The organism is Cohnella rhizosphaerae (assembly GCF_029525575.1).
Classification (GTDB): domain Bacteria; phylum Bacillota; class Bacilli; order Paenibacillales; family Paenibacillaceae; genus Cohnella; species Cohnella rhizosphaerae.
In genome coordinates this window covers 115,343-230,685 of record NZ_JAPDIA010000007.1, presented here as the reverse complement: position 1 = coordinate 230,685, position 115,343 = coordinate 115,343, and the positions used below count along the sequence as shown (strand labels likewise).

The 115,343-nt window shown below is 53.8% G+C and carries 99 protein-coding genes and 14 pseudogenes (1 of these 113 cut by a window edge); 34 read left to right on the top strand and 79 right to left on the bottom strand.

Annotated features, from left to right (window positions below):
• The 7 genes from OMP40_RS18860 to OMP40_RS18830 all read right to left on the bottom strand — a co-directional run.
• Window positions 1-244: the 5' end (the start) of a class I SAM-dependent methyltransferase gene (locus OMP40_RS18860; protein ID WP_277533685.1), read on the bottom strand. It extends 380 nt beyond the left edge of the window; only the first 244 of its 624 coding nucleotides appear in the window; its start codon is at window positions 242-244; the stop codon falls past the left edge of the window.
• 257 nt (window positions 245-501) lie between these two features.
• The gene (locus OMP40_RS18855) at window positions 502-831 is read right to left on the bottom strand and encodes a hypothetical protein (RefSeq protein ID WP_277533684.1); all 330 of its coding nucleotides are present in this window, start codon (window positions 829-831) and stop codon (window positions 502-504) included.
• An 80-nt stretch (window positions 832-911) separates the two neighbouring features.
• A complete protein-coding gene (locus OMP40_RS18850) occupies window positions 912-1,694 on the bottom strand; it encodes a glycosyltransferase family 2 protein (protein WP_277533683.1) in 783 nt (260 codons plus the stop codon).
• Window positions 1,695-1,839: 145 nt separating this feature from the next.
• Window positions 1,840-3,735 carry an S-layer homology domain-containing protein gene (locus tag OMP40_RS18845; protein WP_277533682.1) on the bottom strand — a complete coding sequence of 632 codons (1,896 nt, stop codon included), beginning with the start codon at window positions 3,733-3,735 and terminating at the stop codon, window positions 1,840-1,842.
• The gene (locus tag OMP40_RS18840; RefSeq protein ID WP_277533681.1) at window positions 3,647-4,933 is read right to left on the bottom strand and encodes a phage tail protein; all 1,287 of its coding nucleotides are present in this window, start codon (window positions 4,931-4,933) and stop codon (window positions 3,647-3,649) included. The genes OMP40_RS18845 and OMP40_RS18840 overlap by 89 nt, the downstream gene beginning before the upstream one ends.
• The gene (locus OMP40_RS18835; RefSeq protein WP_277533680.1) at window positions 4,911-5,297 is read right to left on the bottom strand and encodes a hypothetical protein; all 387 of its coding nucleotides are present in this window, start codon (window positions 5,295-5,297) and stop codon (window positions 4,911-4,913) included. The genes OMP40_RS18840 and OMP40_RS18835 overlap by 23 nt, the downstream gene beginning before the upstream one ends.
• Window positions 5,298-5,310: 13 nt before the next feature.
• Window positions 5,311-5,733 carry a hypothetical protein gene (locus OMP40_RS18830; protein WP_277533679.1) on the bottom strand — a complete coding sequence of 141 codons (423 nt, stop codon included), beginning with the start codon at window positions 5,731-5,733 and terminating at the stop codon, window positions 5,311-5,313.
• A gap of 172 nt (window positions 5,734-5,905) precedes the next feature.
• On the opposite strand from OMP40_RS18830, the pseudogene OMP40_RS18825 reads away from it, so the two are divergent.
• The 3 genes and pseudogenes from OMP40_RS18825 to OMP40_RS18815 form a co-directional block, all read left to right on the top strand.
• Window positions 5,906-6,235 (top strand): annotated as a pseudogene (locus tag OMP40_RS18825) (LytR/AlgR family response regulator transcription factor); the annotation flags it as partial.
• A 478-nt stretch (window positions 6,236-6,713) separates the two neighbouring features.
• A complete protein-coding gene (locus OMP40_RS18820) occupies window positions 6,714-7,079 on the top strand; it encodes a bacterial transcriptional activator domain-containing protein (RefSeq protein WP_338131181.1) in 366 nt (121 codons plus the stop codon).
• Window positions 7,080-7,134: 55 nt separating this feature from the next.
• The gene (locus tag OMP40_RS18815; RefSeq protein ID WP_277533677.1) at window positions 7,135-10,158 is read left to right on the top strand and encodes a hybrid sensor histidine kinase/response regulator; all 3,024 of its coding nucleotides are present in this window, start codon (window positions 7,135-7,137) and stop codon (window positions 10,156-10,158) included.
• 7 nt (window positions 10,159-10,165) lie between these two features.
• Here OMP40_RS18815 and OMP40_RS18810 read toward each other — a convergent pair whose 3' ends face one another.
• Complete coding sequence (locus tag OMP40_RS18810; protein WP_277533676.1) at window positions 10,166-10,528, bottom strand: MerR family transcriptional regulator; 363 nt, start codon at window positions 10,526-10,528, stop codon at window positions 10,166-10,168.
• 131 nt (window positions 10,529-10,659) lie between these two features.
• Here OMP40_RS18810 and OMP40_RS18805 point away from each other — a divergent pair.
• Window positions 10,660-11,299: pseudogene (locus OMP40_RS18805) on the top strand (nitroreductase family protein).
• Between the two features lie 164 nt (window positions 11,300-11,463).
• Here OMP40_RS18805 and OMP40_RS18800 read toward each other — a convergent pair.
• Together OMP40_RS18800 and OMP40_RS18795 are read right to left on the bottom strand one after the other, a co-directional pair.
• Window positions 11,464-11,703 (bottom strand): hypothetical protein, encoded by a 240-nt coding sequence (locus tag OMP40_RS18800; RefSeq protein WP_277533675.1) that lies wholly within the window; start codon window positions 11,701-11,703, stop codon window positions 11,464-11,466.
• A 1-nt stretch (window position 11,704) separates the two neighbouring features.
• Complete coding sequence (locus tag OMP40_RS18795) at window positions 11,705-12,130, bottom strand: hypothetical protein (RefSeq protein WP_277533674.1); 426 nt, start codon at window positions 12,128-12,130, stop codon at window positions 11,705-11,707.
• Window positions 12,131-12,230: 100 nt separating this feature from the next.
• Between OMP40_RS18795 and OMP40_RS18790 the strand changes: the two are divergent.
• Together OMP40_RS18790 and OMP40_RS18785 are read left to right on the top strand one after the other, a co-directional pair.
• A pseudogene (locus tag OMP40_RS18790) lies at window positions 12,231-12,554 on the top strand (SDR family NAD(P)-dependent oxidoreductase); the annotation flags it as partial.
• A 97-nt stretch (window positions 12,555-12,651) separates the two neighbouring features.
• The gene (locus tag OMP40_RS18785; protein WP_277533673.1) at window positions 12,652-13,077 is read left to right on the top strand and encodes an SDR family NAD(P)-dependent oxidoreductase; all 426 of its coding nucleotides are present in this window, start codon (window positions 12,652-12,654) and stop codon (window positions 13,075-13,077) included.
• Window positions 13,078-13,176: 99 nt separating this feature from the next.
• On the opposite strand, the gene OMP40_RS18780 is transcribed toward OMP40_RS18785, so the two are convergent.
• The 14 genes and pseudogenes from OMP40_RS18780 to OMP40_RS18715 form a co-directional block, all read right to left on the bottom strand.
• Window positions 13,177-13,773, bottom strand: coding sequence for a DinB family protein (locus OMP40_RS18780; protein ID WP_277533672.1), 597 nt, complete (start codon window positions 13,771-13,773; stop codon window positions 13,177-13,179).
• A 64-nt stretch (window positions 13,774-13,837) separates the two neighbouring features.
• Window positions 13,838-14,789: pseudogene (locus OMP40_RS18775) on the bottom strand (helix-turn-helix transcriptional regulator).
• Window positions 14,790-15,091: 302 nt separating this feature from the next.
• Window positions 15,092-15,988, bottom strand: a complete 897-nt coding sequence (locus OMP40_RS18770; RefSeq protein WP_277533671.1) for a transketolase family protein — start codon at window positions 15,986-15,988, stop codon at window positions 15,092-15,094.
• Window positions 15,985-16,536 carry a thiamine pyrophosphate-dependent enzyme gene (locus OMP40_RS18765; protein WP_277533670.1) on the bottom strand — a complete coding sequence of 184 codons (552 nt, stop codon included), beginning with the start codon at window positions 16,534-16,536 and terminating at the stop codon, window positions 15,985-15,987. Before OMP40_RS18765 ends, OMP40_RS18770 begins: the two co-directional genes overlap by 4 nt.
• Window positions 16,537-16,609: 73 nt before the next feature.
• Window positions 16,610-16,735: pseudogene (locus tag OMP40_RS18760) on the bottom strand (transketolase); the annotation flags it as partial.
• Window positions 16,736-16,773: 38 nt separating this feature from the next.
• A complete protein-coding gene (locus tag OMP40_RS18755; protein WP_277534890.1) occupies window positions 16,774-17,616 on the bottom strand; it encodes a class I SAM-dependent methyltransferase in 843 nt (280 codons plus the stop codon).
• 395 nt (window positions 17,617-18,011) lie between these two features.
• Window positions 18,012-19,091: an NAD-dependent epimerase/dehydratase family protein gene (locus OMP40_RS18750; RefSeq protein WP_277533669.1), complete on the bottom strand. Its 1,080-nt coding sequence runs from the start codon at window positions 19,089-19,091 to the stop codon at window positions 18,012-18,014.
• A pseudogene (gene rfbH / locus OMP40_RS18745) lies at window positions 19,088-20,389 on the bottom strand (lipopolysaccharide biosynthesis protein RfbH); the annotation flags it as partial. The gene OMP40_RS18750 and the pseudogene rfbH, both read right to left, overlap by 4 nt.
• Before the next feature lie 100 nt (window positions 20,390-20,489).
• Window positions 20,490-21,569 (bottom strand): CDP-glucose 4,6-dehydratase, encoded by a 1,080-nt coding sequence (gene rfbG / locus OMP40_RS18740; RefSeq protein ID WP_338131180.1) that lies wholly within the window; start codon window positions 21,567-21,569, stop codon window positions 20,490-20,492.
• Window positions 21,551-22,329: pseudogene (rfbF, locus tag OMP40_RS18735) on the bottom strand (glucose-1-phosphate cytidylyltransferase). The gene rfbG and the pseudogene rfbF overlap by 19 nt, the downstream one beginning before the upstream one ends.
• 37 nt (window positions 22,330-22,366) lie before the next feature.
• On the bottom strand, window positions 22,367-23,875 hold the full coding sequence (locus OMP40_RS18730) for a glycosyltransferase (protein WP_277533668.1): 1,509 nt from the start codon (window positions 23,873-23,875) through the stop codon (window positions 22,367-22,369).
• 428 nt (window positions 23,876-24,303) lie between these two features.
• Window positions 24,304-25,266 carry an NAD(P)H-binding protein gene (locus OMP40_RS18725; protein ID WP_277534889.1) on the bottom strand — a complete coding sequence of 321 codons (963 nt, stop codon included), beginning with the start codon at window positions 25,264-25,266 and terminating at the stop codon, window positions 24,304-24,306.
• 196 nt (window positions 25,267-25,462) lie between these two features.
• Window positions 25,463-25,984: a TetR/AcrR family transcriptional regulator gene (locus OMP40_RS18720; RefSeq protein ID WP_277534887.1), complete on the bottom strand. Its 522-nt coding sequence runs from the start codon at window positions 25,982-25,984 to the stop codon at window positions 25,463-25,465.
• A 312-nt stretch (window positions 25,985-26,296) separates the two neighbouring features.
• Entirely contained in the window at window positions 26,297-26,986 is a 690-nt protein-coding gene (locus tag OMP40_RS18715) for an FMN-dependent NADH-azoreductase (RefSeq protein WP_338131214.1), read from the bottom strand.
• A gap of 80 nt (window positions 26,987-27,066) precedes the next feature.
• Here OMP40_RS18715 and OMP40_RS18710 point away from each other — a divergent pair, with 80 nt between their 5' ends.
• Window positions 27,067-27,447, top strand: a complete 381-nt coding sequence (locus OMP40_RS18710) for a winged helix-turn-helix transcriptional regulator (RefSeq protein ID WP_277533666.1) — start codon at window positions 27,067-27,069, stop codon at window positions 27,445-27,447.
• 185 nt (window positions 27,448-27,632) lie between these two features.
• Here the strand turns inward: OMP40_RS18710 and OMP40_RS18705 are convergent, their stop codons facing one another.
• On the bottom strand, window positions 27,633-28,577 hold the full coding sequence (locus tag OMP40_RS18705; protein WP_420871999.1) for a helix-turn-helix transcriptional regulator: 945 nt from the start codon (window positions 28,575-28,577) through the stop codon (window positions 27,633-27,635).
• A gap of 132 nt (window positions 28,578-28,709) precedes the next feature.
• Between OMP40_RS18705 and OMP40_RS18700 the strand changes: the two genes are divergently transcribed.
• Both OMP40_RS18700 and OMP40_RS18695 read left to right on the top strand, forming a co-directional pair.
• Window positions 28,710-29,189 carry a hypothetical protein gene (locus tag OMP40_RS18700; RefSeq protein WP_277533664.1) on the top strand — a complete coding sequence of 160 codons (480 nt, stop codon included), beginning with the start codon at window positions 28,710-28,712 and terminating at the stop codon, window positions 29,187-29,189.
• A complete protein-coding gene (locus OMP40_RS18695; RefSeq protein WP_277533663.1) occupies window positions 29,159-29,689 on the top strand; it encodes a GyrI-like domain-containing protein in 531 nt (176 codons plus the stop codon). Before OMP40_RS18700 ends, OMP40_RS18695 begins: the two co-directional genes overlap by 31 nt.
• Window positions 29,690-29,763: 74 nt before the next feature.
• Here the strand turns inward: OMP40_RS18695 and OMP40_RS18690 are convergent, their stop codons facing one another.
• The 5 genes from OMP40_RS18690 to OMP40_RS18670 all read right to left on the bottom strand — a co-directional run bounded on the left by OMP40_RS18690 (window position 29,764) and on the right by OMP40_RS18670 (window position 34,884).
• A complete protein-coding gene (locus OMP40_RS18690) occupies window positions 29,764-30,882 on the bottom strand; it encodes an S-layer homology domain-containing protein (protein WP_277533662.1) in 1,119 nt (372 codons plus the stop codon).
• Window positions 30,827-32,887, bottom strand: coding sequence for a family 16 glycoside hydrolase (locus OMP40_RS18685; RefSeq protein ID WP_277533661.1), 2,061 nt, complete (start codon window positions 32,885-32,887; stop codon window positions 30,827-30,829). The genes OMP40_RS18690 and OMP40_RS18685 overlap by 56 nt, the downstream gene beginning before the upstream one ends.
• Window positions 32,888-33,225: 338 nt before the next feature.
• Window positions 33,226-33,951, bottom strand: coding sequence for a glycoside hydrolase family protein (locus OMP40_RS18680; protein ID WP_277533660.1), 726 nt, complete (start codon window positions 33,949-33,951; stop codon window positions 33,226-33,228).
• Complete coding sequence (locus OMP40_RS18675; RefSeq protein WP_277534886.1) at window positions 33,918-34,322, bottom strand: hypothetical protein; 405 nt, start codon at window positions 34,320-34,322, stop codon at window positions 33,918-33,920. The genes OMP40_RS18680 and OMP40_RS18675 overlap by 34 nt, the downstream gene beginning before the upstream one ends.
• A gap of 136 nt (window positions 34,323-34,458) precedes the next feature.
• Window positions 34,459-34,884, bottom strand: a complete 426-nt coding sequence (locus tag OMP40_RS18670; RefSeq protein ID WP_277533659.1) for a hypothetical protein — start codon at window positions 34,882-34,884, stop codon at window positions 34,459-34,461.
• A gap of 241 nt (window positions 34,885-35,125) precedes the next feature.
• Here OMP40_RS18670 and OMP40_RS18665 point away from each other — a divergent pair, with 241 nt between their 5' ends.
• From OMP40_RS18665 to OMP40_RS18655, 3 genes are read left to right on the top strand one after another with little or no spacing between them, the layout of a single operon-like run.
• Entirely contained in the window at window positions 35,126-35,404 is a 279-nt protein-coding gene (locus OMP40_RS18665; RefSeq protein ID WP_277533658.1) for an autorepressor SdpR family transcription factor, read from the top strand.
• Window positions 35,397-36,080, top strand: a complete 684-nt coding sequence (locus OMP40_RS18660; RefSeq protein WP_277533657.1) for an SdpI family protein — start codon at window positions 35,397-35,399, stop codon at window positions 36,078-36,080. Before OMP40_RS18665 ends, OMP40_RS18660 begins: the two co-directional genes overlap by 8 nt.
• A gap of 31 nt (window positions 36,081-36,111) precedes the next feature.
• On the top strand, window positions 36,112-37,503 hold the full coding sequence (locus tag OMP40_RS18655) for an alpha/beta hydrolase family protein (RefSeq protein WP_277533656.1): 1,392 nt from the start codon (window positions 36,112-36,114) through the stop codon (window positions 37,501-37,503).
• Between the two features lie 51 nt (window positions 37,504-37,554).
• Here the strand turns inward: OMP40_RS18655 and OMP40_RS18650 are convergent, their stop codons facing one another.
• The 5 genes from OMP40_RS18650 to OMP40_RS18630 form a co-directional block, all read right to left on the bottom strand.
• On the bottom strand, window positions 37,555-39,258 hold the full coding sequence (locus OMP40_RS18650; protein ID WP_277533655.1) for a MalT transcriptional regulator family protein: 1,704 nt from the start codon (window positions 39,256-39,258) through the stop codon (window positions 37,555-37,557).
• Window positions 39,200-39,814 (bottom strand): hypothetical protein, encoded by a 615-nt coding sequence (locus OMP40_RS18645; protein ID WP_277533654.1) that lies wholly within the window; start codon window positions 39,812-39,814, stop codon window positions 39,200-39,202. The genes OMP40_RS18650 and OMP40_RS18645 overlap by 59 nt, the downstream gene beginning before the upstream one ends.
• Before the next feature lie 716 nt (window positions 39,815-40,530).
• Complete coding sequence (locus OMP40_RS18640) at window positions 40,531-42,270, bottom strand: ABC-F family ATP-binding cassette domain-containing protein (RefSeq protein WP_277533653.1); 1,740 nt, start codon at window positions 42,268-42,270, stop codon at window positions 40,531-40,533.
• Window positions 42,271-42,439: 169 nt separating this feature from the next.
• Window positions 42,440-43,102: an SDR family NAD(P)-dependent oxidoreductase gene (locus OMP40_RS18635; protein WP_277533652.1), complete on the bottom strand. Its 663-nt coding sequence runs from the start codon at window positions 43,100-43,102 to the stop codon at window positions 42,440-42,442.
• A complete protein-coding gene (locus OMP40_RS18630; RefSeq protein WP_277533650.1) occupies window positions 43,020-43,259 on the bottom strand; it encodes an SDR family NAD(P)-dependent oxidoreductase in 240 nt (79 codons plus the stop codon). The genes OMP40_RS18635 and OMP40_RS18630 overlap by 83 nt, the downstream gene beginning before the upstream one ends.
• A 127-nt stretch (window positions 43,260-43,386) precedes the next feature.
• Between OMP40_RS18630 and OMP40_RS18625 the strand changes: the two genes are divergently transcribed.
• A complete protein-coding gene (locus OMP40_RS18625) occupies window positions 43,387-44,220 on the top strand; it encodes a helix-turn-helix transcriptional regulator (protein ID WP_277533649.1) in 834 nt (277 codons plus the stop codon).
• 62 nt (window positions 44,221-44,282) lie between these two features.
• Here OMP40_RS18625 and OMP40_RS18620 read toward each other — a convergent pair whose 3' ends face one another.
• Together OMP40_RS18620 and OMP40_RS18615 are read right to left on the bottom strand one after the other, a co-directional pair.
• Window positions 44,283-44,585, bottom strand: a complete 303-nt coding sequence (locus tag OMP40_RS18620; RefSeq protein WP_277534884.1) for an S-layer homology domain-containing protein — start codon at window positions 44,583-44,585, stop codon at window positions 44,283-44,285.
• Entirely contained in the window at window positions 44,558-47,335 is a 2,778-nt protein-coding gene (locus OMP40_RS18615) for an amidase family protein (protein ID WP_277533648.1), read from the bottom strand. The genes OMP40_RS18620 and OMP40_RS18615 overlap by 28 nt, the downstream gene beginning before the upstream one ends.
• 309 nt (window positions 47,336-47,644) lie before the next feature.
• Between OMP40_RS18615 and OMP40_RS18610 the strand changes: the two genes are divergently transcribed.
• Together OMP40_RS18610 and OMP40_RS18605 are read left to right on the top strand one after the other, a co-directional pair.
• Complete coding sequence (locus OMP40_RS18610; RefSeq protein ID WP_277533646.1) at window positions 47,645-48,487, top strand: sialate O-acetylesterase; 843 nt, start codon at window positions 47,645-47,647, stop codon at window positions 48,485-48,487.
• The gene (locus OMP40_RS18605) at window positions 48,484-49,032 is read left to right on the top strand and encodes a PadR family transcriptional regulator (protein ID WP_277533644.1); all 549 of its coding nucleotides are present in this window, start codon (window positions 48,484-48,486) and stop codon (window positions 49,030-49,032) included. Before OMP40_RS18610 ends, OMP40_RS18605 begins: the two co-directional genes overlap by 4 nt.
• A gap of 78 nt (window positions 49,033-49,110) precedes the next feature.
• Here OMP40_RS18605 and OMP40_RS18600 read toward each other — a convergent pair whose 3' ends face one another.
• From OMP40_RS18600 to OMP40_RS18590, 3 genes are all read right to left on the bottom strand, one after another.
• Window positions 49,111-49,962, bottom strand: a complete 852-nt coding sequence (locus OMP40_RS18600) for an SDR family NAD(P)-dependent oxidoreductase (RefSeq protein WP_277533643.1) — start codon at window positions 49,960-49,962, stop codon at window positions 49,111-49,113.
• A gap of 176 nt (window positions 49,963-50,138) precedes the next feature.
• Complete coding sequence (locus tag OMP40_RS18595; RefSeq protein WP_277533642.1) at window positions 50,139-50,714, bottom strand: TetR/AcrR family transcriptional regulator; 576 nt, start codon at window positions 50,712-50,714, stop codon at window positions 50,139-50,141.
• 63 nt (window positions 50,715-50,777) lie between these two features.
• On the bottom strand, window positions 50,778-51,338 hold the full coding sequence (locus tag OMP40_RS18590) for a TetR/AcrR family transcriptional regulator (RefSeq protein ID WP_277533640.1): 561 nt from the start codon (window positions 51,336-51,338) through the stop codon (window positions 50,778-50,780).
• Between the two features lie 206 nt (window positions 51,339-51,544).
• Between OMP40_RS18590 and OMP40_RS18585 the strand changes: the two genes are divergently transcribed.
• Window positions 51,545-52,594: an NADP-dependent oxidoreductase gene (locus OMP40_RS18585; protein WP_277533638.1), complete on the top strand. Its 1,050-nt coding sequence runs from the start codon at window positions 51,545-51,547 to the stop codon at window positions 52,592-52,594.
• Between the two features lie 87 nt (window positions 52,595-52,681).
• On the opposite strand, the gene OMP40_RS41960 is transcribed toward OMP40_RS18585, so the two are convergent.
• The 14 genes from OMP40_RS41960 to OMP40_RS18515 form a co-directional block, all read right to left on the bottom strand.
• Window positions 52,682-52,948, bottom strand: a complete 267-nt coding sequence (locus OMP40_RS41960) for an AraC family transcriptional regulator N-terminal domain-containing protein (protein ID WP_420872019.1) — start codon at window positions 52,946-52,948, stop codon at window positions 52,682-52,684.
• 423 nt (window positions 52,949-53,371) lie between these two features.
• Entirely contained in the window at window positions 53,372-56,341 is a 2,970-nt protein-coding gene (locus tag OMP40_RS18575; RefSeq protein ID WP_277533634.1) for a cadherin-like beta sandwich domain-containing protein, read from the bottom strand.
• 920 nt (window positions 56,342-57,261) lie between these two features.
• Window positions 57,262-57,912: an MBL fold metallo-hydrolase gene (locus OMP40_RS18570; RefSeq protein WP_277533633.1), complete on the bottom strand. Its 651-nt coding sequence runs from the start codon at window positions 57,910-57,912 to the stop codon at window positions 57,262-57,264.
• Window positions 57,913-58,108: 196 nt separating this feature from the next.
• Entirely contained in the window at window positions 58,109-58,522 is a 414-nt protein-coding gene (locus tag OMP40_RS18565; protein WP_277533632.1) for an MmyB family transcriptional regulator, read from the bottom strand.
• Between the two features lie 23 nt (window positions 58,523-58,545).
• The gene (locus tag OMP40_RS18560; protein WP_277533631.1) at window positions 58,546-59,181 is read right to left on the bottom strand and encodes a response regulator transcription factor; all 636 of its coding nucleotides are present in this window, start codon (window positions 59,179-59,181) and stop codon (window positions 58,546-58,548) included.
• Complete coding sequence (locus OMP40_RS18555) at window positions 59,165-60,724, bottom strand: sensor histidine kinase (protein WP_277533630.1); 1,560 nt, start codon at window positions 60,722-60,724, stop codon at window positions 59,165-59,167. The genes OMP40_RS18560 and OMP40_RS18555 overlap by 17 nt, the downstream gene beginning before the upstream one ends.
• Before the next feature lie 952 nt (window positions 60,725-61,676).
• The gene (locus OMP40_RS18550; protein WP_277533629.1) at window positions 61,677-63,578 is read right to left on the bottom strand and encodes a beta-lactamase family protein; all 1,902 of its coding nucleotides are present in this window, start codon (window positions 63,576-63,578) and stop codon (window positions 61,677-61,679) included.
• A 232-nt stretch (window positions 63,579-63,810) separates the two neighbouring features.
• Window positions 63,811-65,607 carry a cadherin-like beta sandwich domain-containing protein gene (locus OMP40_RS18545; RefSeq protein ID WP_277533628.1) on the bottom strand — a complete coding sequence of 599 codons (1,797 nt, stop codon included), beginning with the start codon at window positions 65,605-65,607 and terminating at the stop codon, window positions 63,811-63,813.
• Entirely contained in the window at window positions 65,555-66,463 is a 909-nt protein-coding gene (locus tag OMP40_RS18540) for a cadherin-like beta sandwich domain-containing protein (protein ID WP_277533626.1), read from the bottom strand. Before OMP40_RS18540 ends, OMP40_RS18545 begins: the two co-directional genes overlap by 53 nt.
• A gap of 194 nt (window positions 66,464-66,657) precedes the next feature.
• Entirely contained in the window at window positions 66,658-66,978 is a 321-nt protein-coding gene (locus OMP40_RS18535; RefSeq protein WP_277533625.1) for an NHL repeat-containing protein, read from the bottom strand.
• A gap of 330 nt (window positions 66,979-67,308) precedes the next feature.
• Complete coding sequence (locus OMP40_RS18530) at window positions 67,309-68,502, bottom strand: LuxR C-terminal-related transcriptional regulator (protein ID WP_277533624.1); 1,194 nt, start codon at window positions 68,500-68,502, stop codon at window positions 67,309-67,311.
• Window positions 68,503-68,786: 284 nt separating this feature from the next.
• Window positions 68,787-69,920 carry a MalT transcriptional regulator family protein gene (locus OMP40_RS18525; protein WP_277533623.1) on the bottom strand — a complete coding sequence of 378 codons (1,134 nt, stop codon included), beginning with the start codon at window positions 69,918-69,920 and terminating at the stop codon, window positions 68,787-68,789.
• Between the two features lie 424 nt (window positions 69,921-70,344).
• Complete coding sequence (locus OMP40_RS18520; protein ID WP_277533621.1) at window positions 70,345-71,169, bottom strand: NAD(P)-dependent oxidoreductase; 825 nt, start codon at window positions 71,167-71,169, stop codon at window positions 70,345-70,347.
• 60 nt (window positions 71,170-71,229) lie between these two features.
• On the bottom strand, window positions 71,230-71,616 hold the full coding sequence (locus tag OMP40_RS18515) for a MerR family transcriptional regulator (RefSeq protein ID WP_277533619.1): 387 nt from the start codon (window positions 71,614-71,616) through the stop codon (window positions 71,230-71,232).
• Between the two features lie 195 nt (window positions 71,617-71,811).
• On the opposite strand from OMP40_RS18515, the gene OMP40_RS18510 reads away from it, so the two are divergent.
• The 3 genes from OMP40_RS18510 (at window position 71,812) to OMP40_RS18500 (ending at window position 73,635) form a co-directional block, all read left to right on the top strand.
• A complete protein-coding gene (locus OMP40_RS18510) occupies window positions 71,812-72,666 on the top strand; it encodes a helix-turn-helix transcriptional regulator (RefSeq protein ID WP_277533617.1) in 855 nt (284 codons plus the stop codon).
• A 95-nt stretch (window positions 72,667-72,761) separates the two neighbouring features.
• Window positions 72,762-73,457, top strand: a complete 696-nt coding sequence (locus OMP40_RS18505) for an SDR family NAD(P)-dependent oxidoreductase (RefSeq protein ID WP_277533615.1) — start codon at window positions 72,762-72,764, stop codon at window positions 73,455-73,457.
• Window positions 73,417-73,635: a Rossmann-fold NAD(P)-binding domain-containing protein gene (locus OMP40_RS18500; RefSeq protein WP_277533613.1), complete on the top strand. Its 219-nt coding sequence runs from the start codon at window positions 73,417-73,419 to the stop codon at window positions 73,633-73,635. Before OMP40_RS18505 ends, OMP40_RS18500 begins: the two co-directional genes overlap by 41 nt.
• 270 nt (window positions 73,636-73,905) lie before the next feature.
• Here OMP40_RS18500 and OMP40_RS18495 read toward each other — a convergent pair whose 3' ends face one another.
• The 6 genes and pseudogenes from OMP40_RS18495 to OMP40_RS18475 form a co-directional block, all read right to left on the bottom strand.
• Window positions 73,906-74,436, bottom strand: a complete 531-nt coding sequence (locus OMP40_RS18495) for an S-layer homology domain-containing protein (RefSeq protein ID WP_338131213.1) — start codon at window positions 74,434-74,436, stop codon at window positions 73,906-73,908.
• 34 nt (window positions 74,437-74,470) lie between these two features.
• Window positions 74,471-75,757 carry a fibronectin type III domain-containing protein gene (locus OMP40_RS18490; protein ID WP_277533610.1) on the bottom strand — a complete coding sequence of 429 codons (1,287 nt, stop codon included), beginning with the start codon at window positions 75,755-75,757 and terminating at the stop codon, window positions 74,471-74,473.
• Window positions 75,741-76,019 carry an RCC1 domain-containing protein gene (locus tag OMP40_RS41955; RefSeq protein ID WP_420872018.1) on the bottom strand — a complete coding sequence of 93 codons (279 nt, stop codon included), beginning with the start codon at window positions 76,017-76,019 and terminating at the stop codon, window positions 75,741-75,743. The genes OMP40_RS18490 and OMP40_RS41955 overlap by 17 nt, the downstream gene beginning before the upstream one ends.
• A 43-nt stretch (window positions 76,020-76,062) precedes the next feature.
• Window positions 76,063-76,512 carry an RCC1 domain-containing protein gene (locus OMP40_RS18485; RefSeq protein ID WP_277533608.1) on the bottom strand — a complete coding sequence of 150 codons (450 nt, stop codon included), beginning with the start codon at window positions 76,510-76,512 and terminating at the stop codon, window positions 76,063-76,065.
• Window positions 76,513-76,639: 127 nt separating this feature from the next.
• Window positions 76,640-77,128, bottom strand: a pseudogene (locus tag OMP40_RS41950) (RCC1 domain-containing protein); the annotation flags it as partial.
• Window positions 77,129-77,138: 10 nt separating this feature from the next.
• Window positions 77,139-77,648 carry an RCC1 domain-containing protein gene (locus OMP40_RS18475; RefSeq protein WP_277533605.1) on the bottom strand — a complete coding sequence of 170 codons (510 nt, stop codon included), beginning with the start codon at window positions 77,646-77,648 and terminating at the stop codon, window positions 77,139-77,141.
• Between the two features lie 205 nt (window positions 77,649-77,853).
• On the opposite strand from OMP40_RS18475, the pseudogene OMP40_RS18470 reads away from it, so the two are divergent.
• Window positions 77,854-78,213: pseudogene (locus OMP40_RS18470) on the top strand (ABC transporter permease); the annotation flags it as partial.
• Window positions 78,214-78,480: 267 nt separating this feature from the next.
• On the opposite strand, the gene OMP40_RS18465 reads toward OMP40_RS18470, so the two are convergent.
• The 5 genes from OMP40_RS18465 to OMP40_RS18445 form a co-directional block, all read right to left on the bottom strand.
• Window positions 78,481-80,085, bottom strand: a complete 1,605-nt coding sequence (locus OMP40_RS18465; protein ID WP_277533603.1) for an S-layer homology domain-containing protein — start codon at window positions 80,083-80,085, stop codon at window positions 78,481-78,483.
• Window positions 80,033-80,653, bottom strand: a complete 621-nt coding sequence (locus OMP40_RS18460; RefSeq protein WP_277533602.1) for a GLUG motif-containing protein — start codon at window positions 80,651-80,653, stop codon at window positions 80,033-80,035. The genes OMP40_RS18465 and OMP40_RS18460 overlap by 53 nt, the downstream gene beginning before the upstream one ends.
• Window positions 80,654-81,627: 974 nt before the next feature.
• Window positions 81,628-82,728 (bottom strand): LuxR C-terminal-related transcriptional regulator, encoded by a 1,101-nt coding sequence (locus tag OMP40_RS18455; RefSeq protein ID WP_277533600.1) that lies wholly within the window; start codon window positions 82,726-82,728, stop codon window positions 81,628-81,630.
• 16 nt (window positions 82,729-82,744) lie between these two features.
• Window positions 82,745-84,130: a MalT transcriptional regulator family protein gene (locus OMP40_RS18450; RefSeq protein WP_277533598.1), complete on the bottom strand. Its 1,386-nt coding sequence runs from the start codon at window positions 84,128-84,130 to the stop codon at window positions 82,745-82,747.
• 65 nt (window positions 84,131-84,195) lie between these two features.
• Window positions 84,196-84,864, bottom strand: a complete 669-nt coding sequence (locus OMP40_RS18445; protein WP_277533596.1) for a TetR/AcrR family transcriptional regulator — start codon at window positions 84,862-84,864, stop codon at window positions 84,196-84,198.
• Between the two features lie 125 nt (window positions 84,865-84,989).
• Here OMP40_RS18445 and OMP40_RS18440 point away from each other — a divergent pair, with 125 nt between their 5' ends.
• On the top strand, window positions 84,990-85,574 hold the full coding sequence (locus OMP40_RS18440) for an SDR family NAD(P)-dependent oxidoreductase (protein ID WP_277533595.1): 585 nt from the start codon (window positions 84,990-84,992) through the stop codon (window positions 85,572-85,574).
• Window positions 85,575-85,646: 72 nt separating this feature from the next.
• Complete coding sequence (locus OMP40_RS18435; protein ID WP_338131179.1) at window positions 85,647-85,871, top strand: NAD(P)H-binding protein; 225 nt, start codon at window positions 85,647-85,649, stop codon at window positions 85,869-85,871.
• A gap of 12 nt (window positions 85,872-85,883) precedes the next feature.
• On the opposite strand, the gene OMP40_RS18430 is transcribed toward OMP40_RS18435, so the two are convergent.
• The 6 genes and pseudogenes from OMP40_RS18430 to OMP40_RS18410 all read right to left on the bottom strand — a co-directional run bounded on the left by OMP40_RS18430 (window position 85,884) and on the right by OMP40_RS18410 (window position 92,408).
• Window positions 85,884-87,443 carry a response regulator transcription factor gene (locus OMP40_RS18430; protein ID WP_277533590.1) on the bottom strand — a complete coding sequence of 520 codons (1,560 nt, stop codon included), beginning with the start codon at window positions 87,441-87,443 and terminating at the stop codon, window positions 85,884-85,886.
• Window positions 87,421-87,948: a sensor histidine kinase gene (locus tag OMP40_RS41945; RefSeq protein ID WP_420872017.1), complete on the bottom strand. Its 528-nt coding sequence runs from the start codon at window positions 87,946-87,948 to the stop codon at window positions 87,421-87,423. Before OMP40_RS41945 ends, OMP40_RS18430 begins: the two co-directional genes overlap by 23 nt.
• Before the next feature lie 64 nt (window positions 87,949-88,012).
• A pseudogene (locus OMP40_RS41940) lies at window positions 88,013-88,309 on the bottom strand (sensor histidine kinase); the annotation flags it as partial.
• Between the two features lie 899 nt (window positions 88,310-89,208).
• Window positions 89,209-90,078, bottom strand: coding sequence for a carbohydrate ABC transporter permease (locus tag OMP40_RS18420; RefSeq protein WP_277533586.1), 870 nt, complete (start codon window positions 90,076-90,078; stop codon window positions 89,209-89,211).
• A complete protein-coding gene (locus OMP40_RS18415) occupies window positions 90,078-90,947 on the bottom strand; it encodes a carbohydrate ABC transporter permease (protein WP_277533584.1) in 870 nt (289 codons plus the stop codon). Before OMP40_RS18415 ends, OMP40_RS18420 begins: the two co-directional genes overlap by 1 nt.
• A gap of 78 nt (window positions 90,948-91,025) precedes the next feature.
• Window positions 91,026-92,408 (bottom strand): ABC transporter substrate-binding protein, encoded by a 1,383-nt coding sequence (locus tag OMP40_RS18410; RefSeq protein WP_277533583.1) that lies wholly within the window; start codon window positions 92,406-92,408, stop codon window positions 91,026-91,028.
• Window positions 92,409-92,675: 267 nt separating this feature from the next.
• On the opposite strand from OMP40_RS18410, the gene OMP40_RS18405 reads away from it, so the two are divergent.
• From OMP40_RS18405 to OMP40_RS41935, 3 genes are all read left to right on the top strand, one after another.
• Entirely contained in the window at window positions 92,676-94,535 is a 1,860-nt protein-coding gene (locus OMP40_RS18405) for a glycoside hydrolase family protein (RefSeq protein WP_277533582.1), read from the top strand.
• Between the two features lie 1,162 nt (window positions 94,536-95,697).
• Window positions 95,698-96,006, top strand: a complete 309-nt coding sequence (locus OMP40_RS18400) for a hypothetical protein (RefSeq protein WP_277533581.1) — start codon at window positions 95,698-95,700, stop codon at window positions 96,004-96,006.
• 13 nt (window positions 96,007-96,019) lie between these two features.
• Entirely contained in the window at window positions 96,020-96,454 is a 435-nt protein-coding gene (locus OMP40_RS41935; protein ID WP_420872016.1) for a barstar family protein, read from the top strand.
• A gap of 136 nt (window positions 96,455-96,590) precedes the next feature.
• On the opposite strand, the pseudogene OMP40_RS18395 reads toward OMP40_RS41935, so the two are convergent.
• Window positions 96,591-96,770, bottom strand: a pseudogene (locus OMP40_RS18395) (transposase); the annotation flags it as partial.
• 79 nt (window positions 96,771-96,849) lie between these two features.
• Here OMP40_RS18395 and OMP40_RS41930 point away from each other — a divergent pair.
• Genes OMP40_RS41930 through OMP40_RS18375 form a run of 5 tightly spaced genes read left to right on the top strand, consistent with a single transcriptional unit; the run spans window position 96,850 to window position 98,770 of the window.
• The gene (locus tag OMP40_RS41930; protein WP_420872015.1) at window positions 96,850-96,936 is read left to right on the top strand and encodes a hypothetical protein; all 87 of its coding nucleotides are present in this window, start codon (window positions 96,850-96,852) and stop codon (window positions 96,934-96,936) included.
• Window positions 96,905-97,435, top strand: coding sequence for an SLATT domain-containing protein (locus OMP40_RS18390; RefSeq protein WP_277533580.1), 531 nt, complete (start codon window positions 96,905-96,907; stop codon window positions 97,433-97,435). The genes OMP40_RS41930 and OMP40_RS18390 overlap by 32 nt, the downstream gene beginning before the upstream one ends.
• Window positions 97,436-97,447: 12 nt before the next feature.
• Window positions 97,448-97,720, top strand: a complete 273-nt coding sequence (locus OMP40_RS18385) for an SMODS domain-containing nucleotidyltransferase (RefSeq protein ID WP_277533577.1) — start codon at window positions 97,448-97,450, stop codon at window positions 97,718-97,720.
• Entirely contained in the window at window positions 97,693-98,535 is an 843-nt protein-coding gene (locus OMP40_RS18380) for an SMODS domain-containing nucleotidyltransferase (protein WP_277533576.1), read from the top strand. The genes OMP40_RS18385 and OMP40_RS18380 overlap by 28 nt, the downstream gene beginning before the upstream one ends.
• Before the next feature lie 28 nt (window positions 98,536-98,563).
• On the top strand, window positions 98,564-98,770 hold the full coding sequence (locus tag OMP40_RS18375; RefSeq protein WP_277533575.1) for a nucleotide-binding domain-containing protein: 207 nt from the start codon (window positions 98,564-98,566) through the stop codon (window positions 98,768-98,770).
• Between the two features lie 35 nt (window positions 98,771-98,805).
• On the opposite strand, the pseudogene OMP40_RS18370 reads toward OMP40_RS18375, so the two are convergent.
• The 4 genes and pseudogenes from OMP40_RS18370 to OMP40_RS18355 all read right to left on the bottom strand — a co-directional run.
• Window positions 98,806-100,513 (bottom strand): annotated as a pseudogene (locus OMP40_RS18370) (IS1182 family transposase).
• Between the two features lie 628 nt (window positions 100,514-101,141).
• Complete coding sequence (locus OMP40_RS18365) at window positions 101,142-102,200, bottom strand: IS4 family transposase (RefSeq protein WP_277534883.1); 1,059 nt, start codon at window positions 102,198-102,200, stop codon at window positions 101,142-101,144.
• Between the two features lie 249 nt (window positions 102,201-102,449).
• Window positions 102,450-103,283 carry a hypothetical protein gene (locus tag OMP40_RS18360; RefSeq protein ID WP_277533573.1) on the bottom strand — a complete coding sequence of 278 codons (834 nt, stop codon included), beginning with the start codon at window positions 103,281-103,283 and terminating at the stop codon, window positions 102,450-102,452.
• 199 nt (window positions 103,284-103,482) lie between these two features.
• Window positions 103,483-103,614: pseudogene (locus OMP40_RS18355) on the bottom strand (23S rRNA (pseudouridine(1915)-N(3))-methyltransferase RlmH); the annotation flags it as partial.
• Window positions 103,615-103,780: 166 nt separating this feature from the next.
• On the opposite strand from OMP40_RS18355, the gene OMP40_RS18350 reads away from it, so the two are divergent.
• Both OMP40_RS18350 and OMP40_RS18345 read left to right on the top strand, forming a co-directional pair.
• Window positions 103,781-105,907: an NACHT domain-containing protein gene (locus OMP40_RS18350; RefSeq protein ID WP_277533572.1), complete on the top strand. Its 2,127-nt coding sequence runs from the start codon at window positions 103,781-103,783 to the stop codon at window positions 105,905-105,907.
• Between the two features lie 173 nt (window positions 105,908-106,080).
• Window positions 106,081-106,809, top strand: a complete 729-nt coding sequence (locus OMP40_RS18345) for a nucleotidyltransferase family protein (RefSeq protein WP_277533570.1) — start codon at window positions 106,081-106,083, stop codon at window positions 106,807-106,809.
• An 819-nt stretch (window positions 106,810-107,628) separates the two neighbouring features.
• Here the strand turns inward: OMP40_RS18345 and OMP40_RS18340 are convergent.
• The 3 genes and pseudogenes from OMP40_RS18340 to rlmH all read right to left on the bottom strand — a co-directional run bounded on the left by OMP40_RS18340 (window position 107,629) and on the right by rlmH (window position 109,993).
• Window positions 107,629-107,958, bottom strand: a complete 330-nt coding sequence (locus tag OMP40_RS18340; protein ID WP_277533569.1) for a DNA adenine methylase — start codon at window positions 107,956-107,958, stop codon at window positions 107,629-107,631.
• 836 nt (window positions 107,959-108,794) lie between these two features.
• Entirely contained in the window at window positions 108,795-109,352 is a 558-nt protein-coding gene (locus OMP40_RS18335; protein ID WP_277533568.1) for a hypothetical protein, read from the bottom strand.
• Between the two features lie 160 nt (window positions 109,353-109,512).
• Window positions 109,513-109,993: pseudogene (gene rlmH, locus OMP40_RS18330) on the bottom strand (23S rRNA (pseudouridine(1915)-N(3))-methyltransferase RlmH).
• A 514-nt stretch (window positions 109,994-110,507) separates the two neighbouring features.
• On the opposite strand from rlmH, the gene OMP40_RS18325 reads away from it, so the two are divergent.
• Window positions 110,508-111,503 carry a polysaccharide lyase gene (locus OMP40_RS18325; RefSeq protein ID WP_277533567.1) on the top strand — a complete coding sequence of 332 codons (996 nt, stop codon included), beginning with the start codon at window positions 110,508-110,510 and terminating at the stop codon, window positions 111,501-111,503.
• Entirely contained in the window at window positions 111,484-115,185 is a 3,702-nt protein-coding gene (locus OMP40_RS18320; RefSeq protein WP_277533566.1) for a polysaccharide lyase, read from the top strand. Before OMP40_RS18325 ends, OMP40_RS18320 begins: the two co-directional genes overlap by 20 nt.
• Window positions 115,186-115,343: the final 158 nt, after the last annotated feature.

Here is a 115,343-nt window from a genome sequence, read left to right as displayed (position 1 = left end):
GACTAACGGATTGCGCGATATCCTCCAGGATTGCGTCCCGGGAGAGAATGCGCGGATCTAGATCGAACGCAAAGGTCGCAGTCGTTCGGGATGCCGCATAAAATTTGAATGGATGGCATATCCCGCAAGCCGCATCAAGGACCGTGTCTCCAGGATCCAAATACTTCGCGGCCCAGGCATATTCATACCCCCCTGCTCCACCATGCTTCAGGCAGATCGTAAGTAAAATGAGCCATGCGCTCATCGTCCACGCGTATAAATCGGGATATGGCGTCCTCGTCCGGCAGAACATCGTACGTCCGGCTCTCTTCTGCCCGTTGCTGTTCCGCAGCATTGGCGCTCATAACCCTTTCGAGAAATTCTTTATTGGACAGCATCCCGGGATGCCGGGGATCAAAACGCAAGCCTTCATTATTATAGTGGTAGGCCAGATTGCGATCTCCGAGATTTTCATAGCACACGCAAAGCTGGATATACGGCTTCCATGTCCATGCTGCCGGATCAGGGGGAGGTCGCTTCGGAGAAAGGCTTGTAAGCTTTCGTCGCCTGTTTGAACCAAATGGCGGCTTCTTTCCAGTCTTTCTGATCCATGCATTTGGCGCCAAGCCTGCAATACAGCTCCGCCCGCTTATGATTCAACAGCTCCTTGAGCAGAATCGCCCTGCCTTCGTCTCCGTTTCCCCTTCGCGAATGAAACTCGTCAAGAAAAAGACAAGCATGCGCCCGGCATACGGGCAGCGAGTCCGCTTCCCCCCAATGCCAGATATTGTTGCATTCGGTATGCCGCCGCAGTCTCATAGCCGAAGCTTGCCAGACGGAGCGCATCTTCATAGGGAGAAGCCGGACTGCCGGCGGCGTCCGGCGCGTCATCCGCAACACAACGCTCAATGAAAGCCGGCAAACCTTCAAGGTCAGTGTCGCGGTATAAATGGTAGGCAGGATACGTCGTCTCGACATACAGCCGCAAGCCAAGCGCGGCGGCACGGACGCAAAAGTGCCGATCCTCTCCCCAATAGCCGAGGTTCGGAATTTCGGCGAACGAGACGCCGGCCTGGATCGCTTTTTTTGGAGATCAGCGTGCAGGCGCCCAAGCCTCCTACCTCATAAAGGCCGGGCACGCGCATCCGTCCGTAAAACAACTCGGTTTCCAGCGTCTTTTGCTCTTCGGTAAGCGCCTGGCGGCGCTCAAGCGGATATTGCTCGTATTCGCCATGAAGCCAAACCTGAGGCATGGGTCGCGTCCCGGGCTGCCAGCTGGTCCAAAAAACATTGGACACGATATCTTTATTCGAGCGGACAAGCCTCTGGAGCGTCTGTGGATGAAGGATCAAATCCGAGTCGATTAAAAATACGCCGTCAAATCCTTCGTTTCCGGCAGCGGATAGAATCGTATCCTTATAGGCCGCCACTTTCCAAACGAGCGCTTCCTTCCAGATGTGCGTATATTCGTTCCGGTAATGATCCGGCGGACTGTCTTCGTCGGCCGCTCTGCCTTTAACAATGCGGGCCGAAGCGTATCGGAGAGCGAAGCGTTCCAGCAGCGCAGAGGAATCCGGTTGTTCGTTATCGTCGATAAAATAATAGCCAAGCTCGATGCCGCTCAGATCCAGCCGCTCGAGCGATTCAAGGAAGGCGGCGAGAACGGGTGCTTGCTGCCTGATCGGACTGCCTAACAATAGTCTGGTGATGGTCATGTTCATGAACTCCTATTCTTCGCTTCAGCCAAAGTTATTTTCAGATTAACATAGAATATCCGACGAAAGAACCGTACGATCCGACGAGCCGGACGAAAAACGGGACGAGACAGGGAATGTCCTGTTCGTCCCGTTTTATCGGTTTTCAGTTTGATTTGCCCCACTGTTCCAGACCCGTCTCGTACAAGACGTAGCTGTGGTTGACGGAAGCCTCCATAATATCCGCGTAAGCCCAGTGCGTGTCGGATACATCGTTCCACACGGCGGGCACGCCGACCGTCTGGCCCGGGCTTCGCTTAAGCAGTTGGTTGAACACCTTCACCGCCTCGGCTCTCGTGACGGCCTGGTCGGGACGGAAGGTGCCGTCCTCGTAGCCTTGCATAATGCCTTGGGCCCGGACGGCCGCGATCGCTTCGCTCGCCCAGTGCGAGGCGGTATCGGCGAACGTCGACGCGCCGTTCCCGGCCTCGTCCCAGCCGTACAGATTGGTCAGCGCCTGCGCAAGCTCGGCTCGCGTGACCTGGCCTTCGGGCTTAAACAAGCCGCCGGCGTAGCCCTTCATCCAGCCCTGCGCGGCAGCGGTTCGGATGCCGGCGGACGCCCAATGCTTGGCGGACACGTCCTTGAAGGCGATCGCCTTTTCGCCCGTCTCCTTCTGCGCCATCGTGCGGGTCAGGACGGCGGCCAACTCGGCCCGGCTCACGCCCTTGGCCGGCTTGAAGCTGCCGTCCGGATAGCCCTTCATATAGGCTGCGTGCGTGCCGGAACCGCTGGCCTTCGGCATGATCTTGAAGCTGTATTCGACGATGGATTGGCCGACGTGGATATTGCCGTCTTTTACGTAGCTGTCCTCGCCATGCTGCTCGGTGCGCGTATCCTGGCGGCTGTCGTATGCGACATAGCCGTCCTTCTCGCCCAGAATGTAATAGTCGCCGTCCGGATAAACCATCCATCCGTACTTGCCGCCGTCCGTGCTCGTCTGCGGATCGCGATTCTGGTTCGGCGCGAAGTCCGGCAGCTCGGGCAGTTCGACCAGCGCGCCCGGGGTACGGCCCTTCGACTTGTTCAGCGCGGTGTCGCTCCAGTGAAGCGTCGTCTTGACGCCATCTACCGTCTTGCCCGTCAGAGCGTCCGTCACGATACCGTACGGATCGATCAGCTCGGACGAGATCGTGGCGTTCCCCGCGGCATCGACGGTCAGCTTCGCGATCTTGCCCGCGAGCTTTTCTCCGTTCGGCGCGACCACGTTCAGCACGAGCTTGTAAGTGCCCGCGGCAAGCGCCGGCAGTTGAATCGGCTGCCCGCTCTTGATCGTCACGGGCGCATAGCCGAGGCTTTTGCCGTCTGCGGACAGCAGCTGTCCTGCGAGCGCGAGCTGCGACCCGACGAGCTTGGTGAGCGGATCGCTCAGTACCGCGCCCTTGTCGTCCACCACGTTAAGCGTCACCGATTGGACGGCAGGCGACACCGTCGCCGGCGCGCCGGCCACCGCGATGGTATAAGCGAAGCTGGCGACTGCGCTTTTGACCATGCCGTCTTTCCAGGCGATCGCCCGGATCGTCTTGGCGGCGTCGATCGCGATCGGCCCCTCGTAGACCGGACTGTCCGCCGTCGGCTCGCTGCCGTCCGTCGTGTAGCGGATCACGGCGCCCTCGGTCGGCGAGAAGAGCGCAACGGTCGTACCCGAGGCGACCGCGCCGGCGGCCGGCGCGGCCGTCACGGCCGCGACTTGCGCCAGGGCCGCCACCGCCGCGGTGTTCGAATCGCCGCCGCGGCTGCCTCCGACGACCGCCAGCTTGAACAGGTAGTCCGTCCCCGCCGACAGCCCCGTCACGGTCGCCGTGCCGGAGGCATAATCGAGCGGCTGCAGCGTGGCCGCCGGCACCCAGCTCGTCCCCCCGTCGGCGGATACTAGCACGGCAACCTGCATGGCGCCGGACGGCTTGTCGAAGCTAAGCAGCACCTGGTCGCCGCTCCGCGCCGCGGACAGATTCGAGATCGGCTTCGGATATACTTTGACCGTCGAATTCTGGCCTTCCAATTGATCCGCGTAGGATACGTAAGGTCTTCCCCCGGCATCGATCGCAAGCGAAATGTCGTAGGCGGCGCCGCCGGAAAAATCGGCGCCCCCCTACATTCTCCCATGCGGTGCCGCTCCAGCGCAGCACGCTGACCGGCCCTCCGCCCTCGTTGCGTTTGGAGTACGCGACATAAGGCACGCCTTGGCTGTCTACCGCAATCCGCAGCGAATCCGCGCGCGGGGCGATGCCCGGAGATCCGATCGCATCCCAGTCGCTGCCGTTCCAACGGATGACGCTCGGCATGCGGCTAACGTTCGTGTCGTCGAAGACGGCGTATATCGCGCCGTCTACCGGGCTTGCGGCCAGCGAGATTCGAACGGACGCCGAATGAGGCGTACCGAAGCCCGAATAGCCGATGTCCGTCCAGGCGCCCCCGGCCAACCGGTACACGAACGGTTTGTAGCTGTTGTACGAGCCGTCCGGGACGGCAAAGTAACCGACGTACGGAACGCCGTCCTTGCCGATGGCGAGCGAAAGGCGCTGCACGCTGGTCTCGGGGGTAAACTGAGCGGCGCCGGCCGGCTGCCAGGAACCGTCGGCGAATGTCGATACGGTGATGGCGCCGCCGAGCGGGCCGGCCAGATCGCGGTAGGCGACATACGGACGGTTCGCGGCATCCAGCTTGAGATCGGGCAGATCGCCCTCTCCGATGCCGGCTTGTCCTACCGTCGTCCATGCCGTTCCGTCGAATTTGCGCACGGTCAGCAAGCTGTCGGCCACTGCCGTATAAGCAATGTACGGTCGGCCTTCGCCGTCGAGCGCCAGCGAGACGCTGGACGCCTGTTCGTCGGTCGCCTCGGCGCCGACGGACGCCCAGGCCGCTCCCGTAAACTTTTTCACGATAATCTTGCCCGTCATCGCTTGATCGACATAAGCGATATAAGGAATGCCCGCGGCGTCCAGAACGAGCTCGGTGTCGCGCACCAGTTGTCCGCTGAAGCCCGCCTCGCCCACCAGCCGCCATCCGCTATCCGGCAGCGTCGTGATCTGCCCCGTATTGGAGATGCCGCCGCTGCTGCCGTCCTTGACGACCAGCCGGAACCAGTAAGCTGTCTCCGGTTTAAGTCCGGTCACGGTGGCGTCGTTCGAATACTGGTCCAGCGGGCCGGCATTCGCGACGGTCCAGGTGGCGCCCTCATCTTCCGACTGCTCCAGCACGACTTCCGTCGCGTCGGCGGACGGACCGAAAAAAGACGCGCGCCATCGTGTCGGTCGCGAATTGCACGCTCAAATTCTCGTGCGGCTCCGACACCCAGCCGTTCAGCACGAACGGCAAGATCTGGCCGTCGGTCCGCTGGGCGCCGCTCCAGTCCGTGCCCGCGATGTCCGAGCCGGCGTCTTGAAGGCTGTAAATGACGCGCGAGCTCTCCTCGACGCGGGCAGGCTGATAGAGATCGGCGACATAGTTATTGGTCCCCTGCTGCTCCGACAGCGGCTGCTCGTTGACGCCGACCAGGCTCGCTCTGGCGGCGTCGGCATCGGTCGTGCCGTAGACGATCCAATATTGCCGGTCGCGGTACAACTTGGCAGGCTCCTCAAGCGAAATGTAAAAAAAGGCTAAAGGGGTTGGACTGGCCGCCCAGATCGACCTGATCCTCCAGCTCGTAGCTGCCGACCGCTCCGGCGAGCATCGCGCCCGGTTTGCCGCCGTCGTCGGCGAAAATCGCGACCGACATCTTGGCCTTCGTGACGGTCGGCCGGCTCGTATTTTCGTATTTGGCGTTCAGCATGACCGCGCTAATCTCGCCGTATGCGTTGTTGATGCGAAACGGCGCAGCCACATAGCTGCCCGACGGCAGCGACCGATACGCGGGCGCCGAAGGCGGATTGTCGTAATTAATCGTGTCGTAAAGCGGCGCGAATGAAGCCGAGGCAGCCGGAAGGCGTACAAACGGCAGCACGAGCGCCAAAATAAGCAACAGCGCCAACGATCGTCTGAGCTTTGCGTAGTTTTTCATTTGAATGGTGGAACCTCCTGTTGAATCTATCGTCGCTTCTCAAATTATACCAACCGATTCTGGACATTCTCTGAACAATATTCGACGAAATTCTTGATTCGATGTCGAAAAGAAAGAACGGATGTGGTAAAAAGGAGGTATTGATTTTCTCGACGAATGGGGCTTTCACCGAATGAGAGCGATAATTATAGACGACGAGCAGCCTGCGATCGACCTGCTCAAAATATTGCTCGCCTCGGACGGGCGAACGGAAGTCGTCGCCGCTTTCCGGCGTCCTTCCGAAGCGCTGGAGCGGCTTGGCGAGCTGGCGCCGGACGCCATATATCTCGATGTCCATATGCCGAGCATGAGCGGCCTGGAGCTGGCCGAGCGGCTGTTCGCGCGTTATCCCGATCTTGAAGCCGACATCGTCTTCGTCACGGGCTACGGACATTATGCCGTCGAGGCGTTTCGCCTGAATGCGATCCATTACTTGCTCAAGCCCGCGGACGAAGAGAGCGTCAGGCAGACGGTAGACCGCGTGCTGCGACGTATATCCCGAGCTCATCCTCGCCTTCATATCAATCCCGTAGGGGAAAAGCCCGGTCCGGCGCCCCAGGACGAATATACCGTCGTTAAAGGGTTCGGCGGCTTCAAGATCGAGTCGCGGGATTCGGCTCCGATCAAGTGGCGAACGGCCAAATGCGAAGAGCTCATCGCCTTTCTGGCGCTTTACGGCGACCAGCCGATGTCCAAATGGGAGATTATCGAGCAGCTCTGGCCCGACCTGGACGTCGACAAGGCGCTGACGATGCTCCATACCACCGTATATCAGTCGCGCAAAGCTTTGAAGGCTTCGGGGCTGCGCGCCGACCTGCTGTTCGCCTCCGGCAAGTATCGTTTGTCGTGGTCGGGAGAGCCTGCGGACTTTAAGCGGTTCGAAGCCTTTTTTTACGACCTGCTTGAAGGTGGACAGGGACAACGCCCAGCCGTTCGAGCGCATGCTCGCTTTGTATGCGGGAGAGCTTTACGGAGATATGGACGCGACCTGGTGCATCGACAAACGCGAGCGTCTGCTCGTGCTGTATCTCGATCGCTCCCGCCAATACTGCCGCTATCTCTTGAAGCAAGGCGACGAGGACGGGGCGGAGCGCAAGCTGGTTGAACTGCTCCGGCGCTATCCGCTCGACGAAGGCTTCCATGAACTGATGCTGGGCTTGCTGGAGAGGCGCGGCGACCGCACCGGGTTCATCCAGCATTATCATCGACTCTCCGATATTCTTGAACAAGAGTTCGGTCTGCAGCCTGGCGATGGCGTCAAGCAATTGTACGAGCGCGTTTTAAATGCCGGGAAAGCCTCCGGCTAAAACTTTTCGCCAGCCGGGAGGGCGCCGATCATTAAACTCAACTTGCGCGCATGGCTTGAAAATAAGCCGCGTCTCGTTTTTATCATTTCCGCGCTCGTCTACGCCGCCACCTTTTTTTGTTCCCATCTATCAGCATCAACACGCCTACAGACCGGTCGCCGCGGCCGGCATCATCGATCTCCGGGAATGGGACTGCGCCTCGGACGTTACCGTTCCGCTTAACGGAGAATGGGCGTTTTATTGGTCCAGGCTCTTAACGCCCTCCGATCTGGAGGCAGGCGCCATACAGCCACAGACCTATATGAACGTGCCGGGGCACTGGAACGGCCAGCGCGTCGGGGACGTCGAGCTGCCGATCAACGGTTATGCCACCTACCGCCTTCAAGCCAAGCTATCCTGCAATCAGGGCACGCTAGCGCTCAAGACGTCCAATATCCGGGCATCCAACCGGATATTCGTCAACGGCGACGAGATCGGGCACAGCGGATCCCCGGCCGCGACAGCTTCGGCGATCATCCATCGCAACACCCCTTACGCAGGGTACTTTCAACTGCGAGGGAGCAGCGAGCTCGATATCGTCGTTCAGGTCGCGAGCTTCAAGAGCTTCAACTCGGGCATGGTGCAGACGATTACGCTTGGCAGGCAGGACGTGATCGCCCATCTAAGCGAGTACAACGTCCTGTTGGACGGTATCGTCTCCTCGGGGTTTCTATTTATCGGACTCTACTTCTTCGTCTTGTACTTCCAGCGCAACAATAGCAAGGAGCTTATCTACTTCGCCTTCGTCAGCTTCTCCGGCGGTATCTATCAGATGACGCATTCGGAGCGCCTTCTCATGAAGCTGCTGCCCTCGCTCGATGTCATGCCGCAACTGTGGATTGAAAACTTGTCCGCGCTCGGCGTATTGTTTTTCTTCTCCAGATTCACCTACTATCTGCTGCCCGGCGTATTCTCCCGCAAGGCGCTGCGGGTGCTGGAAGTCGTACTGGCGGCGTGCGCGGCGCTCGTGATCTTCACCAAAGCCACGTACTACGCGCCTTATATTTATTCGATCCTGCCGATGTCCGCCTTCGTCATGGGACTGAACGGCTATTATATGTACAAGGCTTCGCTCAAGCGCAGGCCCGGCGCCGTCTATCTGACGCTCTCCGCCATGAGCTGCTTTATCATGATGTTCACTTCCGCGCTCAACACGCTCTGGCAGCTCGACGGCCACTTTTTCCTGCCCATCGCCCAGCCGATTCTGGTCATCTCCCAGGCGCTGTACATGTCGCTGCAATTTACGAACGACTACAACCAAGTCAGGCGCTTAACGGACAAGCTGTCGGCGGCGGACAAGCTGAAGGACGAATTTTTGGCCAACACTTCGCATGAATTCAAATCGCCGCTCAACGGCATCATCAATATCTCGCAATCCCTGATCGAAGGCGCGCGGGGGCCGCTCGGCCGCGAGCAGTCCGAAGATCTGCAGCTGGTCAGGGACATCGGCCGGCGGCTTACGATATTGGTCAACGACATTCTGGACTACTCGCGCATGAAGCATCGCGATCTCGTCCTTCATATCGCCCCGGTAGATCTGTCCGCGGTCGTCGGGGCGGTCATCGGCCTATACGGTTATGCCATCAAAAGCAAGCCGCTGCTGCTCGACAATCGGATTGCGCCCGCCGAATTTTTCGTGCTGGCGGATGAAAACAGGCTGTATCAGATCATCCGCAATCTGATCGACAATGCCGTCAAGTATACGGAACGGGGCAGCGTCACCGTCACTGCGAGCGCCGCGGCCGGCAGCGTCAAGATTACGGTATCCGATACCGGCAGAGGCATTCCGCCGGATCGGCTGGAATCCGTTTTTATGTCCTACGAACAGGCGGCCGGCACGAACACCCAGCTCTCCGGCGGCGTCGGTCTCGGCTTGTTTATCGCGCGGCAGCTGGCCGAGCTGCAGGGCGGTACGATCGCTGCGGCTTCTTCGACCGGCGGCACGCAAATGGTGCTCACGCTGCCGGCGGCCCCGATGGGGGCCGAAGCGGCGCCGGCCGTGCAGGCCGAACCATCGATGGCGTCGGATGAATTCTCCGCTACGGAAGGCCACGGCCCGACGAACGTGCTGATCGTGGACGACGACTACAGCAACCTGCGCACGCTGCTGAACGTCCTTGCGCTGGACGGTTACACGGTGACGGCAGTGGGAAGCGGAGAAGAGGCGCTGCGCCGAATCGACGAGCAGCCTTACGATTTGTGCATTTTGGACATCATGATGCCGGGAATGACCGGTTACGAGCTGTGCAAACGGATCAGAGAACGCTACGCCTTGCCCGAATTGCCCGTGCTGCTCGTTACCGCGGGTTCAAGCCGGGAAGGCATGGCATACGGCTTTGAAGCCGGAGCCAATGATTTTCTGCTGAAGCCCTACGATATGTCGGAGCTGCGTACCCGCGTCAGGACGCTCATCGCGCTTAAGCAAGCCATGGGACAGGTCGTGCAGAAGGAACTGGCTTTCCTGCAAGCGCAGATCAAGCCGCACTTTTTGTTTAATACGCTCAATACCATTCTGTCGTTAAGTCATACGGATCACGCCAAATCTCGTACGGTGCTCCAGAACTTCAGCGCTTACCTGCGCTACAGCTTCGACTTCAGAGGCGAAACGGAGCTGTCCGAGGTCCGTCAGGAGCTGACTTTGATCAGGGCTTACGTGGATATCGAACTCGCGCGATTCGGCAGCGAGCTTAAGGTGGCGTACGATATCGATCCGGAAGCCGGCGCCTGCAGGATGCCTTCCCTTATGCTTCAGCCGATCGTCGAGAACGCCATCCATCACGGCGTCATGCGCAGAGAGGAAGGCGGGACCGTCCGGATCTCCGTCCACCTTCGCGACGGCCGGCTGCACGTGAACGTACGGGACGACGGCGTAGGTTTTGCTGCCAAAAGCACGTCCGGCGTTGACGGCCGAGGGGCGAATGTCGGTCTGGAAAATATCCGAAAGCGCCTCATGCATCTGTACAACGAGACGCTATGGATCGAGAGCAGCCTGTCCGAAGGCACCTCCGTCACGTTTTCCATTCCCCAGCAGCATCGATGATACGCGTTTAATGCGCGGCGCGGCATCGCGTCTGAAAATTCGCCTTGCCCGCCAATACATCGTTCAAGAAGTTTTTGGATGCTTCCAATTTTGCCTCCAGCTCTTGGATATACGTGATTTTGTCCCTAACCAGGGCTGTTTTCGCTGCAGGGGAACTTTCGCTTACAAGCACGAGTAGTTCCTCAATCGTAAAACCTAACGTAAGCAGCATCCTCACGTCCTGCAAATACTGAACCACTTCTTCATCGTAAACGCGATAGTTATTTTCATCTCTTGAAATAAACGTCTCCGGGATCAACTGCTTGCGTTCGTAAAATCGCAGCGTGGAAACGGGCAGCGCCGTCCGTCTGGAAACCTCGTTCGCTCTCATATCCAATCCCTTCCCGGCTTATCGAAATTGGCTCTTGCTATAAACCAAGGTTCATAGTTCATACTCACGTACAGGATAACCAGAGACATCGCCATTGTCAAAATAACTGGTTGTATCGAAGGAGAGACGACATGCCGGAGCCAATCAAGAATAACGATTTTACCGACATCGTGACCGGGCGGCGGTCCGTGAAGCTTTACGATGAGAACGTCAAAATTGCGAAGGAAGCGTTGCAAGCGATCATCGAGGAAGCAAGCTTGGCGCCTTCCTCCGCGAACATGCAGCCGTGGCGGGTGATCGTCGTTCATTCCGCTGAAGGGAAGCGCACGCTTCGGCCTCTCGTACAGTTTAATACGCGACAAAACGATACTTCTGCGGCGATGCTCATTATATTGGGGGATACGCAGAGTGAATTGTACGTAGAAAAAATTTATAATGCTGCTGTGGAAGCAGGGAAAATGCCCGGCGACGTACGTGACAAGCAGGTCGGACAAATCATGACCATGTTCCCCCCAATTGCCGCGAGAATTAAAGATCGAGATCGCCAAAGTCGATGCCAGCTTGTTTGCCATGCAGCTTATGCTGGTCGCCCGCGCGCATGGATACGATACGAACCCGATAGGCGGCTTTGAACGCGATCAGGTCGTTCGCGCATTCGGTCTGGACGACGAACGGTACGTGCCGGTCATGATTCTGTCGATCGGAAAAGCAAAAGAACCGGGGCACGAATCCGTGCGCTTGCCCGGCGAGGACATTACCTTTTGGCGCTGATGCGAATCGGCGTCTCCAGATACGGCAGCAGTCGGGCCGGTAACCCGGTCCGACTGTTTTTCCATAGGATCCGCTTTGCAGGCATTGTATTGTCTAGCGCGCAGGGAGACGTTGATACCTTTTCCGCTACCATGCGGCGGTTCTGCGTGCGATACCCTCTGTTTTTAGTCGTTTACGTCATCGTTCAGCCTCGTATTCAAATATTCGGCCGTATAGGCCACGAATTCGGAGACATCGTCAACAAAGTCAAACGACTCATAAGGGATGCCGGCTTGCGCCATCGCTTGTTTTTGGATCGGTGCCGGAGATGTATAGGGGAACAGCCCGATCACATAATAGGATTGCAGCTGGAAAAATTTTTCGATCGTTCGATCGTCCCAAGCGGGAAAAACGATTTGAAGCACGTCATTGGCCCCGGACATGATATGAAGGTATTTCTTTTTTGAAATCTACCAGCTTTTCGAGCGATACGTTCCGCTCAATCATCGTAAAAAGCATCGAAATAAGCTTTAAAAACCTTGGATGTCGATCCAAAACTTGTGCCCACTGACGCGAAAAATTTTGAATATCTCGCGTTCTCTCCGTGTCAAAGGTCTGGCGGATATCATGAAGCCAATCCGCGAATTCATCGAGCGCGACCCAAAGATAAATTTCTTCTTTCGAAGCGATATATTTATATAAATTCCCGCGCGTAAAGGTCGTTTCGTTCGCGATTTTGGCCAGGTCGATTTTATGGAATTCCTCTGTATCCAGCAGCTTGATCGCCGCATTTTTAATCTGCTCTATTCTGATTTTTCGTTGCTCGTCATTTCTAACGCGATCAAACTCCATCGATAGTGCCCCCCTTCGCCAAAAGTATAGCATACAACGCTTGCGCAACCTTAACCGGCGACTTATAATATCATTAAATAACGTGACGTCACGTTACTTAATGAGGGGGCTTACATTTGCTGCGTCCAGTCGGATGATTCATAAAGGGAGGAGCACGCACATGAAAAACCAGCAGGTCGTATTGGTCACAGGGGCATCGGCAGGCATCGGCAAAGCCACCGTGGAACTGCTTTTACGGGAAGGGTTCATCGTATACGGCGCTGCCAGACGCGTCGAGCAGATGAAGGACATCGAATCCCAAGGCGCGCGGATCATCGCGATGGATGTCACCGACGACATGTCCATGGTTCAAGGGGTCGACCGAATTATGCAGGAGCAAGGCCGCATCGACGTCCTGTTCAACAATGCCGGCTATGGCGCCTACGGATCGGTCGAAGACGTGCCGCTGGAGGAAGCAAGGCGCCAATTCGAAGTAAACCTTTTTTGGATTGAGCCGTCTGACGCAATTGGTTCTGCCCGTGATGAGACGGCAGGGATCGGGGAAGATCATCAATACTTCGTCCGCCGGCGGCAAGGTTTATACGCTGCTCGGCGCCTGGTACCATGCCGCCAAGCATGCGCTGGAGGGATTCTCCGATTGTCTGCGTCTGGAAGTCAAGCCGTTCGGCATAGACGTCGTTATTATTGAGCCGGGCGCTACGGCAAGCGAATGGTCCGAGGTTGTCCTGCAGCATGTACAAAAAACGTCGGGAAACACCGCATACCGCAAGATCGCCGATGCTTTTGTACGCACCTTCGAAAAGCTTGAAAAATCGAGCGGGGTGTATCCTCCCGATCGGATCGCGCGATTGGTAGCCGAAGCGATCCGCGCAAAAAAAGCCAAAAACACGATATGTGGCAGGCAACGCGCGACCCGTATTATTCATGCGGAAGGTCTTGTCCGATAAAATGTTCGATCGTATTCTCAATCGGACGTTCGGGATCTGACCGCTGGCGCGCTGCACCCACTCGAAGCCCGCTTCGAGGCGTCGGCGGCCTGCACAACCTCATGCCCTCGCTTGCCTCCAGGCGTTGACCAGCCGCTTTTTCTGCAGCAGATGGTGGCGGTAGTGCATCTCGACCAGCCGGAACCACTCGAGCGCATTCAAGCCGCCGAGCCGCGGGTGAGCGACCGTATTTTGCGCCAGCTCGAATGCCGCGTCCTTGCCCGGCTCCGAGTCGTCGCGGGCAACCGGTTCAAAAACGGCCGCCACCATCGGCTCGATCCCGGTCATCCGGCTCACCGTCTCGCGCAGCCCGTCTACGATCTGTTCCTTGCTCTCCGGCTGCGGCGGCGTGTACTGCGGCGATGGCGGAACCTGAATGCGCTCCGGCGGGAAGCTGCCCGTCCTGAACATCGCCTCCCCCTGCTCGGTCTTCCCCGTTGGCGACCCTGCCGGGGCGCCATTCGGCGTCAGGCACAGCCCGACATTCCGCAGATGCATGAATTGTGCCGAGCGGATCAGATGCATATGCATCTGGCCAAGCGACCATTCATCCTCCGCCGGCTTCCATAGCAGCTGCTCGAGGCTGAAGCCCTCCAATTCCCGCAAATAGCCGTTCACCGTCTCTTCGAATTGGCGCAGCGTTTCCTTCGTATTCATGGCCGGAACCACTCCTTTGTCTGAGTTGGCTCCAGCATACGACATCGCTCCTGACACAAGCGTGTCAGTACCTTTTTCGCATGCTCTCGATTTCCGCGCGCATGCGGTCCCGCAGCGACGCAGGCTCCAGCACGCGCACCGCCGCGCCCCAGCCGAGCGTCCACTGAAGCAGCTCCTCGATCCGCCGGACGCGGAACGTCGCCAGCCAACCTTCCTCCCCCCGGCTCGAACGATTCCATATAGAAGTTGTCCGCGCCCTGCACGAGGTCCGCGACGGCCGGATCGACCAGCATCCGCACGATGACGTTGCGGTCGTCCGCGGGCCGCCGGTCCTGAAGGTTAAAGCCGGGCAGGACTTCGAACGGCGCGTCTAGGACGACAAGCTCATTCATGCGGGACAGCCGAAAGTGGCGAACGTCGCCCCTCAACTCGCAGAACGCGACAAGCACCCACGCCCCTTGGGAAAAAACGAGCCCGTAAGGGTCGGCGGTCCGCTCGCTGTGACGATGGCCGTCCGGTCCCGGCAGGTGCTTGGAATAGCGGAAACGAATCTTGCGCTTCTGCACGATCGCCCGGCGCAGCCGCTCGAACGTTTCCTTTTCCTCTCCGCGCGCACCCCCCCCGTTCGATCGTTCATCAGCCGGATCGCCGATCGCAGCCGGGCGGTGTCCTCGCGTACGCGCTCCGGTAAAATAGCCTCGATCTTCTCTTGCGCGCTGCGGGCGTTCGCGCCGTACGCCGCGTCCAGCCTCATCTCGACGAAGTCCGCCCCGACGAGCAGCGCCGTCGCTTCCTCCGCCGTGAAGCTGACCGGGGGGAAGGAAGTAGCCCGCCATCAGGGAGTAGCCTATGCCCGGCGCGCCGGTTACCGGAACGCCCATCTCGCTGATCGCTTGCATGTCGCGATAAATCGTGCGGACGCTCGTCTCGAACCGGCCGGCCAGATCCTCGGCCCGGAGCACCCCTTTGCGCTGCAGCTCGATGACGATGGCCAGCATGCGCTCGGTCTTGTTCATGGCCTTCCACTTCCTTGTCATGCTTATTTACGCTAGATCATAGCTCGCTCTTTCCCCGTCGTAGTTAATCGTTATCCGTCCTGTCGGTACCGTAAACTGAATCCGGAAGGGCTTCATCCCTTGTGGAAGCTGTGCCGCAAAATTCACATCGCCCCAACCGGCCTGCTTGGGGGTGAGCCCCGCCAGATGCTCGATAAGGACGGGAATGGGCGCGCCGGCCCAGGCGTGGCACCGACGCCTCCGGCGCCATATCAAAATACAACGGCAGTACGTTCCCACGCAAGGAAAAGTACGGCGAGCGCTCAGGCGCTCACTCGGGCCTCACCACGCCCATCCGGGTCCGGAGAAAATCCTGGCTGCCCACGACATGCGAATACCGGTCGGGAATCCCGACGCGTCTGAAGGAGACCGCCTTCCCGTATTCCGCGACGACCTCGGCCACGGCGCTGCCGAGTCCCCCCGATGACGCTGTGCTCTTCGACGGTCAGGATCGGCATGCCGCTGTCGATCACGCGTTGAATGTACGGGACATCGAGCGGCTTGACCGTCGGGAAGCTGGCCAGCAGCACCGACTTCCCCGCCCGCTGCCACTCCCGGACCCATCGGCAGGCCGGCTCGAGCATCGTGCTGGTGACGAAGCAGGCCATGTCCGTGCCCTCCGCCACCGTGACGGCCTCTCCGATCGGGATCGTGCGTTCATCCGCATGAATACGGGGCTCGCCGTTCTTGCCCAGCCGGAAGTACATCGGCCCGTCGTGCGCGAAGCTGCGCCTGATCAGCTCCCTCGTCTCGACGGGATCTCCCGGACAGCATACGGTCATGTTGGGCAGGGCCCTCATGACGGCGATATCCTCGATCGCATGATGCGTCGCTCCCGCGGGACCGTAGCTTAGGCCGGCTCCGACGCCGATCAGCCTGACGTTCGTGTTCATATAGGCGATATCGACTCTGACCTGCTCGAAGCACCGCATCGTGATAAAGGGAATGATGCTGTACACATAGACGATTTTCCCCGACAGTGCCAGCCCGGCCGCGATGCCGGCGGCATTCTGCTCGGCGATGCCGGCATTCAGGAAGCGGTCCGGGTACCGGGCGGCGAACGGCTCCAGCACCGAGAAGCCCATATCCGGCGTAATGAGGAAAACGCGATCGTCGACGGCCGCCTGCGAAAGAAGCTCCCGGATAAACGTGCTCCTCATACGCGTCCCTCGAGCTCCGAGATCGCAAGCGACTTCTGCGCGTCGTCCGGCGATCGGTAATGCCACTCCAGCCGATCCTCCATGAACGATACGCCCTTGCCCTTGACCGTGTGGGCGATAATCGCCTTGGGGCCTGTCTGAGGCAGTCGGAGGACCCGCTCCAGTTCATCGGCGTCATGACCGTCGACCTCGTGCGCTTCCCAGCCGAATACCCGCCACCGGTCCGACAGGTTCGACTGGTCGATCACCTCGTTCGTTCTGCCGAAGCCTTGAAGCTTGTTGAAGTCGACGATGACGGTCAGCCCGCCGAGCCGCAGATGAGCAGCCAGCATCGCGGCCTCCCAGATGCTCCCCTCGTTGCACTCCCCGTCTCCGACGAGCACGTAGACGCGCCCCGGGTTCCCCGTCTGGCGGTTGGCGAGCGCCATCCCGAGCCCGATCGACAGCCCGTGCCCGAGAGAGCCTGCCGATGCTTCGATGCCGGGGACCGCATCCTTGTCGAGATGGCCGGGGAGCGATCCGCCGTCCACGTAATATCCGTCCAGCACGTCCGCCGCAAAAAAAGCCCCGCTCCGCAAGCGTGGCGTACAAGGCCGCGCTGCCATGTCCCTTGCTTAATATGAATTTGTCCCGGTCGGGCTTCTTCGGCTCCCCGGGTTCGATCCGCAGGATGCGGAAGTAAAGCACGTATAAGATGTCCACCATCGACAGGCATGTGCCGATATGCGAAGAACCGGAGCTGTGCATCATGCGCACAAGCGCCTTCCGGATGTTAACCGCCTGGCTCATGGAAGGTTCACCTCCGCGCCGAGCGTCACGATGTCGCCCGCATAGCCGTACTGATCCCTTAAAAGACGAACGAGCTCCGCCTGATAGGAGAGGGCGAGAATGACGATGGCGTCCGGATGATCCGAAGCCTGCTGCAGCCCGTCGGCGGACAGCACCAGAGACCCGATTCCGTTCAGCCTCTTGCGGCGCAAAAACGGATTGACGTCGTAGATGACCGGCACCTGGCGTTCGTCCAGCCCCGCGCCGCCCAGCAGGGCAAAGGTCCGGTGCGAGGCTCCGTACCCGTGCACGACCTTCCCGCCGGACGCCAGCGATGCGATTCGCTCGCGCACGCGCGCGAAATAACGCGGTGCATCGGCCGCAAACGCGCGGACCGGCTCCGGATCGGCAGCCGCAGCCGCCGCGACCGGTCCGCCGGTCGTGGCGATCGGCTCGGCCGATGCATGCCCAAGCCTGAACAGCATGAGAATGGAGCCCCCGTGGATATCGACGAACCGACCGCGATCCACGGTAAACCCGTATCGCCCGAAAAGCCGGCTTAATACCGGAACGGAGAAATAATTCAGATGCTCGTGAAACAGATTGGAGTAGCTGCGGTTCTCCACCGTCTTCTCCAAGCTCGGCACCTCGACGAGCAGTACGCCGTCTTCCTTGAGAATGAACCGCAGGGACGTTATCATATCGTGGAGGTCGTCGATGTGCTCGAGGACATGCCGGACGACGACGCAGTCGTACGGCTCCGGCCGGGCATCCGCGACAGACGCCGCGTTGAAGTAGCCCTGCCGTACCTGAACGCCTTTTTCCGCCGCGGCAGCGCACAGTTTCTGCGAAGGCTCGATGCCGGCGGCTTCGTTGTCCCCGTGCTCCGCCAGGCATTTTAGGAAGGTACCGTCCCCCCGCGCCTACCTCGTACACTCTTTTTTCGCGCAGCTCGTACTCGACGACGATTTGCTTGGCCAGCCGGTCCAGATAGGCTTGGTAGGACGCCGACGTGCCGCCGGCAAAGCTGTAGTGACGGTATATTTCCGGACCGATCGTCTCTCTCAGCTGAACCAGTCCGCACGAGGAACAATGCGCGAGCGTCAGCGGCAGTCTGATATCGAGCCTCTCGTTCTCTTCGGCGTAGATCCCCCGCTGCGGGAACATCGCGCAGGCGGAGCAACTCCGTCAACCGCTCGCTGCGGCAGGCGCGGCAGCGCTTGATCGCCGCATAGACCTGATCCGTCATCGTGATTCACCCTCGCTTTCCTGACCGCGGGAGACATACTGCGCCCGGTACCAGTCCATCGTTTTGCGGATGCCTACGGCAAGCGGCGTCTTCAGCGGGGGAGACAACGCCGATACCTTCGCTATGGCCGGGCACGAGATGCGCGGGCTGCCGATCATATAATCCGGCAGACGGTTGCGAATATGCACCTGCACGGGCTGCTCCGCGCAAGCCGCGACCATGCCGGCGAAGTCCTTGATCGATACGGACTCGTCGCTGCCGATGTTGTACGCCTCCCCCGGCGCCCCCCTTCTGCACGACGGCGAACAGCTGCGACAGGGCATCGGCCAAATAGCAAAAGCCGCGGCGCGCCGTGCCGTCGCTCCAAATGTCGATATCCCGGCCGTCGGCCGCTTTCCCGATAAAGTCCGCCCAAGCCCGGCCGTCGCGCGGCCTGAACCCCGGTCCGAAAATGTGAACCGGCCTTACGACGGTGATCGGGATCCGATGGACTCGCGCGTAAGCCGCGCAGAGCGTCTCCCCGAACCGCTTGGACTCGACGTAACAAGACCGCGGGCTCAAGTGATCGGTAGCGCCGATATACGATTCGCCGGTCGGCACATGGCCGGCATCCGGGTCGCCGTATATTTCCCCGGAGCTTACGAATACGAATTTCTGTAACCGCGCCTTGCCCTTGCAGCCCTCCAGCATCGCCTGCAGCGCCGCCGCATTGCTGTTGATCGTCCCGATCGGATCGTCCATATAAGAGGCAGGCGCCGCGTTGGAGGCGGCGTGGATCACGTAGTCGTACCCGTCCAGGTCGAGATGACGCGTCTCCCGGAGATCCATCCGCACGAACCGAATGCAGGGGCGATCCCACAGGCACCCGATGTTCGGATGGTCCGGCCCGAGCTCGCCTCGATGCACCGCCGTGACGCTCATGGTCCGGTCGAGCCGCGTCTCGTTGAGCCAGCCGAGGAACCGGAGCACATACGAGCCCAGCATGCCGGTGCCGCCGGTGATGAACCACGCGGTCCCCCGCCATGCCTCCGGCTCCGGAATATAAGGAAGCAGCGACGCAAAGTCGTCCTCGGGCAGCCGATTCATAGCGGATCACGCTGCCGGCGATCCGCGCAGAACTGCCGGATGCACTGGACCGTATGCGCGATCATCGTCTCCGTCAGTCCCGGATACACGCCTAACCAGAAGGTGCGCTCCATGATCCGGTTCGAACGGGGCAGGTCGCCGATCGTCCGGAATCCGCCGCCGCCGGCCCTCAGCTCGTCGAAGCAGGGATGCTTGATCAGATTCCCGGCGAACAGCATCCGGGTCTGGATGCCTTTCGATTCCAGATGCGCGACGAGCTCCGCGCGGCTGAACGGCGCGGCATCGGACAGCGTCAGGACAAATCCGAACCAGCTGGGCTCGGCATGGTCCGCGGCCTCGGGCAGGACGAATACGTCCGACAGCGGGGCGAGGCCCGCGCGCAGCAGCTCCCAGTTGCGTCTTCTGGCGGCGATGAATCCGGGCAGCTTCTCCAGCTGGGCGCAGCCTACGGCGGCCTGCATATCGGTGATTTTCAGGTTATAGCCCAAGTGGGCGTATACGTACTTGTGATCGTATCCGAACGGCAGCTCGCCGAACTGCTGGCCGAACCGCCGCCTGCAGGTGTTGTCGCAGCCGGAGGCGCACCAGCAATCGCGCCCCCAATCGCGGAACGACTCCAGCAGCCGCTTGAGCAGCGGATCGTTCGTATAGACGGCGCCGCCCTCGCCCATCGTCATATGATGGGGCGGATAGAAGCTGGACGTGCCGATATGGCCGACCGTGCCCGTATACCGCCAGACCGAATCGTACAGGTACCGGGAGCCGAGCGCGTCGCAATTGTCCTCGATCAGCCATAGGCCGTGCGCGTCGCAGAATCGCTTGACCTGCCGCAGATCGAACGGATTGCCGAGCGCATGGGCGATGATCACCGCCTTGGTCCGGTCGGACACGGCCCGTTCCAGCATCGAGCAATCTACATTGTAAGAAGGGATCTCGACGTCGACGAATACCGGGACGGCTCCGAACTGAATCGCGGGCGCGATCGTCGTCGGGAACCCTGCGGCCACGGTGATGACCTCGTCTCCCCGGCGGATTCTCCGTTCGCCTAGCTTGGGCGAGGTGAGGGCCATAAAAGCCAGCAAATTGGCGGAGGAGCCCGAATTCGTCGTCAGGCAATACTTCACGCCTAAAAAACGGGCGAACCGCTTCTCGAATTCGGCCGTATATTTGCCGGACGTGAGCCAGAAATCCAGCGCGGAATCGACCAGGTTGAGGACATCCTTCTCGTCGAACACGCGGCCCCCGTAGGAGATGGCGTCGCCGGGCTTATACGGCTTCCTCCGGTGCTTGACCGCATAATGCTTTTTTGACGGCTTCGAACACTTGCTGCCTCAGAGCGGCCTCTTCGTTATCCATGTCCTTCCCCCTCGCCTCGTCGTCCCGTGTCGGCCGTATTGTTCAATCTGCGCCAGGCATAGCTTCGCCGCGTCCTCGCCGTCCCTGTACGCGCGCGCCCACTCCACGACTTTGCCGAGGGCCGTATCGAGGTCCCACTTCGGCCGCCAGCCCAGCCTTGCCGTCGCTTTCGTGCAGATGAGCTTCAGCACATGCGCTTCGTGCGGACGGTTCCCGTCTCCGTCGTCCGGCGCATAGCCGGCCGCGCCGTCCCACATCCCGCACAGTGTCTCGACCAGCTCGGATACCGGCTTCATATCCCGCTCCGCCGGACCGAAGTTCCAGGCTTCCGCAAATGCGGATCCCTCCCCGGAAAAGGCGCTGCGCAAGCAGCAAATAGCCGCCGAGCGGCTCGAGCACATGCTGCCAGGGGCGTATGGCGCCCGGACTGCGGAGGCGGATCCGCTCGCCGTTCAGCAGGGCATCCAGGCAGTCCGGCACGAGCCGGTCCTGCGCCCAGTCCCCGCCTCCGATGACGTTGCCGGACCTGGCGGTGGCCACGGCCGCGCCATGGCTCGTATCGTGCGCCGGATGAAAATAGGAGCTTCGGTACGCGGCCGCCACCAGCTCCGCGCAGGCCTTGCTGCTCGAATACGGGTCGCGCCCGCCCAGCCGGTCGTGCTCCGCATATCCGGTATCCCGCTCGTCGTTCTCGTAGCATTTATCCGTCGTGACGATCACGACCGCCCTGACGGAGCCGCACGCGCGCACGGCCTCGAGCAGGTGGACCGTGCCCATGACGTTGGTGGCATACGTCTCGACGGGCTGCCTGTAGGAAGTCCGGACGAGCGGCTGGGCCGCCAGATGAAGGACGACCTCTGGCGCCGCGCGCCGCATGGCGCCGGCGAGACCCTCCGGATCTCTGACGTCTCCGATGACCGAGGTCATCGTACGGCCGATCCGCGCCAGCTCGAACAGCGACGGCCCGGCCGGCGGCATCCGGCCGTAGCCCGTGACCTCCGCCCCGAGGGCGCGCAGCCAGAGGCACAGCCAGGAGCCCTTGAATCCGGTATGGCCGGTCACGAACACCTTCCGCCCGCTCCAAAACGCCGCGTCGATGTCGATCATGCCCAGCGCCTCCATGGGGCCGCGCCCGATTTCCACAATTGCTCCAGATGATTCTTGTCCCTCAGCGTATCCATCGGCTGCCAGAAGCCGGAGTGCCGGTAGGCCATCAGCTGCCGGCTCGCGGCTAACGTCTCGAGCGGTCCGGTCTCGAACGCCGTATCGTCGCCGCCCAGGAGATCGAAAACCCCCCGGCTCCAAAACAAAAAATCCGCCGTTCACCCAGGCATGATCGCCTCTGGGCTTCTCGATGAACCCTTGCACGACGCGGTCCTCCCCCAGCCGGAGCGAGCCGAATCGGCCGCCGGGCTGCACCGCCGTTACCGTCGCCAGCCGCCCATGGCTCTTGTGGAACCGCGCCAGCTCCCCGATGTCGACGTCGCCGACGCCGTCGCCGTACGTCAGCATGAACGTCTCGTCGCCGATATAGGGCCGGATGCGCCTCACTCTCCCCCCCGGTCATCGTATCCAGCCCCGTATTGACCAGCGTGACGCGCCACGGCTCGGCGTCATGGTGATGGATGACTTGATGATTGGCGTTCGTGAAGTCAAAGGTGACGTCCGATTCATGCAAAAAATAGTGGGCGAAATATTCCTTGATGCAATATCCCTTGTAGCCCAGGCAAATAATAAAGTCCTGATAGCCGTAGTGGGAGTAGATCTTCATGATATGCCATAGCAGCGGCCTGCCCCCGATCTCGACCATGGGCTTCGGCCGCAGATGGGATTCCTCGCTGATTCTCGTGCCGAGCCCGCCCGCCAGTATCACAACCTTCATGGACCCTCATCCTTTTGCGTATAAAATACAGTCCCCGTCAGTCCTGCTTCATTAAGTCAAGCAAAACGCGGTAAGCCTCCTCGAAGTACGGCTCGCCGGCATATTGTTCAATAAAAACGTCCACGAACTTCTCCGGCTCGAACTGCGTCAGGCCGCTCCGGCGAATATATTGGAACTGCGGGAATAGATGACGGCCCAAAATGTTGAACTTGTCGGCGGACACCGCCTCGCTCGTCAATCCCCTGCCGATGAAGTCGGATATAATACGCAGGTAGTTTTTGATGAAGACCTCTGCGTAGCTGTATTCGCTGATGCTGGCGGAAGGGTAGAAGACAGGCCCGTAACGAACGCAGAATTCGGGGTTCTGCTCCAATACGCTGTACTGGAGATGAAGCTGGTTCAACAAGCTTCCCGCGAACCGCAGCGGATCGGGGATTCCGGCAAGCTGCTTCCTGTTGAAGACCAGGGAAGAGATGAACGTGGCATGGATCGACGCTTCCCTCAAGTAGCTGTCCATGCCCGTAAAGCGCCGGGGCGCCTGCGGCTCGGCCAGCACGTTCAAGAACAGCATGCCGCAGCTCCTGTGCCGGTCGGCCACATGGAGAATGTCGTACAGCGTGCCCGCGATAAAGTAATCGTCGTCGCCGTGCAGCAGGACGAATCGGCCCGACGCCTCCTGCAGGACGCGGACGACATTCCGGTCGGCGCCGATATTCTCGCCGGTCCTGCTGTACCTCATCGTCGGGTATCGGCTTGCGAACGCCAATGCGACCCGCTCCGTATGATCCGTCGAAGCGTTGTTCGACACGACGACTTCGAAATTCGCGTCGTCGCCGATCTGCGAATAAATAGACGCCAGGCACTGCTCCAAAATATCCGCGCGGTTATACGTGGGAATGGCGATCGACAGCAGCGGGGAATTCGGCTCGACACGCGATGAATCCGTATGCATGCCGCCCTCCCGTACGCACCAAGGGTACGCCTGCGACGGCACCCCGGCCTCGTACCCCGCCTTCATGAACGCCAACGCCTGCGACGGGCCGCAGGACTGCCGTCCCCCGCAAGGCTCCGCCTGCCACGGCACATCGTACTGCGTAGCCATGAGCAGGCCATCCACGGCGGCGACCCGGCGATAATCGGCGTCCACCTCTCCGTAAACGACCGGCGCCATGGTGCCGTCCCGGTTTTCGTACATTTTGCCGTATTTGTGCGCGGCATCCTGCCAGCTGCCGCTCGCCGGCAGTTGATCTGCGCCGGCCATACCGATCAGACCGAGCCGGGCATGGGACCGAAAGAGCGCCACCGCGTCGACAATAAAGTTTGGGTTCACGATCCGGGCATTCCGCTGCACATATACTTTGTATTTGGCGTCGGAGGCCTTCATGGCCTCGTTGTATACCGGCGCGGCGCCAGCGCCGACGTCGACAAGGATGATGTCCAGCTCCATGTCCTCGGGCATGGCGAGCGCTTGAATGGCGGACAAGGACTTCCGTTTCTGCTCTTCGTTATCCACGTCGACGATAAAACAGATTCTCTTGGGATCCATCGCGGCAGCCCCCGTCTGAATGAAAATTCGGGGCCGTGAAGCCCAACTGCGAGCCGTGCATGAGAAAACGGAACATGTACACGTACATGAGATACCTTATTCCGGCCCGCGGTTAGACGTACGCGCGCGGCGGCAAATTGGTCGCCTGTCTCTAACAAAGCGGACTAATTGTTGCGGCTATTGCAAAAAAAGATGTTGGCCTTTCCTCAAGCTTTCTGCTTTTTCCTCCAAACTTAAAAAAGGCACCCCCCACAGGTGCCAATCGCTCATTTCATTATCTGTCGGCTAGCTTGTATGCGTTGGAGGAATTGACCGGCGCCACATTAACCCCAACGATCTTAACCACACTGGGGATCGGGATGTGCAAGGCCACCGGCTTATTCATTATATTGATATTCGAATACAGAACATTTCCGTCAACCCGTTAGTTATTTCCTCTTCTGCAGCGCTCTTATCGTTGAAGTGATCCCTTCCTGGAACGGCGTTGCTTTGACCGGGCCGATCGACTGCTCGTACTTGTCTCGGCTAAGCGTCAGAGGCTCTTCGGTTAAGTAAAGCATCTCCACCACTTCCCTCATCACAGGCAAGCCGATTCCGAGCAGGGACAAGCCCAGTTTCTTTAACGGAATAACCGATTTGGCGCTGCCGCTTGCCGATTGCGCGATCTTCACGATGTCTCGCCCAGCGATTAATCCGGCACCCGGGATATGCCAATTTTGGCCGTAGGCTAAGTCTCTACCGGCCAACTCGACGATCATGGGGGCCGCGTCCGGCAGGTAGACGAATTCACGGGGAATATGCATATTCCCGATATAAAAAGCCATCTTGCCCGCCGCGATCGCTTCGAGCGTCGAGCCCAAATAAGAAGCTTCGTTAGCGGTAGGTCCGTAATAATCCGGCAAGCGTGCGATCGCAACCTTGGCCTTTTTCCACCGCTTGCTGAACAACATCCGCTCGAAGTCCAACCGAACTTTGCCTTTTCGCGTATGCGGCGCTTTCGGATGCTCCTCGGTTACGGGGTTCGATTGTCTCCTTCCGTAAGGATAGATTCCGTCAATCGCAACGACTCGGGCAGCCAGGCGGTCCGCCGCCTCCATCACCGACTCGCCCAGCGGAATCAGCTTGCTCGACATCTCGTGGTACGGAACATTCGCGCAATGGAACCACACGTCCGCTCCGCCTGCTTGAGAAGCGATATCGTCCGGTCGCATAGCGTCCCCAACGGCAACAGACAGATGTACCGGGTTGCCTAGCCGACTCGCGAATTGCTCTAATTTGTGACGTGAACGCCCGAACGCAATCGTGTCGATCCCGCGTCTAACCAGCTCTTCCGTGATCGCGGCACCCGTTCCGCCGGTTGCTCCAATGACCATTGCCTTCGTTATCATCATCATCCCACTCGACCTCTTTCGCATTGTGATTGATTAGTCACTCATTTTGCGCGCCAGATGACGAGCACCTTTGCCCAATGGAATCTATTCAGATTTCTTTCCATTAGTGATTGATCAATCACTAATCTGCAATTTGACTATAACGATTTGTGAGTGATTGGTCAATAACCAATTTTGAAATAAAAACCGCCTCTCCTCATCTCTTCATTAATTCGGGCATACTTAGCGCCACAGCGACGTTGCACAGCAAGCCTCGCGCGAGAAACAGCATCGTTCGCTCCTCGGCTTTGTCGACACCGGCCTCCTGGAATGCGGCGAGCACCATTTCGCGAACTTCCTTAAAGCCGTTCCTCATCGACTGCCGGATCGCTTCCTCCTGAATTGTCTGCGCCTGCATCTGCAATAAAATCTCGTTATGGTGCATCGCCTGAATGTTCTCGTATTCCTGGATCAGCGTAGCCTCCAACAAATCCGGCGACGTTTGCTCTATCACCTGACGGAACGATTGAATTACTCTGGACCAAGAGGCTTCCAACGCGCCGAGCAGCAAAAGCTCCTTTGTCGAGAAAAACTTGAAAACGTAAGGTTGTGAAATGTTCGCCCGCTGTGCCACCTGTGCCGTCGTAGCACGGTAATAGCCGACTTCGGCGAATACCTCGATCGCCGCGGAAACAATCTCCGCCTTGCGATTAACGGAAGTAAAATTGGATTTAGCCAACGCATGATCCTCCAAAAGATAGTGATTGATCAATAACAAAGCCAGTATACCGCTGCCGTCAGCTAAACGCAAATGCGGTTGAGATTTTGTTTATATTCTTGCCGCCGCACGGGAATAATCGGAAAGGAGAGGACTTTGCCTGGCGAAGTCAAAGCTGATGCAGGGCCTGGTCTTTGACCAGAAGCTGAAGGCGTTAATGCAGAAAGACGTGCTACAATCCATGCAAACTCCCCCGGGAGCGGGCGTATGCGCCCCCCCGGGGAGTCGATGAATTCCTTTGCGTCCGTCCGTCTCGAATCGAAAAGCCTTCCTTTAGAACGCAGCCGCTTTTGTGGCTGCTTCTTTGATACCGGCTGCGACGATGTCGGCGGCGCGGTCCTGGAACTGGTTGTGGCCTTCTACGATCACGGACTCGGGCTGCGTAATGCCCCAGAAGCCGAGAATGACTTTGACATAATTAACGGCCATCTCGAACGGAGCCATCACTTCGTTGGAGTAGTCGCCGCCCCGCGCCGCGAGCAGCATGACCTTCTTGTCGCCGGCCAAGCCGACGGGACCCTCGGCCGTGTATTTGAACGTCTTCCCCGTCTGCGACAAATAGGAGGCATACGTAATCAGAGGCGCCGGCACGGTGAAGTTCCAGAGCGGGAACGCCAGCACGACTTTGTCGGCGGCCAGGAACTGCTCCAGATAACGGCTCGAGATCTCTGCCGCCTGCCGTTCTTCAGCCGTCGGCTCGAAGCCTTGGCTCAGCTTGTACAAACCGGTGATCGTCGTGTTGCCGTAATACGGAAGATTTTCCGCGAACAGATCCAACTCGGTAATCGTGTCGGACGGATGCGTCTCCTTATAGGCGGTCAGGAATGCGTCGTATAATTTTACGCTTGCGGCTTGATCCGCCGGGCGGTCGTTTGCTTTAACAAACAGTACATTTGCCATCTTATTTTCCTCCCCATTCGTTGTAAGAAATTTATACTGTGATTTTACAAGCACAGTTGTTATTATGGAACAAGATCGTGTCGCTGGGAAGAACGCACTTTAAGGTGGCTTAGTATGCTTTTGGAAACTGAGGAGGTGGCGGCATGGCATCGACTGAGCAGTGCCACGCGGCTGAAGCCGTCGACATTTTTGCCGGCAAATGGAATGGCGACATCTTGTTCCATCTGTTCACCGGCGGGACGAAACGATTCAACGAGCTGCGGGCGCTCGTCCCCGGCATTACGCAGAAAATCCTGACGGGCCTGCTGAGGGAGCTTGAAGAACAGGATATCGTAAAGCGCGTCGTCTACCCGCAGGTTCCGCCGAAGGTCGAGTACTCGGTGACGGACTACGGCAGAACGCTGGAGCCGGTTATCGTCGCCATGCACCTGTGGGGCGAGCGCCATAAGGAGCATATGCGGCAAAAAAAGGTAGAAGAGGCGAGCTCGGTGCACGGCGCGCATGAGGCCGGAGGCCGCTCGTAAGCTCGGTAGGCGCATTCACTGTAGGCTTGGTCGGGGCGGGAGATTCGAATCGCCCGCCCGCCGGGCAGCCGGTGTAATAGAGGTATGGTTATCGTCCCCGGCGATCGGGACTCGAGGGGGTTAGCGGCATGCCGTGCCGTTATCGTCTCTCCTTAGTTATTTAGGCTTAACGTCCTGGCGTGTATTTAGTTAAAATGTCCGCACTTCCCCCTTAACCGCTCTTCCAGAATCGAACGCAGCTCATCGGGAATCCGTTCAAACGCGACTCCTTTCCCCAAGAACAAAAGCCAATCCGCGTAGTACGTCAGCGTCTCTTCATCGGTCACATCCAGTTGGACGTTAAAAATCCCGCTCGACTGGAACATTCCGGTAAAGGACAAAATAATCCCCGGCGGATGCAATCGCTTAAAGCGCTGAATCCCGGTCGCATCAAGCTTGACTACCAGATTGGATTCACGGGCGCCAAGCCGTTTTTGGCTTAAAATCTCTTGCTCGGACCGCATGAGCTTCTGTTCGGAAATGGCAGAGTCCCGCAGCATCTCGACGGGCAAATAACGAAACGCGTCCGTATCGAGATCATAAACCTCGACCAGCCAATGCGCGTTCGCGTTCAAAATATGAAGCACATACACGTCCATCAACTGCGGCCAGCCGGGACTCGGCTCATACGTCAAGCGCAAGTGCTTATCCCGCGCAGCAAGCGAAATCAACTGGTTCAACTCCGCAGGCGCCGCATCGTCGAGCTCCAGAAGATTCGGATTCGCCGGATTCGTATTTTCAAAAAGCAAGAGCTGATTAAGCTCGATCAGCTCGTCGTGCTGGGTTTGCGACGCGATGCCGATGAGCTTTTCAGTAATGGAGCGGCGATTTTGCAAATAAGGCAGCTGCGAATTTTTCGAGGCGATAAAGCTGATAAAAATGGCCTTCAGCTCTTCCGGCGTAAATCGGACAGTGGGCAGGTACTGATTTTGCAGGACATTGTAGCCGCCTCCGCGCCCCAGCTCGGTCGTCAGCGGAAAGCCCATCGCCTGAATCTCGTTCATGTCGCGGATCGCCGTCGCACGGGAAATCTTGAACTCCCGCTGAATCTCGGCAATCGTAAAACGCGCGCGGTTGTTGATGAAGCGCATGATCAGGTTCACTCGTTCTGTTTTTTTTCATGGTTTTATTGTATCAGAAACGCCGTAAAAGGTATCTCTTTTTGATACATATAGCCAATAGGATCGATCTTGTAAGAAATAAACCGCCAAGGAGCGATTAAAATGTCTCACTACACCATCCAATCCATCCCGGAAAACTACAAAATGACTGGCTTCGGCGTTATACTGGAAGACTACAACGACTGGGCAGGCAATGCGGCTAAAACGGCAGCGAAAAAAGCCGAAATTACCGAAAACGGCAAGCTTGCCGAGCTTCTCGCGCTCGCCGACGGGCAAGCGTATCAAATCAATTACGTCCTCGACGGCAAGGCTTGGCGCGGCTTCGGCGCGATGGGCGAATACGACGTGGAAGACGCGGTCGTCCTCGACTTCCTCGCCGGCGACTACCTCGTGGTGCCTGGCACAGGCGCCGACCAAGACGCGCTCGCCGACGAGATAACAGGGAAAGTTTTCGGCGGCCTGCTGCAAGAAATCACGGACTACAAATACGTCGGCCCCGGCAACGCCACTTTCGTCAAAGCGGCTGAAGACGGTAACTTTTACGGCGAAATGTGGCTTCGTGCAAAAAAATCGGCAGGCTGACCTCAGTCAAAGGAGCACGCGCATGGCGAATTACACCATTGAATATAAAAAAGTCATTCACATTAACCGCGTACGGCTTTTCCATTCGGTCCAATTTCCAAGACGCGCCGGCTTTGCAAAAGGAAAAAGCGGCGTTTTGGGGAGGGCTCAAGGCTGACGGGCGTTTTAGCAAGCTCAAAGCGGCGGCGAAAGACGATCGGGAATGGTCGGTCAACGAGGTTTATCAAGGCAAACCGTGGAATTATTTCGCGGTGGAAGCCGGCAAAGCGGTGGCTGACGCCACGCGCATCATCGAGTTTCCGGAGAGCGAGTACATCGTGGTCGCAGGAACCGGCGACAAGGAAGCTTTGTTCGATCAGTTGACTTACCGTGCATTTGGCGAAGTTTTGCCGCAAGTCACCGACTATGCTTACATCGGCGGTCCGAATGCGACTTATCGCCAAGCAAGCGGCGACGGTACTTTCTACGGCGAATTTTGGGTTCCGGTCGTTAAAAAGTAGGCGGGTAAGACGGGGCTAAAAACAGAGCAGCGTCCCTCCCGATAAAGAGAGGAACGCTGCTTTGCGAGTCCTTCCTAGATCAATCCGGATTGCTTCAAAAGCCGCTGAACGATGACGGCAACCTCCGCGCGGGTGATCGGATCCTTCGGCGCCAGCGTCGTTCCGTTCCGTCCGGAGATGATACCGGCCTTCAGAGAAGATGCGATGCTGCCTCTGGCATAATCGGAAGCATCGCCGGCATCTTCGAACCCGGCCAGCAGAAGCTCCGCTTCATCCTTCGTCAGCTCATCCTTCAGTCCGGTGATTTGCATCGCCTTTGCCGTCATGGTCATGGCCTGCTCGCGGGTAATCGTGTCCGACGGTCCGAATGATCCGTCTCCATACCCGTCGATGATTCCGTACGCATGCGCGAGCGCGACGGCATCGTAATACCAGCTGTCGCCGGTCACATCCTCAAAGACATCCGTTCCGGCACCCGGCCGCGCGATCCCGAGTCCCTTGACGAGAATGGCCGCGAATTCCGCGCGGGTCATCTCCCTGTCGGGTTCGAACCGCCCGTCGCCGCTGCCGTCGACGACAAGCCTCGCGCCCAGGTCGCCGATCGCATCCTTGGCCCAATGCGAAGCGATATCCGTAAAGGTCTTGGAGCTGTATACGGCCGCATAGATGCTATTGGTCAAACTGTTGATCTTGGCGTACGCTTTTCCGTCGACGACCGCCGTCCGGGTAGGGACCGGAGAGAAGGACCCGTCCTCGTGGAAAACGACGCCCGTCGCCAGCCGGCCCGGATCGGCTCCCTCTTCAAGAAGAAGGGACCTTTCTACATAGCCGTTAAAGCTCGAGATCTCTACCGCGCCGCTGCCGCTGCTTGCCGTAATCTTGAACGCAACCGGCTGCGCGACGATCCGGTACCCTTTCTGCCCGGCAATGTCCTGCATTTGCTTGACGACTTCATCCGCGGGCTTTGCGATCGTGATGCCGACTTTAATATCCTGCAAGGCAGCCTGCGCCCCCAACTGCCGCGACACGGCATCCAGGTCGATTTGCGACGCGGTCAGCGTATAGGCGGCCTTCTCCGTCCGAATCTGCAGCACGGCCTCCTTGGCTTCCATCGCCTTCACCGACGGTCCGGTCAATTCAACCACAACCTTGTCGGATGGGGAGTCCGCCGGGATGACGATGGTGGCGCCCATGCCGCCCTGCGCCAGCTTTTGCTCCCATTTGACCGGGTCGATCGAGACGGTCGTGACGGTCTTCCCGTTTTCTTGCGCGGTCGTTGCCTTGCCGATATCGAGCAGCGTTTCCGCAGGCGTAGTTGTTCCCCCGGTGCCCGGTGCAGGCGAAGGAGGCGTTCCCCCCATCGCCGCTACCATCGCCGCCGTCCCCGTTACCGTCGCCATCGCCCCCGTCTGTCGGTGGGGCAACGACCGTCAGATCCACGGTTTTAGTGTCGGTTGCGCCGTCGTTCCATGCCGCCCCGTCCCATACTTGATTCCGATACGTCGCCGTGATCGTAAAAATGCCTGTCCCGGCGGGCGTGTAATCGGCTTGATAAACTTGTCCGACGACGCTAAACTTCCCCGACTTGCCCGCTTCCGTGGAGCTCCACGCGATCGGATAATACCGCTCCTCGCCGACGATCGAAGGCTCGGCGTTCTGATGATAGCCCTCCGCCGTCACGACGGCGGTCTGCCCCAGCACCAGTTGGCTTGGACTGACGCCGAGGAGGTTCTCTTTGACGTCCGTCGGCGCATAGACGGATAGGGTCACCGATCTAGTAGCCGTCGTTTCGTTAACCCAAGCGGAATCTGTCCAGCTTTGCTTCTGAAAAGTAGCCGTTACGGTATGAGAGCCGACCTCGGAGACGGTATAGCTGGCGGTGTACGCGCCCGCCGCCTCATCCCAGGCAAAGCTGCCGTTTTTGCCGGCCTCCGTGGAGGTCCAGGTCGCGGGAACGAATTTCTCGTCTCCCTCAACGGCGCCGTCAGCGGACTGTCTGTCCCCCTCGGCCGTCAGGACGACCGTTTGCCCTGCCGCCGCGCTGCTGCGGTCGAGGGTGACGGCGTTTTTGGATTCATCGGCCTTGTGCGGCTCGGACTGCGCCTGCGCGATGCCCGTCACGAGAACTTGATCGAACATGGCATCCGCCGAGGTCGTTCGGAAGCCGATATGGCCTTCGGTCAATTCGTTTACGGGATTGGTCCATTCGATCTTCCGTTCCCCGTCCGCATAACCCTTTACCGTATTCCCCTGCACGATCGCTTTTAACGTATACCATTGCTTCGCCTCAGCCGTGAAGGACGTGCTGGATACGAGGGTCATGGTGCCGTCCACGCATTTGTACAGCTCCAGCTTTTGGTTGGAGGCGTTGAGCCGGTACATATAAAAGTTCTTGTTATCCGTCGCTCTGAAAACAATGCCTGCATTCGCATTCTTAATCGAGACCTTGACCTGAGCTTCAAATACGTAATCCGTCCAAGCGTCGCCGGCCGCAATGAAAGCCGTCGTGCTCGACTTCTGGACGAGCGCCTTCGTGACGTCCGTCGCGACATTCCAGGTGCCGCCGGAGGACATCCAGCCGGTCGTATCCCCGTCTTCAAAATCGTCGCTGTACAGAACGGCGTTCGGATCCGAATCTACGGGAGTCTCATCCCTGTCGAGGATATGAATCGTAAAGCGCTTCTCGTAATAGAGGCCGCCCGAATCCGTCGTTCTCACCCGGATGCTGTAGCTGTCCTTCGTCTCGTAATCCGGTTCGGAACGGACGATCAGCGTATTCCCCAACACGGCGATCGAGAAGCTGCCGTTGTCCGTATCGCCGTCCCCCTCCACCAGCGCATAAGCGGACGTATCCTGCTCGTCGGGATCGACGGTGGAGAACGTTCCGACAACGCCTCCTACAGTCGTATTTTCGGCGATGCTGTCTTGGGAAAGGATAATATCCGTCGGCGCTTCATTGATCGCGGACACGCGCGCGTCGTCGAACAAAACCTTGGCCGAGGTGGTGCGGAAGCCGATTCCGCCCGCGGTCAATTCCGCTGCCGGATTCGTCCATTCTGTCTTTAACTCGCCGTCGACATAGCCTTTGACCGTATTCCCGTGGACGACCGCTTTGACCGTATACCACTGCTTCGCGGGCGTGAAGGGCGTATCGGCTACGAGGGTCATGGTTCCGGCTACGGATTTGTACAGCTCCATCTTTTTTGGACTTGGCGTTCATCCGGTACATATAGAAGTTATTTTCATCCTGTACCCTGAAGAGAAGACCTGCGTTCTCCTCGCCGTTGATAAAAGGCAGTCTCACTTTGGCTTCATAGGCGTAATCCGACCAGGAAGCGCCGGCGTTGGCGGTAAGGAGAGAGGTCTTGGTCTGATTCCAGCTGGACAACGCTTTATTCGGAGCGTCGACGTTCGAAGCGTCGTCCGCCACCGTCCAGCCGCCTGCAACGCTTGTCCATCCCTCGGTATCGCCGTCCTCGAAGTTGTCGCTGAACATGGCCGGCGTCGAGTTGGCAATGACCAAGCCGCTCACATTTTCATTTTTCACGGCTACCTTCATGTCGCTCAAGCTTTTCGCAAGCGCGCCCCGCACATAAATATCCGTAAACGTGACCCCGTTCACCATGCCGCCTCTGACCGGGTTTCCCTGAATCGGGGATTCTCCCCCCCGTTTGGCGGACATTGATATTTTTGAGCAGGACGTTGCTGACGTCGCCTGCCGTGCTGGTAGAGACCCGAAGCCAATAATTCCCGAACTGGTTAATGCCGACCCGCTCGATATCGATGTTCTCAAACGTAATATCCTTGGCCCAGCCTTCTACCGGAAGCGGATTTTCCGTATAAGCATGATCGACGAGCAGCGCTCTGGCGCTTTGATATACGTATGAATTGCGAATGACGACGCCGATCTGCGGCACGCAGATGCCCATGCCCAACTTGAAGGCCCCCGCGCGGGTCCAGGCCAGGCAATCGTCGAACACGACATTCACCAAATTTTCGATCGCGCCGGGCCAATCTTTGGACATGCCTTTCTGCGGCCATGTCTTGGTGGAGAAGGTGTCGTCGTCCGAGATGGCGATGGCATGCTTTACCAGCACGTTCTGGCTCTCGTTGATATCGATCGCGTCATCCTCAAGCACGCGCAGGTTCTGGAAGCCTTTATAATTCGTAATCGTCACGTTGTCGGAACGTACGACCAGGAATGCCCAGAAGCCGCCATCCCGCAGGATCAACCCGTCGAACGTAAAGTGGCTGGTCGCCATCGGCACCACCAGGTTGTTGATGAACCCTTCCCCCCGCTTTGTGCGTGGACGGCGGATTCGTCATCTTGCGCTTGCGCATCTCGATTCCTTTGCCGTCGATGGTGCCGCGGCCGCGCATGGTGATATTCTCGGAGTCGACTTCCGTGCGGATAAAATAAGTGCCGTCCGAGATGGAATCTTTGCGGAAGTCGTTGCGGTAGTCCTCGCCTCTGCCCGTGCCGACAATGACGGCGCCGCCGGCCAGATAGAAGGTGACGTTGCTTTTTTAAGGTCAGATTGCCGGAGAGATAGACGCCGGCCGGAATATACACCGTGCCTCCCCCGGCTTGATTGGCATCGTCGATGGCTTGCTGAATCGCATCCGATGCCATCGTGGCCCCTGTGTTGTCCGCATTGTAGGGCGCGGCCGTCACGTTGTAAACGCCGGGGCCCGAAGCGTCGGGGATATCCGTCTCAAGCGGGTCGGCCGCAATGACGAGTCTCTTCCGGATCTTCGCCGGGTCGCTTTCATCCGCCTTTTCCCCCCGGAACTTCATTGATATCCACGATGACATAGGTAGAGGAAGAGAGCGTAAACGTCAGCTTGTTCCCGTCGACCGTCCCCTGGATGTTCTTGGCCAGCGGGCTGATCGAATAAGAGGTGATCGGTTCGTCCGCCGTCACCTCGATGCTGACCGTTCCGGAGAAAGAAAACTCCGCGTAGTCGTATTCCGGCAAATATTCGATGACGGGAACCGCCTCGCTGCCCGCCTTTAAGGAATAGACTTGAGAGGCCGTATAAATGGAAGGCATCGGGTAGCTCTGAACGATCGCCGATCCCTGGACGGCCTGCGGCGCAGAGGCGGAATCGGACGCGCCGACCGACTGGGGAATCCAACTTGTAAAGATGATGGCAAGCACCAGTAAAAGACTCCATACTTTTCTCGTAAGCATATGTACCTCCTAAAATAAAATTCTTGTAACCGCCTTCATATTCTTTCGCAAGCAGTTACCATTACCATTTACAATAGTCCTCCTCTTAACGGAAAGGAGTGGGGCAAGCCCACTCTTTAGGGATAAAATTTTACTGTACCTTGCATTAAATTAATATTTAGCTTATCATCTAAATATAAGTTGATTAGAAGTTTATCTAAATATCGAATTTTTAATCGACGAAAGGATGTTATGCCATTTCATGAACGACACCTTCAAAGCGTTGTCCGATCCGACTCGAAGGAAAATCCTCCAATTGCTTAAAGACAAGGATCTTAGCGCGGGGGAAATTGCAAGTCATTTCGACATATCCAAGCCCAGCATCTCCCATCACCTCGGCATCTTGAAGCAGGCCCGTCTCGTTCAGGATGAGCGGCAAGGCCAGAGTATGATCTATTCCATTAATTTGTCCGTCATGCAGGAAGCCATGGGCTGGTTTCTCGGCTTGATCGGAGCCAAAGGAGGGCCTCCCGATGAATGAGCGTCAGCACACCAAGGAGAAGCATGTATGGTCCGGCAGGGATTGGCTGTTGCTGGGCATCAATGCCCTGATCTTCGTCGTTATGTTTGTCGTCTTTAACGATGATCTTCCCGCAGAGGTAGGCACTCACTTCAATGGTCAAGGGGAGCAGGACGGCGCCATGTCGAAGTCGTTCTTCTGGCTGTTCAACGGCATCGTCACGGTAGCTCTTCCTGCCGTACTGTCTTTCCTGAGAGCCATCGATCCGCGCCGTCAAAATTATAAATTTTTCAATGATTATTATTACTTGACGCGTTGGGCCGTCAGCCTGTTCCTCCAAGTCATCCTGCTTGTCGTCATTTTTGTGAACTTAGATTACAACGTACCCACGCTTCACTTGGTGTTGGGCGGCCTGGGACTGCTGTGGATCGTGATCGGAAATCGGATGGGACAGCTCCGCAGCAACTTCTTTTTTGGCATAAAAACACCCTGGGCGCTGACGGATGAGCATAACTGGAAGCTGACTCATCGTTTATCGGCAAGATTGTGGTTTATCGCGGGGATCGTCATGTTTGCAAGTGCGTGGATCATCCCTTCCGATTGGATTCTGCCCGTCCTGATTATCTGCGTCCTCATAAGCGCCTTGGTTCCCTTCGTTTATTCGTACATGCTCTACACGCGCCGAGGCAAAGCATAAATACAACCACTCAGTGAAAGGCGGTTCATTCATGAAAAAAACATTTTTACTGTTCATTGCGCTTATCGTCCCTTTAACGACATTCTCGGTCGAGGCGTCCGCGAACGCCATCAAGGTGCTTCTCGAAGGTAAAACCATCCCTTTTGCAGATGCGCAGCCCTACCTGAATAACCATGAAGTCATGATTCCCGTGCGCGCCGCGGCTGACGCTTTAGGGATGAAAACCGTATACCGGGCAGCCGAAAAGGAAATTCTGCTTCTCGTACCCGCAGCCTCCATCACGTTTAAAATCGGTGGCAACAGCGCCTTCGTCAACGGAGAAGGTCCCGTCTCGTTCGGAGAAGATGCGCTGTTGAAACAAGACCGCGTCTATGTGCCGCTTGCCTTCTTCCAGAAGGTGCTCGGTCTGTACACGTCATACAACGCCGACCTTAACGAAGCTGTCATCGCAAGCGCCGCCCCTCCTGTCAAAAAAGAGCTGCCGTCGCAACTGGTAGAAGAAGAGGTCGTAATCGGCGAGGGAACGGCCTACCCGCTGAAGGGGACTTTAACGATGCCCAGAGAGGCCGACGGTCCTCTGCCGGCAGCCGTACTTGTCCATGGCTCCGGTCCAAACGATCGGGATGAAACCATAGGCGCCAACAAGCCATTCCGCGATATCGCGTGGGGACTGGCGGAGCAGGGCATCGCCGTTCTTCGCTACGAGAAAAGAACGTTGGCGTACGCGAGCAGCTTCACCCCCGAGATGCTGGCAAAGTTCACAGTCAAGGAAGAAACGATTGACGATGCGATCGCAGCCTCTCGGCTGCTTGAAAAAGACAAGCGCATAAACGCCTCCCAAGTCTATGTGATCGGGCACAGTCTTGGCGGCATGATGGCGCCCAGAATCGATGCGGAAGGCGGCGATTTTGCCGGCTTGGTCATTATGGCAGGCACGACCCGCTCTCTCTGGGAGCTCGTCTACGATCAAAATAAAGCCTATATCGAGACGATGGATGACAAAGATCCGGCCAAGGCTGCGAACGCCGATTTGATAGCCGCCGAGCTGCGCAAAGCAGCGAGCATCAAAACGATGCCGGAACAGGAAGCGCTCGGCCAATCCGTCTTCGGCATGCCCGCTTATTATCTCCGCGATATGGATCTTCACGATACCGGAGAGCTGGTAGCCGCATCGCATAAGCCGATCATGGTTCTGCAGGGCGGCGACGACTTCCAGGTATTTGCCGACAAAGATTATGTTCTCTGGCAGGAAGCCTTGAAGGTCAAGCCGAACGCAGCTTTGAAGCTGTACCCCGGATTGAACCACATCTTCATGGACTATACCGGCAGCGGGGAAGGCACCGCGGCGGAATACAAGATGCCGGGCAGCGTGGATCCGCATGTTATCGCGGATATCGCCAGCTGGATCGGGAACAACAATTAACGGCAAAACATTCAAGGGCCATCCCTTGGGATGGCCCTTGTCCGGCAATTCCTATTCCGAGATTCGAAGCAATCGATGGACATAATCCAATGGAACGTCATGTGCATTCCCTATGGATGGGCCTTGATGCGCGCTCGCATAAGCGGTCAGCAGCTCCGCCATCCCCCGGCCTTCGTCCACGAAGCTGCGAACGAACCCCTGCGGTTCCGCCAAACGCAAAGCGGTCGTCAGCAGATCGAACGCCTCCTTCGTTCGGCCGGCGCGATGCATGATCGCGCTTTGCAGGATGAGGATTCGAATCCGATCCCGGAGACGGTCCTCTTGCCGGAACAACTGCTGCAAACGTTCCGCCAAGGACCACGCCTCCTCCGTACGGCCGCATGCGGCGAGCACTCTCCCCAAAGCGATGTATTCCGCGACGCCATTCAACGACACCTCATCCGTCGAGGCCATCCCGCACCGCTCCAGCCATTCCGCAGCCGCATCCAGGGCGCCTTGGCGCACGGCCAGACAAGCCTTCTCCGCTTCTATTTTTCGCCGGAAAAGCGCATAGTCGGGAGATTCGATCCGGCCTTCCAACCGCTTCAGCAGCTCTGCAGCCGCCGCCGGGTTGCCCAGCGTCTGCTGAATTCGCGAGCCGGCGATGTAAATCTGCATCAAGGTCCGCGTATTGAGCTCCGTATCGTGAGGGAGAAGGACCTGAAGAATGCAGCGCTCGGCCTCCTCTATCCGGTTCCATTCGTACAACAGCATGCTGTAAGAAGCGTAAAGCCGCCCGGCAAAGGGATGTCCCTTCTGATGCGCCCATCTGGTCGTCCATTTCAACAGAAACGCAGCCGCTGCCCGATAATCGTTAATGAACGACATATGATCCTCGAACTCTTCGTAACCGCTATAGCGATTGTCCCCGATCGCTTGAAGGAAGCCGCCTTCCGGGGTATACCGGTCCGCGAGCTCGAAGTATGCCGATACCCGGTCCAGGTCTTTCTGAAAATAGCTGGCGGAGGCGCAAACGAAGTAGAGATTGCCCATGATTCGGTTCCATTCGGCTTCGTCCATTTGCCCCTTCAGGTTCTCGTAGCGGCGCTTGGCCTGCTCTGCTCGCGCATGGGCCTTATCCCATTGCCGGATGCCGATGAGCAACAGCAGATAGAACATCTCGACCATCGGCCGCTTCGAGAGGAAGGGCTCAGGCAGCTGCAAGATCCATCTGCTCAGCGTAGCGAACTTCTTCTGCAAGAACGCTTGCAGATGGTTCTCGATCACGCGAACGGCGCCGTCATACTGCCGGCCCTCCAAATAGTGCCTGGCCGCATCCTCCTCGAAGCCATGGCGCTCCAGCCATTCGGCCGCGCGGGCATGCGCCAGCATCCAGTCCTCGGGCGCGCTTTGGGCGAACAGCCGCTGCAGAAAATCGGACAGCAGCTGATGATACCGATACCAGTTCCGCCGGTCGTCCAGCGGGGCGATGAACAAATTCCATTGTTCCAACTGCTGCAAGTATGCCTGGCTGTTCGCGTGTCCCGTTACGGCTTCGCACAAGTCCTGATTCATGCGGCTCAAGATAGACGTTCGGAGCAAAAAAGCGCGCAGCTCGTCCGATAGATGACGGAACACTTCCTCGAGCAAATAATTGGAGATTTGGTGCTGATGGCCGTCGAATTGCCGGATGAATCTCGCGACGTCGCCGCTGCTCTTAAGCGCGAGCGCCGCGAGCTGCAGGCCGCTGATCCAGCCTTCGGTCCGATCGCACAATTCGGCCGCCTGCTGTTCGGACAACGGCAAACCGTTCGTAGCCCGGAAAAAAGGTCAAACCCTCGTCCGGACGAAACCGCAAATCCTGGACCGTGATGCGCCGCACTTCCCCCTGGTCCAGCAGTCCGGCGTCGGAAACGGACGAGTCGGTACGGCTCGCGATATACAGATGAACGTGGGGAGGCAGGTACGCCAACAAATAACGCAATGACTTCAGAATGGCGGGCAGCTCGATCAGATGAAAATCGTCGAGAACGACCGCAAGCTCGGCGGACAGTCGACGAAGCTCGTTCAGCAATGCGGAGATCGCGGGCTCCTGCGATTCGGACGATGCGGATGGCCCCTTCTCCAGCAGCGGCCAGACCGTGCGCGCAAAGCCGGGGACCCGCTTCTGGATCGAAGCGGCGACGTAGCTCCAGAACTGCACCCATTCGTCATCCTGCTTATCCAGCGATACCCACGCCACAAGGACGCCGCTTTGTCTGGCCCATTCGCCGAGCGTCGTCGTCTTCCCGTAGCCGGCCGAAGCGGAGATTAGCGTCAACTTGGCTGCCATCCCCTCGTCAAGCTTGCGCATCAACTGCGGCCGCGGCACTAAAGCGTTACGCAAACGGGGAATGTATAGCTTGGTCTGGACAATCAATTGGCAACCCTCCGGAGGACAACGAAAATAATCTCTTGTCCGAGCAACGTTTCGTCAGGATTCTTTCATGATGAATTCCAATGCGCCGCTAGGACATTTACCGATTTGAGCCGCAATGTATTGTGAGTGTCAACGCTGAACGCACAACCAACCGCGCCAACGCCTCCACAGTTAACCTTGAACAACGCCAGGCCTGCGGGCTTGGCGGGCCTGGCGCGCCTGGCGGGCTCGGCGGGCTTGGCGGGCCTGGCGGGCTCGGCGGGCTCGGCGGGCTTGGCGGGCCTGGCGGGCTCGGCGGGCTCGGCGGGCTTGGCGTCCTCGCGCTCACGGCAATTAGCTGTTGAAACGCATTTATTTCCTTTAATCACGACGTTATTGGGCCAAATAAGTGTTGAAGCGCAATTAAATTCCCACTTTCAGGCGTTTTGACTCGGTCATGAACAAATTAAATGCGGTTGAACACTTATTTCCTCCCCAGCCCCGATCAGCGCGCCGATTAACTGCTTTTCAACACTTATCGCCACCGGCTCCCGGCTCGCGGCTCCCAGTTCCCGGGTTATCCGTGTCTAGATGGAGCACGATTGCGCATGCTACTGAAGCAAACTGAAATCGGGCAGCATCCAACACCGTTAAAGGAGCTTAATCAGCCCTTCAAGCTCGTCGACCCATCCTTTTGCAAGCTCGAAATCCGTATCTTTTAATGCCGATTCTATTTTCATTTCAACCGATTTTTTCTTTTCTTCCTTTTCCAGGTAATCCCGGTCAAAATGACTGGCATAAATCATCTGCCTGAATTTTCGCATGCTCATTTTTCGGATCGTCTTGTCTTCGATGATTAAAACGTAATCCATCCCGTTAACAACCGAATAGAAATCGTGGGAAATCATGAGAATCGCGCCTTTATAGCCTTCAATCGCTTTTTCCAAAGCGATTTGCGTATAGGTATCTAAATGGCTTGTCGGTTCGTCCAGCAGCAGGATGTCGGCTTTACTGGCGGCCACTTTGGCGATTTGAAGCAAATTTTTCTCTCCGCCGGATAAAGAGGCGATCTTCTGATTCACGATCTCTCCTTCGAAGCCATAGCTTGAAAGATACGATCTAACCTCATCATAAGTTTTAAACCCGGCATCGATGAATTCTTCTAATATCGTATTCGAATCCTTTAGCACTTCGCCTTGCATCTGAGAGAGATAAGCGGCTTTAACGTCAGTATGGATTTCAATTGCATCATGATTGTTTTTAAAGATATCTCGGAGTAACGTCGTTTTCCCGGTACCGTTCGCGCCAATAATGGCGACTTTATCCGTCGATTTGATCTCAAAGCTAACATGGTCCAAAAGCAATTCATCGAAGGCAGCCCTGTAATTACTCACCCGGATCACGGTGCGGTCTTCCACTTCACGATCCATATCGAAACGAATCGCCGGCTGCTTCATCGCGACGAACGGCGCTTTAATTCTGCGCGCTTCCAATCTCTCTTGGAACCTGACTCTAGCTTTTAGCGCTCTGCCTCTGGAGGCTTCTGAATTATAAGTTGCAATCGCTCTTAGATTCTGGATGACTTTCTCGTTTCTTTCGCTTTCTTCGGCCTCGGCGACCGCAAGCTCCTGCAGCTCGATTTTAGACTGAAGCAGGGAGAAGTTATAATCCATATACCGCCCGTCAAACTCCTGGATCTCCGTGTTTTCGAGGTGCAGGATCTTGTTGAAGCAGTGATTCAACAGATATCGGTTGTGCGTAACGACGAGCAATGTTCCTTTGTGGGAATTAATCAGATTTTTGAGCGCGTTCAGGTTCTCGAAGTCTAAAAATACATCCGGCTCGTCCATAATCAGTACGTCGGGACGACGAAGCATTTCCTTCATCACTTGAATAAGCTTAAATTCCCCGCCGCTGAGGTCGGATACCCTGTGATCTTTTAGCTTCGTGAGGCTCGCCAGATGGAGTTTCTTATGAATGTTGCTTTCGAAGTCGTCCCCGCCGATTGCTTCTAATGCATCCAAAGCGTGTTGATACTTTTCCAACAACGATTCCAGATCCGAGGACGATTCCATTTCAGCGCAAATCGATGCAATTTCATTTTGAATCTTGATCAATTCTTCGCCTATATATTCAAAAACGGTCGTGTCGTTCGTTTGATCGAGTGGAGAGAATTGACTGACATGCCCGATTTTGCAAGCCGGGTCTATTTCCAAGATGCCCTCGAACATGTATTTCTCCGGATCCATCAGCATGTCGATCAACGTACTTTTCCCATTGCCGCTAGTTCCTATGAAAGCGCAATGTTGTCCTTCTTCAAGCGTAAATGAAATATGATGATATAGTTCCTTTTGCGGAAACGAGAAGGATAGTTTATCGACTTTTATCATCGTATGACCTTTCTTTGTAACGATATTGGTGAATCGCAGTAGATGTTAGCGTAACACTGTTTATATCCAACTTCAATCGGATTTGCAGCCCATCCAACCTGTGATGACGGTTAGTTGTCTGAAGCGGCAAGTTTAAGGCCATCCTTTGCGGATGGCCTTTGCTCGCTTATTATCTCGTTCTTGGCAGTCTGCGATTCAATTTCAATGACTTGGCTATGCACGCAGTCCGCCGTCTACAGGCAGAACGACCCCCCGTAACGAAAGAGGAATAGTCACTAAGCAACCAGGCAGCCGCATTCGCGATCTCAACAGGTTCGGCCGGACGCCGAAGAGGGGTCTTGGCGCTAATTTGTTCAATGATGTCAGGGTTAATGGAAACCCACTGCTGAATCATATCCGTCAGCGTGGTTCCCGGAGCGATGGCATTGACGCGGATACCCGCCGGCCCATATTCGACCGCAGCCGTTTGCGTCATGCTGTTTACCGCGCGTTTAGATGCCCCGTACGCCCCCAATCCCGGATTGCCCTTCAGACTGCCTACGCTGCTGACGTTAACGATCGAGCCCGATCCCGAAGTCGCCATTATGGCTTTAATTTGGGCTTTCATACACAGCCAGACGCCTTTATAGTTGACCGACTGAATCAGGTCGAAATCCTCTTCTTTTTCGTCTACCAGCGAGGATACAGTAACTCCAAGGCCTGCGTTATTAAAAGCGGCATCAAGACGACCATAGCGTTCCACTGTAGCTCTAACTGCTCCTTCGACGCTGCTGCCATCCGTCACATCCGCTGTAAAAAAAAGCCGCCTCTCCGCCCGACGCCGTAATTTCATTCCTGACTTTGACAAGCTCGGACTCTGTTCTTGCGACAAGCATCACCGAGGCTCCTTGTTGAGCGAACAGCCTTGCTGCGGCGGCTCCGATGCCTCGTCCCGCACCTGTAATCATCACGATCTTGCTGTCCAATAATTTCCCCGCCATGGTTGTCATATTCATTCTCCTTGACCCGGATTTGTTGAACTCGTCAACTGCGCCAAGTATACTTTAACTATATAGCGGTAACGATAGCCTGCCTGATGGTGGGATTGCCGGTGATAGGATAAGGAGGAGGATTTAATTGAACGACAGGGAGCGCCGGTTAGCGCTGGGTCATTTCTTGCGAGATCTGCGGTCCTCTCTTTCTCCCCTTGAGGTGGGCATTTCGCCCGGCAATCGCCGCCGCACGCAAGGCCTGAGGCGAGAGGAAGTCGCCGGGATCGCCAACATTGGACTCTCATGGTATACCCGTCTTGAGCAAGGCCGCGATATCCGTCCGTCGGTAGGCGTACTGGAGAGCTTGGCTTCGGCGCTCCGGCTGACACCCAACAAACGAAGACATCTCTTTTTGCTTGCCGGAGAATCGCCGCCTCCTCAATCGACGATCACGGAAGAGAAGATCAGCCCCACGACGCAGGACATGCTGAATGCGCTAGATCCGAATCCAGCCTATGTAATCGGGAAAAAGTGGGATTTTCTAGCCTGGAATCATGCGGCGGCCGCCGTATTCACAACCCAGAGCTTGACGCCTCCTCATCATGATAATTTAATATGGCGCCAGTTTACCGACCCCGTATGGAGAGAAGGCTCGGAGGATTGGGAGCTTGTCACACGCAAAATCATTGCCGAATTTCGAACGTCAAGAGCGCGCTATCCGAACGACGTTTCATTTGACTTATTAATCAACGATCTGAAGAGAACGAGTGCCGATTTTACAAGGATGTGGCAGTATCATGATGCGCCAAGCTCCCTTGACGGCTACAAGAAGCTTATCCACCCCGCTCTGGGAGCCATTGAATTCGAGCATATCACCCTTCAATTCCCGAATGAACCCGATCAACGGATCATGATTTATATCCCTCATCCAGCGACAAAGTCCCGTTTAGCGCACTATCTGACGACTACACATCCTTAAAAACCAAGGCAAAATACCGAAAAAAAATGGCGGCCCTGCGGCCGCCGGATTTCGTTACGCTTTTATTTTTTTGTTTCTATCAATCTGGCCATGATGGTTGCAAACTCTGCCCTGGTAATGCCTTGTTCAGGCTTGAACGAATTGTCTGTGTAGCCTGTAATAATCTGATTGGATGCGAGCGCATCGATGTATTCGAACGACCATGCATTTCCTTTAACGTCTTTGAATGACGTTTGTCCGGTGCCCGTCAGCTTAAAGGCTCTGGCAATGAGCGCCGCCAACTCGCTGCGGCTCATCTTCTCGTCCGGACGGAAGGTTCCATCTCCGTAGCCTGTCATCAAGCCCGCTTCGGCCGTTGCGCCGATGAACTTATTCGCCCAGTGCGTGGAGGATACGTCCGCAAAGCTCTTTCTTTTCCTTCAAGTCCCAGGTAAGTGGCAATGACCTTAATCGCTTCGGCACGCGTCAATCCCGCGTTCGGACGGAATGTGCCATCTCCGTAGCCCGTCAGCAATCCTTTACCAATAAGAACGTCAATGCTTGCTTTGGCCCAATGATACGTTGTGTCCGTGAAATTAACGGCTTCCGGCTCTTCCGGTGGCGTCGTTGTTTCCGGAGGCGTCTCGGGCTCTTCTTTAACGGGCGGCGTTGGTCCATTATCGATGATGGGACCCGGATTGTTTGAGACATATGGAAGAGCCGGAACAAATGAAGAGAGCAATCGAGCTTGCGTCTGCTGCTCAAGCGCATAGGCCATACCTAGAACCTTGGCATCGTCCCACGCTCTGCCTACAAGCTGCATCGAGATCGAATATCCGCTGTCGTTCGTCCCTACGGGAACGACGACCGTAGGCAGACCGACATTGGACGTTAATACGCCCGTGCCGCGGTCGGAGCTTAACTGAGCGGCTGCTGCGTCGTTGTTGTATACGTCGCTGATAAAGCCTGCGTACACGACAGCATCGACGCCGTTCTCGTCCATCCAGCCTTTAATGACTTCCTTATAGTCCGTTCGATACTTAATGTAATCTTGTATCGCCTGTTCCGTCATGCGCGTAGGTGCCGTATATCCTCTCTTATTATAGATAAGCACCTTATCCGAAGCCAACACGCTTGCGCCATCGATGTAAGGGAAGTCCTTATGAAGCTCAATATAGCGGGCCCAGCCTTCCGTAGATCCATTGATACCCGAAGGACGCGTCGGCGCCGCCGGCAATGCCGTCATCTCAACCATGGTCGCGCCGGCTGCTTGGAGCTGCGAGAATTTGTCCATGACGGCTTGTCCGGTATCGTCGTCCGCATAGGTAGATACGAAGGATGAAGGAATATATCCGATTTTCTTTCCTTGCAAGGCATTAACGTCCAGAGATTCCTTCCAGTCGACCGGACGTTTGTGATCGGCATCGGCAGTCACCGTGAAAATATCCTGTGGATCCGTACCCGTCGTCGCATTCAGCATAATCGCCAGATCCGTTACCGTCTTAGCGATCGGACCTGCATAATCTTGGCCCCATGTGAGCGGAATCACGCCCGTCGTACTCGCCATCCCATCCGTACCGCGGAAGCTCTTCAGGCTGGCGCCCGTCGTCGGCGCATAGAGAGAAACGCCTGTTTGCGATCCCATGGCCGCCGCCGCAAAATCGGCCGCAACCGATACCGCGGACCCGCCGCTCGAGCCGAACGATGTTTTGGATGGATAAAGGGCGTTCCACGTCTGCTGCCAGCCGCTCTCGCTAAAGCTGCCGCTGTTCGCAAACTCGGAGGTGTTAACCTTACCGATAATGACGGCTCCGGCTTCTCGCAGCTTATTGACCTGGAAGGCATCGGATTCTGGCTGCCAGCCCTCGAGCGCTTTGCTGCCGCCCGTCGTCGGCATATCCTTCGTATCGTAGATATCTTTGATCGCGATCGGAATCCCTAGCAAATCGCCTTTCGCGCCTTGTGCGCGAGCGACATCAGCCGCTTGTGCCTGGCTAAGCGCGGTCTCCGATACATGCAGAAAAGCATGAAATCCTAGTTGACCCATATCGTAGACCTTGATTCGATCCAGATAGGCTTGCGTAATTTGTACGGAAGTGGTTCTGCCGCTCATCATGTCCTGCTGCATGTCCGCAATCGATTTATTGGTTACATCGTAGGGGGATGAAGTGACGAATGAATTGGCTGCAGGCGCGTTTGGAATAACCAGCGCGTCTCCCGTATCAAGCCCCTCTATGCCGGATATATCCCAGTTGCTGATGGAACGGATTTGCGCGTTGCTTAGTCCAGTTACATCCAGCTGACCGTTAAGTCCATCCAGCGTAGCAACCAGATTGTTTAATCCTTCTTCGCCGGCTTCTCCGACTTGTACATAATTGACGAGAGACTTCGACTGGCCCGGCTCAATATTTAAGGTATGAATGAATCCATAGAAATTCGCTTCGTTTCCGGACTCGGCCATCGGCGTCGTGAAGGGATCCTTTTGCTGGTCGCCTAATCCGGTTAATCCATTGTCGAATGGATCCGGGGATCCGACTGCAACGCCTAGCGGCTTATTGTTTCTGGCGCTGCTGTCTACAACAACCCATGAATCATCCGTCGTGACCTGGAGATCGTGCGAGGAGGTTGCCTTTACGACTGCGGCATTTGTTGTCGTACCGTAGCCTAATGAGCCACCGAAAGAGACATCGACCTTCACGGCCACGTTATTCACGTTCGTGAACGTATCAAAAAATCTCGTTCTGTTATTTTTGGTATCGACGTAAACCTCGCGCGTGATCAATATATTTCCCAGATTGACGGATTGCGTGGAAACAAATTTATTGACGCCGTCATAGGACAGGTTAAACCCGCGCATCATCTGACCATTCATCAGCGAAGCAGAGGGCGACGACACTTTAACAAAGATATTGCCGAAGCCTTGTACTTGCGTAGAACCGACCGTACGTAAACTTCCCGTGTCCAGGCTGGGGGCAAAAGCATCGTGAATCTCCCATACCGTGCCGCTCTCCGAGGTAACGCGCGTTAAGGCATCCGCAGATTGAAACGGAAATACGCCCGTTGCGATCACGGATAACGCAATTGAAGCAGCAATCACTTGCTTTTTACCTTGACGCAGACGTTTTGATTTATTCATTATGTAGGATTCCCCTCCTTTGTATGTAAGGAAATATAACCTCATAATGATTGATAGTCAATATAACCTAAGCTTATTTATTATTTTTATTGATGCTACACGAAAAATAGGAGTTTTATTGTGATATTTTATAACACAGATATTTAATATATTCCATTAATATTACATAACATACAATGAAAACGTTGCGCAGGCACCGGCAGAGTGCACAGAATAAGCTAGCCTTCTTCATGGACAATAGTCTAATTAGACTATATAATATTTTTAGTCTAATTAGACTATAACTACTATGACAGGAGCGCAGGTTAAATGATAAAATCATTTCTAATGTTAGGTCAGTCGAATATGGCAGGCCGTGGATTTTTGCATGAAGTCGATCCGATCTATCGTGAGAATATAAAAATGCTGCGCAATGGACAGTGGCAGATGATGACAGAGCCGATTAATTATGACCGTCCGGTTTCCGGTGTCAGCCTTGCGGCATCTTTCGCCGATGCCTGGTCGAGGGCCAATCCCGAGGAGGAAGTTGGGTTGATTCCTTGTGCGGAAGGCGGCAGTTCCTTGAACGACTGGCACCCGGAAGGCATCCTGTTTCAGCATGCTTTGTCCGAGGCCCGCTTCGCCTTGCGGTCCAGTCAAATCTGCGGAATCCTTTGGCACCAGGGCGAGAGCGACAGTTACCGTTCGCTGCATGAAACGTATTACGGGAAATTGACCTTGATCATGGAGACGCTAAGAAACGAATTGCGTCTTGATGAGGTGCCGTTGATCATTGGCGGACTTGGCGATTTCCTTGGGAAGACCGGTTTTGGACAGCATGCGACAGAATATCGGCAGGTCAATGAACAATTGCAGCGCTTCGCTAACGAGCAGCCTAATTGTTATTTTGTAACAGCGGCGGAGTTGACCGCGAATCCTGACGGCATTCATTTAGACGCGGTCTCGCAGCGCAAGTTCGGCTACCGCTATTTTGAAGCTTTTTCGAACAAGTGTCATGTCCTGGAGCCCATCCCGGGTGAGGAGCAGTCGCTGAAAGTGGCGCGCGATTATTCGAAAATAGAGCAGATTTACCTTCATAGCATGGATTTGGCTTCGGGTCGAATCACGTACGCGGAATACGAGGCGAAGATCGGGAGGGTTATGCAGCCTTGATCCCCTTACTCATCCTTGGCTTGCTTATCCAAAACCCCGGCGCTCACGGCTATGAACTACTGGCCCTCATGGAAAAACGCCATTACCAATATATCGTAAGCTTCACGAAAGGCTCGTTTTATTACAATCTGCAGCAGCTTGAGGAAAAAGGCTGGATTGAACAGGTTCAGCAGAATCCTTCAACCAGTGGCCGCGAAATTCGGAGCTATAAAGTCACCGGCTCGGGAATGGCTGAATTCGAAAAATTAATGGTCGAATACGGCACCAAGTCGGAATATGTGAACCTACAATTTTATGGGGCGCTCCTCTTTGCCGATGAATACGACAAAAACAAACTGCTGGCGCTGATCCAATCGCAAATCGACCAGACGAGAGCCCGAATCGCCCTTCTTGATGCGTACCTGTCCAACTCACAAGAACTCCCTGGCACAATCGATTATTACCGCCGCATGAACGAAAATTCCCGTTCTCATCACTTGGTTAACTTGGCGTGGTTTGAGCAATTGAAGACAGCTATAGAGGCTATAGAGGGACATGTGGAATAAAGCCCCCTGTTGCGAGTGCGAGGGGGCTTTTCCTTATTTTCACGCGATAGCGTACCGTTAGGCACTTCGGTTCTTCCGTTACTGCAGATTCATCAGGCTGCGGAGCATCCGGTCGAGGAGTTTGTCCGGGAGAATACGGACCAGTCGGGTCAGCAGCGCCGAATCGCGACCGGCCGTATAGCGGGTGCGCGGCTTGCTTGCGTGGATGGCTCGTGACACCACCGCTGCCACTTTCTCGGGGCGGATGCCGTCCGTTGCCCACGTCTCGGCCTGAGCCTTCACGGCAGCGAAAAGACGATCATGGCGCCTATGCTGGTCCGGCGTCATCAACTTGGCTAGCCGCTCCGCCGTCTTAATCCCTTGCTCCGACAGTCCCGTGCTGACACCGCCAGGCGTGATCATGATGACCTTCAATCCGAACGAGGACATCTCCCGGCGAAGACTGTCATTGACCGCCTCCATCGCATACTTGGCAGCCGAATAAATGCCGAAGCCGGGCATGGAGATCTTGCCGCCAAGCGAACCGATATTGACCACGCGCCCGCCGCTGTTCAGCAAGGCGGGGGTCAGCGCTTGAATCACCGCGACCTGTCCGATTACGCTGACCTCGATCTGACGGCGAAATTCATCGAGCGGAACCATCTCAAGCGGCGCATTAACGGCGATACCGGCATTGTTGACCACGGCCCGCAAAGAGCGGCCAAGCGGATCTTGCTTCACCCGTTCGGCCAGCGCCTTCAGGGTGTCGAGATTGGTAATGTCGACGATCACCGGCTCGATATTATGGCGTCTAATCTTGTCGGCGTCTTCCTGGCGGCGAACCCCGGCTAAAACGTGAAATCCGTCAGCGGCGAGCCGTTCCGCGGTAGCCCTGCCGATACCGCTGGACGTACCCGTTACGACAACCAGCTCTTGATTTTTGGATGACATCGTAACCCTCCTGAGTTGGATAACATATGGATCGCTGTATAGCACTGTTATACGGGTATTATAGCACCGCTATACAGGACTGTCTATAGCAGTGCTATAGCTCCTGCGAAAATGAAAAAGATCGCCATCCCGGTTTGGATAGGCGATCTCTCTTAAGTGCCGTGATTTGTGGAGTTTCATTTTGAATCGGCGTCCGTCCCTTGGATCAAAATGATCTGCATGACGCTTTCCCGAATGCGATCAATGACGTCGCGCTCGGGTGGGGGCGCCTTACGACTCTGAGCCGTCACATACAGCCAAGCGGCCGTATTGGCGGAAGCCCAGACCAGATCTGCCGCAGCCTGGGCCGGCACGGCCAGCTTGCCTTCGGCAGCGACCCTCTGAACATTATGCACCAGCGCTTGGTGCGATTGATCTGCTGCCTCGATATGAGCGCCCTCGAGCAACCGTCCCATCATCGCCGCATAAATCCGTGGACGGGCCGCCGCGAAGCGGACATAGTCATCCCATCCTTGACGAAGCGCCATCTCTGGATTGGTGGTCTCGGCAGCGGCAATCTTGCTTGCAAGCAACTGTTTGAACGCTTCCACGATAGCCGCGCTCAGAAGTCCATCGGCATTGCCGAAATGGTGGTAGAGCGTAGGAGCCGTAACCTGCGCGATCGCCGTGACGGCACGCGTCGAAAATTGGGCGCCGCCCTCCTCTTCGAGTACCTTAAGGGCAGCCGCCAAAATCTTGTCGTATGTGTTCATACACCCATTATAGCAGTGCTATAGGCGCAAGTCCATGATGAACAACTTCTTCAAATTTCACAGCTACAATAAATGAGGCATAACTTGAATACGCTCCAGCAGTGACCACAATTGTTCTGCTATATCCATGGCCGGAATAGGCGTTGCGTGGATAATCCACCATTCGAGTACGCCAACAATAGCCGAAGCCACAAACTGTATCGCTACTTCCTTGTTCATGTCCGGTTTTACGCCGCTCACATCGACCAATTCACCAAGATTACTCAGAATCTCATCCATCATGTAGCTTCTGAAAGCAGGGATGCCTTTGTTAACGAGCAAAGTCTTATATATGGATTCATGTTGTTCCAAATACTCAAATGTGCGGACCAACAGAGGTTTCGAAAGTAAAAGAGAAGTGCCGTCGAGACGCATGCAGCTTTCAAATAATTTTTTAAAATAATAATCGATACATTTATCCAACAAATCGAACTTGTCCATGTAATGCAAATAAATAGTACCGCGGCTAACATCAGCCCGATCTGCTACTTCATTGATTGTAATATCTTTAAAATCTTTCTCTGCGAGCAGTTCGACAAAAGCCCCGATAATCGCTTTTTGTGTCTTTCGTATTCTTCTATCCATAAGCCCCTCCTTTTGTACATGCCATTTTATTCGTTAATGAACGATCAATCGAATCTTGTTCATAAATGACCAAATGCCGTTACTTTAACTATTGAAGCGGACTTATAACCTTGTTACGATCACGATAACAGACAATCGTTAATAAATAAACGATTGTTCATAAATTATCAAGGCTTAGAAATAACGAAAAATAGGAGGCGTTCATTTTGAAAGCTATCGCTCTGAAGGAATTCGGAATTCCAGCAATTTTACAAGAACAGGAGATAGATGTGCCAGTAATCACAGAAACACAGGTTTTAGTAGAAATGTATGCTGCTTCGATCAATCCGGCAGATTATATATTACGTTCCGGGGCGGTTAGGGACATTTTGCCGGTTCAGTTGCCATATGTTCTGGGTGCAGATCTTGCCGGTGTGGTCACTGAGGTTGGAAATAAGGTGACGCATGTGAAACCGGGGGACCGAGTTATGGGAATTCCTATTAACAACGGTGGTGCTTATGCGGATTATGTGGTGATGGAAGAAAACGCGCTTGCCATCGTCCCACAAGAGATGTCTTTTCATGAAGCTGCTGCATGGCCAACGGTTGGGTTGACTGCCTGGCAGTCTTTGTTTAAGTATGGAAAACTACAGTCGGGGCAGCGCATTCTCATTCATGCAGGTGCAGGCGGCGTGGGACATATTGCCGTTCAACTCGCCAAACAAGCAGGTGCCTATGTGATTGCAACGGCGCTTGAAATGAACCATGAATTTGTGCGACAGTTAGGTGCCGACGAGGTCATTGATTATACGACAACCGATTTTACAAAGGCTATACGTAGTCCTGTAGATATTGTACTGGATATGGTTATGGATCGATCCTCTACCGTTCTAGATCCGAAGATAGGTGAAACCGGGCGAAAAAGCTACGCTGTGTTGAAGGATGGCGGCAAGCTCATCTCGCTAGTCGCCATGGCGATTCATGAGCATCCGAAAATTCGCGGAATTGAGGCTCAATTTGTTCATGCGGAGCCAAACCACGATGATTTAGTGTCCATCCTTCAAAACGTCCATGAGCAAAAATTGAAGGTTCATTTGAGTGGGATTTTCCCATTCACATCTCAGGGATTATCCGAAGCGTACCGCAAGTGCGAAACAAATCCGAAGAGGGGGGAAGGTAGTCATTCAAAGAAAGCAGGGATGATCCTCGAAACTATGCGTACAATTGCACGAACAAGCAGCGGTTGCCGCTGCTTGTTCGTGTTTTCTATCGTCTAAATTACTTAGAAGCAATCGGAACCGCAATGCTTTTTCCAACGGTTGCTGCCATTTTGACGATCGCTTCCGGATCGGAGTTTTTAACGTTCACGTCCATACGAGGGGTGTAAGCCTCCTCCAGCCTTTCAACTGCCAGGTCCTCATGTCGGGCGTAAACGCAATCCGGCAAAATAAATTGGGAGCTTCGGGAGATGCATCGGGCGATTCCATGACAATGGGCCAATCCATGGAGGCAACAACGTATTTGGATGGGCCATACGTGAAGCGCTCATTGCCCAAAAAAATGTTTTTTTTGTGCCTTGAACGACGATGCCGATGGAAGGGTTGTAGCGTCCGTAAGGCGACCCAGACCATGTGGAGTAATGAGAAGCGGAATAACGAGAAAATCCCAGCTGCGGAATGATCGTCGGCCAATATCCGTCTTTGTCTGTATGTCGACTAACCAGCTCGGCAAGTTCTTTTTGCAATCGAGAGAATTGATCCGACATATGGTCCTCCCCAACAACGATTTGTAACTTTAAACTTAATCGATATTGATCCGCCTGGGAAGGCGACTTGAGAGGATTAGGCACAACTTTGATGGGATTCGGCAAACGTCACGCGCAATAACTTTCGACTTCACTTGCGGTATGGTTGATTAAGTCAATCGAACATGACGAAACCAAAAAAGAGACTTCTCTCGAGTTCAAAATCTTGAACTTGAGAAGAAGTCTCTTTTTCACGTTAGGCCCCTGGCACAGCTCTCGGATGCGAGAATCTGTGCCTTTCGATAACGAGCTATTTGGAAAGGTCTATCAACTGCAGATCAACATTGCGGCATACGGTCAGCATTCGAATAATCATCGCTACCGCCTGTTCGCGAGTCGTATAAGCGTTCGGATAAAACTTGCCGTCGCCCGCGCCTCTCACAATATCCGCATCAGCCATTTGTGCGATATAGGGACGCGCCCAGCTGTCGCTTGTGTCCGAGAAATAGGCGTTGCCAGTCGTCTGGTCGAAAACCATCATCCGTGCCAGGATCGCTGAAATCTCGGCGCGGGTTATCGGCTGATCAGGCTTGAACGAACCCGCGCCTACGCCTTCGATCACGCCGGCGGCTTTCAAAGTCTCGATGGCCGGCGCAGCCCAGTGACCTTGCGTATCGGAGAACGTAACGTCCCGCTCGCTTGTCGTGTCGAGATACAAAGCCTTCGCCACCATCGCGACAAACTCTGCGCGGGTAATCGATTCGCCTCCGTGGAAGCTGCCGTCCGGTCTTCCTTGCACGATGCCCAGCTGCAGGGCGACTTCAATCGCTCGGGAGCTCCAGCTGTTCGTCGGCACATCAGGGAACGGCTCAGGAGCTGTCCGGTCAAGCGCAGCCAGAGCAGCTTCCTTCACTTTCTTAACGTTCGTGATGGCATCGTTGAGAAGAGGGCCCGGCGAGGCTGGCGGCGAGGCGCTATCGCCTGCTCGCTTCACCGTCACGATGTACGTCCTCGTCGTCGTGCCGTCCTGTGCCGTCACCGCGACCGTAATCAGGTTGTCCCCCACGCTCAGGCCGATGGCGCCGGATGCCGAGCCGCTCGTCACCGTCGCACCGTTCACCTTCACCGTCGCGGTACGGTCGCTTAAGGTTGGCGTAACCGTGATGCTGCTCACGCCGTTCGCCACGCTTGCCGCGTAGCCCGTCGTGCCCGCTGCAAACGCCGGACTCAAGCTCCCGCTCGACAGCGTCAAGCCGCTCAGGCTTGCATTCGCACTCCTGCTGACGCTGTCTCCGCCGGCAATCGTCGCAGCTCTAGTCACCGTCACGGCGTACGTGCTCGTCGTCGTGCCGTCCTCCGCCGTCACGACGACCGATATCGGGTTGTCCCCGACGCTTAGGTTGATCGCTCCCGAGGCCGCACCGCTCGTCACGGTCGTACCGTTGACCTTCACCGTCGCGTTACTGTCGCTTACCGTCGGCGTAACCGTGATGCCGCTCACGCCGTTCGCCACGCTCGCCGCGTAGCTCGTCGTGCCCGGCGCGAACGTCGGGCTTAGGACGCCGCTCGACAACGTCAAGCTGCTCAGGCTCGCGTTGCCGCTTGGCGCTCTAGTCACTGTCGCGGCGTACGTCTTCGTCGTCGTGCCGTCCTGCGCCGTCACGACGACCGATATCGGGTTGTCCCCGACGCTCAGGGTAATGGCACCCGAGGCCGCACCGCTTGTCACGGTCGTACCGTTCACCTTCACCGTCGCGTTACTGTCGCTCACCGTCGGCGTAACTGTGATGCTGCTCACGCCGTTCCCCACGCTCGCCGCGTAGCTCGTCGTGCCCGCTGCAAATGCCGGACTCAAGCTGCCGCTCGACAACGTCAAGCTGCTCAGGTTCGCATTGCCGCTTGGCGCTCTAGTCACCATCACGGCGTACGTGCTCGTCGTCGTGCCGTCCTGTGCCGTCACGACGACCGATATCGGGTTGTCCCCCACGCTCAGGGTAATGGCACCCGAAGCCGCACCGCTCGTCACCGTCGTTCCGTTCACCTTCACCGTCGCGTTACTGTCGCTCACCGTCGGCGTAACCGTGATGCTGCTCACGCCGTTCGCCACGCTCGCCGTGTAGCCCGTCGTGCCCGCTGCAAACGCCGGACTCAAGCTGCCGCTCGACAACGTCAGGCTGCTCAGGTTCGCATTGCCGCTTGGCGCTCTAGTCACCATCACGGCGTACGTGCTCGTCGTCGTGCCGTCCTGTGCCGTCACGACGACCGATATCGGGTTGTCCCCCACGCTCAGGGTAATGGCACCCGAAGCCGCACCGCTCGTCACCGTCGTTCCGTTCACCTTCACCGTCGCGTTACTGTCGCTCACCGTCGGCGTAACCGCGATGCTGCTCACGCCGTTCGCCACGCTCGCCGCGTAGCCCGTCGTGCCCGGCGCGAACGTTGGGCTTAGGACGCCGCTCGACAACGTCAGGCTGCTCAGGTTCGCATTGCTGAGCGACGTCCGTGTCACTTTGTACGTCTTCTTCGTGCCATCCTCTGCCGTCACGACGATCGCCACAGTGTCTCCCACGCTCAAGTCGATAGCGCCAGATTCCATGCCGCTCGTTACCGCCGTACCGTTGACCTCCACCGTTGCGTAGCTGTCCCTGACGGTCGGCGTGACCGTAATGCTGCTCTCGCTGCTTGGTATGACGGCCGTGTAGTCCGTGGTTCCCGAAGAGAACCCCGGACTCAGGCTGCCGCTGGACAAGGTCAGGCTGCTCAAGCCGGCATCATTGGACTCGCCGATTCTCCGGACCACATGGTTCTCTGTATCCGCAATATGCAGATAACCATCGCCGTCAAAGGCGACGCCGTTAGGTGAAAATAAATTGGCAGCGGAGGCGGGACCGCCGTCGCCCGAATAGCCGGTATTCCCTGATCCCGCAACTTTGCTGATCGTGCCTGCAGCTAGGTCTAATTTGAGTATCGTCGTGTAAGTTGAGATAAAGAGCTCGCCGTTGTGGAAGGTCAGGCCGATCGGACCGTTTAAATTAACGGAAGTAGCCGGACCCGTCTCCAGGTTGCCTCCTCCGGCCACAATGCTGATGTTGCCTGACGGATCTACTTTGCGAATAAATCCGTTCGTGCTTGAGGAGTATTCCTCGACAATATACAGATTGTCCTCGTCGTCCACGGCCAATCCGGCCACCGCGGTTAAGGGCGACAACGCCGCGGACGTCTCGACCGCTGAATAACCTTGCTCTCCCGTACCTGCCACCGTGCTGATGATTCCTGTCAACGCATTGACCTTCCGAACGCGGGCATCGTTCGTGCTCGAGATATACATATTGCCATGGCTGTCAAACGCAAGGCCCCGGATCCAGCATAGGTTGGCCGATATGGCCGGCCCCCCATCTCCAATGTCGGCACCGTCATTGCAACTTCCGTTGCCCGCCACCGTGCTGATCGTTCCAGAGGGGGAGATCGACCTTTCTGACCGTTCCGAATCCCCCCGATGTACAACTCGCCGTCGTGGAACGCAAGGGCGTAAGGCGAAGACAATTGCGCCGATGCCGCCTGACCTCCGTCGCCTGAATCGCCGCTGGTTCCCGTACCCGCCAACGTGCTGATCTCTCCGGTCAGCGCATCGACCTTGCGAACCCGGTTCTCGTTCTGATCGGAGATGTACATGTTCCCGGCGCTGTCGAAAACGACGTTCTGAGGAGAATTCAACTGGGCCGACGTCGCCGGTCCTCCATCTCCCGAGGCCCCCCCTCGCTCCTGTGCCTACCACCGTGACAATAACCTTCCGGCTATCGGCATAGGCCTTGCCCCCGAAACCATCGATCAATGGGAACGCCGTCAACAGGAGAACCATAACAAACGCTATAATCGGTTTTACTTTGTAAGGGTTACGCATGCTTGTTCCTCCTTAAGAAACGGTGCCAAATTCAAAGTTATAAGAAAACCGACAAGGACGCATCTAGAGAAAGTTATAGACACCATGAAAAGACTCTCTATTTGTCAAAAGAAGTCGAGCGCTTGCGCGCGCGACAACAAAAACAGACCATAGCCGATGTCCCGAATGGGATCGTCTATGGTCCGCTAGCCTCGGCTTCCTCCACTTGGTTCCATTCATACAGCACCATGCTGTATGAAGCATCGTCCAGCGGGAACGCAAACAAATTCGACTGCTCTAACCTCAGGACGAAACCGTTTCTATTCATACTGCATAGTAACGACGCCAGCATATTGGGCAAGGCTTTCCTTGGACACGTTCAACGACTTTACGTCTGTCGTCCGTGTCCCGGCAGCCTCGAGGAATTTTTCCACCTTAGCGAAGAAGAACCTTCCGAGAATTCCCAAAGCCTTCGTGCTATAATGCATCGGAATCGCTACGGTCGCATGCAATTGACGCATCACTTGAGCGGCTTCCGCCCCGGCGAGCGTCGCCCTTCCCCCAACGGGCACGATAAGAACGTCCACTTTGCCGATTTCTTTGACTTGTTCTTCTGTAAGCAGATGCCCCAGATCCCCGCAATGGCAGATCGTCAGTCCATCCATCCGGAAGCGGAAAATAATATTGGGCCCTCTTTTCTTGCCGTTCACCTTATCGTGGAAAGTCTTGAAACCACTAATGCTCACATCGCCGCAATTGTATTCTTTCGGCTCGTTCACCAGCAAGTAATCACCCGATGCGGCGTTAACTTTATTGTGATCGCCATGATTATGCGTAACCACGACAATATCCGATTCAACCGGAACCGGCATGCGATAGCCAAGAAACTTAAAGTAGGGATCGATGAGGACCCTCGTTCCGGCATCCGAAGTCAGCAGATAAGAAGAATGGCCATACCATTTAATCTGCATATGCAACGTACTCCTTCAGTTATAAGAATGACAGCCGTTTGCCCTATGATAACAATAAGCGGAGACCTCTCCATTTGATAATAAACGGAGATGTCTCCGCTTGTCAAGGCGATGGGACCATGACAGGAGATCTACGCCGGAAAGCACTGATCGACGGTTGATCTTGCATTAAATAGTAAACAGAAAAAAAAGCCAATCAGAATTCTGACTGGCCAGACAATAAAAACTGGATGATCTTTTCTTTGGTTCCCGTTCCCGCCTGCGGTGTAAAAACACTCATTCTTAAACTCGTATGATCTGCAACCATAAAACTGGTTTCCTCAAAATTCAAATAGCCCAAACTGGGATGAATGATCGTCTTCAATCGACTCTCCTCTGCCTTGACGTTATGCTGGGCCCACCATAATCGAAATTCGTCGCTTTCGTCTTTAAGGTCATTCACAAGCTGCTCGATCCAAGGATCGTCAACGAGTTTACTGTAGACAGCTCGGAAGCCGGCAACCATTCCTTGGGCGGTAGCGGCCCAGTCTGTAAATGTCTTTTTCATTTCCTCGTTTGTAAACATAATTCGCAGCATATTTCGCTTTCGCCTCGGCAGCAATCGCTTCATTTTCCTATAGCCTGAAAACGCCTCTAACGATCGTCCGTCCCCTCCCAAAACGAGCCAAGCAGACCTTTTTCGTAGCCTTTGGCGACGGCGCCGATTCGCGTCTTTACACCTAGCTTCTGGTTGATGGACGTGATGTGATACTCAACCGTTCGCTGGCTGATGGACAGCTCGGCTGCGATTTCCTTGTTCGTCTTTTCCTCCGCGACTCTTCGCAGCACGTCTCGCTCCATCCGCGTAAGCTTCTCCAGATCGGCACGCCATATGTTCTCCGCGACAAGCGCATGGCCCAGCATGCTCTGCTTGATCGCGTTAATGATTTGCGGATAGGGGCTTTGCTTGGACAGGTAAGCATGGACGCCGATTTCGTACGCTTTCTTATAGAATTCCTCGTACATGTAACCGGACAGCACAATAATTTTAAGCGTATGGCCGTACTTCTCCTTCAACCTCTGACCGAGCTCGAATCCGTTCATCCGCGGCATCGCGATGTCCATGACAAGCACATCCGGTTGGCAAAGCTCGATTCCCTCTAGCAGTTCTACCGGATCGCTGAACGTACGAGGCACCTCGATATCCGACTCCTGCTCCAGCCGTCTCTTCAGCCCTTCGAGCACGAGGGGATGATCATCGAGCAGGACGACTCTAATTTTGGACTGCATCGGTTAGCTCCTCCCTATCGAGCGGCAGCATCAGATGAACGGATGTGCCCTTCCCTGGTATCGAATGAATGTCCGTCTCCCCGCCAAGCTGCCGAATTTGATTGTAAAAGGAATGGATACCAAAGCGCCTCTCCCCTGCTGCAGACGAGGCCATCACGGTCGCAACGTCGAAGCCGCGCCCATTATCCCGAACGCCGCAATACAAATAGCGTCCGTCTCGCCACAGATGAATCGTTAATCGAGTGGCTCCGGCATGCTTGAAGACGTTGTTCACCAGTTCGCGAATCGCCCGGAACAAGTTCGATTTAATAAGCTCATTCAGGGGCTCGTGCGGCTCCAACTCGTAGACCAGCTCGGCTTCGACCCCGTCCTGCGATCTTTGCTTCATGCTGCGGATCAGCCACTCGATGGCCGATCGCAAGTCCCCGTGATCGATAATCGGCGGATGCAGATCGTCGCAGAGGGCGCGAATGTCGCTCTGGGATTCGTAGATGCATTTCAGCCACAGCGCGACTCGCTCCTTGTCCGGCTTTCCGGTATCATAAAGCTCTTCCAGATCGCGCGATACAAAGATCAGGTTCTGAAGCAGCCGGTCATGCAGGAAATGCGAAGTGCGGATCCGCTCCGCCTCCTGGGCTTCGAGCAGCGAGCTGTCTGCCGGAACGACACGCTGCCCGGAATCGGCTTGGTACATGAGTCTCACAACCCACTCGGCAGCCTCACGCAGCGGCTCATCGACCTCCTTTTCCGAGAATGCCGAAGCGTCCTTCCCTATCCCAATATAGCCAAGCGTTGCGCCGCTGCCTGAAGGACTTCTCAGCTCGATCAACCGGCTCAATCCAATAGAAGCGAGCCAGTTCATCGCTTCCTCCGGCCTCCGATAATCTGGTTCAAGCAGCTCACTCCCGATCCCCTTGTAGGATCCCGTGCCTTGAACGATGGGAACCGCACGATCCTGCCAGAGCAGGCAGACATCCTGAGTGCCCAGCCGCTTGCCGACAGTCTCGGTCAGGAGCGCCAAAAGCTCGCGGGTCGCCTGCCTGGATTCCAAATCTGCGGATAGCGCACGCTTTTGGCGATCCAACTTTTCTCCCTGTACGACAGTCTTCCTCCGATAACGCAGCAGCCCTCTTTGATAGAGGAGCGTGAGCGCAATAAATACGACAAACAGGACATAAAGCCGTGGCTGCACGCCCTCGGCTGATCGCACAAGAAGCATAAATGCAGCCGTAAAGTACAGCACATGCACGACGAGCCGAGGGAAATGAAGGCGCATATCGAGCATGCTCCGCTTTACGAGAAGAAAAGTAAAGATGAGAGAGAACGGGACAAAACCAATGAGCGCATACTTCAACGGCAAAATAAAGGGCTCCTGGAACAGGACGGGTATCGCGTAGAGAAAGGTGTATGGCAGCAGGCTGAGAAGCAGTCCGGCGAAGAGCATGAGCAGTTGATTGCGCTCGACCCGGTCGAACAGCCTCCAGCTTCGGAAGGTGACGCCCGCCAGCAGTAGCGTCGTTCCGAGCAGCGCCCAATTGAGCACGTCCGTGATCCACTTGAAGATCTCGATCTCCGCGACAACAAAGTAAGTCATCACAAACGTAAACGCGAGGGTACCGAGCAAAAAGACGCCCTTCAGCTTCTGAAGACGGAAGACGGAGGCGCGATAAATAAACTGCAAATAGAAGGATAACAGTAAATAGGGAAGCCAAATGGAGCAATAGGTCAGCAGAAGCTGTGACAGACTGCCCTCCGGCGAGTAAATGCTGAGAATAACAAGCGCAAGCAAGTAGTTTAAGTTGAAAAAAGGAACGAATGACCGCCGACTCCGGCTGTCTCCTAAGCGCGTAGACAGCAAGTCCGAGCAGCAGCGCCTCCATCGCTATCGATAGAATGAAAGCTGAAAAGGGTCGGTTCGCCGGATGATAATTGGTAAGCCCCTCCGCATGTCGCGCTACCGATAAATAGGCGGCTTGGCGTAGTCGGTAGAACTCCCCTTCTCGGGTCAGCTTCGCATCCGGATCCAGCATGACGACGCGATCCCCGGGCTGAAGACGCCAATCCGTGGCCAGGCCGCCCTCGTCCACGGCTTCAATCCGCCAACCGCTCCCCGGTAACGGCTTTAGGACAAGGCCGATATACGGGGATTTGAGGGCTTGAATATGAATATACGCGGCTAGCAGGATGAAGAACACGAGAGACATATAGAGACGCCGCCCATATTTATGCCGGGTAGCCAGATGGGACGCTGTAGTCATCGCGATCGATCCTCCTGTCCAAGTATAGCATTATTCTACCAAATAAGGATAACGGCCATGCCGGAGCGGCATGGCCGAGCATTATGCGATTGCGGGGCTCCTTACGGGTAACGATGTATCATCGCGGCCGCTTCTTGTCGCAGCATCGGCTGCCTTGAACGATAATCGAACGCCCCGTCCGCATCGGGGGCGACCTCCGGGCCATAGTAGCCGCTCGCCACAATATGTTGAACGCCGTCAAGCGCCCAAGCGTCGGTTTTCCCTTTTAATTGAACTTCGGCAGACGGCATAATGCCGAGTCCAAGCTGTAGCAGCCGGGAAAGAATAACGGCTTGCCTCCTGCCGAGTAAGGGAGCGATTCGGCTCGAAGGTTCCCTTTGGCATGCCGGTAATGACGCCGCCCTCGAGCGCGGTTTGAATCTCCGCCGCATACGGGCTGTTCCTGGTATCCTTGAACATAATCGGCTCCTCGGACAACTTGATGCCGAAGGTCGGAATGAGCCACCCAATGAACTGGGCTCTCGTAATCGGCTGCTCCGGATTGAAGTTCAGCGGATCTTCCCGCTCCAGCAATCCCTGCTGCCGCAAATATCGGATATCCTTTGCATAAGGCGAATCTGGCGGCACATCCGCATACAGCTTCACGTCCGGCAGCCGCTCCGACCAACTGTCGGCTTTGTTGTACTCGAAATAGGCAATGCGACCCTTATCGTCTTTCTTGAATGCGGCTAGCCGGCCTGTATCGTCTATGAATAATAAATCCTTGAGCTGCTTCAGTTCATGCACGCCGTACGCGTCGGTCACGAGCAATCCGCCATGGGTCGCTTCAACCTCGTAATGCCATGCCGGCAGGCGCAGATCGCTGTAGGTACCCTCCAGGTATTGGAGCTCGCTCTTCAGCGTGTTCATATAAGAAGGTGGAGACGTAACCGGTTTGGGGAAGTAATGATCCATGAAGCTTTGAAACAGCAAGCTTCTCATCTTGCGGGCGTCCTTGGCGCTGTTGAGCGCGATAAACAATCCCGTCTTCTGCTCCGGAAGCAGCCACTGCTGAGACTGGAAGCCGGATCCCGCTCCGCTCTTGTCGATAACGAATTGTCCGTTATTGAAGTTGGGGAAGCTCGACTCGAAGCCGTAGCCGACGCCCGGGATATCCGGATGAATCGACACACTGTACTGCTCCATCGCCTGCATGGTCTTCTCTTGCAGAACCGCCTGGTTATCCAGCTTGCCCCCGTTTAACTCAGCGAGCATAAACCGCGCCATATCCCCGCCGGTCGACATCAAGCCCCCGTCCGGGGAGTTGTACGGATACGTCGTATACTGCGCGATCGGCTCGCCGGAAGCGTCATACGGCGTAGCCAGCTTGGCGGCCAAATCCGGCGTATACACGAACCGGCTATTGTCCATACCGAGCGGTTTAAAAATATGCTTCTCGATATAATCCTCGAATTTCTGTCCGGAGACGCATTCAACGAGATACCCGAGCAAATTGTAGCCGTAATTGTCATAACGGAACGCCTCTCCCGGCTTGCGGATGACGGTCGGCATGTGGTCCGCCACGAAGGCATCCAGCCTGTAGACCGGACCGTCCGGGTCGCCCTCATCCTCCGGTATGTCGGTAAAATCAAAGCCGCTCGTGTGCGTCATCAGATCTCTGGCGGTCAGCGGCGAGCCGGTTCGATTGGCGATCTTCATGCCCTTTAGGTAGCCGTTCACATCGAGATCCAGATCCAGCTTCCCCTGCTCGGCCAACTGCATGACCGCCATCGCAGTGAACGTCTTGGAGATCGATGCCAGTCGGAATAACGTATGGCGCTCGTCTACCGGTTTCTGGGTCTCCACGTTCGCATAGCCGTAGCCTTTGTTCAGCAGCACCTTGCCGTCCTTCACGATGACAACCGATGCGCCCGCCAGCGCAGCCTTCACTTCCGGACGCGCGAAGAAGCTATCCATAAAAGCGGCGACCTCTTGCGGGTCGGACGGCCTGAGCGCGGCTGTGGATGCGGAAGCACCACCCGATTGGGCTGAAGCGACGTTTGTTTTTACGACATACAGGACTGGGTTGAACAGGCCTAGCGAAAAAATCAATGCGGACGCAAGCAGCGCTCTTGGGACGTTCATGATCTTGAAGTTCATTTGCGGTCTCCTTTGTAATCGGCTTGATCTAACCTCCTGGTTATGAATCAAGCCTACCAAATGACCGTAATCCGCGAATCCGTATAGAAGGGCCAAATTGCGACGCATCCCCGCCATCTTTTTTGCGGGATCGCGCAATATGCCGATGGTGACAGAAAAAAGTCACTTGAATCCCTTGTTCAAAAAAAAGCACAGCTCTCAAAGCCGAGAGTCTGTGCCTTTCGATAACCAGCTATAGGGAAAGGTCTATCAACTGCAGATCGACATTGCGGCATACGGTCAGCATTCGAACAATCATCGCTACCGCCTGCTCGCGAGTCGTATAGGCGTTCGGATAAAACTTGCCGTCGCCCGCGCCTCTCACAATATCCGCATCAGCCATTTGTGCGATATAGGGACGCGCCCAACTGTCGCTTGTGTCCGAGAAATAGGCGTTGCCAGTCGTCTGGTCGAAAACCATCATCCGTGCCAGGATCGCTGAAATCTCGGCGCGGGTTATCGGCTGATCAGGCTTGAACGAACCCGCGCCTACGCCTTCGATCACGCCGGCGGCTTTCAAAGTCTCAATGGCCGGCGCAGCCCAGTGACCTTGCGTATCGGAGAACGTAACGCCCCGCTCGCTTGTCGTGTCGAGATACAAAGCCTTCGCCACCATCGCGACAAACTCTGCGCGGGTAATCGATTCGCCTCCGTGGAAGCTGCCGTCCGGTCTTCCTTGCACGATGCCCAGCTGCAGGGCGACTTCAATCGCTCGGGAGCTCCAGCTGTTCGTCGGCACATCAGGGAACGGCTCAGGAGCTGTCCGGTCAAGCGCAGCCAGAGCGGCTTCCTTCACTTTCTTAACGTTCGTGATGGCATCGTTGAGAAGAGGGCCCGGCGATGCTGGCGGCGAGGCGCTATCGCCTGCTCGCTTCACCGTCACGATGTACGTCCTCGTCGTCGTGCCGTCCTGTGCCGTCACCGCGACCGTAATCAGGTTGTCCCCCACGCTCAGGCCGATGGCGCCGGATGCCGAGCCGCTCGTCACCGTCGCACCGTTCACCTTCACCGTCGCGGTACGGTCGCTTAAGGTTGGCGTAACCGTGATGCTGCTCACGCTGTTCGCCACGCTTGCCGCGTAGCCCGTCGTGCCCGCCGCAAACGCCGGACTCAAGCTCCCGCTCGACAGCGTCAAGCCGCTCAGGCTTGCATTCGCACTCCTGCTGACGCTGTCTCCGCCGGCAATCGTCGCAGCTCTAGTCACCGTCACGGCGTACGTGCTCGTCGTCGTTCCGTCCTGCGCCGTCACGACGACCGATATCGGGTTGTCCCCCACGCTCAGGGTAATGGCACCCGAGGCCGCACCGCTCGTCACCGTCGTTCCGTTCACCTTCACCGTCGCGTTACTGTCGCTTACCGTCGGCGTAACCGCGATGCTGCTCACGCCGTTCGCCACGCTCGCCGCGTAGCTCGTCGTGCCCGGCGCGAACGTCGGGCTTAGGACGCCGCTCGACAACGTCAAACTGCTCAGGCTCGCGTTGCCGCTTGGCGCTCTAGTCACCGTCACGGCGTACGTGCTCGTCGTCGTGCCGTCCTCCGCCGTCACGACGACCGATATCGGGTTGTCCCCGACGCTCAGGGTAATGGCACCCGAGGCCGCACCGCTCGTCACCGTCGTTCCGTTCACCTTCACCGTCGCCGTGCTGTCGCTCACCGTCGGCGTAACCGCGATGCTGCTCACGCCGTTCGCCACGCTCGCCGCGTAGCCCGTCGTGCCCGCTGCAAACGCCGGACTCAAGCTGCCGCTCGACAACGTCAGGCTGCTCAGGTTCGCATTGCCGCTTGGCGCTCTAGTCACCGTCACGGCGTACGTGCTCGTCGTCGTGCCGTCCTGTGCCGTCACGACGACCGATATCGGGTTGTCCCCCACGCTCAGGGTAATGGCACCCGAAGCCGCACCGCTCGTCACCGTCGTTCCGTTCACCTTCACCGTCGCGTTACTGTCGCTCACCGTCGGCGTAACCGTAATGCTGCTCACGCCGTTCGCCACGCTCGCCGTGTAGCTCGTCGTGCCCGGCGCGAACGTCGGGCTTCAGGACGCCGCTCGACAACGTCAGGCTGCTCAGGTTCGCATTGCTGAGCGACGTCCGTGTCACTTTGTACGTCTTCTTCGTGCCATCCTCTGCCGTCACGACGATCGCCACAGTGTCTCCCACGCTCAAGTCGATAGCGCCAGATTCCATGCCGCTCGTTACCGCCGTACCGTTGACCTCCACCGTTGCGTAGCTGTCCCTGACGGTCGGCGTGACCGTAATGCTGCTCTCGCTGCTTGGTATGGCGGCCGTGTAGTCCGTGGTTCCCGAAGAGAACCCCGGACTCAGGCTGCCGCTGGACAAGGTCAGGCTGCTCAGGCCGGCGTCATTGGACTCACCGATTCTCCGGACCACATGGTTCTCTGTATCCGCAATATGCAGATCATGATTGCCGTCAAAGGCAACGCCGCTGGGTGAAAATAAATTGGCAGCGGAGGCGGGCCCCCCGTCTCCCGAATAGCCGGTAAGCCCGGATCCCGCAACTTTGCTGATCGTGCCTGCAGTCAGGTCTAATTTAAGTATCGTCGTGTAAGTTGAGATAAAGAGCTCGCCGTTGTCGAAGGCAAGGCCGGTCGGATCGTGTAAATCAACGGAAGTAGCCGGTCCCGTCTCCAGGTTGCCTCCTCCAGCCACAATGCTGATGTTGCCTGACGGATCTACTTTGCGAATAAATCCGCCCGTGCTTGCGTAGAGTTCCTCGGCAATATACAGATTGTCCTCGTCGTCCACGGCCAATCCGGCCAGCCAGCTTAAGGGCGCCAACGCCGCGGACGTCTCGACCGCTGAGTGCCCTTGGGTTCCCGTACCTGCCACCGTGCTGATGATTCCTGTCGACGCATCAACCTTCCGAACGCGGGCATCGTTCAAGCTCGAGATATACATATTGCCATGACTGTCAAACGCAAGACCTCGGATAAAGCACATATCGGCCGATGTGGCCGGCCCCCCCGTCTCCGATGTCGGCATCCGCATTGCATTCTCCGTTGCCTGCAACCGTGCTGATCGTTTCAGAGGGGAATTCGACCTTTCTGACCGTTCCGCTTCCCCCCGATGTACAAATCGCCGTCGTGGAACGCAAGGGCGTAAGGCGAAGACAATTGCGCCGATGCTGCCTGCCCGCCGTCGCCTGAATCGCCGCTGGCTCCCGTACCCGCCAACGTGCTGATCTCTCCGGTCAGCGCATCGACCTTGCGAACCCGGTTCTCGTTCTGATCGGAGATGTACATGTTCCCGGCGCTGTCGAAAACGACGTTCTGAGGAGAATTCAACTGGGCCGACGTCGCCGGTCCTCCGTCTCCCGAAGCCCCCCTCGCTCCTGTGCCTACCACCGTGACAATAACCTTCCGGCTATCGGCATAGGCCTTGCCCCCGAAACCATCGATCAATGGGAACGCCGTCAACAGGAGAACCATAACAAACGCTATAATCGGTTTTACTTTGTAAGGGTTATGCATGCTTGTTCCTCCTTAAGAAACGGTGCCAAATTCAAAGTTATAAGAAAACCGACAAGGACGCATCTAGAGAAAGTTATAGACACCATGAAAAGACTCTCTATTTGTCAAAAGAAGTCGAGCGCTTGCGCGCGCGCCAACAAAAACAGACCATAGCCGATGTCCCGAATGGGATCGTCTATGGTCCGCTAGCGTGAAATGGATCGTCTAGCCTAACAGCAGAAGCTCTCTTGCCTTTTTGATCGCCTGCACCCTCGTACGAACCTCCAACTTGCCATAAATATTGTTTGTGTGACTCTTGACCGTTCCTTCCGTAATCCCCAAATGCAACGCAATCTGCTTGTTGGACATCCCTTCGGCCATCAGACCGACAATCTCCCTCTCGCGATTCGTCAACCATTCAACCGGGAATGCCTTCAAGCCGCGTGCCCTTGCGCCTGCCTTAATCGGCGCTTCCGATTCATCTGGCAAGCTATTCAACACCCGAAGCAATCTATTGGCATAATCCACTAGAACGGAAGGCGTCTCCCTTGAACGGCGGTCTTGATGCGCTCTCCAATAAGCGTTCAGCAGTTCCGCCATCGCTTGGCCCTCGTCCACGAAGCTGCGAATGAACCCTTGCGGCTCCGCCAGGCGCAAAGCGGTCTCCAGAAGACCGATCGCCTCCCGCATTTGACCGGTGCGATGCAGCGTCACGCTTTGCAAGATAACCATTTTGATTCGATCCCGGAGACGATCCTCTCTCCAGAACAACTGCTGCAATCGTTCGGATAGCGACATTGCTTCCTCTGTACGCCCGCATGCGGCGAGCACTCTGGCGAGAGCCATCCGCTCCGCCGCGCCGTTCAGCGACACCTCGTCCGTCGAAGCCATCCCGCACCGATCCAGCCATTCTACAGCATAATGCATATTCCCTTGCCGTAAGGCCAAACAAGCTTGCTCTGCTTCGATCTTCCGCACAAAACGCTCATAATCCGGAGATTCGATCCGTAATTTTAGCTGCTCCAGCAGTTCTGCGGCTCGGGTCGGATTGCCCAGCGATTGCAGAATACGCGAAGCGTTCACGTAAATTTGGAGCAAGCTCCTCGGATTGGGTTGCCTGGCACTGGGTGTCAGCACCCGTTCAATGCAGACCTCCGCTTCCTCCACTCGGTTCCATTCATACAGTACCATGCTGTATGAAGCATGAAATATGGCGGCAGACGGATGAACTTGTTGGTCTCCCCAATGTTCAATCCACTTGAACATAAATGCGGCAGCGGCATGGTACTCGTTAATGTAGGACATATGATCGTCGAATTCGTCGTAGCCGTAATATTTGTTGTCCCCCAGAGATTCGAAGAAGCTGCCTTCCGGCGCGACGCGCTCCGAGAGCTCGAAGTATTCCGAGATACGATTCAAATCTTTTTTGAAAATAACAGGCGCTCGCGCACAAAAAGTACATATTGCCCATCAACTGCTTCCATTCCGCCTCGTCCATGCTCCCCTGCATAGCTTCATAGCGGATTTTTGCTTGCTCTATTTTTTTGAATCGCAGTCTCCCATTGCCTGATGCCGATTAAGAGGGATAAATAAAACATTTCGACCAAGGGCCTCTTCGAAAGGAAGCTTTCCGGCAATTGCAAAACCCACCTGCTTAGCTTTTCAACCTTTTTATGCAAAAAAAGCATGCAGATTTTTTTCGATCACCCGAACGACATCATCGTATTGCTTCGCTTCCAAATAATGCTCGGCGGCCTCCTCCTCAAAGCCATGAGACTCCAGCCACTGCGCCGCACGAACATGTGCTTGCTCCCATAATTCGGGAGCCGTTCGGGCAAACAGCTTGCCGCAAAAAATCGGACAGCAAGTGGTGATAACGATACCACTTTCTTTGATCGTCCAGCGGGAACGCAAACAAATTCAACTGCTCTAACCTTTCCAGGTACTCCTGGCTGTTCGATTGTCCCGTAACGGCTTGACATAGGGAGCGATCCATACGGCTTAGAATGGACGTCCGGAGCAAAAAAGGCGCGCATCTCCTCCGATAGACGCGAAAATACTTCTTCGAGTAAATAATCCGAGATATGATGCTGATGGCCGCTAAATTGCCTGATGGATTCCGCGATGTTATCGCTGCTCTTCAGTGTAAGCGCCGCGAGCTGCAGTCCGCTGACCCATCCTTCCGTCTGATCGTACAGCTCCGATACTTGCTCCCTGGACAACGACAAACCCGCCGTATTCCGGAAGAAGACCAAACCCTCCTCAGGGCGAAACCGCATATCCCGTACCGAGATTCTCTGCATTTCTCCTTTGGTCATCAGCCTGGCGGTAGGAAAAGTTAGATCGGTACGACTCGCTATATAAAGATGAATGTGCGGGGGCAGGTGCTCCAACATATAGCCAAGAGACTTCTGAATCGCGGGATGTTCGATCGCATGATAATCGTCGAGCACGATGGCGAGCGCTTCGGGTAATAAATTCAGCTCGTTCAACATGGCGGAGATCGCAGGCTCCGAGGACACGGATGACGCCGACGGCCCCATCTCCAGCAGCGGCCAGATCTTCCGGGCGTAGCCGGGGACCCTCTCCTGGATCGAAGCGGTTATGCTGCTCCAGAACGAAAACCACTCGTCATCCTGTATATCCAGCGACAGCCAAGCCACCAGGATGCCGCATTGCCTCGCCCATTCGCTTAACGCCGTCGTCTTCCCATAGCCGGCCGGAGCGGAGATCAGCGTCAGCTTGGCTCGAAGTCCCTCATCGAGCTTGTGCATCACCCTTGGCCGAGGGACTAAAGCGTTACGTACATGGGGGGATGTATAATTTCGTTTGAACAATCAACTGGACCCCTCCACGATAAATTCTATATCCCATCGACCGACTCGAAGGCCATTGATTCGAATGATTACTATTTCGACAATAACAACCAGAGTCCTACATACCTGGCAGTAGTGCTGCTGTGGCGGCTGACAAAATATTCGCCGTCACTTATGGAAAGGTTCACCATATCATCAATAGAGCGAAATCGAAGGGCACCCGCCCGGGTGCCCTCCTCTCTTACACTTCTATTCATACTGCATAGTAACGACGCCAGCATATTGGGCAAGGCTTTCCTTGGACACGTTCAACGTTTTTACGTCTGTCGTCCGTGTCCCGGCAGCCTCGAACGAAAAAGTCCAAGACTGCCGTTTTTTTATAGTCCCGCTAAATCTCTTCGCACCAAGAAAAGGTCTAACGGCAAAATGCGGTCCTGGGGCCGCCTTATGCTCTGCTCCGATCTCCGTTCTCCAGCATATCAAGCAGCAGGCTGGAAAGCGGAGCCGGAACTTGTGTTTTTTGCGCCGCCGACAGCAAGAGGCCGACATCTTTCTGCGGAATTTTGCTTTGGGATATGGATGCCGACTTTTCGGCAATCATTTTGCCGTAGCTTTGATAGATGGGGGCGGTAAACAGTGTGCTGGTAAGCATATTGACCGCTGCTTTGGGATCAACCCCGCCGCGCTCGGCTATTCCTAGCGCTTCTTCCAGCGAGCGTGCGGCTGAGACGATCAGGAAGTTACCGATCAGTTTGACGAGTACAGCCGAACCGGCTTCCTCGCCAAAGTCAAAGATCCCTTTAGCTCCCATCGCTTCCAGCAGCGGCCGCACCCGCTCCTTTGCTTCCTGCGGACCTGCTATTGGAATCCACAATTGCCTGGCAGCGGCTGCCTCCGGCCGTCCAAAGATAGGCGCCTCAACATAGACGGAACCGTGCCGCGCGTGCAGATCCGACAGCTTCCTGCCCGTATCCGGCGATACCGTACTCATTGATACATGAATACCGCCTATGCCCAGGCGTTCTAAGAAATCTTCGCTTTTGACGACTTCTTCCAATGCTTCATCGTCCCATACCAAAGTGACGACGATGCCACCGGTTGTCACGGCGTCAGCCGGACGGACCGCCTGCAGCGCACCTTCGGCCACGAGCGGCTCCGCTTTTTCTGGAGTGCGGTTGTATACGGTCAGCGCATATCCTGCTTGGAGCAGATTGGCGGCGACTGGCCTACCAAGCAGTCCGAGTCCGATAAATCCAATGTTTTCTCTCATGAATTCAACCTCCTTAGGATGCTAAACATGACGTTAACGTCATGTTTAGGGCAAAAAAAATTAATCGCCGTCATTGGCCTCGAGCCACCGCTCGAAACGTTCTATATTCGACTGCAAATCGCTGCGGAACTGTCCGAGCGCCTCAAGCTTCTGGTCCGTGTCGGCCAGATGCTGGCGCAGTATGCCGAGGACTTTCCGTTTCGGCAGCACCCCGCTCGTATCCGTAAAGTAAAGCTCGATTACGTCCCGAATGTCCTCCAAACTTAGGCCAACCTTCTTCAACTGATCGATCTTTTGCAGACGCGCAACCGTTTCTTCCGTGTAGTAATGATGACCATTGCCTTCGCGTTCGCCAGATGGAAGCAATCCAATGCTCTCGTAATAGCGAACCGTGCGCTGGGTCACCCCGGCTCGTTCTGTCAGATCGCCAATGCGCATGCGGTTCATGATGTATCCTCTTTCCAAGATATAATATGACGTTAACGTCATGTTTGCATAGTAGCATTGGGATTGGAAAATGTAAAGAAGGGGTTAGCGACGACACCTTAACAGAGATTATAATGATCGTGTACGAAGTGCTTGGGGTCCATTTGTTTAATTACGATACGTATTGTTCCATATAAGTAATTAGAGGTGAGCTGCTTGAAAACAAATCGTTCCTCGTCCGCATTGGGCGAGTTCATAAAATCTCGCAGAGAACGCTTGCAGCCTTCAGAGGCGGGGATCCAGCCGCTGCCCGGACGAAGACGCACGCCGGGACTTCGAAGAGAAGAAGTCTCTTATCTTGCCCATATCAGCGTGACTTACTATTCCTGGCTGGAGCAAGGCAAGGAGGTGAATCCTTCGCCGGAGGTACTGCTAAGTATCGGCAAAGCGCTTCAGCTTGACGAAGATGAGCAGAAACATCTGTTCGATCTGGCCAATGTAGACGCGGCGAGTGTCGTGACAGTGCCGGATAACGGAGGGCCGGATGCGGGAGTTTTGCAGAAAATCGTAGATCAACTTTATTATCCTTCTTTTATCACGGACGAAGGTACGGATGTGATCGTCTGGAATCGGGCAGCAGAACTGATCATAGCCGATTTCGGCAGTCTGCCGGACAATGAACGGAATATGATCGAGATTATGTTTTTAAAGCCGGATTACCGTACAAGACTGCTGAATTGGGAAGGTGCTGCCCGTTACGCCGTAGCGGTTATGCGGGCAAGCTTCGACCATTACAAGGACAACCCGTTATATATGGAACGGTTCGAACGCTTGAGACGGGAAAGCGAGGAGTTCGTGCATTTCTGGGAGCTATATGAAGTCAAGCAAAAGCGCGTAGCCACCGCATTATTTCGTCTTCCTGACGCACAGGAGATGGAGTTCGCGCTCCATTCCGCAGCTGTCATTGATAACGACCCTGGACTGCACTGGTGTTTCTTTGTTCCGGTGCCCGGTTCTGGCACGGAGGAGCGATTATTGCGTGTACTGGAGCAGGACAGGCAGCTTCAGTAGACTGTTACTCCCGTTAATAGAATAGACGTGCTGTGGCTAGCTCCCTCCAGTTGCTTGTATGATTCAGTGCAAGACAACGATTGGAGGGTTCTAGCATGCAAACATGGTTCATCACAGGAGCATCAGGAGGCTTGGCTTCACTTATAACTCGCCGGTTGCTGGATAGAGGGGACCGTGTAGCCGCAACGGTACGCAAACCGGGTGTGCTGGATGATCTGCAGGCACAGTATGGCTCCCAACTATGGCAGGCTCATTTAGATCTGACCAACCCTCAGCAAATTGCCGAAGTCGTGGAACGCGCATTTTCAGAACTGGGCACGATCGATGTGCTTGTCAATAATGCAGCCTATGGATTGTATGGCGCAGTGGAAGAAGCAAGCGACAGGCAAATTGAGCATCAATTCATGACCAATGTGCTTGGCTCCCTGCGTGCAGCGCGTGCAGTCCTGCCTTATTTCCGCATGCAGGGCGGCGGCCACATTGTACAAATTTCGAGTATGGCGGGTCATTATTCGATTCCGGGCATGGGACTGTATTGTTCTTCGAAATGGGCGGTCGAAGGGGCCTTTGAAGCGCTGGCTAAGGAAGTGGCCCCGTTCAATATTAAGACCACGATGGTGGAGCCCGGCGGAATCCGAACGAATTTCATTTTAGGCAACGCCGTATTCGGCGAGCGGATGGACGAATACCGGAATACGGAGGCGGGCCAATTCGTTAGCCTGATGAAGGGGGGAACTGCCAGGTATAGATATGAGCATGTTCAACAAAATGGTTGTCGGCGATCCGGATAAGATGGCGCAGCAGATTATCCACCGTGTCGATCAGGGAGAGGGTGCGATGCGTATGGCGTTGGGCAGTGACGCCTATGAGCAAATCCGGACAGCCCTGCTGGACAGACTGGCCGCTCTGGAAGCACAGAAAGAGCTGGCTTACTCCACTGATGCAGATGATGTAGCAAAACCAGTTTAAAGGACACAAAAGGACTTCGATATCCACGGTAACTGATATGCGCCTCTGTAAGTAGCAGGTTTATTTATTAAACCTGTCTGCTTAAAGGGGAGCATATTTAAAACTTACCCTTATTTATGATACGGTTCTCCTTAACGGGTCTAACGGCGAAAACAAAGGCGGCCCTGGGGCCGCCCTTAAGGATTCAAAGGTATTATGACTTTTTTAACTAAGTTTGATTTTTCGCAAGCCGCATGAGTTTTGAAAATTCGCTAAATCAGCCTATAACATTTAGATGAACACTAAAATTTCAAGCAGACGGTGCAACAGATACGCGCTTTCTTGTCGGGTTGCCGTTTGAGCCGGATGGAATGTAAAGGGATCCCCGCCCGAAAGAAGGATACCTTCCTGAATGGCTTTCTGATAGGCCGGGATAAACCACTCCGGCAGTTTTAAGGCTGCAGGAGTTGCGATACCTGTTGCATTTACAGAGTCGGCATGCACATACTCATAAGCCCTTACAAGCATCACGATCATCTCTTGATGTGTTATCGTCTGATCGGGCTTAAAGGAAGTAGGGGAGTATCCCGTAATTAATCCCGCAAATACGGCCGAATCGATATCTTTCTCATACCAAGCGCCCTTCTTGACGTCCTCAAATTGACTTGTTGATTGATCGCTGCCCGGCAAAATACCCAGCGATCTGTTTAATATGGCGGCAAATTCCGCACGAGTAATTGATTTTTCCGGTTTGAACGTTCCATCGCCAAACCCTTTAAGAACCAAACGATTGGATAAGGCCTCGATGCTTGCCTTATACATGCTGTTCACCGCAACATCCTGATATGACGCCTTTTCAGTCATTACCACTGTATAAACCGAGTTCCCTTTTTTTATACAAAGAAACGTGGAGAACTCCGTCATTCCATTCAGTCTTAATTGGCACGGGAACGAATCTTTCTGCTACGGGGTCATATGTCAATCCCGCCAGTTGATTTAGTGGAATCTGCTTGGTCTCAACGACTAGTCCATGTTCTGCGTACTCCGAGAACTGGTTAACGGGCTGGTTGCTAACCGTTACCGAGAAATCCAACAACTTGCCCAGCGGCCGCACTCCGCTACCCGCCAATTGTTGCTGCAAGGTCTCTTCATATTCCGTGCCTGCATGCTCAATGGAAATAACGACAGGTTCAGATGCCGTTACGTTCAGCCCCTTCAATAAAGTCGATACTGGGAGCTGCCACCATCCATCTGGCGTCGAGATCCGAAGCAATGAAGAGGCTTCAAGAGACGACATGCCGGAAAGAAACTTAATCGGCAAGGTGACTTTATACCGGTCCGCCCGATCGCTCGATGTGATCTGAAAGATTTTCGAGCTCTTGAATTCGTCGTTCCTCATGAGCTCCTCAAGACCATTATCTTTGAGTTGAATTTGGATGGATTGTTTTCCATTCGGCATGACTGAGGTGCTCATGTCCCATGGCAGATCGGATGACTCCTCGGGCATATCAACACTAGGAGTGCCGCTTCCTGGAGTGCCGCCTCCCGGAGTGCCGCTTCCTGGAGTGCCGCTCCCTGGATCTTCGCCTCTCGGGCTTGTCCGGAAGTTTATTTCCGGGCTGTAATCGCTCCAGTTTGAAGTGCCATCTTTTGCTTTAAGCATGAATGTATACTGCGTATCAGGGGTAAGATTCGTTAATTTATATTTTGTAATCCCGTGATCTACAACTGCAACTTCAGACAACGTGATCCCGACGATAGAAAATAACGCGTAGCCGCTCACTTCTTTGTTATCCACTGCCGGAGTCCAAGCAAGAGTCGCCTCCGTACTCCCAACCTCGCTAACCTGAAGAGTACTGTTGCCGGGCCAATACGGCGGTTCGTTATCCGGTAAAGCCAAGATACTGTTTTTAATTTTGCTTGAGAGGTTTGTCGGAACCTTTGAATATCTTGTGCCGTCCCCTATTTCGCCATAATCGTTGGTGCCCCACACATAAAGGTTTCCGCTTGTTGACAAAGCAATCGTATGAGAAAATTTAGAGGAGATACTTGATATCTTCTCATTAAAAGGAAGCTTGCGGATCGATATCGGATCGCTGTTGCTGTCGCTTCCCCATTCGTATACCTCACCGAATTGGGTCATGGCATGGACATGCCCCCCCTCTTCCCGCGGACACGGAGATGATCCCCGATAACCCTTGAATAAGGGTGGGTGTAGACTTTGATTCATATGTACCGTCCCCAAGCTGTCCCCGGTCGTTTGAACCCCAAGCATAGACTTCACCGCTAACTGAAACAGCATATGTAGCATTTGCTCCCACTGCTGCATTTTTAATGGACGCTAGTCCATCTACTTTTATTGGAACAGATTTAAATCCCCCCAGGGCAGATATCCACCCCCACATAAAAACTTCTCCATCCTCAGACACGGCCATAACAGTGCCATCATCACCCGCCGTAATATTCGAAATAGGCGGAAGACCATTTAGAATTTCTGGCGATTGCTGATATCCTAGCCCCCCAAGTGTAAACTTCACCGTTTTCCGTCAAGGCTGCCGATGTAAAATAAGCAGTGGCAACATCTTTGACGTTGCTAAGGCCTTTAACCCAGGTGGGCGTAGTTTTATTTATCGTCGTTCCATCCCCGATTGTTCCATAGTAATTGCTCCCCCATCCGTAAACGATTCCATCCACCGAGACTGCTAAAGTATAATCGGAGCCTTTTTCAACTTTTTTTAAAGGCGGAAGATTAGAAATTAATACTGGCTTACCCCGATCCTCCGTCGTTCCATCTCCTAGCTGGCCATAATTGTTCATACCCCAGGCGAATAGCTCGCCCGAACTTGAAACAACTCCCGTATTATGATAGCCGGCAGAAATTTGGCTGATATGATTCATCTCCGATAACTTTACTGGCATTGATTTGTTGGACGGCCCTAGCAAGAGCTGTCCATACTCGTTGCTGCCCCATCCGTATACTTCCCCCGGAATTCAAAACACATAATGTATAGTCGCTCCCGCTGGCAATTGTCTCTGCACCGGACACTGCTTCCATCTTCCGTGGCACATTACTTGAAGGCGAATTTTCATTTTGAACGGTTCCTAATACATAAACTTCACCTGTAGTCGTAATTACAGAAGAGTCGCTTGCACTGGCAGCTATTGCTCGCGATTTGGGAAATGTATCGATTAAGTTAGGAGTCATTACGTTGTCTGTGCTAACTTGGCCTAGTTGTCCATATTCATTCGAACCCCAACCATAAACATCGCCATTATCGGCTAGCGCGAGCGTGTGATAGACCCCTGCAGACAGAGCCTTTATCTTGGGTAAGCCTGTTATTCGAACAGGAGATGTTCTGTTTATTGTTGTCTCGTCTCCAAGCTGTCCGGAATTATTACTACCCCAGGCATAGACTTCTCCCGATTCGGATAACGCCAATGTATGATGCATTCCGACGGATATCTCCTTGATGAAAGGAAGCCCTGGCACTTTTGCGGGATTGCTGCGTTCAACGGTTGTTCCATCACCTAGCTGCCCTACAGAATTGACACCGAAGGTGTATACTTCCCCCTGAGGCTGCTAGCGCTACAGCAAACTCGTTTCCACCCTCTATTTGAACTAATTTAGGAAGCCCTTCAATCTTTCTGGGAAGCGTAATTCCCCAGCTCGCCCCCCCCCCGCCTAGCTGACCATAATAATTGCGCCCCCAAGCATACAACTCGCCTTCGTTGGTCAAAGCATATGACGAAAGATACCCGGTACTAACCGCTTTAATTGCAGGTAACCCTTGGGCCTTCGTCAAATCTTCCGTTCTTGCTTCATCAGTGCCGTCTCCAAGGGCCCCATTTGCATTCGAGCCCCAACCGTACACTTCGCCGCTCTCCGTCAAGACTAAGGCATGCAGTGGAGACGCGGCAATCTGGGCAATCACAACAGAAGAAGACGCTTCTGCCCCCACCGTGGAAGGAATTGGAATTAAACCAGACAAGATAAGAAAAATAACAAAGTGGTACAATCGTTTGGATTGAAACATCTCGAACCTCCCCAATTCCTCTTTATACACGCTATTGAATATTCTCTTGACAGGTATTCTTCCACCTATGATACCATAGCAGCGGAAATATATAGGATAATTTGTCGATTATACGAATAATGTTGGGAAAAACAAAAAAATGAAAAGATCGGCAAAAACCCGGTCTCCCAAGTTGAGAGGCCGGGTTTTAACAACCGGGGTTTAGCTGCTGTCGCTGGAGGAGGACAAGGTCCGCTCCGCCAGCAGCATGGGCGCTTCGGAATGGCAAATTCTGCTGCACGTCGCCATTCCGGCCACGACGCCTTACATGTTCACCGGCATCCGCCTCGCGATGGGCACCTCCTACATGGCTATCATCGGCGCGGAGATGATGGCGGCGAGCGAAGGCGTCGGCTTCCTGATCTGGAACTCGCGGCTGTTCTTCCGGACGGACTGGATCTTCGTCGGCCTGATCAGCCTCGGCCTGATGGGCTTCATAACCGACCGCATCGTCGGCTGGATCGGCCGCAAGGTGCTATACCGCTACGGCGTAGTCGGCTCGACTCCCGCACCGAACCGCCGATAAAGCGGGTAATAAATAACTTTAACAACTCTTCCATCATCAATAATTTACTTTTTATATAATAATGCATTGGTATTTTCGCCGTTGTGATACGGTTCACCGTATCATCTATAAAGCGAAAATGAAAGGCACCCGAGTGGATGCCTTGATATGTCTTACCACTATCGCCGGATCATCTTGACGTTCCTGATCCAGAGTTCTTCATTAGTCAAGGATATGGGCTCCGCAGACATCACCGGCGTCAAAACCAGCTTATCGTCAGCTTTTCTTTCACCCGTTCGCTTGCGCCAGCATGTTCAGCAGCACCGTCACGGCCTCTGCTCTCGTCGCAGGGTTCCCCGGCGCATACCGGTTCGCGCCGCTGCCTTCGACGATGCCCAGCTGGCTCAGGGCCGCGACCGCTCCTTTGGCCCATGCCGGAATATCCTGGTCATCGGCGAAGCCGGTTGCCGTCGCTTGGACGGACTGTCCCAGCGCGCTCGAGATCATGACCGCCATCTCGGCACGCGTAATCTTCGCATTCGGACGGAAGGTGCCGTCCTCGTATCCATGAATGATGCTGGCCTGCACGGCTTGCGCGACGGCTCGCTGCGCCCAGGCGCCGATCTGCTCCTTATCGGCGAATGCAAGCGCCGCTCCCTCTTGCTGCGGCTTCAACGCATTCATCAGCATGACCGCGAATTCCGCGCGCGTCACCGCGGCATTCGGCTTGAACGACCCGTCCGGATAGCCGCCGACGATTTGCATGCCGACCGCTTGCTTGATTTTCGTCTCCGCCCAGTGTCCCGAGATGTCGCCGAGGCTGATCGACGGCGTCGCGCCGTCCGTCGGGTCTGCCCCTTCGCCTACGCCGAAGACCGCGAATTTGGTTAAGTGATTCACCTTGACGGTAATCGTATTCCCGTTCACCGTGCCTCCGACCTTGACCCAGGTCTTCTTTGCTTCGTCATAGAAGAATACGGCAGGGATTTGATTGCCTTTTAACACTTGCGGATCGAACGTGAAGATCAGCGTGATATCCTTCTCGAAGTTTTCCGCGAAGCTTTTCAGAATTTCATAGACCGGGGTGGCCGGCACGTCATGGCTTGTAAGCAGATTTTGCGTGTCCGTCACTTGTTGGATCGTGATTCTCAGCGCTTTGCCGGAGGCATCGGCGGGAATCACGACCTTGACCCGGTTCCCCAGGCTAACCTCGCCTGACTTGCCGACGGGAAGCGTGAGCGTACCGTCCGACGAGACGACGTTATTGCCGGCAGCCGCCGATCCCGTCGGTCCCGTCGATCCACTTCCGCTGTCATTGGATGTACTCGCCGGCAGCCACTTCGCGTACAGCGTCACGTCCGCCGTCCCCATCGTGAACGAAGCGCCTGCGGCATAGTCCGTGCCGCTGCCGTCCGCTTGCGTGTTCCAGCCCGCGAACGTGTAGCCTGTCTTGGCCAAGCCGCTGACGTTGCCGGACAACGACACCGCAGCGTTCTGCTCGTACAAACCGCTGTCCGCCGGCGCGCTTCCGGACGTAGCTCCGTTGGCATTATAGCTCACAGTGTACGTAGGATTCTTCGTCCACTTGGCGTACAGCGTCACATCCGCCGTCCCCATCGTGAACGAAGCGCCCGCGGCGTAATCCGTACCGCTGCCGTCCGCTTGCGTATTCCAGCCCGCGAACGTGTAGCCCGTCTTGGCCAAGCTGCCTGTGTTGCCATACACCGATGCCGTGACACCCTGCTCATACGAGCTGCTATCTGCCGGTGTGATCCCGCTATCGCTGCCGTTACCATCGTAAGTCACAAATTTTTGTATCGCACGCAGATAAGGATATCCGTCATTGCCTGACGCGTTTATCCCCCCATATGCTTGTAAAATCCCAGCCCGCATAGGTACTTTGCTTCCCCATATCTAAAGTCGATAAGCCAATGCCCTTGCCTGTATCCGATTGGTTGGTTGTTTCCGAGTCATAGAAGCTATCGCTAACCGTAGCATAATTATTACCGACCAAACCGCCTGCTGCACTGCTTCCTGTTACGCTTCCCGCGGCATAGCTCTTGTCAATCGGAGCATAATTATCACCGATCAAGCCGCCGACATTATGGGTCCCTGTTATACTTCCCGTATGATAGCTGTTGCTGATTGGAGCGTTATTTTCGCCGACCAAGCCGCCGACACTTTCGGTCCCTGTTATACTTCCCGTATGATAGCTTTGGTCAATCGGACCATAATTTTCGCCTACGAAGCCGCCGGCAGTATAGCTTCCTGTTATACTTCCTGCAACAAAACTGTTGGCAATTGCTCCTCCATTTCCACCTGCCAAACCGCCTGTTTTCGTAACGCCTGTTATACTTCCCGTAACATAGATGTTGCTCATCGTTCCGCTATTCCAACCTGCCAAACCACCAACGTAGTTAGATCCTTTAATATTCACATCCACTAGTTTCAGATTGGTCACGCTGGCATTTTCGTTGTTAATAAAACCAAATAGCCCTGTAAAACCGGCTGACCGATCAATAAAGAGGTTCGTGATCTTGTGTCCATTGCCATCCAGATTCCCCCCTAAATGGCGTATTTTCTCCCCCGATGGGCTCCCAGCCTGCTCCTGACCGATAATCGCTCAGGTCCAGATCGGCCGTGAGCTTGAAATACAAGCCACTCTCCAAGAAGTAGTTTCTGAGCTTATCTAATTGCAGGGGAGTTGCAATCTGAAACGGATCATTCGCTGTTCCCGTGCCACTATACACGGACGCTGCAGGCTCTCCCCCACTTCCACCAGTCATACAACCTTAAGTTGGCATTCCCCATCGTGAAGGTAGTGCCTGCAGGATAGAGAGTCCCCGTTCCATCCCACATCGTATTCCAGCCCGCGAAGATAAAACCCGGTCTCTCCAGCCCCCCCTTGGTCCGGAACCGTAACAGTTGCCCCCACTTCATATGAATTACTATCGGTTGGCGCACTCCCGGTTGCAGCGCCAGTGCTGTAATACTCCACACTCCCTTTGGAGACGTAACACGCTTTCTTTACACCATTGATGGGATCGCTGACATGGAGATGATCGATCATACATGTCACACCTGAGGTAAACGTAGCAGAATTATAGGCTCCGTTCGCGCCAAAATAGACAACCTGCGTTCCCGGAAACTTGCAATAGTCAAGCTCATCTGCACACTTAAACATCTTGCTCGTGTCAATGGAACCCGTATCGGCCGAAGCCGGCGACGCAAACGAAAATGAGGACCATACCATCAACGCCAGCAATAAAAGAATAGCGCCCTTCTTCAGCAACTTGTCATTCACTCCACTTCTTTATTCTGGTGACTGCTTATTCAGGTGACTTCTTGTCGATTCTTGAAACTTCAACCTACTATAAAACGATAGGGGATAAAAAAAAAATCCCCCCGTCCGGGGGGATGCGCGGGAGAAGGATGTCAGCCCAATATGCTTAATTCTCTAGCACGCTGAAGTGCTCGTACGCGGTTGTTTACCTCAAGCTTTCTGTACACGCTTTTAATGTGCGTCTTGACGGTCTCCCCCGTAATGTTCAGGCGAAGGGCGATTTCCTTATTCGGCAGGCCGTCCGCGATCAGCTGCAGGATCTTCGTTTCCTGTTCGGTCAGCACGCTTCTCATCGGTTCCGGCGCGGACTGCATCGCTTGAAGCAGCCGCTTGGCATAAGCCCAAGCATCACCTGGCGCAACGCGAACGGGAGCCTTCGGCCTTGTCTTCACATACGCGGACAGCAGCAGCTCCATCTCCGCGCCTTCGTCGACGAAGCTCCGGATATAGCCTTCGGGCCCGGCCAGCTGCAGCGCGGTCTCCAGCTTGGCCAGCGCCTCCGCCGCCCGGCTCATGCGCTGCAAGATCACGCCCTGCAGGATAAGCACCTTGATGCGGTCCCGGAGATGATCCTCCCTGCGCAGCAGCGCATTCAGCCGGTCCAATAATCCCAGCGCTTCTTCCGGCCGTCCGCCTGCCGCGAGCACCCTGGCATACGCCATATGCGCTTGCACCTGATCGAGCGCGACTTCGTCCGTATGGGACAAGCCGCAGTCCTGCAGCCACGCGAGCGCCTCTTCGACGGCGCCCTGGCGCAGCGCCAGACAAGCCTGCTCGGCTTCGATCTTCAGCATGAACAATCGATATACGGGCGTGTCGAGCTGCGACTTCAAGTCCGCGAGCAGCTCCGAAGCGCGGTCCGGTCGGCCTAAGGCCTGTTGAATCCATGAAGCGCCGATGGCGACCTGCGTGAAGATCCGTACATAAGGCCGGACATCCCTTCGTCCAAGCGCCAGATTCGCATACCGTTCCGCCTCCTCCAGCCGATCCCACTCGTACAGCAATTTGCTGTAAGCGGCGAGGAAGGTGCCCGCAAGCGGATACTCGGTCTTGTTTCCCAACACATCGGTCCAGCGGGATAGGAACACATCGAGTGCATGAAGATCATTGATATGCGCCAAATAATCCGTAAAGGGGTTATAGCCGACATACTGGTAGCGCCACATCGTTTGAAAGACGCTGCCCTCCGGCATATAGCGTTCACATCGCTCATAGTATTCGGAGGTTTTGACCAAGTCCTTTTTTCAGAAAAGCGTCGACCGCGCTGAAAAAGTAAATATTGCCCATTGCTTGCTTCCATTCCGGCTCACTCAGCTTATCCTTCAGCGCTTGGAACCGAGCCCGGGCCTGTCCGATTCGAAGAGAAGCCGCTTCATGATCCCCTGTCCCCGATAGCACCGTGATATAGAACAATTCGACCAAGGGCTTCTCGGCAAAATAGGACTCCGGGATCGCCTTCATCCATCTGATAAACGCAATACTCTCGGACTGCACAAGCGCATCCAGATTTTTCTCGATTAATCGAACGGCATCCGCATAGTGATGTCCTGCCAGGTAATGCTCCATCGCATCCTCGTCCAGCCCGTTGCGCTCCAACCAGCAAGCGGCATTCCCATGCGCTTGCGCCCAGTCGTTCGTATCCGTCCTCGCCCCCATGCGCTGCAGAAAGTCCGAGAACAAATGATGATACCGGTACCAGCTCCGCTGATCGTCGAGAGGGATGATGAACAAGTTCAACTGCGCTAATCTCTCCAGATAGCGCTCGCTATCCTGCCGCCCGGTTACAGCCTGACATAGGGAAGCATTCATTCGACTTAGAATAGACGTCGCTATGAGAAAGGATCGCATATCTTCCGTTAGATGACGGAAGACTTCTTCCAGCAAATAATCCGATATATGATGCTGTCGCCCGTTGAATTGACGGATGGATTCAGCGATATTATCGCTGTTCCTCAGAGAGATCGCCGCCAGCTCCAGCCCGCTGATCCAGCCCTCGGTCTGGTGAAGCAGCTCCGCCACTTGCGCTGCAGTTAACCCTAATTCCGTCATGTTCCGGAAGAAGACATGCCCTTCGTCCAGCAGGAAGCGCATGTCCTGCATCGTGATGAGATTGCATTCGCCCTTGGCCATAAGTCTGGCGGTCGGGATCGCCAACTCGTTGCGGCTCGCGATATAGAGATGAATGTGGGCGGGCAGATGTTCAAGCAGATAAGCCAAAGACTCATGAATCATAGCGCTCTCGATGAAGTGATAGTCATCAAGAACGATCGCAAGCTCGTTCGTTAACCGATCCAGATCGTTCAGCAGCGAAGGCACCGCATATGCCCGCGACGCCCCAAGCCCCTTTTCAAGGAAAGCGCAGATCTCCTCTCCAAAGCCTGGGACTAACTCCTGAATAGAGGCCGTAACGCCGTTCCAAAATTGAATATAATCGTTATCCCTCGCATCCAGCGACATCCAGGCGACAAGCGCGTCGCCTTGTTTCGCCCATTGGCTTAACGCGGTTGTTTTGCCATAGCCGGCTTGCGCGGAGATATGCGTCAGTTTGACTTGCATTCCCTCGTTGAGCCTATGAGTCAGCCTCGGTCTAGCCACCACCTCGTGACGCACATGGGGGGATATAGAGCTTCGTACGTACGATCATGGGGAGCCCTCCACATTCATTCATCGATGATGATACCCGCAGCTTTGAAATGACCTTGGGTTAAAATTTTACCGAATTGAGATGCAATTTCCTCCGGCGCATAAGAATTAATATTTTGTACCCACCAGACCACAACTCCCATAAAAGTCGACGCAACATATTGAAGCAGTAATTCCTTGGAGATCGCTAATGGAACGTTATCCAAGCCATCATTTACTGTGCTTTTTATAAGATTTTCCATCTTAGATTGAAAACCATGAATGCCATTCTCATCAACTAGCATTGCTTTATAAAAAGGAATGTTATCGTTAATTTTTTCGAGTATGGTCTGCATGAGACTTTCCAGCTTGGAAACACGAAGCGGACTGTTCCTGCTGGAACAAAGTGTGAGCGTATTGTTTACTTCATCCAATTGTTCTTTCATATAGGAATGCAATAGATCGGGCTTGTTCTGATAATGGAGATAAAACGTATTTCGGTTGATCATCGCCTTATCGGCAATATCTTGGATCGTGATCGCTTCATATCCCTTCTCATGAAGAAGTTTTGCAAATGCTTTTTTTAATAGAGCTCTTAGAGCGGATGATTCGCAAATCGGTTTTTTTTGTTCATACCCAATCGTTCCCTTATATTTTTTTTGATAGTTATGCGACAGAAGCTTAATCTTTTGTATTTTAAAGTTCAAAAACAAAAATATTAAATATTGAAGCTTGAATTGTATCTAATCATAATGGACTTAAGATAAATATACAACAAAACGTTCAATATTTATCTGAATGCAAATTAAATACATGGAAGGGAAGATGTTATATGAAAACAATAGCGATTGTCGGAGCTGGCCAGGGATTAGGAATGTCTATTGCAAAGAAGTTCGGACAAAATGGATTTCGAGTCGCGCTTATTGCCCGCAATGAGGAAAAGTTGAACCAACTGGTTGTTGAACTGGAACAATTAGGTGTTGAAGCAGCAGCGTTTCAAGCGAACATTTTAGATAATGCCCAACTTGGTTTAGCTTTTGCAGCCGTCAAAGAAAAATACGGATTTATCGATGTACTCGAATACAGCCCAACGCCAAGTATCGATACAGTGGCAGGTCCATTAGAGGTGACGGAAGAAAATGCGCTTTACCAGTTTCAATTCAACGTTTTAGGTGCGATATCCAGTGTTCGAAAAGTGCTTCCGGATATGTTGGAAAAACAAAGCGGAGCTTTATTATTTACGACAGGAGCCTCTGCCATCCATCCAACTCCGATGATGGGGAATGTCGGAATTGCAAGCGCCGGTCTTCGTAATTATATTTTTAACTTGAATACCGAACTAAAGGACAAAGGAATTTACGCAGGGCACCTTTCGATCGGAATCTGGATGCAGCCGAATTCGGGGGGTTCAAGATAAAATCGCCGATATTTGGTATGACATGTACACCAAACGAGATCGAGTCGAAGAATTAATTACACAAGATCAAATATGAATCGGAAGGAGCCGGAGCAGAGGACCATGAACATCACCATTTTTGGGGCAAGCGGTGCCATCGGTCAGCTTCTAATGCGATTAGCGTTAGATAACGGCGATTCCGTTACGGCATACGTTAGAAGCCCTGAGAAAATCAAGCTAAATCATCCGAATCTGCGGCTTGCAAAAGGGGAACTCTCGAACGCTTCGAGTCCAAGTAAGAGGCTTCATTGGCCGTAGGTCCGTTGCTTCTTAAACGGAGGTTCTATTCTGCCCAGCCTCATACTCCGAAGGCCAGATGCCGGTCTCCTTCTTGAACAGCTTGCTGAAGTAAAGCGGGTCCTGATAGCCTATCAAGGCGGCGATATCCTTCATTAGCAGCCGCGGCCGGGCTTCCAGCAGCTCCTTCGCGCGCTTCATGCGCAGCGACAGCAAATACTTGGCGGGCGACATTCCTTTGTAACTCGTGAACAGCTTGCTAAGATACGAGGGAACGAGCCCGAATTTCTCGGAGAGCGTCTGATGATTGATCGGTTCCGTCAAATTCGCGCGCAGGTATTCGTCCAACCGCTCCATCAATTGCTTGGATCGATCGTTGTCGTCGTCTTGCGGCCCTTTCATCGCGAAGGCCATTTTATAGACGAGGCTTAGATTGACCAGCAGCTCGTCATAATTTTTTGCCTGCAGCACCGCTTGATTCAGATCGGCTTCAAAATAAGCGGTGTAGTAGCGGGAACGCGCATCCAGTACCCCGAGGCACAAGGCGGCGATCCGATGGACGAGCTTCTCCACTTCGTATTGGCGCGGCTTGAGGCGCCTCCACTCGTCGACGAGTTCGCGCAATATGTCGAGGAACTGCTCGTAAGATCGTTGATTAAGGGCAAACAGCAGCTTCTTCTCCACGAATGAATTTAACTTCGGGACTTCGAAGACCAGGTCGGTCGATTGGGACAGCGAAAAGATCCGCGATTCCCCGATCGAGACCGTCCGGTTAAGCCTTGCTCGCATCATCTGCGCAGTGGTGCGGATATCGTCCAGCGCCAGCGGCCCGGACATCCCGATGGTGATCGGCGTGCCGATGACCTGCCGCCACCGGTCGAGCAGCGCTTCGGCGAATGCGCGCGTCGTCTCGTCGTATCGGGCTTCCGTGCCGAGAGAGACGATGAGCTTTTCGGAATCGGTCTTGCCGTCCAGCACCCAGAATGGCCCTTCTCCGGCGATTACTCTGCATGTCTCAGTCAAGTCGAACCGCGCCCAGCTCTCCGCGGCGGGACTGCTGTCCTCCATCGCGAAGCTCGGGAAGGCACAGGCGCAGAGGTGCAGGAGGCCGTATACGCCGCGTTCGGGGAGCGCGGCCGGACGCGCGCCCTTCGGATGCCCGTCGCTGCCCAGAAGCTCCTCCATATACTTGTCGACGGACGCTTGCCGCTGCCCTTCCACTTGCGCGGCGATTCGAAGCAGCAAGCTCCTCAGCTCCGCCAAGGAGAGCGGCTTCAACAAATAATCGAAGACGTTCATGCTCAGCGCCTGCTTCGCGTATTCGAATTCCTGATAACCGCTAATAATAACGGGGACGATAGCCGAAGCCGAATAAGTCTCTCTGAGGCGAGTAATCAGGCCGATGCCGTCCAGCACGGGCATCCGAATGTCCGTGAAGACGACGTCCACCTCGACGGTCTGCAGCGCGGACAACGCCTCTTCCCCGTTGTAAGCCGTCGCCACGACCACGAAGCGCGGGTCCGTCATCTCGATCGCCAGCTTGATGCTGTTCAGAATCGGCTTCTCGTCTTCAACCACCAGCACTCGGATCATGCCTTGGCCCTCCTATCGTGATGATCGAACCGCGCGGTTCGCCGGACGCGACCGTGAAGCGCATGGCGCCGCCGTGCAAGAGCTTAAGCCGCACGATCGTGTGATGCAGCCCGAGCCCTCCGGGCTTCGACTCCGACAAGCCGGCAGAGACGTCTCCAGAGAACCGCTCGGTTTTGCGCAGCAAGTGGACAAGCGTCTCTCGGTCGAAGCCGCTTCCGTTGTCCTTGACCTGCATATGCCAATGCGACTCGTCCAGCCACGCTTTCACCTCGATCCGCCAAGGCGGCGCGATCGTCGCGAACGCATGCTGAAAGCAATTTTCCACGAGCGGCTGAAGCATCAGCTTGGGTATCGGAATCGCCAGCGCCTCGGGCTTTACATCCAAGCTGTACGTCAGATGATCCGGATACCGTTCCTTCATAAGCTCCAAATAATGCTCCGCGCACGCGACCTCGTCTTGGATCGTGACGCCTTGCTCCTGGTAGGTCGTAATGTAGCGCAGCATCGCGGACAGCTTGTAGCAGATGTCCATGATCTTCGGCACCCCCCGCTTCCAACCCTGCTGCTCCGATCACCGACAGCACGTTATAGAGAAAATGGGGATTGAGCTGGGACTGCAGCGCCCGGAACTGCGCGTTCAACTCCTGCGAACGGGATTCGACGACCTGGTTCATCGAGTGCTTCAACCGGTCGAACATCTTGTCGAACGCCCGGTTAAGCTGAACGATCTCGTTGCTCTTGCGATCATTGGCCAGGTCGATCGACAAGTTATGCAAGCCCACCTTCTTGACCGATGACGTCAATTGCTTGAGCGGTCTCGTGAGCTGCCGGGTGATTAAATAGATGATCAGCAGCGTGATGGCCATCAACCCGATGCCGATCACGACAAGCGTTTTTCGTAAAATCAGAATGCCCGGCAGCAAGGAGCCCGACGTGTCGAGCAGCATGACGGTCCAGCCGGAATAGGCCGATTCGGCAGCCGCCGCGATCTCGTCGTTCACCTTTCGATGCCCCACAGCCATGCTGTCGATCATGGAATCGATCTGCTCCGGTTCGCCCTTGCCGTATACGATATGGCGCTTGTCGTCGTAGACGAACACCCTGACCTCGGGAAGCGTCGACAGCTGGACGATACGCTCGAGCTTCCCATAGGGCTGTTGAATCTCGAGCATGCCGTACGATTCATAGACGTCCCGAATCTCGCGATAAATCGAGACGATCTCCGTGCCCTGGTCCGACCAATAATCCGGGTGCGGAGGCGCGATCATCCGGTTGCCGTCGTAGTGCAGAAGCGCCGCATAATCTTCGGCGAATTGAGGGGAAGCCATACGCGCGGCGACGACGGACTCGTCGACCGGCGAAGTCCCGTAATTGATATAATCGCCCTTCGCGTTGTACAGACTGAATCGCATCGCCGTCAAGTTCGGTCCGTTGATCGAGGCGAGCATGTCCATGACCTGGTGGCGGTCTTCGAGATGACGATCGAAATAATTGCCCGAGTCGGAAGCGTCCGCCTGGTCCGCATGGATGAACGCGTTCTGAACGACCTTGTTTGTAACCGTTTGCAATGCCAGGTGATCGAGCTCGCTCAAGAACCCGTCCAGCTGCTCGGACGTCTTGAGCGCGATCTGTTGGAGATTGTCTATCGCATTTTGCTCCAGGCTTCGCGCCATATAAGAATAAAAGAAGCCGAAGGCGGCGACGATCACCGCCAGCACCACGATCGAATAGTTAAAAAACAGCTTCGTCTGCATGCGCAAAGAGCTCAATCGCGGCGCTCCCCTTCGCTTCGTCTGCTGCGTGTTCGGCCGATCAGCCTTTTACGGCTCCCGACGTCATACCGGCGACGATATACTTCTGCCCGATCAAAAAAAACGATCACGATCGGCGTTGCCGTAATGACCAAGTCTGCGAATACGAGGTTCCACTTGCCTGCGTACTGACCGAAGAAGTTGTAGACTGTCAGCGGCAGCGTCCATTTTTCCGACGTATTGAAGAAATACAACGGAATCATGAACTCGTTCCAGATCGACATCGTCAGAATGATGACGTTCGTCGCGACCACCGGCTTGAGAAGCGGCAGGACGATCGAGAAGAACATGCGGTATGGCCCGCACCCGTCCACGATGGCCGCCTCGTCGAGCTCCCGCGGCACCGACCGGATGAATCCGGTGAAAATGAATACACTGTAGGACACGTTAATGCCGATATAGATAAAAATAACACTTGCGTAAGTTCCCGACAATTGCAAGATTTGCATCAAGCTGATCGTAGGAACGACCGAGAACGGTGCGATCATGCCGAGCAATATCCAGACGAACAGGATGCTTGTGTATCGACTGCTCCTCCTGGCAATCGTAAACGAGCACATCGCGGAGAACAATACCGTCAGACAGACGCCGAAGAATGCGATAATGACGCTATTCTTGAACGCCCGGCCCATGCCGCCGCTTTGGAATACGGTGGCATAGTTGTCCCAATGCCATTCGCTTGGCAGCCTCAAGGTGTACGCTTGCGCTTCCAGCGGGCTTTTCAACGACCCCAGGACCATCAGGGCGATCGGAACGAGAATCGCCAGGCTCGCGACGAGCAGCGCCAATTCCAACGCATAGCGTGTCAGACGTCCCGTTGCCATCAGTAATCGACCTCTTTGCGTTTAAGATAAGACGTCACGACCAACGTGACGATGGCGATTATGCCGAACAAGATCAACCCCATGGCGCTCGACCGGCCGTACAGCCCGTTGGAGAACGCGCGGTACACTTGCGTGTTCAGTACTTCAGTGCCCGATCTTCCGTTCGTCAGCACGTAGACTTGATCGAATACTTTAAATCCGCCGATCAGGTTCAGCGTCATGTTAATCGTGATCGCAGGCATCAAGAGCGGGAACGTGATCCGCCTGAACTGCTGGAGGCGCGACGCTCCATCGATACTGGAAGCCTCGTAGTAGTCTCTGGAAATCGTCTGCAGCCCCGCGAGGAAGATCATCATGCAGAACCCGCTCCACTTCCACACCTCCAGGCTCATCACGATCGACATCGCCGTCCGATTGTCCCCGAGCCAGTTCAGAGCGTAGCGTCCCATTCCTAAATCTTGAAGCAGTCGGTTGAAGATGCCGTCCATGCTGAAGATGGCCGAGAACAGCAATCCGACGACCGTCACGCTGAGGACGGCCGGTATATAATAGACGGCTCTCAGAAACTGACGCGTGATCAGCTTCCGATTCAAGCCGAGCGCGAGCAGCAGTCCCAAGAACACCTTCAAGAACGTCGTGACGGCCGCGAATGCGAACGTGTTCGTGAGCGCCTGGTTGAAGTCGGAATCACTGAACAAATACCGGAAGTGATCCAGACCGACGAACTTGACCGCCGCCCAGTCGGTCAAGTTTTCGGATCCCCAGTTGGTGAATGCGAAGCTGAGACCGACGACGCTAGGGACGATGAAGAACAACCCGTAGAACAGCACCGTGAAGTAGGTAAACGAGTAGGGGTAATACCGTTTCAAGCCCATAAGTCCACTCCTAGCGTGAGGTGTAGGAAAGGTCTTGCCGCTTGCGCAAGACCTTTCCGGAGATCGATGAGATTAGAAGCCGGGCTGTTCCTTCTGCTTCATGTAATCCGCGTACTTCTTGTCCCAGGCGCTGATCACCTGGTCCGGCGTTTTGGTCCCGTCGACCGTCATATCCACGTACAGCTGCCACAGATCCGGGAAAATCGGGCTCGCGAACGCCATCGGATCGTTCAACTGCGCGATGTATTGATTCGTGGAGATGTAATGATCGACGAGCGCTTTGACTGCCGGATGGACGGAGCCGCCATCGACGTCCTTGAAGCCCGGCGAGCCCGGATTTTCGGCGAAATACAGGTTCATATACGACGGCTGCGAGATCAGGTTCAGCACCCGCTTCGCCGCGTCCACGTTTTTGGCGTTTTTCGGAATGAAGAAGCCTTGCACGAAGGCGCCCGTCCCCATGATCTGTTTGTCGCCGAACGGCAGCACGAACGCGCCGATTTGGTCCGGATTCATGTGGTTTTTCGTCAGCAAGTCGCCGACCGTCCACTCCCCGTTGTAGAGCATGGCGGCTTTGCCGGTCGCGAGCGCTTCCTTGGCGTTGTCGAACGTCGCGGTCATGTGATCCTTGTTCACGTAACCGCGCTTGTACAGGTCCGCGTAATCTTCCAGAACCGTCTTGAACTCGGGGATATCCGCCCATTTGATCTTGTTCGTCAGCAGTTGATCCCACGTCGCCTGGGCTTTGTCGCCCAACAACACCGGCAGGCCGATCGTCATGAAGATTTGCGTCGTCCAGGAGTCTTTATTGGACATGAAAATCGGCGTGATGCCGTTCCCCTTCGTTTTGATCGTCTCCAGCACGTTCAAGAAATCGGCATAGGTCTTCGGCTCGGACAAGCCCAGATCCTTGAATACCGCCTTGTTATAGTATGCCGCGGCGTAGAAGCTCGAGGATTCCACGGGCATGGCGTATACTTTACCGTCGGTCCCCTTCAGCAGGTTCGGATTGGCCAGGCGTGCGATCCACGGCTCGTTGCTCAGATCGACCATGTTCTTCGGAGCGTCGATCGTGATGTATTCCGACGGCGCGTTGTTCATGAGTATGTCCGGCACTTCTTTCGTGGCGATCTTGGTCTTGACCAGATTGTAGTACTGGTCGTCCGGAACGACTTGAATGTCCAGCGTGATATTTTCATCGGTCTTGAGCTTTTGCGCGATCTTCTGGTAGGCTTCCTTGTATTTGGCTTGCGAGGTGAGCAAGGATACGGTGACCGCTTCCTTCTTCCCTTCTTCTTCGGGTTTCGCGCCGGCAGTCGCAGCGCTCGGGCTCGCCCCCGCGCTTGCGTTCGCGTTCGAATCGTCTGTTGTGTTCGAACCGCAGGCCGCCGCGATCATCATCGCGAGCAGCATCATCGGCATAAGCGCGATTCGTTTGTTCCAAGGCTTCGTCATCTGTGTGTTGCCTCCCTATTCGCATCCGGTTATCGTTGCAAGGTTAGTGTAAGCGTCCGGCGACAAGACATAAATAGATAGAATGGAACAGTTGATATGGAAAAAATGAAAAAAATGCGTCTTGCTGCTGCATGGGACACTACATTTCTACAATTTCCATGTGAGCTTTTTCATTATTTGCATTGATCGGCAGTAAAGCCGCCCTTACGATTGTGAAAGGGCTTACATCACGGTTCAGACTTCATTATATAAAATCGAGGTGTGTTTATGGAAAAGAAGAGTACACGATTGCGCTTCTCGCTGCTCGCGCTATGCGCAAGCATCCTGCTGGCGATCGGATGGGCGCTGCTTCCTGCCAAGGTCGCGTATGCCGCGACGACGGTCACCGTCATGCCGGATATGCCGGGGCTCGGCATCAGCTCGGAATTCGCGGTCCAAGTCAGGCCGGCGGGAACTGGCGCATGGACGACGGTCAAAGCGTTCTCCTTTACGGGCAGCTATGCAAACCACATGGCGAGGGTGACGGCCGACGGCCCGATCGACGTTCAGATCACGCGTCTGGCGGGCAATATCGGGACGTATTCGTTCGAGCCGAAGCGCTATAGCATCACCCCGGCCGTGAGCGCCAATACGTTGACGTTCACCGCGAGTCCGCTTCAGAAATTCGCGATCTCCTGGGGCTCGAACGCGGATAGCTGGCTCACTTTTGTCGTGGAGCCCGTGGAGACGAACGCGCCCGGTCCAAGCGATGCCAATGTCGTCAACATCGCGAACTTCGTCTCCGATAATACGGGCGCGACGGACGTATATGCCGGCATCGACAAGGCGATCAATTATTTGCTCGAAACGCCGGGCAAGTCGATCCTCTATTTTCCCGACGGCATCTACCGCACCCACTCCGTCGAGTTGAATCTCGTCGACAACGTCTCCTTTTACTTCAGCGCCGGCGCGAGAATCGTGTGGGACGAGAACAGCTGGGGCTCCAACATCTTCCGGGTGAGCGGCAGCAACAACGTCAAGTTCTACGGAAGAGGCATACTCGACGGCACGTTCCGGGTCCATGGCGGCAGAGGCGCGTCGGGCATCGGCTGGTGGGACGGCATCAATATGACCCATCTCTCGGGCAGAATATCGAACGGCTTGACCGTCGACGGCATCTGGTTCCTGGATACGCCGAATTCTCCCATGCGCACGGAGGGCGGCAATAACGCGACTTTTTACAACACGAAGTACATCAACTACGGCGGCATCATGAACGACAATATCGTCGTCTACGGCGGCAGCAACATAACCTTCGACGAGAGCATCGGTCTGGCATCGGACGATTCCTGGTCGGCGCATACGGGGGCATGGGGCGGCTTCACGAGTACCTACAATGTCACCTTTTCGAACAGCACTTACATCTCCAAAGGCGACGGCAACCACGGGGGCATCGCTTACGGCTGCAACGAGGCGAACTACGAAGGCGGTGATGTCTGGGGGATTACGTACCGGAACCTGTCCATTCCCCAATTCGGACAGACGCTCGACGCGTTCAACAGCCCCGTGAACGGGAAGTACGGGAATTTCCTGTTCGACAACGTCCAATTCACCGGTTCGTCGACGATGACCCATACGGCGTTCGACCACTTCGTGAACTTGAGCGGCACGGTCATTCTGAATAACATGGCCTTCAAGGATACGGGCGGGCAGATCGCCGGCAATCCGTCGAACAAGATCACGGACCTGTACATCAACAATCTGAAAATGAACGGCACTGCGATCAACTCCGCCGCGCAGGGCGGGTTCACGATTACGGATGCCAACAACGTCCATTGGAACACCGGCAGCTACCCGACGTTCACGCAAGCCGGCGCCGATCCCGGCGCCTCCGACGATTCCGGTGTACAGCCTGCCGATCTCCGACAACTTCAACGACGGCACGCTGATGAACTGGTGGAACCTGTCCGGCTCGCACTTCGGCACGGTCGCCGTCGCCAACGCCAACGAGAGCGGCCCCGACAAGAGCGTCAGTCTGAACGATACGGAATGGAGCGGCGTCGCCGGCATGATCAAACGCTTCACCCCGCAAGGTCAGGACAAAGTCGTCACCGTCGAAATGGATGTAAAGCCTACGGCTGCGAATAAAATTTCCAACCTGTACATCAACGACCGGGTAGGCGCCATCGTCGCCGGCGTTCGCTTCTACAACAACGGAAAAATCCGCTATTTCGGCACGAAGGGCTCCAACTTCGATCCGGGCATCGATATCACGACGTACAGCGCGAACACGTGGTATCACCTCAAATGGGTCTTGAACGTCGGGCAGCGGAAGTACGACTTGTACATCGGAACGGGCAAAGGCGTCGTGCCGGGCACGCCGACCTTGAGCGGAATCGCGTTCAAAAACGAAGTTCCGAATATCGCCAGCGTTCGGATGGACACGGAGAGCACCTGGCTGGTGTACGATCAGCAGCTCACCTCGTTTAACGTGGACAACGTCGCGATCAGCTCCGCGGCCGGCGGCAACACTGTCGTCAACGACGACGACAGCGGGATCGTCTACGGCGGCGCATGGGGATACGCGGCCAACCGGATATTCGGCGATCATATGAACGACGTCCATTACGCGAGCGCCAACAACGACTTCGTGCAGTACGCGTTCAACGGTACCGGAATCAGCTACGTCACCGAGAAAAACGCCGATGAAGGCAACGTGGACGTCTACATCGACGGCGTGTTCCAAACGACGTTGAACTTGAGCTCGCCGTATAGACAGGTTCAGCAAAACGTCTACACGAAAACGGGCTTGTCCAACGGCCCGCATACGATCAAGCTCGTGAAAACCTCCGGCACGTATATGCTGCTCGATGCTTTCTACGTAACGACCGCCTCGACTCCGGCGACGGTTAACGACAACGCGAGCGGCATCTCCTACACCGGCACGTGGGCCGTATCGAGCGCGAGGGGCTTCGGCGATTATTACGACGATCTCCACTATACGACCGTGGACAACGATTTCGTTCAATACGCGTTCAACGGCACGGGCATCAGCTACATCGCGGAGAAGAACAGCGACCAGGGCAACGTGGACGTCTATATCGACGGCGTCTTTCAGACGACCGTGAACTGCAATGCCCCCGGCCGGCTCGTCCAACAGACGATCTACAGCAAGACCGGGCTATCCGGCGGCGCCCATACGATCAAGCTCGTCAAAAAAATCGGGAACGTACATGGTGGTCGACGCTTTTAATGTGATACCTTAAACGTCATCCGTTCGTTAGCGCCTTGCGAATCGATGGGAGGTGCGATGGTGAATTACTCAATATTAGATGATGAAAGTAACCTAACTGTAGGATTATGTGAAACCATCATAGGACTTTCAGGAGAATATCCTCTAATTGAAGAAGACGGGCTTTATCACAAACTCATCCTTGATGGATTTCAAATAACGCAATCATTTAAAGAATATAGTGTGAAAACAAAATCTAGTGTCGCAAATATTCGACTGAGCATTATGGATGTGCACGGAAATGATATAGGCTCCTATTACTTTTTGTTAAACACTCCAATCTTCGTGCACAAAGAAGGGTCTGAAAATATAAAAAAGTCATACTGAACTAACTGGAACACTGCTAACCAAGGCGTCAAAAGAAGCCTTAGAGATTTGGAGTAAATGGCGAGTATCGCCTCCTACTTCTATTAATTCATGGTCTAGTTTCACAAACCAACAAAGAAAGGGTTGGCTAGAAGTCGTAAGATTATATTTCAAGAGAATTGATAATCAGCTGGATAAACAAAATGGAATCTATACTCTTGATGCGACATTCATTAAAGATTCGAGTTCATTCTTTTGTGCACTTGGAGAAGCGATTAATGGTCCCGGTGGCTACTTTGGATTTGATTTATTAAGCTTGGAAGATTGTCTTTGCGGTGGCTTTGGTGTAATGCCTCCCTTTACCCTGAACATTTTAAATGCAGAGCATTTTTTAGAAGCAGATGATGTTTTTATAACAAAACTACATGAAGTATTAAGTAAACATCAAGTAAAACTGATTAGACTATAGTTTTGTGAGGTTGTCCCAAAGCCTTCTCAAGTTGAAGCACAAAGCTGAAACGAAGCCGAAATCGTCAAACGGGACGAAGCGGAGAAATTTCCAAAATTTCCTGCTTCGTCCCGTTTGCGTTTTTGGTCTATCGTTACTTTTTGAGCAGATGATGCGCAAGGCAAAGCCATCCGACCTCAAAGCTCACCTTGTCCAAGCCTCGAAGCAGAAAGCGCCGGAATCCACGGTTGTTTTTTGCTTGAGCAAATACGCTTTTCGGCTCAATTATGCGACGGACGGACAACTCATAACCTTCTTCACTTCGCAGCCGTTCCCGCATTAGGCCAGCAAGGATTCAGTTAAATGGTACAATTATACTAAAGGTGAATTATCGACATTTTGGGGGTAGATGATCAATGCATAAAACAGCTCTTCTCAAAGAGTTGGCGGAAAACGGTTATAATATAGGATTTGGAGCTAAAAAAAAATTTTGCTACCTATGATATTATTTCTAAATTACCTGGGATTATTTCATTAGTAGGTTTGCTTATAGGCGTAGGTCAATTAGCCTATCCTGCTTATAAATATAGTACAGGCATATCAACGTTGCTAATTATGGCAAGCATTATTGCCCTTACTATGAGTTCCTATAATGCAGAAAAGGAACGTTATAAAGAGGCTGGGGTAGAAATGACGACATTATTTAATAAACTTCGTGTGCTGTATTACACTGTACAGAATTCCTCAGAACAGGAGTTTACTAATGAAGTTGAAGAACTGGAAAGAATCAAACAAAGATTTTATGACATATCGATAAGCCAACAAATCTTTGGTGCTGATTGGTATGCCCATTATAAATTTTTTAGTCAACATCAGATTGATTGGGTGAACGAACAGAAACAGTTTAAATTTTTCAAAGACAAAGTCCCCAAGTCTTTTTTATTCTTTATTATTTGCATTATAGCGGTTGTATATCTATGGATTAATATATTCGTTAGTTAAAGGAGAGTAGTAATGTTAGCACAATCGTTTGAGGAGTTTGTGAACTCTTTGCAATTAGATAATACTGAAGATATACAAACCAAATTTAAGAGCATAACCAAAAGGTTAAACACAAGCTTTTATAACAACAATAGTGAAGAAGAACATGGGTATATTGTTGGGTCAGTAGGAAGGCAAACCGCCATAAGCGGCGTAAGTGACATGGATATGCTTTTTGTTCTTCCTGATGCCCTGTACAGCCAGTATGACGGCGATGATTGGAATGGCCAAAAAAGAATTACTTAAAGCGGTCAAAAAAGGAATTACAGAAGAGATACCCTAACACCGAACTCAGAGGGGATGGACAAGTCGTAGTTATTACTTTTAACAATTATGAAGTAGAACTATGTCCTGCTTTTGAGGAATCTGATGGTAGTTTTACCTACCCTGATTCAAACAATGGAGGTAAATGGAAGAGGACTGACTCCTTAGTTGAAATGGGGGAAAGTGAGTATATGATAGATCATACAAGTCAACACTTTAAGTACGTATGCCAAATAGTACGTGCTTGGAAGAACCATATTGGTTTTAAAATGGGTGGTCTATTGATTGATACATTGGTACATAAGTTTTTTAAGAAATATCCCGACTATTACAATGCCACTTTTGATGATTATTTGGTTCTTCTCAAAGACCTATTCTATTACTTAAAGGGACTCAATAAAGACCAGAAATACTGGTTTGCTTTGGGAAGCAATCAACGTGTCTACAATAAAGGTGGTAAATTTGTCAACAAAGCAGATGATGCCTATGCATTGTTAAAAGATTTAGATAAGGATAGTGAGGGAGTCTCAGAGAAGTTACAGGAAATATTCGGAAAATCCTTTCCTATACCAGAATCTATTACTAAATCAGAACATATGGCATACGCAAGTTTTCATGTGTCTGACTCAGAACAATTTATTCATAATCTATTCCCTGTGGATATAAAGTTTAATGTCAGAATTGATTGTGAAGTTAAACAAAATGGCTTCAGAGAGACCTTACTTCGTGTATTGCTAAGAGAGAAGAAGCCATTACTTCCAAATAAAAACCTAACTTTTTTTTATATCTTCAAATGAACTCGAAGAAAAAGGATTACCCTTTGATGTGTATTGGAAGGTAAGGAATCGTGGTGAAGAGGCAATTAAAAGAAATAAGCTAAGAGGAGAAATCGTTAAGGGTACTTCTCGCAAGGTTGAAGAGACTCAGTTTAAAGGCGGCCATTATGTTGAATGTTACATTGTTCATAACGGAGTATGTGTAGCCAGAGACCATATTGATGTCCCAATAGCCAACACCTTTGGGCATTTTTAGCCACGTTGTTATAGGGTACCTATCTTCCTTTTGTGTTAACATAACAGGAGGGAACAAACAAAAACAAATCTAATGTAAGAAAAGTAAAGGGGCTGTCCCAAAAGCCCTCTAAAGTTGAAGTAGAAAGCTGAAATGATGTCAATAATAGCCAAACGGGACGAAGCAGAGGAATTTCCTGCTTGGTCCCGTTTGCGTTTTTGGTCGATGGCTAGCTTCTTGAGCAGATTATGGGCAAGGCAAAGCCATCCGACCTCGAGACTTACCTTGTCCAAGCCTCGAAGCAGAAAGCGCCGGAACCCCCGGTTGTTTTTTTACTTGGCCGAATACACTTTCCGGCTCGATCATGCGACGGACGGATAGCTCATATCCTTCTTCGCTTCGCAACCGTTCCCGCATTTCATTCTTTTGCCGCCAGTACGTCAGGCTTACGGATATCTCCCGGTTACCTTTGGCTTTGGTGCATGCGGTTTTAAGCGGACAATCTTCACAGCTTGCGCTCCGGTAATGGCGCGTATGTATCTCGTAGCCACTCTCTGTCGTCGTTTTACTCTCGTAACGGAACGCAAGCTTCTGTCCGGCTGCGCAGGTCCAACTGTCTTCCTCTTCGTTGTAGTGCCAGTTGTCGATCTTGCCGATGTCTTTTTTCCAGGCTCTGCTCTTTTCTTTGTGGTAGGTGCCGTACTTTACGAGGGCATGGACCTGCTCCTTTTCCAGATAGGCATAGTTCTCCTCCCCGCCATAGCCTGCGTCTGCAATGACGGTACCCGGCAGCTTGCCCAGCTTTTCTTTAACGCTCTCCAGATGCGGCTTTAGACATCTCGTGTCTGTCGGCCGCTGATGTACGCTGTAGCCGAGCACGAACTGGTTTTCCGTTCCGATCTGCACATTGTAGCCCGGCTTTAGCTGGCCGTTTCGCATATGATCTTCTTTCATCCGCATGAACGTCGCATCCGGATCGGTCTTGCTGAAGCTGTTCCGATCGCCCAAAAGTGCCTCTTGATGCTCGTATTTTTGAAGGCGTGGCAACAAGTCTTTCCGCAGCAAACGAACCGCTTTTTTGAGCGGCTTGTCTTTGGGCTTGTCTTTGGGCTTCTCCTGTAGTTGTTCCTCTAGTCGCTGGATGGCCTGCTCCAGCCGGTCTGCCGTGAGCTCCGACGCTTCTCCAAGCTCCAGTAGATCAGCTCCGGCGTGCTCGGCATCCTCTTGCTGCTGCGCCTCTTCGATGGCTCCAAACAGCGTCCGCACCTTCTCTTGCAGCTTCGCGTGCTGCTTGACGACCGCCTTCTTCCAGACGAACGTGTAGCGGCCCGCATTGGCCTCAATCTTTGTCCCGTCGATAAAATAATGCTCGAGCTGTACATATTTTTCTTCCACGAGCAATTCCAGCACAGCCGTAAAAATCTGCTCGAGCACGTCCTTCATCCGTTCCGAGCGAAAACGGTTGATGGTGCGGAAGTCCGGCTGCTGGCGGCCGGCGAGCCACATGAACATGATATTTTCGCGGACGGCTTTGGCAATCTGGCGAGAGGAATAGAGGCGCTGCGTGTAGGCATAGATGATGACTTTGGTGAGCATTTTGGGGTGATAGCTATGCCGTCCGCCGCCGGGATAGGCTGCGTCGAACAAGGCGTCGCTCAGACGGTTCACCGCGCTATTCACGACGCGTACGAGATGATTTTCAGAAATATCCGTTTCCAAATCCATTGGCAGACAAAGTTGATCCATGCTATATTGAATGTACAAAGAAACCGTTCCTTTCGTAAATGGTTGCTCGACACTTCCATTTTACCAAAGAACGGTTTTTTTTTTGTTTTACAAAAACAAAAACAGGGCTGCCCCTCAGGTCATTTTCATGATCCTTTTGGGACAGCCTCTTTTTTATTGTAACTGGAACTGATCAATAAAATTAGACTATCTAAAGGTGTTGTTTGTTTGCCCCTTCACTACGCCGTTTTGTCTCTTGCTTTTCGGCTTCTCTGCTTAGTTGTGATTTCTTCCCTCAGTGTATTGCAACTTCTTTCGGGTTCTGCCATTGCTCACTTGAGGGATGTTGCACTGGCGAAGCCTTAAACATTCTTTGGATCCCGTTGAACACGGCTCGCTCTCCCAATGTTGTCAGGTTAAGCCGCTATAGTCCCCGCCGCTTCGTTTTTGTGAATTTGTTGGCCTTGGTCTGCTTGGTTCGTTTGAATGTGCGGTCTTTGACGACGGGGACAATGTTGCGCTGTAACTCTTCCAAAAACCGTTCGTGCAGCACGTCCCTTCGGGCATCGTCTTCCTCCAGTACCATTTCGATGAGCCGATTGCGTAGTTTGCCGACCAGGATGTTTTTGTTGATTCGGTACTCCTCATATTTCAGTTGCTCGGTTCGCTAACTTTCTTTCATCTGCTCCTCGGCTTCTTGTTCCATGACCGAAGCCATATTGCTCAGCAGGATCGTGGCGTAGAAGTCCTGTTCGATGATCTGGGGTTTTTGCCCCGAAAAATTCTCAATCTCGAACTTGTGCTTCAAATCGTCGAATCGCATTTCGATGCCCCATCTCTTGAAATACAAGGGCTTGCATGCTTCATAACTTAGCTCTTCAGCATTAACGTAGGTCAGTAGGATTTCCGTTTCGCCGGAGGAAAGTTCTACTTTGACGACACGTACATGCAGCACTGTCCCTGGCGCAATGGGGGTTCCTTGCTTCTTCAATTCTTTCGCCCGAGCTTTGGAAATTTCAATCGTTACCACTTTATCCGGGAGGCTCGTGTTCACGATTTCTTTGTAGAATGAACCCTGGGCCCGCACCAGATAAGAAATGCCTTTTTCCTGCAAGTACAGGATAAATTCCGCAGACGGATAGCCACGATCAAACAGGATCAGGTTGCGAACCGGTGCTGTCTCCAAGCCGAGCATGTGCTCGATATTCCGTTTGGCCAAGCTTCGTTCGTTATCATCGTAACGGCTCAGGCATGAACTTAGCACCAGCTTGTTCTCCACATCGTACAAATGAGAAGAAAGCGCCCGAGCAATCCGGAACCCGACTTTGTAAGTTGTTGTGTACCCGTACCTCACTTGAGTTTCCTCGGTGTTAGGCAACTCCATTACGCTTCCGTCCATCGCCAGCAGTCGAAATCCGAGATAGGTTTTGAACTCGCCGTCCTCGTAATACGCCCGGATCAGTTCATCATTCAGCAACGTAAACGCTTCCGGCAGCAGCTTCTGGCGAGCTTCAGAAAAGGATTGCTTTGTGTAGGTCGTCTTTGCCGCTTCCTCTAGCATGAACATCTCCCGGAACTCATCGAGTTCCAGTTGCGTTGATTTTCGAACCATCCGAAGGATGAGCGCCACGAGCGGAAAGAATCCAATCTTGCGATTTCGCCTAAAATCCTTTTCGCTCTTCCTTGTCTTTTCTTTTAGCTCGTCGCTTCTCATTTGGGTGAACACGCGACGCAAGATCGCTTTTCCGTTTTTTTCACACGCTATCGTCCGTCTCTATCGTTTACCTCTACTATACCAATTTCTACTAACCTGACAACATTGGATTAGCCCCTCCCACCCTATCGGTGGCAAGGGGGATTTTTCCATTTCTCGGAGAAATCTTGCCGCGGTCTATGCCATCACGATAGGAGCCGACTTTCTTAATTGGTCTTCTTAGCCCCCACACAAGATAGTCACGTCCCCTTAACTTGTGCTCTACATTGTAAATGTGCTAAGTAAAGACGGCCATACCGACATTCTTTCACGGCAAGACGGACATACGGTTTCACCCGCTAAATAATGCATTTGCTCAGCCAATGTTTGCACTCCGATCGCAGCCGCCCGCTCCGCTAGTGCGCGTACTTCTTCATCTGCAAATGACGCTGCTGGAACGATTAGTTGGGATTCCTGGCCAGTGTGAAAAACGGGATCATGTTCATAGGCTTGAAGAATTCCTGCATGATCTTCATTAGGCCATATAAACACATCTTTCTCGCAGGCCGGACACACGGCCACATACTCATCACCGTTACTAAACGTCAACAACATGTTGGCAGTGTTATATGAGCCACGATAAGCAGCATCCGCAACAAGAATGTAACGCTTCTCCATCTCATCTATGGAATGTTGGTCTGTATAGGAAAATACTTCCTTTGCAAGCGCCCTGAGCTTGCCTATTGCTTCTACATATTCACGATACAATTCCGTACAAACGGAGCTTCCTACATCCTCAGCTAGTTCAGCCCAAGATGCTGGGAATGGCGCCTCATCTCGCCCATCGGTACTTGCCTCGATGATACCGCAATTGAGAAACAGTTCTTTACGCACCTCCGCATCCGATGTGGAGCATGCTAGCTGCGCCAAAAACGGCATCGCCGCGTATGTAGCCGTATATATCGTATTTTGATGGAACAAATACTCCTGAAAGAGTTCGCCAAAAACCCCCTGATTATATTGCCGCATTAGCTGCTGCAATAACACAGGTACATTCTCTGCAGAACCGTACGGCCCATCTAGCTTTCCCCATACATCGCTATTCCATTTAAGCAAGCTTTCCCTCCGTTCCGAATTTCCAATTTCTGTCTTTCTTCTTATTGTATCGCGTAAAAAAAACTGGAACCAGTGCCCAACATCCTAATAATAATGTGATATAGAGTGTCATAGTGGGATTCGCTTACGTTCCCTAACGGAGTCCACTCAGGTGTTTCCATTTGACATGAGGTTGAAAATACCGTTGCAGCTACACCACTTAACCCCGGTATTTTGTACCCATAGGCGGATTTTTGTGATACAGTTCCCCCCGATTAATCTTAAACGCCCGATACACCTGCTCCAGCAGCAGCACGCGCATGAGCTGGTGCGGATAGGTCATCCGCCCGAAGATGAATTATTTTGAGTTACTAACGGCATGGTTCTCCGAATCAAAAACAGAGTGAAAGTAATTTTAGACATATTTCAACCAGACTGGTCTAAAAAGGAAAAGGGAAACTTTTGTCGAAATTAATTTAAGCATAATTACTAAAGTCTTATGAGAGGAGTTTGATTTCTTGTTAGATAGAAAGGTACTTGATGAGCTTTATTCGCTCTATGGTTTTGAGAAAGGGGAAGAGAGAGAGAACTTCTCTGTTTATTTACACAGTGAAGGTTACTTTCATAATGCTGAGATTGTACAATTCAAAACTAATGAAATTGAATTATCTCAAGTAAGAGACCAGTATTCTGAATTAGGGTTTTCTGTACATGTTTCTTTATTTGATAAAATTGAAGCAACACATGCATCTTTATTTGCTGGGTTTTTTAATATTAAACACTCCAATAATCGATTAATCCAAGAATACAATAACTTTTGTGAACTTCAGACAAAAAAAACGCTAGGTAATTATTCGTACGTAGAGGGTCGTTTTTTTATCAATGGTCAGTTATCTGAAAGCGGACTAATCGAACAAATATCTAGCAAAATTTCCGAAAGTGGACCCCAACTAATAATATTAGAAGCTGCTGCTGGATTTGGAAAGACATGTACATCATATGAAGTTATTCACCGATTAGCTTCAAATTCAATTGATAAAGTCCCTTTACTTGCCGAACTTTCAAAAAACAGGAAAGCAAGCGTATTTCGATATGTTCTGTTATCTGAGATCGACCGCAAGTTCACCACTCTCTCATCAAGCTTAGTAACTTATGAAATAAAAAACGGAAGAGTCCCCCTTATCATTGATGGCTTTGATGAATTGTTATCCAAGTCTAATTCTCTTACTGAATTAAACTCCAAAGATGCTGAAGAAGCTCAAACTATGTTGGATACCATTGCGGATTTATTAACATATAATTCAAAAGCAAAAATATTGCTTACTTCACGTAAGAGTTCTATTTTTACTGGAGATATATTCGATGATTGGGCTGAGAAAAAATTATTTAATTGTAATATTACAAGAATACAGTTAGCAGAACCTACAGCACAAGACTGGGTTGGCTATGAGAAGTTTGTTGTACTAAAAGAGTTAGGTATTTCTTTAGATAATATTTTAAATCCAGTATTGCTAACCTTTATTCGAAACCAAACTATTGAAACTATTAGACAAAATTATGGTAATAATGAAAATATTTTGGACCAGTACTTTTCTTTGTTACTAACGCGGGAGCAGGAACGACAACAACTTTTGCTGGATATTCGCGAACAAATCAGCATAATGCAACAACTTGCCTCGTATCTAGTTCAGTTCGATATTTCATCAGAAGAACCACAATTTATTAGAGAATTGCTCTTAGATATATTAACTGGGAATCTTAATAAATACCTGGAGAGATACTCAGACTCTTTACTACAAAGTAGCGAAGACCGTCCGACAGATGAGGAATTTGTAATGAAATTAGTCCATCATGCACTTTTGGATCGAGTATCCGCCAATTCCAACAAAATTGGGTTCATTAACGATTTTATATTAGGGTTGTTTATTGGGGATGCTCTTATCTTTAATAAGTTATCTATAGATCAAATGTCTGAGAAATACATAGATATAGCCTCTACATCTTATGGAATTAAAGACGAGCAATCTCGTAAGACTTTATTTAAAAAGATAACCCCTGTAATTGTACAGCTTTCTGTGGAGTATCAACTCCTAATTGATATTAATTTGGTAAAAAAACTGACGCAAAATTATTGCGATCAGTATTTCGATTCTTTAGTTTTTAAATCCAATTTTTATTTTGATACAAGATATAAATTCATTAACTGCATTTTTTCATCATGTTCCTTTGATAATTGCACAATTCCCACTTCGGTTTTTCAATCTTGCCAGTTTTATAACTGTCAATTTTACAATGTTAATATAATAAATAACTCTAGTAATGATGCGGAACTAATTTTTTCAGGATGCTCCGGCCATGATGAATTTATCATAGCCTCTTCTACAAGATTTGACTCTCTATTAATTGATACTGAACAAAACTACGAAAAGTTTGTTTTAGAGCAGTACTGGAAAGTGGGTTATGATATGGCAGAGCCGCGACGTTCCTATCGCACTCTTTTTAGGGGAACCTCTTCTGAAGAAAGAGGGTTTGTAAATGATGCAATCGAAACTCTGATTGACAGAAGTATTCTTCGTAAGACAAGTACTTATATAGAGTTAAATTTCACAAGAATGAGTGAAATAAGAGATATTCTTGGACGGTGAACTATGGATTATTCTCAATTAGATAAGTTAATTTCTCAAATTCCCCCCTACTGTTATTCAAGAATTGATACACAAACTACAAACGAATTTAGATAAGTGTGGATTGTATTATCGGATCTTTGGCCGAAGTAAAAGTCCTCTTTCAACAAGTAATAAAATGACAACTAAAAAATATGATGACTCAAAAAAGACTACAAGATTTATTTGGAATTCGGGTAGCTTTATACTTTAAAGATGACTTGGAAATCTGCAAAAAAATAATCGAGAATACATTTGAAATAGATAACATATCCCAGGATGAGGAGAAGGTAGATACATTCAGTCCTACACGATTAAATTACGTCTGTGTACTTCCACTTAATAACCAAGTTGATATACCAAAGGACTTAATTAATAACTTCCCTATTGATCCTACCTTTGAGATACAAATTCGAACCATTTTTTCTGAAGGATGGCATGAAATAGAGCACGATCTTCGATATAAAAGTAGCTCAGATTGGGAAGGGAATAATGATTTATCCAGAGCTCTTAATGGCATTTTTGCTACGCTAGAGACATGCGACTGGTCTATATTAAATGTTTTTGATGAATTATCTTATAGGAAGTATAAAGAAAAGGATTGGGGGGCTATGTTAAAAAACAAACTCCGAATACATTTCCAAGATGATAAAATTGATGAGAAAATTATAGCTCAATTTTCAGCTGATCCCACCCTTGCAAAAGAGTTTTTAAGAATAGATAGACATGAATTTTTGGTCTTAGTTTCGGATAAAAGGATTATAAATTTCCCTAAGACGTTGAATAACGTTATTTTTACTATCAATGATCTTTATATTGGAGATCCAATTCTTCGTGATTTAACACCTTTAAAACTTCGTGAACAACTAAATAGAATAAAATAGGATGAAAACCTTAAATAAGCTACAACATATTATGCATTAATTTCGCCCTACTTGGGTCTATCGGCGAAAACAAATGGCGGCCCTGTGGCCGCCAAATTTCGTCCGGAAAAGTCTTCTATTCCAATGCCTAGTGCAAGTGAATAAATTGGAAAGTTGATAGTAATTTTAAGATCAATAGATATTCGGTACATTTAAATGATTAGGAATATTTCCTTGAAAATCATGAATTCGTTTAAATAAAGATAAAGCACAGGGCCCATTTTGAGCTTGTGCTTTATCTATGACTACCCAATCTTCACTTTTATTGGGTTATCTACTTCTGGAATAATCATATTATCCGAATAAATCATTATCTCTGAACCAGCATATCTATTTGCGGCACTATAATTAAGAGAGTATGTAATATGTCTCATCTCTTCGTACATTACTCGAATTGGTTCTATATTGTCATAGGTAATTAGCCAATGCCTATTGCGATTTTGTATCATTAAATTAGCCAATGCTTCATGATCTTCATGAATAAAATGGTTTTGGTATAAATCCTGTCCTTTTTTTATAATACGGCGGGTCTAAATAAACAAAAGTTCTCTCTGGCAAATTAGGAACAACTTCTTGAATTAATCTTGAGGCATCATAATTATAAAGTGCGATTCTATCCCTATATCTTGCTATTTTTTTGGATTCTGCTTATTAAATCTTGTTTATTATATCTCGCATCTATTTTCCACTCACCTTGCTGTTCAAGCCCGCCAATAATTCCACCATTTATTATGCCTGATCTATTCGTTCGATTTAAAAAAGAAGGTCGAAAACCCCAACTCAAGCAAACTGGCATTTTCGTTTTCTTGGGCCATTTTTTTGATTTTGCCATTCAGCAACAGTAACATTCGTTTCTTCAATTAATTCGCAAAGTTCCTGTGTGTGATTTAGAACTGAATACCAAAACGCATGAATCGAACTATTCAAATCATTTATAACTATCCGTGACATATATTCATTAAAGAGAAGCGAGAGGGCTACTCCCGCACCTCCCGCAAATGGCTCTACATATACACCGTCTAATAAGTCATTCTCTTGAACTAACAATTTTATATAATTTGCTAATGCGCTTTTCCCTCCTGGGTACCTTAATGGCGATGTATATGTCATATAAAAACTCCTAGTTTGCTAATATTGTCTTAATAAACAATGCTATGTTGTCCCACGTTGTCTTTATTTCAGATTCACTCGGATAAACCATCCTACTATGAACGTATGCATTCAAGTTCTCCGTTGAGCTTACACTTTTTGAGGATAACACATATCTCGCACCTTGTAACTCTTTCCTTGTCAGTACAGCGCTCTTTTCCAAATAATCAATAACTCCAGACAATTTTTGGTTGAGAGATTTTGAAGCATCGACACCACTAATTGGGTTTATGGATAAGTAATAATCAATACTTAACTCTATGAAAACCCGCAACATTACGGATGCTGAGTTTGTGAACTTTTCAACCTCAAGCTGTTTTAACTCCCTATAAATGTTATTCACTCTATCGTCTTTAGGTCTAACAACATAATCAGTCGGAATAAGATTTTTGCGCTTTGTTGAAACTGGCCGACTGACAGTTCTTTTGGGTTTTAGAGTCGGCTTTTCTTTACCTTTATCTTTGTCGGCATCTTTTCCACCGGGACTGACCTTTGCTCCGTTTTTCTCATCCTCGACATAATTTTGAGGGATTTCACTGTCCTCAAAGGTATCTAAGTACTTTAAACGATCCTTTTTATAGTAGATATCATTAACAATAATTTTTTTTATTGGATAGATCGTTTATAATTTTAGTTAGGCCTTTGGCTACCTCTTGTTCTGGTTTTTCTAATGTCATTTCATTGTTCTTAACCTTTATACCCAAAAAAACTCCTAACATCAGGGTCGCTAATTAATCGTTCAAGATTTGTAACCCCAATTATTTGAGCATTCTCCTTTGTTTCTTTTTTTGAAATGTTCACTCTGTTCGACCAATTCCAACGTTTGCAAGATAGCTGACTTGCTTCCCCCCAGTGTTTGCCTTAAATCTCTCTTGTTGTTCAGTGTCCCACCTAACAGTGCCGACTCCATCCATTTCACCTGTATGTTTAATTTCTATCCAGTGATCTGCTTCCTCATATGTATCATAAACAACACACATAAGCTCCTCAAATCGAGACAAATCATTGTTAATGTGAAGTTCACGAAACTTACTTTGTAAGCTTTTAAACTCTTGTGGAATTAATTCAGGTTGGAACAGGAGCTTCAGCGTTGTTATTCTTCTATTTCCTTCATGTACTACAAACAGATTCCCATCGTCGTTATACGGACTAACTACTGTGAGGTCAGAGGGATTCAAGCCTTTCTGCAATATATCAAGTGCCAAATTATACAATTTATTTGCAGACTTACTATTCTGCTCTCTAACCATTACATGAATAGCTTCAATTTGCGAACCAACGGGATTAAATCTATAGTTCTCCGTGTTTACAAGTAGGTTTGTTAGTTTAATCCTCTTATATTCAAACTCACTCATTTAAAAATCAACCCCAAATGTCAATGTGTAATAATACCCATTTCGACATTTCGTGGCAAATTCCTTTATTTTTATAAGTAATTTCTGTTCTTATAGTAAGATTATTGTTCCATTAGAACTAATGAAAATGGAATTTTCAATTCGAATTTTTCCTTTACCATCACTTGTGATACGGTTCCCCCCCGATTGATCTTAAACGCCCGATACACCTGCTCCAGCAGCAGCACACGCATTAGCTGGTGCGGATAGGTCATCCGCCCGAAGCTCAGCTTTTTGTCGGCGCGGGCCAAGACGGCGGGCGAGAGGCCGAGCGAGCCGCCGATAACGAAGGCGACGGCGCCGCCGCCGTAGACGGCTTGGCGGTCCAGGTGCGCAGCGAGCTGCTCGCTGGACCAAGCGTCGCCGTCGATGGCGAGCGCGACGACGTGCGCGTCGGGCTTGAGCGCGGCGAGGATGCGCTCGCCTTCGCGGACGCGGACCTGCTCTTCTTCGGCCGGGCTCATGGCGTCCGGCGTCTTCTCGTCCGGCAACTCGCGGATGTCGAGCCTGGCGTAGGCGCCCAGCCTTTTCGAATATTCGGCTACGCCGTCCGACCAATACTTCTCCTTCAGCTTGCCCACGCATACGATTTGAATTTGCATCATGATGATTCAACCGTCCTTCCGATCTTCCGATCCTCGTTCTGTTACCTACAGCTTATCCCATCGGCCGCAAAGGACGCAAAGGATCTTGCGTTTATACAAGTTTCCCAGCTCCCCCACCCTCTTTCCGTCAAATCGCAAACAATCCAAATAAAAAAACAACCCGCCTGCCCCGCCGACCTCAATAAAAGAAAACAACCAAAACATTGGAAAATGGAAGCCCGCCTCCCGAGGGCGTAAGCTCTTCAGGTAGCCATCTTCAACCGAGCGAGCTCATCCGGCGAACGGCGCTATGAGTGCAGGGACGAGAGGGGGCGAGATGCTTTTCCCGGCACAGCTTCATCGGCAAATTGAAAGCGCTTCGATCCGCATTCGCAACCAACGCGACTATTCTGCAACCGACATCCGACAACCTGCAAGCGATATCCGACACCTGCGCAATCAACCTGCGCAATCAAGGTCCTCAAGCAACTAAAACGAACCTAACGAGCCTGATCAGGGAGGAAAGCAAAGAATGAAACGAACGCTTCTAGCGATTCTCACAGCCATCTTACTGGCGGTCGGCGGCCTACCTGCTGCCCCAACCCCCACTGCCACAGCAGCCGCGCCCAACACGCCCGCTTTAACCGCAACATCTTCCGGCGCGCTGCAAAACTCGTTCGACACCGGCACCGCGGGCCAGCCCTACGGTCTGACCGACTGGGAGTCCGCCGGCTGGAACGCGCCCTGGCTGCTTGGCGACGGCAGAAGCCAGATCGACGCTGCCACAAGCCACAGCGGCGGCAAGTCGCTCAAGGTCCTCTATCCGCAAGGCAAGATCGGACCCGAGAATTCGGGCTACCAGTCGCCGTTTCAGCTGCCATCCGCGGATGAGTACTACCTCTCCTACTGGGTGAAGTTTAGTCAGGATTTCAGCTGGGGCACGACGGAATATGCCGGCAAAGTTGGCATCGGCCTGGCGGGCGGCGGCGCCTGCTCCGGCGGCGAGGTGTGCACGGGCGAGAACGGCTTCAGCTCCCGCCTCATCTGGCGCAAGGGCGGCCAGGCCGCCATCTACTATTACTCGATGGGCCACGCAGGCGAGTACGGCGACTACGCCGTTCTTCAGCACAACGGTTCGGACGTCTACTATCCCAAGGAGCAATGGGTCAATATCGTGCAGCGGCTCAAGGTGAACACCGTGACCAACGGCCAGGCCAATCCCGACGGCGAGATCGAGATCTGGTACAACGGCCAATCCGCGGCAAAAATCACCGGCCTGCGCTTCGTGACCAACGCTGACAAGGTGGATAAGGCGTACTTCTCGTCCTTCGCCGGGGGGAGCGACCGCTTCCTTCGCGCCGGCGAACGACTCTTACATTTGGTACGACGATGTAAAAGTATCCACGAACAGCGCCGACATCTGCGAGCTCGACAAGGGGGGCTGCAACGGCGAGTGGGACGACGAGACGACCGACCCGCTGAACGATCTGCGCATTCGTCCGGTCAGCGTGACCGCCAGCACCTATGAGGAAGGCAACGGTCCGGAAAAGACGCTCGACGACGATCTGACGACGCGCTGGTCCGCCGAAGGCGAACAGTGGATTCGGTACGATCTGGGCGAGAGCCGCGAGCTGTCGCAGGTGTCGATCGCCTTTTACCAAGGGCACGTGCGGTCGACGAAGCTTCGCATTGAAGGCTCAGACGACGGTGATACGTGGACCACACTGTTCGAGGGGCAGAGCGCCGGCAAGACGACGGAGCCCGAGCCGTTTGTCCTGACCGATGCCAAGGCGCGTTACATCCGCATCGCAGGCTCCGGCAATACGGTCAACAAGTGGAACAGCATCTCCGAGGTGCGCATTTACGGCGTGCAAAAGGACGATCCCGGCGGGCCGCCGCTGAAGGATAAGCTGGTCAACACGTTCGAGACGGGCACGGCCGGACAGCCGTATGGTCTCGCGGACTGGACGCAGGCGAGCTGGACGGCGAAGTGGCTGCTCGGCGACGACCGGAGCCAGATCGACGACAGCGTCAGCCATAGCGGCTTCAAGTCGCTCAAGGTGCTGTATCCGAAAGGCAAGATCGGGCCGGAAGCTTCCGGCTACCAGGCGCCGTTCGAGCTGAAGCACGCGGACGAGTACTATTTGTCGTATTGGGTGCGGTTCAGCGAGGACTTCAGCTGGGGCACCAAGCAGTTCGGCGGCAAGCTGGGCATCGGTCTCGCAGGCGGCGGCGCCTGCTCGGGCGGTCAGATCTGCACGGGCGAAAACGGCTTCAGCTCCCGCCTCATCTGGCGCAAGGACGGGCAGGCGGCCGTGTACATTTATTCGATGGGCAACGCGGGACAGTACGGCGACGAGGCCGACCTCAATTACCGCAACGGCTCGCCCGTCTATTATCCGAAGGGAACCTGGTTCAACATCGTGCAGCGCGTCAAGGTGAACACCGTCACGAACGGCCAGGCCAATCCCGACGGCGAGGTGGAGATCTGGTATAACGGCCAGCATGCGACAAAGGTGACCGGTCTGCGCTTCGTGACCAACGCCGACAAGGTGGACAAGGCGTATTTCTCCTCCTTCTTCGGCGGCGCGACCGACGATTATGTACCGGCCAACGACTCGTATATTTGGTACGACGACGTGAAGGTATCGACGCGGCTTGCGGACCTGTGCGAGCTCGGCGCGGGCGGCTGCGACTATTCGTCCGACGATCCGATGGCGGCGTACCGCATTCAGCCGGCCGGCGTGACGGACAGCGGTCATGAGGAAGGCAACGGTCCGGAAAATACGATCGACGGCGATCTGTCGACGCGCTGGTCGGCCGAGGGCGAGCAATGGATCCGGTACGATCTGAGCGAGAGCCGCGAGCTGTCGCAGGTGTCGATCGCCTTTTTCCAGGGCGCCGCGCGGTCGACGATCTTCCGTCTTGAGAGCTCCGACGACGGAGAGACGTGGCATACGCTGTTCGACGGACAGAGCTCCGGCAGGTTCACGGATCTCGAGCCGTTCGCGTTGAACAACGCCAAGGCAAGATACATCCGTATCGCAGGCTCCGGCAATACGATCAACAAGTGGAACAGCATCACCGAAATACGTTTTTATGGCACGGAGGAGAATGGCGGCGGCGGTCCCGGCGGCGGCAACGATCCGGGTGGCGGCATTCATCCCGACGACGGCAGCGACCCGGATGGCGGCAACGATCCCGGCACGGGCGCTCCGAGCGCGGACCGGCGCGTCAACGCGTTCGAGCTGGGCACGGCCGGACAGCCGTACAGTCTGAACGACTGGCGGAAGATGGACTGGACGGCCAAGTGGTTGCTCGGCGACGACCGGAGCCAGATTGATGCCGACGTCAGCCACAGCGGCTTCAAGTCGCTCAAGGTTCTGTATCCGAAGGGCAAGATCGGGCCGGAGGATTCCGGCTATCAGGCGCCGTTCGAAGTGAAGCCTGCCGATGAGTATTACTTGTCATACTGGGTGCGGTTCGACGAGAATTTCAGCTGGGGCACCAAGCAGTTCGGCGGCAAGCTGGGCATCGGCCTGGCGGGCGGCGCGGCCTGCTCAGGGGGTCAGATTTGCACGGGTGAAAATGGTTTTAGCTCCCGCCTGATCTGGCGCAAGGACGGGCAAGCGGCCGTGTACATTTATTCGATGGGCAACGCGGGACAATACGGTGACGAGGCTGACCTCAACTACCGCAACGGCTCGCCTGTCTATTTTCCGAAGGGCGAATGGTTCAACATCGTGCAGCGGGTTAAGGTGAACACCGTCACGAACGGCCAGGCCAATCCCGACGGCGAAGTGGAGATCTGGTACAACGGCCAGCACGCGACAAAAGTGAGCGGCCTGCGCTTCGTGACCAACGCCGACAAGGTGGACAAGGCGTACTTCTCCTCCTTTTTCGGCGGCGCGACCGAGGACTATGTGCCCGCGAACGACTCCTACGTCTGGTACGACGATGTGAAAGTGTCGCCGCATCGCGCCGATATGTGCGAGCTGAACGCAGGCGGCTGCGACTATTCGGCCGACGATCCGATGGCGCATCTGCGGATTCAGCCGGTCGACGTGACGGACAGCGGCCATGAGGAAGGCAACGGGCCGGAGAAAACGATCGACGGCGACCTGTCGACCCGCTGGTCGGCCGAAGGCGAGCAGTGGCTCCGGTACGATCTGGGCAAGAGCCGCGAGCTGTCGCAGATTTCGATTGCCTTTTTCCAAGGCGCCGCGCGATCGACGATCTTCCGCATCGAGGTGTCCGACGACGGAGACACATGGCGTACCCTGTTCGACGGCAAGAGCTCCGGCCGCTTCACGGACCTTGAGCCGTTTGCGCTGAACGATGCCAAGGCGAGGTATATCCGCATCGCAGGCTCCGGCAATACGATCAACAAGTGGAACAGCATCACCGAGGTTCGCATCTACGGCTCGTCGGGTGACGACGGCGGCGATCCGGATAACGGGAACGGGAATGGGAACAACCCTGGTAACGGAAACGGAAATGGTAACGGGAACGGCAACAATCCCGATAACGGCGGTAATCCGAATAACGGGAATGGCAATAGCAATGGCAGCGGGAACGGCAGTCAGTCCGACAACGGCAGCGGCGGTCAATCCGGCCAGGAAGACCCCGGCACCAAGCTGCCCGAGGCGGAACTGAAGGAAGTGCTGAAGGTGATCGCCTACCACTGGGCCAAGGCGGATCTGTTTAGGGCAGCCGAGCTGAAAATCTGGGATCTGCCGCCCGTCGGCCAGCCGTTTAATCCCAACAAGCCGGTCAACCGGGCGGAGTGGGTGCAACTGCTCGTTCGCGCGCTGGGCCTTGAGGCGCCTGACGGCGCCACGCCTTTTGCCGACGTGTCGCGACTGGGCGACGAGCAGCAGCGTGCCGTCGCCGCGGCGTTCCGAGCCGGCATCATCACCGGCTTCGAGGACGGCAGCTTCCGGCCTGAACAACAAGTGACGCGCGCGCAGATGGCCGTCATGCTGTTCCGGGCGCTCAAGCTGCCGGCCGACTCCGTTCCGCCGGCGTCCGTCTTCGCGGACGACAAGGCGCTCCCGGCCTGGGCGCGCGACAGCGTCTACGCGCTGAGCCAGCAAGGCGTACTGCGAGGCCGCGGCGGCCAGGCGTTCCAGCCGGGAGGCAATGCGACTTTAGCCGAGTCGCTCGTCGCCCTGCTGCGAGCGATCGACCTGCCTGACGCGCAAGCTTAAAGCTATCGCGGCACATTTCCTAAGATGCGGCTCCAAATGAAGCTCTTAGCAATGCGGGATGAAGCAGCGGCGTTCGCTGCCTCATCCCGCTTTTTTGATTCCTGGTCGTTCCCAGCAAAGCACGAAGTGCTTTCACACGACAGCACTTCTCCCACACC

Coding starts and splice junctions, on each gene's coding strand:
- OMP40_RS18520 (WP_277533621.1), bottom strand. CDS start 71,169: ATGAGAGAAAACATTGGATTTATCGGACTCGGACTGCTTGGTAGGCCA.
- OMP40_RS18700 (WP_277533664.1), top strand. CDS start 28,710: ATGTCTCACTACACCATCCAATCCATCCCGGAAAACTACAAAATGACT.
- OMP40_RS18440 (WP_277533595.1), top strand. CDS start 84,990: ATGAAAACAATAGCGATTGTCGGAGCTGGCCAGGGATTAGGAATGTCT.
- OMP40_RS18710 (WP_277533666.1), top strand. CDS start 27,067: ATGGCATCGACTGAGCAGTGCCACGCGGCTGAAGCCGTCGACATTTTT.
- OMP40_RS18565 (WP_277533632.1), bottom strand. CDS start 58,522: ATGAAGCGATTGCTGCCGAGGCGAAAGCGAAATATGCTGCGAATTATG.
- OMP40_RS41955 (WP_420872018.1), bottom strand. CDS start 76,019: ATGTGGGGGTGGATATCTGCCCTGGGGGGATTTAAATCTGTTCCAATA.
- OMP40_RS18685 (WP_277533661.1), bottom strand. CDS start 32,887: ATGGAGCTGTACAAATCCGTAGCCGGAACCATGACCCTCGTAGCCGAT.
- OMP40_RS18560 (WP_277533631.1), bottom strand. CDS start 59,181: ATGCAGTCCAAAATTAGAGTCGTCCTGCTCGATGATCATCCCCTCGTG.
- OMP40_RS18675 (WP_277534886.1), bottom strand. CDS start 34,322: ATGGCATCGGATGCGATTCAGCAAGCCATCGACGATGCCAATCAAGCC.
- OMP40_RS18855 (WP_277533684.1), bottom strand. CDS start 831: ATGAAGATGCGCTCCGTCTGGCAAGCTTCGGCTATGAGACTGCGGCGG.
- OMP40_RS18505 (WP_277533615.1), top strand. CDS start 72,762: ATGCAAACATGGTTCATCACAGGAGCATCAGGAGGCTTGGCTTCACTT.
- OMP40_RS18665 (WP_277533658.1), top strand. CDS start 35,126: ATGAACGACACCTTCAAAGCGTTGTCCGATCCGACTCGAAGGAAAATC.
- OMP40_RS18335 (WP_277533568.1), bottom strand. CDS start 109,352: ATGAGTGAGTTTGAATATAAGAGGATTAAACTAACAAACCTACTTGTA.
- OMP40_RS18385 (WP_277533577.1), top strand. CDS start 97,448: ATGTTAGCACAATCGTTTGAGGAGTTTGTGAACTCTTTGCAATTAGAT.
- OMP40_RS18430 (WP_277533590.1), bottom strand. CDS start 87,443: ATGATCCGAGTGCTGGTGGTTGAAGACGAGAAGCCGATTCTGAACAGC.
- OMP40_RS18485 (WP_277533608.1), bottom strand. CDS start 76,512: ATGAATCATATCAGCCAAATTTCTGCCGGCTATCATAATACGGGAGTT.
- OMP40_RS18730 (WP_277533668.1), bottom strand. CDS start 23,875: ATGGATCCCAAGAGAATCTGTTTTATCGTCGACGTGGATAACGAAGAG.
- OMP40_RS18640 (WP_277533653.1), bottom strand. CDS start 42,270: ATGATAAAAGTCGATAAACTATCCTTCTCGTTTCCGCAAAAGGAACTA.
- OMP40_RS18325 (WP_277533567.1), top strand. CDS start 110,508: ATGAAACGAACGCTTCTAGCGATTCTCACAGCCATCTTACTGGCGGTC.
- OMP40_RS18400 (WP_277533581.1), top strand. CDS start 95,698: ATGGTGAATTACTCAATATTAGATGATGAAAGTAACCTAACTGTAGGA.
- OMP40_RS41945 (WP_420872017.1), bottom strand. CDS start 87,948: ATGCTGCGCTACATTACGACCTACCAGGAGCAAGGCGTCACGATCCAA.
- OMP40_RS18655 (WP_277533656.1), top strand. CDS start 36,112: ATGAAAAAAACATTTTTACTGTTCATTGCGCTTATCGTCCCTTTAACG.
- OMP40_RS18725 (WP_277534889.1), bottom strand. CDS start 25,266: ATGATGATAACGAAGGCAATGGTCATTGGAGCAACCGGCGGAACGGGT.
- OMP40_RS18410 (WP_277533583.1), bottom strand. CDS start 92,408: ATGACGAAGCCTTGGAACAAACGAATCGCGCTTATGCCGATGATGCTG.
- OMP40_RS18810 (WP_277533676.1), bottom strand. CDS start 10,528: ATGAGAGCGAACGAGGTTTCCAGACGGACGGCGCTGCCCGTTTCCACG.
- OMP40_RS18615 (WP_277533648.1), bottom strand. CDS start 47,335: ATGAATAAATCAAAACGTCTGCGTCAAGGTAAAAAGCAAGTGATTGCT.
- OMP40_RS18515 (WP_277533619.1), bottom strand. CDS start 71,616: ATGAACCGCATGCGCATTGGCGATCTGACAGAACGAGCCGGGGTGACC.
- OMP40_RS18595 (WP_277533642.1), bottom strand. CDS start 50,714: ATGAACACATACGACAAGATTTTGGCGGCTGCCCTTAAGGTACTCGAA.
- OMP40_RS18590 (WP_277533640.1), bottom strand. CDS start 51,338: ATGGATAGAAGAATACGAAAGACACAAAAAGCGATTATCGGGGCTTTT.
- OMP40_RS18345 (WP_277533570.1), top strand. CDS start 106,081: ATGATGACTCAAAAAAGACTACAAGATTTATTTGGAATTCGGGTAGCT.
- OMP40_RS18435 (WP_338131179.1), top strand. CDS start 85,647: ATGAATCGGAAGGAGCCGGAGCAGAGGACCATGAACATCACCATTTTT.
- OMP40_RS18490 (WP_277533610.1), bottom strand. CDS start 75,757: ATGACCCAATTCGGTGAGGTATACGAATGGGGAAGCGACAGCAACAGC.
- OMP40_RS18850 (WP_277533683.1), bottom strand. CDS start 1,694: ATGACCATCACCAGACTATTGTTAGGCAGTCCGATCAGGCAGCAAGCA.
- OMP40_RS18705 (WP_420871999.1), bottom strand. CDS start 28,577: ATGCGCTTCATCAACAACCGCGCGCGTTTTACGATTGCCGAGATTCAG.
- OMP40_RS18550 (WP_277533629.1), bottom strand. CDS start 63,578: ATGAACTTCAAGATCATGAACGTCCCAAGAGCGCTGCTTGCGTCCGCA.
- OMP40_RS18750 (WP_277533669.1), bottom strand. CDS start 19,091: ATGAATCGGCTGCCCGAGGACGACTTTGCGTCGCTGCTTCCTTATATT.
- OMP40_RS18475 (WP_277533605.1), bottom strand. CDS start 77,648: ATGTTTCAATCCAAACGATTGTACCACTTTGTTATTTTTCTTATCTTG.
- OMP40_RS18830 (WP_277533679.1), bottom strand. CDS start 5,733: ATGAAAAACTACGCAAAGCTCAGACGATCGTTGGCGCTGTTGCTTATT.
- OMP40_RS18635 (WP_277533652.1), bottom strand. CDS start 43,102: ATGAAATTACGGCGTCGGGCGGAGAGGCGGCTTTTTTTTACAGCGGAT.
- OMP40_RS18405 (WP_277533582.1), top strand. CDS start 92,676: ATGGAAAAGAAGAGTACACGATTGCGCTTCTCGCTGCTCGCGCTATGC.
- OMP40_RS18785 (WP_277533673.1), top strand. CDS start 12,652: ATGAGACGGCAGGGATCGGGGAAGATCATCAATACTTCGTCCGCCGGC.
- rfbG (WP_338131180.1), bottom strand. CDS start 21,569: ATGGAGGCGCTGGGCATGATCGACATCGACGCGGCGTTTTGGAGCGGG.
- OMP40_RS18340 (WP_277533569.1), bottom strand. CDS start 107,958: ATGACATATACATCGCCATTAAGGTACCCAGGAGGGAAAAGCGCATTA.
- OMP40_RS18780 (WP_277533672.1), bottom strand. CDS start 13,773: ATGAATACGAAGGAAACGCTGCGCCAATTCGAAGAGACGGTGAACGGC.
- OMP40_RS18600 (WP_277533643.1), bottom strand. CDS start 49,962: ATGTCATCCAAAAATCAAGAGCTGGTTGTCGTAACGGGTACGTCCAGC.
- OMP40_RS18680 (WP_277533660.1), bottom strand. CDS start 33,951: ATGGCGACCAGCCACTTTACGTTCGACGGGTTGATCCTGCGGGATGGC.
- OMP40_RS41930 (WP_420872015.1), top strand. CDS start 96,850: ATGCATAAAACAGCTCTTCTCAAAGAGTTGGCGGAAAACGGTTATAAT.
- OMP40_RS18455 (WP_277533600.1), bottom strand. CDS start 82,728: ATGCCGGAGGGCAGCGTCTTTCAAACGATGTGGCGCTACCAGTATGTC.
- OMP40_RS18770 (WP_277533671.1), bottom strand. CDS start 15,988: ATGAGGAGCACGTTTATCCGGGAGCTTCTTTCGCAGGCGGCCGTCGAC.
- OMP40_RS18420 (WP_277533586.1), bottom strand. CDS start 90,078: ATGGCAACGGGACGTCTGACACGCTATGCGTTGGAATTGGCGCTGCTC.
- OMP40_RS18465 (WP_277533603.1), bottom strand. CDS start 80,085: ATGCGGGCTGGGATTTTACAAGCATATGGGGGGATAAACGCGTCAGGC.
- OMP40_RS18660 (WP_277533657.1), top strand. CDS start 35,397: ATGAATGAGCGTCAGCACACCAAGGAGAAGCATGTATGGTCCGGCAGG.
- OMP40_RS18495 (WP_338131213.1), bottom strand. CDS start 74,436: ATGTATAAGGCAAGCATCGAGGCCTTATCCAATCGTTTGGTTCTTAAA.
- OMP40_RS18670 (WP_277533659.1), bottom strand. CDS start 34,884: ATGCTTACGAGAAAAGTATGGAGTCTTTTACTGGTGCTTGCCATCATC.
- OMP40_RS18500 (WP_277533613.1), top strand. CDS start 73,417: ATGAGCATGTTCAACAAAATGGTTGTCGGCGATCCGGATAAGATGGCG.
- OMP40_RS18820 (WP_338131181.1), top strand. CDS start 6,714: ATGCTCGCTTTGTATGCGGGAGAGCTTTACGGAGATATGGACGCGACC.
- OMP40_RS18795 (WP_277533674.1), bottom strand. CDS start 12,130: ATGGAGTTTGATCGCGTTAGAAATGACGAGCAACGAAAAATCAGAATA.
- OMP40_RS18690 (WP_277533662.1), bottom strand. CDS start 30,882: ATGGGCGCCACCATCGTCATCCCGGCGGACTCCCCATCCGACAAGGTT.
- OMP40_RS18570 (WP_277533633.1), bottom strand. CDS start 57,912: ATGCAGATTAAATGGTATGGCCATTCTTCTTATCTGCTGACTTCGGAT.
- OMP40_RS18645 (WP_277533654.1), bottom strand. CDS start 39,814: ATGGCAGCCAAGTTGACGCTAATCTCCGCTTCGGCCGGCTACGGGAAG.
- OMP40_RS41960 (WP_420872019.1), bottom strand. CDS start 52,948: ATGGTCTGGGTCGCCTTACGGACGCTACAACCCTTCCATCGGCATCGT.
- OMP40_RS18610 (WP_277533646.1), top strand. CDS start 47,645: ATGATAAAATCATTTCTAATGTTAGGTCAGTCGAATATGGCAGGCCGT.
- OMP40_RS18630 (WP_277533650.1), bottom strand. CDS start 43,259: ATGACAACCATGGCGGGGAAATTATTGGACAGCAAGATCGTGATGATT.